At 59.8% G+C, this 115,343-nt stretch carries 93 protein-coding genes and 8 pseudogenes (2 of these 101 running past the window's edge); 62 read left to right on the forward strand and 39 right to left on the reverse strand.

Annotation, left to right across the window (positions count from 1 at the left end; genetic code table 11):
- Positions 1 to 4,182 carry the 5' portion of a hypothetical protein gene (locus tag JFU04_RS14235; protein ID WP_242485902.1) on the reverse strand. Its footprint begins 2,325 nt before the window's first position, so the window shows 4,182 of its 6,507 coding nt (coding positions 1-4,182); the start codon lies at positions 4,180 to 4,182; its stop codon lies beyond the left edge, outside the window.
- 342 nt (positions 4,183 to 4,524) lie between these two features.
- Between JFU04_RS14235 and JFU04_RS14240 the strand changes: the two are divergent.
- Positions 4,525 to 4,785, forward strand: a pseudogene (locus JFU04_RS14240) (hypothetical protein); the annotation flags it as partial.
- Positions 4,786 to 4,968: 183 nt separating this feature from the next.
- Here the strand turns inward: JFU04_RS14240 and JFU04_RS14245 are convergent.
- Complete coding sequence (locus JFU04_RS14245; protein ID WP_242485904.1) at positions 4,969 to 5,631, reverse strand: hypothetical protein; 663 nt, start codon at positions 5,629 to 5,631, stop codon at positions 4,969 to 4,971.
- A 210-nt stretch (positions 5,632 to 5,841) separates the two neighbouring features.
- Complete coding sequence (locus JFU04_RS14250; RefSeq protein ID WP_065905292.1) at positions 5,842 to 6,591, reverse strand: SDR family NAD(P)-dependent oxidoreductase; 750 nt, start codon at positions 6,589 to 6,591, stop codon at positions 5,842 to 5,844.
- Between the two features lie 100 nt (positions 6,592 to 6,691).
- Between JFU04_RS14250 and JFU04_RS14255 the strand changes: the two genes are divergently transcribed.
- The 3 genes from JFU04_RS14255 (at position 6,692) to JFU04_RS14265 (ending at position 10,022) form a co-directional block, all read left to right on the forward strand.
- Positions 6,692 to 7,051 (forward strand): winged helix-turn-helix transcriptional regulator, encoded by a 360-nt coding sequence (locus tag JFU04_RS14255; RefSeq protein WP_065905294.1) that lies wholly within the window; start codon positions 6,692 to 6,694, stop codon positions 7,049 to 7,051.
- Positions 7,052 to 7,321: 270 nt separating this feature from the next.
- Positions 7,322 to 8,806 (forward strand): APC family permease, encoded by a 1,485-nt coding sequence (locus tag JFU04_RS14260; protein WP_446739685.1) that lies wholly within the window; start codon positions 7,322 to 7,324, stop codon positions 8,804 to 8,806.
- A 19-nt stretch (positions 8,807 to 8,825) separates the two neighbouring features.
- Positions 8,826 to 10,022 (forward strand): iron-containing alcohol dehydrogenase, encoded by a 1,197-nt coding sequence (locus tag JFU04_RS14265; RefSeq protein WP_201144488.1) that lies wholly within the window; start codon positions 8,826 to 8,828, stop codon positions 10,020 to 10,022.
- Here the strand turns inward: JFU04_RS14265 and JFU04_RS14270 are convergent.
- On the reverse strand, positions 9,999 to 10,895 hold the full coding sequence (locus tag JFU04_RS14270; protein WP_201144490.1) for a LysR substrate-binding domain-containing protein: 897 nt from the start codon (positions 10,893 to 10,895) through the stop codon (positions 9,999 to 10,001). The two genes, JFU04_RS14265 and JFU04_RS14270, sit on opposite strands and share 24 nt — an antisense overlap.
- Positions 10,896 to 11,028: 133 nt before the next feature.
- Between JFU04_RS14270 and JFU04_RS14275 the strand changes: the two genes are divergently transcribed.
- Complete coding sequence (locus JFU04_RS14275) at positions 11,029 to 12,243, forward strand: multidrug effflux MFS transporter (RefSeq protein WP_201144492.1); 1,215 nt, start codon at positions 11,029 to 11,031, stop codon at positions 12,241 to 12,243.
- A gap of 30 nt (positions 12,244 to 12,273) precedes the next feature.
- Here JFU04_RS14275 and JFU04_RS14280 read toward each other — a convergent pair whose 3' ends face one another.
- Positions 12,274 to 12,888 (reverse strand): LysE family translocator, encoded by a 615-nt coding sequence (locus tag JFU04_RS14280; protein ID WP_201144494.1) that lies wholly within the window; start codon positions 12,886 to 12,888, stop codon positions 12,274 to 12,276.
- Positions 12,889 to 13,002: 114 nt separating this feature from the next.
- Here JFU04_RS14280 and JFU04_RS14285 point away from each other — a divergent pair, with 114 nt between their 5' ends.
- Positions 13,003 to 13,905 carry a LysR family transcriptional regulator gene (locus JFU04_RS14285; RefSeq protein WP_201144496.1) on the forward strand — a complete coding sequence of 301 codons (903 nt, stop codon included), beginning with the start codon at positions 13,003 to 13,005 and terminating at the stop codon, positions 13,903 to 13,905.
- A 95-nt stretch (positions 13,906 to 14,000) separates the two neighbouring features.
- The gene (locus JFU04_RS14290; protein ID WP_065905536.1) at positions 14,001 to 14,858 is read left to right on the forward strand and encodes an SDR family oxidoreductase; all 858 of its coding nucleotides are present in this window, start codon (positions 14,001 to 14,003) and stop codon (positions 14,856 to 14,858) included.
- Between the two features lie 92 nt (positions 14,859 to 14,950).
- Here the strand turns inward: JFU04_RS14290 and JFU04_RS14295 are convergent, their stop codons facing one another.
- Both JFU04_RS14295 and JFU04_RS14300 read right to left on the reverse strand, forming a co-directional pair.
- Positions 14,951 to 15,865, reverse strand: a complete 915-nt coding sequence (locus JFU04_RS14295; protein WP_065905329.1) for a site-specific integrase — start codon at positions 15,863 to 15,865, stop codon at positions 14,951 to 14,953.
- 108 nt (positions 15,866 to 15,973) lie between these two features.
- Positions 15,974 to 16,786 carry a M949_RS01915 family surface polysaccharide biosynthesis protein gene (locus JFU04_RS14300; RefSeq protein ID WP_201144498.1) on the reverse strand — a complete coding sequence of 271 codons (813 nt, stop codon included), beginning with the start codon at positions 16,784 to 16,786 and terminating at the stop codon, positions 15,974 to 15,976.
- A 412-nt stretch (positions 16,787 to 17,198) separates the two neighbouring features.
- Here JFU04_RS14300 and arnC point away from each other — a divergent pair, with 412 nt between their 5' ends.
- From arnC to JFU04_RS14360, 12 genes are all read left to right on the forward strand, one after another.
- A complete protein-coding gene (arnC, locus tag JFU04_RS14305; protein ID WP_201144500.1) occupies positions 17,199 to 18,236 on the forward strand; it encodes an undecaprenyl-phosphate 4-deoxy-4-formamido-L-arabinose transferase in 1,038 nt (345 codons plus the stop codon).
- Positions 18,233 to 20,224 (forward strand): bifunctional UDP-4-amino-4-deoxy-L-arabinose formyltransferase/UDP-glucuronic acid oxidase ArnA, encoded by a 1,992-nt coding sequence (arnA, locus tag JFU04_RS14310; protein WP_065905336.1) that lies wholly within the window; start codon positions 18,233 to 18,235, stop codon positions 20,222 to 20,224. Before arnC ends, arnA begins: the two co-directional genes overlap by 4 nt.
- Positions 20,224 to 21,108 (forward strand): 4-deoxy-4-formamido-L-arabinose-phosphoundecaprenol deformylase, encoded by an 885-nt coding sequence (arnD, locus tag JFU04_RS14315; protein WP_065905338.1) that lies wholly within the window; start codon positions 20,224 to 20,226, stop codon positions 21,106 to 21,108. Before arnA ends, arnD begins: the two co-directional genes overlap by 1 nt.
- Positions 21,105 to 22,760 (forward strand): lipid IV(A) 4-amino-4-deoxy-L-arabinosyltransferase, encoded by a 1,656-nt coding sequence (arnT, locus tag JFU04_RS14320; protein WP_201144502.1) that lies wholly within the window; start codon positions 21,105 to 21,107, stop codon positions 22,758 to 22,760. Before arnD ends, arnT begins: the two co-directional genes overlap by 4 nt.
- Positions 22,757 to 23,104 (forward strand): 4-amino-4-deoxy-L-arabinose-phosphoundecaprenol flippase subunit ArnE, encoded by a 348-nt coding sequence (arnE, locus tag JFU04_RS14325; protein WP_065905342.1) that lies wholly within the window; start codon positions 22,757 to 22,759, stop codon positions 23,102 to 23,104. The genes arnT and arnE overlap by 4 nt, the downstream gene beginning before the upstream one ends.
- On the forward strand, positions 23,101 to 23,502 hold the full coding sequence (gene arnF, locus JFU04_RS14330; RefSeq protein WP_106803828.1) for a 4-amino-4-deoxy-L-arabinose-phosphoundecaprenol flippase subunit ArnF: 402 nt from the start codon (positions 23,101 to 23,103) through the stop codon (positions 23,500 to 23,502). Before arnE ends, arnF begins: the two co-directional genes overlap by 4 nt.
- Complete coding sequence (locus JFU04_RS14335) at positions 23,499 to 24,878, forward strand: UDP-glucose dehydrogenase family protein (RefSeq protein ID WP_065905348.1); 1,380 nt, start codon at positions 23,499 to 23,501, stop codon at positions 24,876 to 24,878. The genes arnF and JFU04_RS14335 overlap by 4 nt, the downstream gene beginning before the upstream one ends.
- A gap of 3 nt (positions 24,879 to 24,881) precedes the next feature.
- The gene (locus JFU04_RS14340) at positions 24,882 to 26,504 is read left to right on the forward strand and encodes a glycosyltransferase family 39 protein (RefSeq protein ID WP_201144504.1); all 1,623 of its coding nucleotides are present in this window, start codon (positions 24,882 to 24,884) and stop codon (positions 26,502 to 26,504) included.
- 208 nt (positions 26,505 to 26,712) lie between these two features.
- Positions 26,713 to 26,952 (forward strand): type VI secretion system contractile sheath small subunit, encoded by a 240-nt coding sequence (locus tag JFU04_RS14345; RefSeq protein WP_348775363.1) that lies wholly within the window; start codon positions 26,713 to 26,715, stop codon positions 26,950 to 26,952.
- A 183-nt stretch (positions 26,953 to 27,135) separates the two neighbouring features.
- Entirely contained in the window at positions 27,136 to 27,846 is a 711-nt protein-coding gene (locus JFU04_RS14350) for an HPP family protein (RefSeq protein WP_201144506.1), read from the forward strand.
- A 142-nt stretch (positions 27,847 to 27,988) separates the two neighbouring features.
- Positions 27,989 to 29,092 carry an enoyl-CoA hydratase/isomerase family protein gene (locus JFU04_RS14355; RefSeq protein ID WP_201144508.1) on the forward strand — a complete coding sequence of 368 codons (1,104 nt, stop codon included), beginning with the start codon at positions 27,989 to 27,991 and terminating at the stop codon, positions 29,090 to 29,092.
- A 3-nt stretch (positions 29,093 to 29,095) separates the two neighbouring features.
- On the forward strand, positions 29,096 to 30,247 hold the full coding sequence (locus tag JFU04_RS14360; protein ID WP_106803822.1) for an acyl-CoA dehydrogenase family protein: 1,152 nt from the start codon (positions 29,096 to 29,098) through the stop codon (positions 30,245 to 30,247).
- Between the two features lie 138 nt (positions 30,248 to 30,385).
- On the opposite strand, the gene JFU04_RS14365 is transcribed toward JFU04_RS14360, so the two are convergent.
- The 4 genes from JFU04_RS14365 to JFU04_RS14380 are packed head-to-tail and all read right to left on the reverse strand — an operon-like array spanning position 30,386 to position 34,271.
- Positions 30,386 to 31,159: an enoyl-CoA hydratase gene (locus tag JFU04_RS14365; protein WP_065905355.1), complete on the reverse strand. Its 774-nt coding sequence runs from the start codon at positions 31,157 to 31,159 to the stop codon at positions 30,386 to 30,388.
- An 11-nt stretch (positions 31,160 to 31,170) separates the two neighbouring features.
- Positions 31,171 to 32,298 (reverse strand): acyl-CoA dehydrogenase, encoded by a 1,128-nt coding sequence (locus tag JFU04_RS14370; RefSeq protein ID WP_201144510.1) that lies wholly within the window; start codon positions 32,296 to 32,298, stop codon positions 31,171 to 31,173.
- Between the two features lie 9 nt (positions 32,299 to 32,307).
- A complete protein-coding gene (locus JFU04_RS14375; protein ID WP_065905357.1) occupies positions 32,308 to 33,492 on the reverse strand; it encodes an acetyl-CoA C-acyltransferase in 1,185 nt (394 codons plus the stop codon).
- A gap of 11 nt (positions 33,493 to 33,503) precedes the next feature.
- On the reverse strand, positions 33,504 to 34,271 hold the full coding sequence (locus JFU04_RS14380; RefSeq protein ID WP_201144512.1) for an SDR family NAD(P)-dependent oxidoreductase: 768 nt from the start codon (positions 34,269 to 34,271) through the stop codon (positions 33,504 to 33,506).
- 221 nt (positions 34,272 to 34,492) lie between these two features.
- Between JFU04_RS14380 and JFU04_RS14385 the strand changes: the two genes are divergently transcribed.
- The 7 genes from JFU04_RS14385 to JFU04_RS14415 all read left to right on the forward strand — a co-directional run bounded on the left by JFU04_RS14385 (position 34,493) and on the right by JFU04_RS14415 (position 54,520).
- The gene (locus tag JFU04_RS14385) at positions 34,493 to 35,386 is read left to right on the forward strand and encodes a bestrophin family protein (RefSeq protein WP_065905359.1); all 894 of its coding nucleotides are present in this window, start codon (positions 34,493 to 34,495) and stop codon (positions 35,384 to 35,386) included.
- A gap of 76 nt (positions 35,387 to 35,462) precedes the next feature.
- Entirely contained in the window at positions 35,463 to 36,521 is a 1,059-nt protein-coding gene (locus JFU04_RS14390; RefSeq protein WP_065905361.1) for a tetratricopeptide repeat protein, read from the forward strand.
- A 120-nt stretch (positions 36,522 to 36,641) separates the two neighbouring features.
- A complete protein-coding gene (locus tag JFU04_RS14395) occupies positions 36,642 to 38,144 on the forward strand; it encodes an ATPase domain-containing protein (RefSeq protein ID WP_120448636.1) in 1,503 nt (500 codons plus the stop codon).
- Positions 38,141 to 39,823 carry an ATP-binding protein gene (locus tag JFU04_RS14400; protein WP_201144514.1) on the forward strand — a complete coding sequence of 561 codons (1,683 nt, stop codon included), beginning with the start codon at positions 38,141 to 38,143 and terminating at the stop codon, positions 39,821 to 39,823. Before JFU04_RS14395 ends, JFU04_RS14400 begins: the two co-directional genes overlap by 4 nt.
- A 245-nt stretch (positions 39,824 to 40,068) precedes the next feature.
- The gene (locus tag JFU04_RS14405) at positions 40,069 to 44,280 is read left to right on the forward strand and encodes a YopT-type cysteine protease domain-containing protein (RefSeq protein ID WP_201144516.1); all 4,212 of its coding nucleotides are present in this window, start codon (positions 40,069 to 40,071) and stop codon (positions 44,278 to 44,280) included.
- A gap of 514 nt (positions 44,281 to 44,794) precedes the next feature.
- The gene (locus JFU04_RS30470) at positions 44,795 to 50,221 is read left to right on the forward strand and encodes a YopT-type cysteine protease domain-containing protein (protein ID WP_201144518.1); all 5,427 of its coding nucleotides are present in this window, start codon (positions 44,795 to 44,797) and stop codon (positions 50,219 to 50,221) included.
- A gap of 405 nt (positions 50,222 to 50,626) precedes the next feature.
- Positions 50,627 to 54,520 (forward strand): hypothetical protein, encoded by a 3,894-nt coding sequence (locus tag JFU04_RS14415; protein ID WP_201144520.1) that lies wholly within the window; start codon positions 50,627 to 50,629, stop codon positions 54,518 to 54,520.
- 99 nt (positions 54,521 to 54,619) lie between these two features.
- Here the strand turns inward: JFU04_RS14415 and JFU04_RS14420 are convergent, their stop codons facing one another.
- The 5 genes from JFU04_RS14420 to JFU04_RS14440 form a co-directional block, all read right to left on the reverse strand.
- Positions 54,620 to 54,997, reverse strand: coding sequence for a response regulator (locus tag JFU04_RS14420; RefSeq protein WP_065905380.1), 378 nt, complete (start codon positions 54,995 to 54,997; stop codon positions 54,620 to 54,622).
- Between the two features lie 78 nt (positions 54,998 to 55,075).
- The gene (locus JFU04_RS14425) at positions 55,076 to 56,269 is read right to left on the reverse strand and encodes a hybrid sensor histidine kinase/response regulator (protein WP_065905381.1); all 1,194 of its coding nucleotides are present in this window, start codon (positions 56,267 to 56,269) and stop codon (positions 55,076 to 55,078) included.
- Positions 56,263 to 56,868: a chemotaxis protein CheB gene (locus JFU04_RS14430; RefSeq protein WP_106803813.1), complete on the reverse strand. Its 606-nt coding sequence runs from the start codon at positions 56,866 to 56,868 to the stop codon at positions 56,263 to 56,265. Before JFU04_RS14430 ends, JFU04_RS14425 begins: the two co-directional genes overlap by 7 nt.
- The gene (locus tag JFU04_RS14435) at positions 56,865 to 57,695 is read right to left on the reverse strand and encodes a CheR family methyltransferase (RefSeq protein WP_342389443.1); all 831 of its coding nucleotides are present in this window, start codon (positions 57,693 to 57,695) and stop codon (positions 56,865 to 56,867) included. The genes JFU04_RS14430 and JFU04_RS14435 overlap by 4 nt, the downstream gene beginning before the upstream one ends.
- Positions 57,696 to 61,193, reverse strand: coding sequence for a response regulator (locus JFU04_RS14440; protein WP_201144522.1), 3,498 nt, complete (start codon positions 61,191 to 61,193; stop codon positions 57,696 to 57,698).
- 528 nt (positions 61,194 to 61,721) lie between these two features.
- Here JFU04_RS14440 and JFU04_RS14445 point away from each other — a divergent pair.
- The 11 genes and pseudogenes from JFU04_RS14445 (at position 61,722) to JFU04_RS14495 (ending at position 71,503) form a co-directional block, all read left to right on the forward strand.
- Entirely contained in the window at positions 61,722 to 63,587 is a 1,866-nt protein-coding gene (locus JFU04_RS14445; protein WP_201144524.1) for a hypothetical protein, read from the forward strand.
- A complete protein-coding gene (locus JFU04_RS14450; protein WP_201144525.1) occupies positions 63,584 to 64,813 on the forward strand; it encodes a hypothetical protein in 1,230 nt (409 codons plus the stop codon). Before JFU04_RS14445 ends, JFU04_RS14450 begins: the two co-directional genes overlap by 4 nt.
- A complete protein-coding gene (locus JFU04_RS14455) occupies positions 64,780 to 65,007 on the forward strand; it encodes a hypothetical protein (protein ID WP_201144527.1) in 228 nt (75 codons plus the stop codon). The genes JFU04_RS14450 and JFU04_RS14455 overlap by 34 nt, the downstream gene beginning before the upstream one ends.
- Before the next feature lie 193 nt (positions 65,008 to 65,200).
- The gene (locus JFU04_RS14460) at positions 65,201 to 65,563 is read left to right on the forward strand and encodes a response regulator (protein WP_201144529.1); all 363 of its coding nucleotides are present in this window, start codon (positions 65,201 to 65,203) and stop codon (positions 65,561 to 65,563) included.
- Positions 65,564 to 65,765: 202 nt separating this feature from the next.
- Positions 65,766 to 66,113 (forward strand): annotated as a pseudogene (locus JFU04_RS14465) (hypothetical protein); the annotation flags it as partial.
- A pseudogene (locus JFU04_RS14470) lies at positions 66,110 to 66,625 on the forward strand (DUF1214 domain-containing protein); the annotation flags it as partial. The pseudogenes JFU04_RS14465 and JFU04_RS14470, both read left to right, overlap by 4 nt.
- Before the next feature lie 13 nt (positions 66,626 to 66,638).
- Positions 66,639 to 68,039 carry a DUF1254 domain-containing protein gene (locus tag JFU04_RS14475; RefSeq protein WP_201144531.1) on the forward strand — a complete coding sequence of 467 codons (1,401 nt, stop codon included), beginning with the start codon at positions 66,639 to 66,641 and terminating at the stop codon, positions 68,037 to 68,039.
- Between the two features lie 74 nt (positions 68,040 to 68,113).
- Positions 68,114 to 68,452: pseudogene (locus tag JFU04_RS14480) on the forward strand (transporter); the annotation flags it as partial.
- Positions 68,448 to 68,941, forward strand: a pseudogene (locus tag JFU04_RS14485) (hypothetical protein); the annotation flags it as partial. The pseudogenes JFU04_RS14480 and JFU04_RS14485, both read left to right, overlap by 5 nt.
- A gap of 43 nt (positions 68,942 to 68,984) precedes the next feature.
- Positions 68,985 to 70,532 carry a J domain-containing protein gene (locus JFU04_RS14490; protein WP_201144533.1) on the forward strand — a complete coding sequence of 516 codons (1,548 nt, stop codon included), beginning with the start codon at positions 68,985 to 68,987 and terminating at the stop codon, positions 70,530 to 70,532.
- A complete protein-coding gene (locus JFU04_RS14495; RefSeq protein ID WP_201144535.1) occupies positions 70,529 to 71,503 on the forward strand; it encodes a DUF3829 domain-containing protein in 975 nt (324 codons plus the stop codon). The genes JFU04_RS14490 and JFU04_RS14495 overlap by 4 nt, the downstream gene beginning before the upstream one ends.
- A gap of 3 nt (positions 71,504 to 71,506) precedes the next feature.
- Here JFU04_RS14495 and JFU04_RS14500 read toward each other — a convergent pair.
- A pseudogene (locus JFU04_RS14500) lies at positions 71,507 to 72,178 on the reverse strand (DUF3313 domain-containing protein).
- A gap of 172 nt (positions 72,179 to 72,350) precedes the next feature.
- Here JFU04_RS14500 and JFU04_RS14505 point away from each other — a divergent pair.
- Together JFU04_RS14505 and JFU04_RS30645 are read left to right on the forward strand one after the other, a co-directional pair.
- Positions 72,351 to 73,181: pseudogene (locus tag JFU04_RS14505) on the forward strand (multiheme c-type cytochrome); the annotation flags it as partial.
- 11 nt (positions 73,182 to 73,192) lie between these two features.
- The gene (locus tag JFU04_RS30645; RefSeq protein WP_446739698.1) at positions 73,193 to 73,288 is read left to right on the forward strand and encodes a hypothetical protein; all 96 of its coding nucleotides are present in this window, start codon (positions 73,193 to 73,195) and stop codon (positions 73,286 to 73,288) included.
- Positions 73,289 to 73,333: 45 nt separating this feature from the next.
- On the opposite strand, the gene JFU04_RS14510 is transcribed toward JFU04_RS30645, so the two are convergent.
- The 5 genes from JFU04_RS14510 to JFU04_RS14530 form a co-directional block, all read right to left on the reverse strand.
- Positions 73,334 to 73,828 carry a hypothetical protein gene (locus JFU04_RS14510; RefSeq protein ID WP_065905406.1) on the reverse strand — a complete coding sequence of 165 codons (495 nt, stop codon included), beginning with the start codon at positions 73,826 to 73,828 and terminating at the stop codon, positions 73,334 to 73,336.
- Between the two features lie 172 nt (positions 73,829 to 74,000).
- Positions 74,001 to 74,342 (reverse strand): hypothetical protein, encoded by a 342-nt coding sequence (locus JFU04_RS14515; protein ID WP_201144537.1) that lies wholly within the window; start codon positions 74,340 to 74,342, stop codon positions 74,001 to 74,003.
- Positions 74,343 to 74,558: 216 nt separating this feature from the next.
- On the reverse strand, positions 74,559 to 75,101 hold the full coding sequence (gene idi / locus JFU04_RS14520) for an isopentenyl-diphosphate Delta-isomerase (protein ID WP_106803804.1): 543 nt from the start codon (positions 75,099 to 75,101) through the stop codon (positions 74,559 to 74,561).
- A gap of 64 nt (positions 75,102 to 75,165) precedes the next feature.
- The gene (locus JFU04_RS14525; protein WP_201144539.1) at positions 75,166 to 75,972 is read right to left on the reverse strand and encodes a class I SAM-dependent methyltransferase; all 807 of its coding nucleotides are present in this window, start codon (positions 75,970 to 75,972) and stop codon (positions 75,166 to 75,168) included.
- On the reverse strand, positions 75,969 to 78,194 hold the full coding sequence (locus JFU04_RS14530; RefSeq protein ID WP_201144541.1) for a cytochrome P450: 2,226 nt from the start codon (positions 78,192 to 78,194) through the stop codon (positions 75,969 to 75,971). The genes JFU04_RS14525 and JFU04_RS14530 overlap by 4 nt, the downstream gene beginning before the upstream one ends.
- A 437-nt stretch (positions 78,195 to 78,631) precedes the next feature.
- Between JFU04_RS14530 and JFU04_RS14535 the strand changes: the two genes are divergently transcribed.
- Positions 78,632 to 79,324, forward strand: a complete 693-nt coding sequence (locus tag JFU04_RS14535; RefSeq protein WP_120448653.1) for an aspartate/glutamate racemase family protein — start codon at positions 78,632 to 78,634, stop codon at positions 79,322 to 79,324.
- Here the strand turns inward: JFU04_RS14535 and JFU04_RS14540 are convergent.
- From JFU04_RS14540 to JFU04_RS14555, 4 genes are all read right to left on the reverse strand, one after another.
- Positions 79,321 to 79,833 (reverse strand): GNAT family N-acetyltransferase, encoded by a 513-nt coding sequence (locus JFU04_RS14540; RefSeq protein ID WP_065905411.1) that lies wholly within the window; start codon positions 79,831 to 79,833, stop codon positions 79,321 to 79,323. The two genes, JFU04_RS14535 and JFU04_RS14540, sit on opposite strands and share 4 nt — an antisense overlap.
- Before the next feature lie 61 nt (positions 79,834 to 79,894).
- On the reverse strand, positions 79,895 to 80,965 hold the full coding sequence (locus JFU04_RS14545) for a DUF1176 domain-containing protein (RefSeq protein WP_201144543.1): 1,071 nt from the start codon (positions 80,963 to 80,965) through the stop codon (positions 79,895 to 79,897).
- A gap of 53 nt (positions 80,966 to 81,018) precedes the next feature.
- The gene (locus JFU04_RS14550) at positions 81,019 to 82,158 is read right to left on the reverse strand and encodes a glycerate kinase (protein ID WP_201144545.1); all 1,140 of its coding nucleotides are present in this window, start codon (positions 82,156 to 82,158) and stop codon (positions 81,019 to 81,021) included.
- A gap of 91 nt (positions 82,159 to 82,249) precedes the next feature.
- Positions 82,250 to 83,356: a sugar diacid recognition domain-containing protein gene (locus tag JFU04_RS14555; protein ID WP_120448657.1), complete on the reverse strand. Its 1,107-nt coding sequence runs from the start codon at positions 83,354 to 83,356 to the stop codon at positions 82,250 to 82,252.
- A gap of 174 nt (positions 83,357 to 83,530) precedes the next feature.
- On the opposite strand from JFU04_RS14555, the gene JFU04_RS14560 reads away from it, so the two are divergent.
- Positions 83,531 to 84,841, forward strand: a complete 1,311-nt coding sequence (locus tag JFU04_RS14560) for an MFS transporter (RefSeq protein WP_106803796.1) — start codon at positions 83,531 to 83,533, stop codon at positions 84,839 to 84,841.
- A gap of 99 nt (positions 84,842 to 84,940) precedes the next feature.
- On the opposite strand, the gene JFU04_RS14565 is transcribed toward JFU04_RS14560, so the two are convergent.
- Entirely contained in the window at positions 84,941 to 85,645 is a 705-nt protein-coding gene (locus tag JFU04_RS14565; protein ID WP_201144547.1) for an SDR family oxidoreductase, read from the reverse strand.
- Positions 85,646 to 85,746: 101 nt separating this feature from the next.
- Here JFU04_RS14565 and JFU04_RS14570 point away from each other — a divergent pair, with 101 nt between their 5' ends.
- From JFU04_RS14570 to rarD, 4 genes are all read left to right on the forward strand, one after another.
- A complete protein-coding gene (locus tag JFU04_RS14570; RefSeq protein ID WP_201144549.1) occupies positions 85,747 to 86,658 on the forward strand; it encodes a LysR family transcriptional regulator in 912 nt (303 codons plus the stop codon).
- Positions 86,659 to 86,778: 120 nt separating this feature from the next.
- The gene (locus tag JFU04_RS14575) at positions 86,779 to 87,642 is read left to right on the forward strand and encodes a hypothetical protein (protein ID WP_120448660.1); all 864 of its coding nucleotides are present in this window, start codon (positions 86,779 to 86,781) and stop codon (positions 87,640 to 87,642) included.
- Between the two features lie 186 nt (positions 87,643 to 87,828).
- On the forward strand, positions 87,829 to 88,839 hold the full coding sequence (locus JFU04_RS14580; RefSeq protein ID WP_065905427.1) for an aldo/keto reductase: 1,011 nt from the start codon (positions 87,829 to 87,831) through the stop codon (positions 88,837 to 88,839).
- A gap of 1,245 nt (positions 88,840 to 90,084) precedes the next feature.
- Positions 90,085 to 90,966: an EamA family transporter RarD gene (gene rarD / locus JFU04_RS14585; RefSeq protein ID WP_120448662.1), complete on the forward strand. Its 882-nt coding sequence runs from the start codon at positions 90,085 to 90,087 to the stop codon at positions 90,964 to 90,966.
- Positions 90,967 to 91,021: 55 nt separating this feature from the next.
- Here rarD and hppD read toward each other — a convergent pair whose 3' ends face one another.
- Positions 91,022 to 92,098 (reverse strand): 4-hydroxyphenylpyruvate dioxygenase, encoded by a 1,077-nt coding sequence (gene hppD, locus JFU04_RS14590; protein ID WP_201144551.1) that lies wholly within the window; start codon positions 92,096 to 92,098, stop codon positions 91,022 to 91,024.
- A gap of 307 nt (positions 92,099 to 92,405) precedes the next feature.
- Between hppD and JFU04_RS30260 the strand changes: the two are divergent.
- From JFU04_RS30260 to JFU04_RS14600, 3 genes and pseudogenes are all read left to right on the forward strand, one after another.
- A pseudogene (locus tag JFU04_RS30260) lies at positions 92,406 to 92,596 on the forward strand (LysR family transcriptional regulator); the annotation flags it as partial.
- Between the two features lie 44 nt (positions 92,597 to 92,640).
- A complete protein-coding gene (locus tag JFU04_RS14595; protein ID WP_201144553.1) occupies positions 92,641 to 94,182 on the forward strand; it encodes an EAL domain-containing protein in 1,542 nt (513 codons plus the stop codon).
- A gap of 198 nt (positions 94,183 to 94,380) precedes the next feature.
- Positions 94,381 to 94,746, forward strand: coding sequence for a histone-like nucleoid-structuring protein, MvaT/MvaU family (locus JFU04_RS14600; RefSeq protein ID WP_106803789.1), 366 nt, complete (start codon positions 94,381 to 94,383; stop codon positions 94,744 to 94,746).
- Positions 94,747 to 94,857: 111 nt separating this feature from the next.
- On the opposite strand, the gene JFU04_RS14605 is transcribed toward JFU04_RS14600, so the two are convergent.
- Positions 94,858 to 95,394 (reverse strand): DUF4946 domain-containing protein, encoded by a 537-nt coding sequence (locus JFU04_RS14605; protein WP_120448664.1) that lies wholly within the window; start codon positions 95,392 to 95,394, stop codon positions 94,858 to 94,860.
- Between the two features lie 202 nt (positions 95,395 to 95,596).
- Between JFU04_RS14605 and gloA the strand changes: the two genes are divergently transcribed.
- On the forward strand, positions 95,597 to 96,118 hold the full coding sequence (gloA, locus tag JFU04_RS14610; protein ID WP_201144555.1) for a lactoylglutathione lyase: 522 nt from the start codon (positions 95,597 to 95,599) through the stop codon (positions 96,116 to 96,118).
- A 62-nt stretch (positions 96,119 to 96,180) separates the two neighbouring features.
- On the opposite strand, the gene ahpF is transcribed toward gloA, so the two are convergent.
- The 3 genes from ahpF to JFU04_RS14625 all read right to left on the reverse strand — a co-directional run bounded on the left by ahpF (position 96,181) and on the right by JFU04_RS14625 (position 99,503).
- Positions 96,181 to 97,746 (reverse strand): alkyl hydroperoxide reductase subunit F, encoded by a 1,566-nt coding sequence (ahpF, locus tag JFU04_RS14615; protein ID WP_065905443.1) that lies wholly within the window; start codon positions 97,744 to 97,746, stop codon positions 96,181 to 96,183.
- 127 nt (positions 97,747 to 97,873) lie between these two features.
- On the reverse strand, positions 97,874 to 98,437 hold the full coding sequence (gene ahpC, locus JFU04_RS14620) for an alkyl hydroperoxide reductase subunit C (protein WP_201144557.1): 564 nt from the start codon (positions 98,435 to 98,437) through the stop codon (positions 97,874 to 97,876).
- Positions 98,438 to 98,570: 133 nt separating this feature from the next.
- Positions 98,571 to 99,503 (reverse strand): site-specific integrase, encoded by a 933-nt coding sequence (locus JFU04_RS14625; RefSeq protein WP_201144559.1) that lies wholly within the window; start codon positions 99,501 to 99,503, stop codon positions 98,571 to 98,573.
- A 170-nt stretch (positions 99,504 to 99,673) separates the two neighbouring features.
- On the opposite strand from JFU04_RS14625, the gene JFU04_RS14630 reads away from it, so the two are divergent.
- Complete coding sequence (locus JFU04_RS14630) at positions 99,674 to 100,681, forward strand: DNA-binding protein (protein ID WP_120448666.1); 1,008 nt, start codon at positions 99,674 to 99,676, stop codon at positions 100,679 to 100,681.
- Here the strand turns inward: JFU04_RS14630 and gorA are convergent, their stop codons facing one another.
- Both gorA and galU read right to left on the reverse strand, forming a co-directional pair.
- Positions 100,682 to 102,040, reverse strand: a complete 1,359-nt coding sequence (gorA, locus tag JFU04_RS14635; protein WP_106803785.1) for a glutathione-disulfide reductase — start codon at positions 102,038 to 102,040, stop codon at positions 100,682 to 100,684. It lies immediately after the preceding gene.
- A 105-nt stretch (positions 102,041 to 102,145) separates the two neighbouring features.
- Positions 102,146 to 102,985, reverse strand: coding sequence for a UTP--glucose-1-phosphate uridylyltransferase GalU (gene galU, locus JFU04_RS14640; RefSeq protein ID WP_003173830.1), 840 nt, complete (start codon positions 102,983 to 102,985; stop codon positions 102,146 to 102,148).
- Positions 102,986 to 103,294: 309 nt separating this feature from the next.
- On the opposite strand from galU, the gene JFU04_RS14645 reads away from it, so the two are divergent.
- Together JFU04_RS14645 and JFU04_RS14650 are read left to right on the forward strand one after the other, a co-directional pair.
- Positions 103,295 to 103,480 carry a hypothetical protein gene (locus tag JFU04_RS14645; protein WP_016969599.1) on the forward strand — a complete coding sequence of 62 codons (186 nt, stop codon included), beginning with the start codon at positions 103,295 to 103,297 and terminating at the stop codon, positions 103,478 to 103,480.
- 144 nt (positions 103,481 to 103,624) lie between these two features.
- The gene (locus JFU04_RS14650) at positions 103,625 to 103,906 is read left to right on the forward strand and encodes a hypothetical protein (RefSeq protein WP_065905447.1); all 282 of its coding nucleotides are present in this window, start codon (positions 103,625 to 103,627) and stop codon (positions 103,904 to 103,906) included.
- Positions 103,907 to 103,917: 11 nt separating this feature from the next.
- Here JFU04_RS14650 and JFU04_RS14655 read toward each other — a convergent pair whose 3' ends face one another.
- The 4 genes from JFU04_RS14655 to JFU04_RS14670 all read right to left on the reverse strand — a co-directional run bounded on the left by JFU04_RS14655 (position 103,918) and on the right by JFU04_RS14670 (position 106,298).
- Positions 103,918 to 104,148, reverse strand: a complete 231-nt coding sequence (locus JFU04_RS14655; RefSeq protein ID WP_065905448.1) for a hypothetical protein — start codon at positions 104,146 to 104,148, stop codon at positions 103,918 to 103,920.
- 78 nt (positions 104,149 to 104,226) lie between these two features.
- Positions 104,227 to 105,141, reverse strand: a complete 915-nt coding sequence (locus JFU04_RS14660; RefSeq protein WP_106803784.1) for a c-type cytochrome — start codon at positions 105,139 to 105,141, stop codon at positions 104,227 to 104,229.
- Positions 105,138 to 105,785 carry a c-type cytochrome gene (locus JFU04_RS14665; RefSeq protein WP_201144561.1) on the reverse strand — a complete coding sequence of 216 codons (648 nt, stop codon included), beginning with the start codon at positions 105,783 to 105,785 and terminating at the stop codon, positions 105,138 to 105,140. Before JFU04_RS14665 ends, JFU04_RS14660 begins: the two co-directional genes overlap by 4 nt.
- A 162-nt stretch (positions 105,786 to 105,947) precedes the next feature.
- On the reverse strand, positions 105,948 to 106,298 hold the full coding sequence (locus JFU04_RS14670; RefSeq protein ID WP_065905451.1) for a hypothetical protein: 351 nt from the start codon (positions 106,296 to 106,298) through the stop codon (positions 105,948 to 105,950).
- Positions 106,299 to 106,510: 212 nt separating this feature from the next.
- Here JFU04_RS14670 and JFU04_RS14675 point away from each other — a divergent pair, with 212 nt between their 5' ends.
- From JFU04_RS14675 to ada, 4 genes are all read left to right on the forward strand, one after another.
- Positions 106,511 to 106,813: a DUF1883 domain-containing protein gene (locus JFU04_RS14675; protein ID WP_065905452.1), complete on the forward strand. Its 303-nt coding sequence runs from the start codon at positions 106,511 to 106,513 to the stop codon at positions 106,811 to 106,813.
- A 25-nt stretch (positions 106,814 to 106,838) separates the two neighbouring features.
- Entirely contained in the window at positions 106,839 to 107,006 is a 168-nt protein-coding gene (locus JFU04_RS14680) for a hypothetical protein (protein ID WP_098467678.1), read from the forward strand.
- 3 nt (positions 107,007 to 107,009) lie between these two features.
- Entirely contained in the window at positions 107,010 to 107,675 is a 666-nt protein-coding gene (gene alkB / locus JFU04_RS14685; RefSeq protein WP_201144563.1) for a DNA oxidative demethylase AlkB, read from the forward strand.
- 75 nt (positions 107,676 to 107,750) lie between these two features.
- Positions 107,751 to 108,797: a bifunctional DNA-binding transcriptional regulator/O6-methylguanine-DNA methyltransferase Ada gene (ada, locus tag JFU04_RS14690; protein ID WP_201144565.1), complete on the forward strand. Its 1,047-nt coding sequence runs from the start codon at positions 107,751 to 107,753 to the stop codon at positions 108,795 to 108,797.
- Here the strand turns inward: ada and JFU04_RS14695 are convergent.
- Positions 108,794 to 109,342: a CGNR zinc finger domain-containing protein gene (locus JFU04_RS14695; protein ID WP_342389444.1), complete on the reverse strand. Its 549-nt coding sequence runs from the start codon at positions 109,340 to 109,342 to the stop codon at positions 108,794 to 108,796. The genes ada and JFU04_RS14695 overlap by 4 nt on opposite strands.
- A 215-nt stretch (positions 109,343 to 109,557) precedes the next feature.
- Here JFU04_RS14695 and JFU04_RS14700 point away from each other — a divergent pair, with 215 nt between their 5' ends.
- The 6 genes from JFU04_RS14700 to JFU04_RS14725 all read left to right on the forward strand — a co-directional run.
- A complete protein-coding gene (locus JFU04_RS14700) occupies positions 109,558 to 110,436 on the forward strand; it encodes an alpha/beta fold hydrolase (RefSeq protein ID WP_201144567.1) in 879 nt (292 codons plus the stop codon).
- Positions 110,437 to 110,545: 109 nt separating this feature from the next.
- The gene (locus JFU04_RS14705) at positions 110,546 to 111,604 is read left to right on the forward strand and encodes an NAD(P)H-dependent flavin oxidoreductase (RefSeq protein ID WP_201144569.1); all 1,059 of its coding nucleotides are present in this window, start codon (positions 110,546 to 110,548) and stop codon (positions 111,602 to 111,604) included.
- A gap of 119 nt (positions 111,605 to 111,723) precedes the next feature.
- Complete coding sequence (gene modA, locus JFU04_RS14710) at positions 111,724 to 112,482, forward strand: molybdate ABC transporter substrate-binding protein (RefSeq protein ID WP_201144571.1); 759 nt, start codon at positions 111,724 to 111,726, stop codon at positions 112,480 to 112,482.
- The gene (gene modB / locus JFU04_RS14715; protein ID WP_065905459.1) at positions 112,483 to 113,163 is read left to right on the forward strand and encodes a molybdate ABC transporter permease subunit; all 681 of its coding nucleotides are present in this window, start codon (positions 112,483 to 112,485) and stop codon (positions 113,161 to 113,163) included.
- A gap of 5 nt (positions 113,164 to 113,168) precedes the next feature.
- On the forward strand, positions 113,169 to 114,248 hold the full coding sequence (gene modC / locus JFU04_RS14720; RefSeq protein WP_201144573.1) for a molybdenum ABC transporter ATP-binding protein: 1,080 nt from the start codon (positions 113,169 to 113,171) through the stop codon (positions 114,246 to 114,248).
- A gap of 78 nt (positions 114,249 to 114,326) precedes the next feature.
- Positions 114,327 to 115,343, forward strand: partial view of a DNA topoisomerase IB gene (locus JFU04_RS14725; protein WP_065905461.1) — the 5' portion only. Its footprint extends 33 nt past the window's final position; 1,017 of the gene's 1,050 nt are visible here — the first part of the coding sequence; its start codon is at positions 114,327 to 114,329; its stop codon lies off the right edge, out of view.

The following is a 115,343-nucleotide window of genomic DNA, read 5'->3' on the forward strand; positions in this document are numbered from 1 at the left end:
GACGGGATCGACATGGAGTAGCGCATGCTTCTGCTGTTTTGAAAACTTGGCCAACTCATTGCGCTCATCGTTCGAAAGCTCTTTTGCCGATATCAACACCGTGCGTTCGTGCAGGAACTGGGTCTGCTCGGTCAGCAGTGTGCGAAGCTCTGTGAGCGTCCACTCGCCGTTGGCAATCAATACGTTGATGGCCTGCTCTTCAGATTTTTGGTTGAAGAACACAATCCCACGCCCCGTATCATGCCGTTTCACGTTCAGGGTGAGGTGGGCAATGTGGCTTCGCGAGGAGAAGGCGGTACGCTGCGAGGTCGCATTGCTGAAGGAGGGCGTTACGGCCTCAAGACCTAAGGCATATAGAATACGTACCAGCTCTTCGTAGGTTGCTTTGTCCAATGACTTGACTCGGCGGCGCAGGCTGATCAGATCCTCGATGGCCAGTTTGTAATAGGCGGGCAAGGTGTCCAAAGACAAACCTTTCAAGCTTGCGCTAGAAACATGGCGGATCACTTCACGAGGATTGCGATTCTGACTCAGCATTGAATGGAGCTGTGGTTCAAGCAGGAGAAAACGCTTGAGCAGCTCAGTTCCAGATTCGGTATCGCTTTGCAGCGCCTCGCCTTTGTCTAACGAGTGCTTGAGATGTTCAAGCATCTCCTCTGCGACGGTCGTGTCATGTGTATTGAGCGCCGAGCGGATCTGTTCCTGCCACACTGCGGGTATCCAATCCACCCCGCGATCAACCAAAGCTTGGTTAACCAGTGAATCCAGGGATGCCTCAAGCTCCTGTTTCTTGGTCGTAAACTTGGTTGCGATGCTTGACTCAAGGGTGTCTAAGCTGTGGTGAATCTCGCCAATGTCATCCAGCGCCTTGAGACTTTTGAGTTGATCCTGAAGGTGCTCAAGCTCGCCACGCAGTTGGTAGTGCCGTTCATCGTCGATCAGCGAGGCGATGTTCGCGTTATCCAGCAACCCCCTTATCTGATCGCTTCGCAGGTTGCATTGGCGAACATCTTCCGAGAACGAGCGCTTGATCGCTTCGATGTTCTCCGCCATTGAGCCCTTGTGGACATCTTCATGGTTGAGCGTCAGAAGCAGTGCATGACGGAAGTTCTTACGTTCCAGCGCTTGATCGGCAAGTTCCAGATCGCTGACGCCCTTTTCAAGCAGGCTCGTTAAAAGGGCCAATTGATGATGAGGATTGTCGTCTGGCGAGGTGGCCAGCCATTCCGAAGGCCACTGAAGCCATCCATTGATTCGGGAGATCTCCCAAATCGTTTCTTCATGTCGCTCTGCCACTTTGTTGATACGTTGGAGCACATTGATGGCGAGTAGTAAGCCGGCTTGCTGTTCTGGATCTTCGGTGTTCTGGAGGCGCTGCTCCAGGTGGGCGGAAGCCGCCGTAAGCATCGTGAGGAAGCGTGGGGCGAACTTACTGACTTCGCTGGTTCGTCGACCTAGCAGGCTATGGCCTTCGACCCACCGATCGGCGACGTCAACGATCTCGTCGATTGACCTTAGGAACCAATTTTTAGCGTTGCCTTCGATCTGCGGAGCGGAGGTGCTTTCGTTCATCATCTTGTGAATTTCAGCCGTCATCAGCCGAGACTGCTCATCCTTGTCTCGATACAGATCGGCAAACGCACGAACCTCGTCTATCCGTGAAGCATCATCTTTGGTGATGCTCTCGTAAGTGAGATCAAAGTCTTCACGTGCCAAGCATTCCTTCATGGCTTTGCGAGCCGGAGCCCATCCGGTCTGCTTGTTCAAAATGCGGTCTTGCCACTCAACAAGACGGGCGGCGAGTTTGTCACGCGCCTCTTTGTCGTTGCTTGTGGGTTGCTCACGTAGGGTATCTACATCCAGACGAGTATTGTGGCTGGAGAAATTGACCACCTCTTCGATCAATCGGGAGACAGGGCCATCAAAGTTGCCAAGGACAGAGGCGAGCAAGCGGGGAGCGTTGGTCATCATTCCGAAGAACAACGTGGGCTGAAGTGTGGCGGCTAACACCAGGTAGGGAACAACACGGCCTCCTGGGCGTCGATAAATCCAGCTCTCGATGACCTCCGAAGAAAGCTGATGCAGGTTCTGCTGAACTCGGGTTACGGTCGCAGAGTCACCTCGCCAAACGTGCATTCCATGGTAAGCCGCCTGAACCAGTGGCAACGACAGCAGATCACCCGCTAGGCCCATTCGACCTGCAATTTCCAGCGTCTTGCTGGCCATTGGAAGCTGCCCGCGCTTCATCCAAAGCAATGCGATGTTTTCTACGGCAATCGCGGGAACGACATTCATCGTCTGCTGACAATGCTCCAACCGCTCTAGGGCTTCCTTTGGCTGACTGAAGAATCGAGAGACTTTGACTTCATCTTCCGTCGCTTGCTGTGTAGCTGACTCATCAGCTACATCGTTCTCGATACTGATGAAGGTCGGATCTGAGGCTACCTCTTGCTCCTCAACCTGATAAACAGGATTGACGGCTGGGTCAAACGCTACGTTGATTTCAGACTCGGTAAGAGGCTTCGGCTCTGGGGCTGGCTCGGAAACAGCCATTTGTTGCGGCTCGTCAGGGGCCACAGGCTCTTCATCGCCTGCATCAATTCCATCCGCGTCCAAATCCACCGCAGTGATCGCAGATACATCGCCAGCAAGGATTTTACTTTGTGTATCTGGCTGGTCGGGAAGCGCGAACGTGGCCAGATCATCAAAAGATGGTCTTGACCAAGCGGTAATGGCAGCCTTGGTTGAAGGGTGGAAAGCCTCCGGTGTCAGATCGACATCTTGGCCATCTGCTGAGAGTGTATCGAGCTGATAGCCAGGTGGCAGCAGCAGGTCACAACCTTGCTGTTCTACCTCTTGATGCAGCCTAATACTTCTGACGCGAGACTCTTCTGCCTCGGTGATGCTGCTGCGCAGTTCGCCTTTCTCACGAAAATTGGCAACCTTGAGCCTCTCGTTGAAATCAGCCAGATCGCTCTCGATTTGGACGCAACGCGCTTGTTCTTCATCAAGGCGAGTTTTGATTGTGACTGACCCTACCTCTCGCTCTTCGGTCAAATCAGCCAAGAAGGTTTCCGGTACCTCATCCTGCAACCGCTCGTTGAAAAACTCCAGCCAGGCCGCTCTAAAGGCTATGAGGAACTCTTCGTCATCGAAATCTTGTAGTGACAGCTCACGACCAATCTTGATCAGGACGTCGATGCACTCGCCAAGTATCTTGCGAACCGCGTCATCGCTGAGTGAGTATTCCTCCTTCAGACGAGGAAGATTTGAGGTGATCAGCGCCTCGATTTGCTCGGCATAGTGGAGGTTGCCTAAATCGGATTTTGCGCGCTCAGCTAGCTGGAACAACTCGGTATAAAGGTCATACAGGCTCAAGGGAGCGGCAGAGGCATCTACTGCCGGTGGCTCGACGGCTGTTTCTGCCTGATCTACCTCGTCTAACGAGGCGATCTCGCCCACCTGTCTAGCCTTCCTCACATCCTCCAGCATCGTGGAATAGTATCCCATCAGCTCCGGTTGGCACGTCAAGAAAACACCCAGGAGCTCATTGCCGAAAGGCGTGGCCAAAGCGTAGACACCATCCGCCAACGCACGCCGCTCGTCATTGCTGAGTCTGTCCCATTTCGCCAGTTGATCGAGCAGGATGCCCACCATTCCGCCCAGCTGATTTACGTACGTGCGCCCCTTAATGAAGTCCTTTAATCCGGCTTCCCAGTTTTTTCCGTTATCAACCCAACCAAGCCGTTTTTCGAGCATGGTGCTCAAAGTGTCCTGGTCTTCCTGGGTGAGCTCACCGAAACGTTCCGCAACTGCGCCTTTGAGTTCATGCCAAGTCGGGTCTATGTCGTTCAAAACGACTCTTTCCCAGCTGCGGTAGCCGTCAATTCTTTTCGACTTTTTGAGCAGGCGCTGCTGGATGTTGAACAAGTCTCTGAGTAGGAGCTTTAGGCGACCTATAGAGGTCTTTTGAAAGTCCATAACCCTAGAACCGGGTTTCACTTTCGCCTGCTCGATTCGGCGAAGAGCCCTGGACATGCCGATCATCCTTTCAAGTACGGAGGCGTCGAGCTCACCGGTTTCAGGATTTAACATGGCGTGGTCTGGGAAACCGACCCCATCAACAGAAAATTGCTCAATGAGGGATTGGTCGACTGAATCGGTGCAAATCAGATTTGGCATTTGATATCCATATCAGACTAAGGGGGGGAGCTCGCCGGAGTTATGCCTCTCTCCAAATCGCTAACACATCTCATCGGGAATAGGCATTCCACGCTGCCTGCGCGGCAGTTTGGGTGGCGAGGTGTAGTAGCTCAAAGCTACTATACTAGGAATTTTACGGCTAGCCAGGCAGTCGGTCATTCGTCTGTGAAATTCAGAGAACCGGGAATTGCCACTGAACTTTTAGGTTGTAGATCACCGTTTTCGGGCGACTTCAGTCTTCGTAAGCCACAGAAGCCGGGGAGGGCGCACGGCCTAAAGTGCTAAGTTGACTAATCAACGACAACTCCAATAGTGGAGCCCCTCTTCATGGACAAAAAGAGAGAGTCAGGAGAAAGGTACCTTGCAGAGGTGAATGAAAAAATCGAGAAGGGCCGCAGGAAATTGGTAGGACTCGCCAGGGCTCCGGAAGAGGTGCAGCAAGAACATCAGGCCGGATTAAAGGCGCTGGAAAAGCGCGCCATTGAGCTCACCCAAGAGCTCCAGTTCATCGAGCGCTGCGTAGTGAGCGTTGCTGACCGCGAGCGAGCCAGGGATCTGCCAGCTGAGTTGCCGCCTACCTAGCCGTGTTGCAAGCCACCGTCTGGATGGTTGTTCGAATGATCAGTTGGGTATCGACATATCGTGGTTGGTCATTAGTACGAGTTCGAATCGCAACGTAAGCGGGGCCCCTGAACACGTAAGCTGGCAAAGAGGAGGGTGGTGACGCGCATTCTTGATCGGCTGATTTGTTCACGGCGAATCTCTTTAAGTGTCAAGTCGGCTCCAGGCTGCCGAGGTGCGCTGGGCGTTGTGTCGGTTGGCCGACTCAGCGAGGTAACGACTCGCATAACGGCTAACGGCGTGGCATCGCCGATTAATCGATTTACCGTCACGCCAAGGGCGCCGCTCGCTCTGGATATAGTGCTCGTAGACCTCATAGGTGTAGAGCTTCAGAAGCTCTCCGCGACGGATACCGGTCTCCAAGAGCAATTCAATCATTAGCCAATTACGCAGTTGCAAACGCTCCGGGAATGGATTCTCCGCAGCGCCAGGGCGAATCAGTGTCCGAACGATCTGTAGTTGCGTATCTGTCAGGCTGCGGTAACGAGTGCGGTCGGGACGAGCATTGATGATATGGCTCTCAAATCGCCGCTCAATGACGTCGGCGGCATCGGCAAATACCACGTCGATGTCAGCGTGTGTGGCTGAGTTCTGACGGGCGCGCGGGAGGTAACGGGTCACGCACCAAGACAGGTATTTCTTCAGCAAGCGCAGGTACTGGTCACGTGTTCGTGAACCGATCTGCTGAAAAAATACAGTGTCAGCTTTGCCAATTCGGGCCACCAGGTTGTCGGCTTGGCGGCGACTTTGGAGCCAGATGGCGTAACCGTCCAGTAACGCAAGAATCGCCTCGAAGTGGCAGGCCAAAATGGCCTCATCAATATTTAGGTCACGGCTTTTGGCATAGGTGTAAAAAGCCTGGATAGCGCGCAGGTGCGCTGAATCAGTGGCTTAGGCAGCTCATGAACGTTTATGACATGGCTTATCGTTTAACATAATATACATTATGCGCAATACGACGTTACGCAATCAGGGGCAGTGCCCATCAGATTTCAACGGGCAAAACCCCTCTCTGGATCAAACCTGCGCAAAGCCTCCATCCACGAACATTTCGCTGCCTGTCATGAAGCTGCTTTCATCCGACGCCAGGAACAACGCCGCTGCTGCGACTTCTTCAGGTTTGCCGATGCGGTCCAGTGGGATCTGCGCAACCATCGCGTCGATGATCGCATCTTTCTGTCCTGTACCAGAAAGCGCCAGGTCCAGGCCCGGTGTCGAGATTGGCCCGGGTGAAAGTACGTTGACGCGGATGCCGGTGCCTTTGAGGTCCAGTGCCCAGCTCCTGGCGAAATTACGCAGTGCGGCTTTGGTGGCGCTGTACACGCTGAACGCCGGCGTGCCCATGGTGGCTGTGGTTGAACCGGTCAGGATCACCGAGCCGCCTGCGCTCATTAGTGGCAAGGCCTTTTGCACGGTGAACAACGTGCCTTTGACGTTGATGCCAAACGTGCGATCAAACGACGCTTCAGTGATGGCGCCGATGGGCTGGAAATCGCCGAGCCCTGCGTTGGCGAACACGATATCAATCCGGCCCTTGGTCGCTTTGACCTGGGCGTATATGCGATCAAGGTCCGCCAGGTTGGAAATATCGCCCTGGATCGCGATGGCTCCAGGGCCGATCAGCTGTAACGCCTTGTCCAGTTCCTCTTGGCGACGCCCCACGATAACGACCTGGGCGCCTTCTTCTGCAAAGCGTATGGCGCTGGCCAGGCCGATGCCGCTGTTGCCGCCGGTAACCACTGCGATTTTGCCGTTGAGCCTGCTCATGATGAACTCCGGGGAATGTTGAAGCCCAACTGTAGATCTGCGCTATTATTTTGAATAGTATGCACCTTTAAGTAAGTACCCATTGGGAGCAACCACCCTCATGGCAAACAATTCGTTCAACTGCGGGCTTGAAGCTGCGCTGGCGGTGATTGGCGGCAAATGGAAGCCCTTGGTCCTGTTCAACCTGGCGCAAAATGTTCACCGCTATGGCGAGCTCAAACGTGCGATTGGAGGCGTGACCGATAAGGTCTTGATTCAGCAACTCAAGGAGTTGGAGCGTGATGAAATCATTGCGCGCGTCGACTTCCAGGAGATCCCGCCCAAGGTCGAATACTCCCTCACACCGTTCGGCCGTTCCCTGGCCACGGCGCTGGGTGGGCTGTGTGCCTGGGGTACCGAGCATATGCAGACGGTCGAACGCATCAGCGAACGGCGTACCGCCGCCCTCTCCCAGGCCTGAGCCCTGCCCCGATAGCCAACTCAACTAAATGACTATTTAGTTGAGTTAAATCATATAGTTACGAAATAATCACAAGCTTGGCTGCAATCCCCCGCACCGCGTAAACATCAAAAAATCCAGATGCCAGCCTACAAACATATGGATTTTCCCAAATGTTTGCCTCTCTTAAGCTCTCCTCACTCCTCCCCGTGATGGAGGATGCGTCGTCGGTACGCCCTGAACACAAGGGCGATCCTAAAAATAATGTGTCTGCCGACCCAAGGAATACCTATGTCCTCTCATTTGTCTGACCGGCAAAACGCCGATGAGCGCCTGCTGCACAGCCAGGGTTATGACCAGCAACTGCATCGCGGCCTGTCGCTGTGGTCGTCGTTTTCGGTCGGTTTCGCCACGGTCTCCCCCGTGGTGGGTATCTATTCGGTGATGTCGCTGGGCGCCATGAATGCCGGCCCTTCCTGGGTATGGATCGTGCCGTTGTGTCTCGCCCTGCAGTTGTTGGTGGCGTTGGTTTACGCCGAGCTTGCCTCGCAGTACCCGTTGGCCGGTGGCTGCTATCAGTGGGTCAAGCGCCTGGCTGGCGAACGCCTGGCCTGGTTTACCGGGTTCATGTACCTCGCCTCCGCCCTGGCTTCCTTGACCACCGTGGCGTATCTGGGCGGGTTTTGGCTGTGGCTGTTCGTCACCGGTGAACCGCCGGCGGCGAATGCCCAGGTGTTCAGCGGCGCAGTGCTGTTACTGCTGGGGCTGGGGGTGAACCTGTTCGGGATCAACCCGCTGAAGTATTTCGTCAACGCAGGAATCGTTGCGGAAGCCATCGCCTCGATTGGTATTGGTGTGCTGTTGCTGCTGTTTTTCCGTAACCATTCGTTTTCGATATTGCTGGAAGGCCTGAGCGCGACGTCGACCAGTGACGGGACCTACTTCTCGGGTTTCCTCACCGCCATGGCGGTCGGCGGCTGGGCGTTTCTGGGCTTTGATGCGTGCTCGCAAGTCTCTGAAGAAACCGCCGACGCCCGCACCTCGACGCCCCGCGCGATCCTGCGCTCGATGATTTTGGTGGGCCTGACCGTGATGCTTACCGCATTCGCCGTGACGCTGTCCTATACCGACACTGCCGCCATGGTCTCCGGCCAGGTGATCGATCCGGTCACGCCCGCCGTGGTCGATGCGTTCGGCGCCTGGGCCGAGCGTCCCTTCGTGGCGATCGTATTGGTGGCGTTCATTGCCTGCGTCGTCTCGGTCCAGACCTATATCGGTCGCGCCGTGTTTGGCATGGCCCGCGACGAAATCCTGCCGGCGTCTGCGCTGCTGCGGCGGGTGGATAAACGCAAGGTTCCGTTCGCCGCGATGGTCTTCAGCACGCTGTTCGCCAGCTTCGGCCTGGCCCTGGGATTGAACGCAACCGCCGTGGGCACCTTGATCGCGTTCGGCAGTGGCGGGTTCTTCTTTGTCTTCCTGATCGTGGTGACCTGCGCCCTGCTCGCTCGCCTCAGCGGCCGCTGGAAACCCGAGCCCGGCACCTTCAGCCTTGGGCGCTGGGGCCTGCCGGTCAACGTCGCGGCCTTTGCCTGGCTGATATTCGAAAGCATCAACGTGGCCTGGCCGCGGGTGGCGTTGGCACCGCCAGACGCGCCGTGGTTCCAGGTATGGGCGGTGGTCCTGGTGTTCTCGGTACTGGCCGTGCTCGGCTTGATCTACCTGTTCTGGGCCAAGCCGTATCAACGCGGCGTCACCGTGCAATTGCGCGCTCAATAAACTGGACACGGAGTTTCAGATGTCAGCCCTTCACTATTGGAATTACCCCACCGAAATCTTCTGCGGGCCCGACGCGCTGGCGGTCCTCGCGCAACGCTGCAATTTGCTCGAAATGCGCAAACCTATGCTGGTGACCGACCCGGGCATGCTCGCCCTGGAACCCCTGGCCTTACTCAAGGCGCACCTGATCGAGGCGGATATTTCCTTCGCCGTGTTCAGTGACATTCACAGCAACCCCACGCTGGAGGACGTCGCACGCGGCGTCAGCGCCTTCCAGGCCGGCGGCCATGATTCGTTGATTGCCCTCGGCGGCGGCAGTGCCATGGACGCGGCCAAAGGCATCAGCCTCGCGGCTGTCGATCGGCATGGTCTCGAACGCTTCGAGTGGTCCCAGGTGATCGAGCGCTACCCAAGCCTGGCGGACTTTCCGCGCCTGGAGTTGCCGAAGCTGATTGCCTTGCCAACCACCGCCGGCACCGGTTCGGAACTGGGCCGGGAAGCGGTGCTGACCCTCAGCGAACACAACATCAAACAGGTGATCAGCCACCCGGAGCTATTGCCTGCCACGGTGATTCTCGACCCGATCCTCACCCGTGGACTGCCACCGGCGCTCACTGCCGCGACAGGCATGGACGCCCTCACCCACCACATTGAAGCGTTCTGCTCACCGCTGTATCACCCGATGTCGGCCGGGGTCGCCGTCGAGGGCGTGCGCCTGATTCAGCAGCACCTGGCCGCCGCCTGCGCGGATGGCCAGGACATGGTGGCGCGCGAAGGCATGCTGGTCGCGTCCGCCATGGCCGCAGTGGCATTCCAGAAAGGCCTCGGCGGTGTGCACGCCCTCGCCCATCCGCTGGGTGCGCGGTACCACCGCCACCATGGCTTGTTGAATGCGATCCTGCTGCCTTATGTAATGGTGGCCAATCGGGCGGTGATCAGTGATGACATCGCCCGCCTGGCGCGCTACCTGGAACTGCCCCAAGCGGACTTCGATGGCTTCCTGCGCTGGATACTGCAGCTACGCAGGCAACTGGGCATTCCCCATTCACTCGGCGAGATCGGCCTGGAGGCAGACGCCGCGCCGTGGGTCGGTGAGCAGGCGGTGGCCGATATTTCGTCCTCCGACACCAATGCCCGTCCCTTGAGCGCCGATGAATACAGCCAGATCTTCCGCAACGCGGTGCATGGCGAATTAGCGCTCGTGCTCGACGCGTAAATCCTCGATAAACGCGCGCACCGCCTCACTGCGTGGGTGGCCGATATGCGTGATCATGCTGTGTTGCACCGCGTAATGCAGGGTGTCGGGGTGCAGCGCCCGCATGTGGCCGCTGGCGATCCAGGCCGCCGCGTAATGCGCCGGTAGATACCCCAAGTGTGTCCCGGCGAGGACACCGTGGGCCACCGCTTCCATGTGGTATGCAGTGGCCGACGCGCGCGTGGGCACGACCGGTAGGACTTGGTCGGCGGGTAGAAAGCCATGCTTGATCCAGTCACAGGCTTGCAGTTGGTCCACGCTCGGCGAATCGACGCCGAACAGCGGGTGCGTGCGGCCACAGAAAATGCCGATCGCCTCACTGTAGAGCGGCTGGTAGTCCAGGGTCGGCAATGGCCGGCTGAAATATGAGATGGCCATGTCCAGTTGCCCATCGATCACCGCCAATTCCAGCTCCGTCGGCGAGTTCACGAAGATGTGCAGGTGCATGTCGTGCTCGCGCGCATAGAACCGCGCAATCGCCGCGTCGATACGGGCCGTGGGCAAGGTCGCAATATTGTCCGCCAGGCCCAGGTATAAGTCGCCGACCAGGCGCCCGGCCAAATCCTGGGCTTCATCACGAAACGCATCCACCGCCCCAAACAGCGCCGAGGACGCCTTGAGAATGCGCTGGCCTTTTTCGGTCAGGCGAAAGCCCCCTTTGCCACGCTCGCAAATGCGATAACCGAGGCGTTTTTCCAGGCCGGAGATATGCGTGCTGATGTTCGATTGGCTCATGTTCAGCTCGGCCTGGGCCGCTGTGAACCCGCCGCACCTGACCACTACGGCAAAAATGCGCAGCAGGCGCAAATCCATGTCCGTGACATTTCTGAGCACAGCAATTCCCTGAGTGCAGGCTTATGAAGGGGCTCATTCAACGCGAGCGCTTCGCCAGCGTCAATCTTGCTTGTGTGCCAGCGGTACGAAACTTAAGCTGACGCTCTTTTGCACGCCCTAGCCCGGATATTCCATGTCTCGAAGTATTGCCCACCTCGCCCTCCTGCTCGGGTTGATCACCGCCGTCGGACCTTTCGCCATTGACATCTACCTGCCGGCCCTGCCGACCCTCGGCGCCAGCCTGCAGGCGTCGCCGGCGGCGGTGCAGATGAGCCTGACGGTGTTCTTCATCATCGTCGGCGTGTGCCAACTGTTCTATGGCCCGATCAGCGATGTGTTCGGGCGCAAGCTGCCGATCTATGCCGGCCTGGTGATCTTTGCCGTGGGCAGCATCGGTTGCGCGCTGGCCCCGAGCATTGAAGTGCTGATTGGCTTTCGCGCGGTGCAGGCGTTCGGGGCGTGCGCCGGAATGGTGATCCCGCGGGCCATCGTGCGCGACTTGTACACCGGCCACGAAGCCGCGCGCCTGATGGCCTTGCTGATGCTGGTAATGAGCGTCTCGCCGATCCTTGCGCCGCTGGCCGGCAGCCTGGTGATTTCGTTGTGGAGCTGGCGTGAAGTGTTTGTCGTGCTCGCTGTGGTGGCTGTGCTCTGCCTGGTGATGACCGTCGTACAACTGCCGGAAACCCACCCCGCCGAGCGGCGTCTGGGCAAGACCCTGGGCAGCGCGTTCGGCAGTTACGGCGCCCTCCTCCACGACCCGGTCTTCACCGGTTTGTCGGTGGTCTGCGGGTTTGGCCTGGCGACATTCTTTGTGTTTATCGGCAGCGCGCCGTTCGTGTACATCGAGTATTTCGGCCTGACTCCGACCCAGTTCAGCCTGTGCTTTGCTCTCAACGCCGCGTCGTTTTTTGCCATGAGCCAGCTCACCGCACGCCTCAGTGCGCGCTTCGGCCTGGCACCATTGATTCGCTGGTCCGTGGTCAGCGTCGCGGCGGTGATGATCCTGCTCGCTGTGACTACCCTGTGGAGCGACAACCTCGCCCTGATGATGACGCTGCTGTTTATCGGCTTCGGCTTTCTCGGCCTGTTGTTGCCAGCGGCCGGCGTGTTGTCCCTGGAAGACCATGGCGCGGTGGCGGGCTCGGCGTCGGCACTGCTGGGCGCCATCCAGATGGTAACCGCCGCCGTGTCGATGACCCTGGTCGGCGTGTTCGCCGACCACACGCCGGCGCCGATGTTGATCGGCATCGCACTGTGCGCGGTCGCGGCGCTGCTCACGACACTGTGGACCTTGCAGCGCCTGCCCCCGCATCTGGCGTCCAGCGTGCCGCACACGCCTCAGTGAAGACCCGACTTTGCGGGCATGGCACCTGGGCTAGGCAATACTGGCCATGCCTGCAACCGAATGCACGATGCCGACCAGCGCCACCGCAAGCAACACCAGGCTGGCCACCCGGTTGATGCCGTCGCGGTACTTCAGCGCAAACGGCCTGCGGGCAATGGCGATGTAGAACGCCAGCACCAGGAAGTCGATGACCACCCACGCCAGGGTCAACAGCGTCACGCTGCGGCTGAACGAATCGGCTACCTGGATGAACTGCGGGAAAAACGCCACGAAGAAAATGATGTCCTTGGGGTTGGAGATACCCACCAGGAAGCCGGTGCCGACAGTGCCACCGCGACGGCCGGCCGCAGGCGCTTGACTTGCAGGGCTACGCAGGCCCTGGATGCCCAGGTAGAGGATAAACAGGCAGCCGATAACACTGATGCCGTTCAACAGTGCCGGGCTGACCGACAGGCTGCCCGCCAGAATCAGCACTGCCAGTACTGCCAGGGTCAGCGACGCGAGGTTGGTCCCCACGGCCGTCCACAACGCATGTCGGGTGCCGGCCTGTTGGCTGGTCGTGATGATCAGCGCCACCACCGGGCCCGGGGTGGCGATCAGCATGAAGACGCTGAGCAGGTAGACCAGCAGTAATGAAGTGTCCATGGTGCGCACAGCCTAGTGGGGTTCAGGGGCTGGCAGCGTGAGGCATCAGGCAGGCGTTGAAAAACGCAAAAGCCTGTGACCTACTATGAGTATTTATCACAATGAATAATCGCCATGGCCGAACGCATCCCGCCACTGTATGCCCTGCGCGCCTTTGAAATCGCGGCACGCTCCTCTTCGTTTACCCGCGCGGCGCAAGAGCTGTCGTTGACTCAAAGTGCGATCAGTCGCCATATCAAGACCCTCGAAGGCATCCTTGACTGCCGGCTGTTCGAGCGGCACGGGCCCAGGCTGCAACTGACCGCGGCCGGTGAGCGGCTGGCGCAGGAACTCAAGGTTGGCTTTCGCATCATCGAACAAGCCTGTGCACCGTTCCGTGCCGGCACCGGCAACTTGCGCCTGAAGGCGCCCTCCACGCTGACCATGCGCTGGCTGCTGCACACGCTGGACCTTCTCAAGGCCGAGCTGACCGTGCAACTGGCCAGTGTCTGGATGGATTTCGACAGCGTGGACTTCTACGCCGAGCCCTACGACTGCGCGATTTTGCTTGGCAACGGCCATTTCGGTGCCGATGTGCAGGCGTACAAGCTGTTTGATGAGTGGCTGATCCCCATCTGCGCACCGGGCAAGATCGACGTCGAACTGCCGCACTCCGAACTGATCCATCCCACTCCCGACCGTCGCGACTGGCGCCGCTGGCTGGCGGCCCTGCCGCTGGAAGCCCGGATCAACCTGGATCGCGGCAAGGTCTTCGACACGCTCGACCAGGCCATTTCGGCGGCCATGCGCGGCCACGGTGTGTCCATCGGCGACCTGCACCTGGTGGCCGACGATGTCCGCGACGGGTTGATCGGCTTGCCGTACGGCAAGGCCGTCGCCTCCGGTGATGGCTACTACCTGGTGTGGCCGAAAGAGACTCGGCACACCCAGCAAGTGCAGGCGCTGCGCGATGCGCTCAGCGGACATATCCCGGCCATCGACCTGCCGGGCCTGGTGTTTTTACCCGCCACGGGTTGAGACCATTCGTCGGGCCCGCCAGGCATCCATTACAACTATCGCTGCCGCCAAAACTACTAACCCCATAGCACCCTTGATGCGCTATGGAGATTGAAATGACTGACTATCCACGCCCACCCTTCGCCCCTCAAGCCCAAGCCGTGCCCGGCACCCAGAAGAAAATGGAGCCTTATCCCGATTGTGGCGAGAAGAGCTACAAGGGCTCCGGCCGACTGGCGAACAAGATCGCCCTGATCACCGGTGCCGACAGCGGCATCGGCCGCGCGGTGGCCATCGCGTTTGCCCGCGAAGGTGCCGATGTTGCCATTGCCTATCTGGACGAACACGAGGACGCGAAGGAAACCGCACGCTGGGTTGAAGAAGCGGGCCGCCAGTGCCTGCTGCTGCCCGGTGATATCGCGCAGAAAGCCAACTGCCAGGCACTTGTCGACAAGACGGTCGAACAGTTCGGCCGCATTGACGTGCTGGTGAATAACGCGGCGTTCCAGATGACCCATGAAACCCTCGAAGAGATCGAGGATGAGGAATGGGTGAAGACCTTCGATATCAACATCACCGCGATGTTTCGTATCTGCAAGGCGGCACTGCCGCATATGCAGGCCGGCAGCTCGATCATCAACACCAGCTCGGTCAATTCCGACATGCCCAAGCCGACCCTGCTGGCCTATGCCGCGACCAAGGGCGCGATTGCCAACTTCACCGGCGGCCTGGCGCAATTGCTCGGCAGCAAGGGCATTCGGGTAAACAGCGTGGCACCTGGGCCGATCTGGACGCCGCTGATCGTGGCAACCATGCCCGACGAAGACGTCCAGAGCTTCGGCAGCGAAACCCCGCTGGGCCGCCCTGGCCAGCCGGTGGAAGTGGCACCGATCTATGTGCTGCTGGCCTCGGATGAAGCCAGCTACATCTCCGGTTCCCGCTATGCCGTCACCGGCGGCAAACCCATCCTGTAGCAACTGGCTTGCCGGCGGTGTCGGCCTCTCGGCTTCCCAGGAAGACCGGGGCGCCTGCATCGCGGGCAAGCCCGGCTCCCACAAAAAACGCTCTACAGATCAAACCGATCCACCGCCCGCCGCCGCTCATTGTCGTCACGCACGTCATAGCTGGCGGTGGTCTGGATATTGGTGTGGTGTGCGAGCTTCTGTGCGATCGACAGATCATGTTCCTCGATCACCCGCGTGATGAACGAGCGCCGGAAGTCGTGGGGCATGATCTTCACGCCCACCTGCTCGCCGCGCTGGCGGGCAATGTAGTAAATCGCGTGTTTTGTGATGCGTTCGCGGGTGATATGGCTGCCGCGACGGATGCGATTGAACAGGAAACTGTCGTCCTGCTCACCTTCCTTGAGCTGCTCGCGCCGAAACGCCAGCCAGGCCTGCAACTTGGCGAAGGCCCAGTCCGGCGCATACTTGACCAGCTCCTTGTTGCCCTTGCCGATCACCCGCAGGCTGCGCTCTGCAAAATTGATCTGCGCCAGGTCAAGGTTGACCGACTCCGATTTGCGCATGCCCGAGCCGTACAGGATGCCGATCACCGCCGCGTCCCGCAGGCCCTGTGGCCGTGGGTCGGCGGCGCAGACTTCCATCATTTCGCGGATCAGCGTGCGTCGCAGGTTGCGCCCCTGGCCCAGGCGGGTACCGGGCGCGGCCTTGACGGTGCGCATGCGCAGCAGGTGTTCCTGGCTGATCAGGCTCAGGCGCCAGGCCTCGTTCATCACCCCACGCACGGCGTTCACATACAACGATGAGGTGTTGGGCGCGTAGCCGTCCTCGCGCAAGGCGGCGACCAGGGCGATCACGTGTTCAGGCTGCAGCAGGTGCCAGTCGATGTCTTCGAGGTTGATGTCCTCGAAGCCCAGGCGGTCGGCGGCGTCCTGCAGCACGTAGCGCATGGTCAGTTGGCTGGAGGGCGCCAGGCGGGTGAGGTAAAGGGTCAGCGGGTTGCGGATAGACTCAGTCAAGGTAAATCAGCCTTTGGATTAAATACCTCGAACAAGCCATTGTTTAATCGAGGTATTTAGTGAATTGGCGAGGCCTGAGTCTACCCCAGCAAGAGCCCTCGCACCACATCACGGGGCGCTGTCGTCATCCTCGGTGGGGTCTTGCGGTTGAGTCTGGGCCTGGCTCCAATCCGTGTCCTGCTTCTGCATCAGCGCGAACCAGTGCTGGCGCATGAAAGTCAGATACGCCTCGGGGGCCTTGGCAAAATCCTTCTCATCGCCATAGCAACCCGGCAAGGGCAACTCGGTGCCCTGCTCCTTGTATTGGCTGACCAATGCCTGCTGCCCGGCCACGCTGCAATCCTTGGGCAACGGCATGCCGCGCAGGGCGCCCGCTTCTTCGTCCCACCAACTGGCGCCGACCCGGTCGACACCGCGCAGGCGGTACTTCTGCGACTTGCCCACGTGCATGATCAACTTGAATTCATTGGGGCTGACGTCGCTGGTGCAGGTGCGCGAGTAACCCACGGTCGCCTGGGTGATGCCATCGCCGGCAAGGTCGGTGACCTTGGTCGCCTCCCGGTCGAAGCGCAGGGCGGCGTCGAATTCGCAGTGCTGCACGTCGTCGTAAAGCATCCACACGCGTTTGGGGCGATTGCCATCGATCAGGTACTGAGCCGCGTAGACGAAGGCCGACTGGGTCCCGTCATCGTCGCGCTCGCTGACTTGCTCGGCGAGCACCAGCAGGTTCTTGCCCAGGCGATCGTCCCAGGTATACGCGGCGATCTGCTTGCCGCGCACTTCCACCCCGTCCGGCACTTGGTCGATGCTGGTCAGCGCCACGCCGTCGTCGGCGCGCACCGTGGTGACGCACGCCACGGTCATCAACAATCCCATCAACACTGGCCGCAACTGGCCGCGTAAAAGCTGCACGCTATTCATCCGATCACCCTGGCAAGAGACGGCTTACTTTACCGGCACTTGGGGCGCATTGCAGAGAAGATTCTTGAATAAAGTGCCAACGCACAGGACGCACGTTTGCGTTGAACCAAACACCTGCGCGGCCGTTCCTATTTCGCCAGCCAATTCAACGGACAACGCCGTGGATGTTTAGCTGAACCCTAGCTGTCTACCTGTCAAATAAACGAGTTTTTCATCTGCCTTTCATATCTGTTCAACATTTTTGCGCTTAATCTTGAACGTGAAACTTAATAGCAAATTGCGCAACACCGTCTAACCTGTTGATTACGCTTCACCTTTAGCACCGCCCCTGCTTCTACGGTCTAGACGTTTGCCCACTGTTTATTGATGTTTCCACGCTCCAAGTTGCGCTAACCCCCGAGGTCATGAATCTTTGAAACCCTACCCTATTCATTGCGTGTCGATCGTCATCCCGGTCTACAACGAACAAGAAAGCCTGCCTGAACTGCTGCGTCGCACCACCGCAGCGTGCCAGCAACTGGCCTACGAATACGAAATCATCCTGGTGGATGACGGTAGCCGCGACAATTCGGCCCAACTGCTGGAAGACGCTGCCGCCGTAGACGGCAGCAAGGTGGTCGCGGTGATCCTCAACCGCAACTACGGCCAGCATGCCGCGATCATGGCCGGTTTCGAGCAGTGCCGGGGCGAGGTGGTGATTACCCTCGACGCCGACCTGCAGAACCCTCCCGAAGAAATCCCGCGCCTGGTCGAACAAGCCGCGCTGGGCTACGACGTGGTCGCCACCGTGCGCAACAATCGCCAGGACTCGGCCTTTCGCCGCTGGCCGTCGCGCCTGATCAACCTGGCGGTGCAACGTTCCACCGGCGTGGCCATGACCGACTACGGCTGCATGCTGCGCGCTTACCGGCGCACCATCGTCGACGCCATGCTTGCCTGCCGCGAGCGCAGCACCTTCATTCCGATCCTGGCCAACGGCTTTGCCCGCCACACCACCGAGATCCTGGTGCACCACGCCGAGCGCGAGCACGGCGAATCCAAATACAGCGCCATGCGCCTGATCAGCCTGATGTTCGACCTGCTGACCTGCATGACCACCACCCCGCTGCGGCTGCTGTCCATCGTCGGCTTCAGCCTGGCGGCGCTGGGCGTTTTTTTCGCCTTCGCGTTGATCGTCATGCGCCTGGCATTCGGTGCCGACTGGGCCGGTGATGGCCTGTTCGTGCTGTTCGCCGTGCTGTTCGTGTTCACCGGTGGCCAGTTCATCGGCATGGGCCTGCTGGGTGAATACCTGGGCCGCATGTACAGCGACGTGCGTGCCCGCCCCCGGTTCTTCATTGAAAAAGTGCTGCGCAACCAACCGGCAGCACCGGCACCCTTGGTCGTCGTCGACGGCCTGGTGTCTTCCCATACCACTTCTACTTCTCCTTCCGATCAGGTTTCGTCATGAATTCAAACGCCGTTGTCTTCGCTTACCACGATATTGGCTGTGCAGGCATTGAAGCCCTGCTGGCTGCCGGCTACGACATTGCTGCCGTGTTTACCCATGCCGACGACCCCAAGGAAAACAACTTCTACGGTTCCGTCGCGCAGTTGTGCGCCCGTAACGGCATTCCAGTGCACGCGCCGGAAGACGCCAACCACCCGCTGTGGATCGAGCGTATTGCCAAGCTCAAACCGGACTTCATCTTCTCCTTCTACTACCGCAACCTGCTGAGCGAAGCCCTGTTGGCCACCGCCAGCAAAGGCGCGTTCAACCTGCACGGTTCGCTGTTGCCCAAATACCGTGGCCGCGCACCGGCCAACTGGGTGCTGGTGAAAGGCGAAACCGAAACCGGCGTGACCCTGCACCGCATGGTCAAGCGTGCCGATGCCGGCGCGATCCTGGCCCAGCAGAAGGTCGCCATCGAGCGCACCGACACCGGCCTGACCCTGCACGCCAAACTGCGCGACGCCGCCAGCAACCTGCTGCGTGACGCCCTGCCGCAACTGGCCGCCGGCAAGCTGACTGAAACCGCCCAGGACGAAAGCCAGGCCACCTACTTCGGTCGTCGCACCGCTGCCGACGGCAAGTTGGAGTGGAAAAAGCCGGCTGAAGAACTGTTCAACCTGGTTCGCGCCGTGACTCAACCGTACCCGGGCGCCTTCTGCGCCGTGGGCGAGCACAAGCTGATCGTCTGGCAGGCCGAGGTGGTGAAGGGCAATGAAGGCCTGGCGCCGGGCCGCGTGATCAGCGTCAACCCGCTGCGCATCGCCTGTGGTGAAGACTCGCTGGTGGTCAAGTTCGGCCAGCGCAATGACAACGGCCTGTACCTGGCCGGCCCATCCCTGGCCAATGAACTCGGCCTGGTCGACGGCTCCGTGCTGCGTGGCGCCGAGTCCGGCCGCAAGCCGCGCCGTACCCGCGTGCTGATCCTCGGTGTGAACGGCTTTATCGGTAACCACCTGTCCGAGCGCCTGCTGCGTGACGACCGCTACGAAGTCTACGGCCTGGACATCGGCTCCGACGCCATCGAGCGCCTGCGCAGCCACCCGAATTTCCACTACGTGGAAGGCGACATCAGCATCCACACCGAGTGGATCGAGTACCACATCAAGAAGTGCGACGTGGTCCTGCCGTTGGTGGCCATCGCCACGCCAATCGAATACACGCGTAACCCGCTGCGCGTGTTCGAGCTGGACTTCGAGGAAAACCTCAAGCTGGTGCGCTACTGCGTCAAGTACAACAAGCGCGTGATCTTCCCGTCGACCTCCGAAGTCTATGGCATGTGCCAGGACCAGTACTTCGACGAAGACACCTCCAACCTGGTGGTCGGCCCGGTCAACAAGCAGCGCTGGATCTACTCGGTCTCCAAGCAACTGCTCGACCGCGTGATCTGGGCCTACGGCGCCAAGGGCCTGAACTTCACCCTGTTCCGTCCCTTCAACTGGATGGGCCCGCGCCTGGACCGCCTGGATTCGGCGCGTATCGGCAGCTCCCGCGCGATCACCCAGTTGATCCTCAACCTGGTGGAAGGCACGCCGATCCGCCTGTTCGACGGCGGCGAGCAAAAGCGTTGCTTCACTGACATCGCCGACGGCATCGAAGCCCTGGCGCGCATCATTGATAACGACAACGATGTCTGCAACGGCCAGATCATCAACATCGGCAACCCGGAAAACGAAGCCAGCATCCGCCAGTTGGGCGAAGAGCTGCTGCGTCAGTTCGAAGCGCATCCGCTGCGTGGCAACTTCCCCCCGTTCGCCGGTTTCCGCGACGTCGAGAGCAAGGCGTTCTACGGCACCGGTTACCAGGACGTGGCACACCGCAAGCCAAGCATCGAAAACGCCAAGCGCCTGCTGAACTGGGAGCCGACCGTGGAGATGAGCGAGACCATCGGCAACACCCTGGACTTCTTCCTGCGTGAAGCCATGCTCGAAATCGCGGACAAGAAGTAATGAAGGCAGGCTTGCGCATTGACGTCGACACCTACCGTGGCACCCGTGAAGGGGTGCCGCGACTGCTCGAATCCCTGGATGAAGCCGGGGTCAAGGCGACGTTCTTCTTCAGTGTCGGGCCGGACAACATGGGGCGCCACTTGTGGCGCCTGATCCGCCCGCAGTTCCTGTGGAAGATGCTGCGTTCCAACGCTGCCGGCCTGTATGGCTGGGATATTTTGCTCGCCGGCACTGCCTGGCCGGGCAAGCCGATCGGCCGTGACCTGGGGCATTTGATGCGCCAGGCCAAGGCCGCCGGCCATGAAGTCGGCCTGCATGCCTGGGATCACCATGGCTGGCAGGCCAACACCGGGCGCTGGAGCGACGCACAGCTGGTCGAGCAGATTCGGCGCGGCGTCGACACCCTGAGCGATATCCTGGGTGAACGCATCGACTGTTCCGCGGCCGCCGGTTGGCGCGCCGATGAACGCGTGGTGCAGGCCAAGCAAGGCTTCAACTTCCGCTACAACAGTGATTGTCGGGGCACCAGCCTGTTCAGGCCGACCTTGGCCGATGGCAGCGCGGGCACCCCACAGATTCCGGTCGACCTGCCGACCTTCGACGAAGTCGTCGGGCCGGTGGTGGCTGCCAAGGATTTCAATAGCTACATCCTCGAGCGCTTCGCGGAGTCGAAGCTCAACGTCTACACCATCCACGCAGAAGTAGAAGGGATTCTGATGGCCAATGATTTTCGCCAGTTGCTGGCCCAGGCAGGGCAGCGCGGCATCGATTTCCAACCGCTGGGCGAGTTGCTGCCTGCCGATGTCACCACCCTGCCCCAGCAACAGCTGGTGCGCGGCGCCCTGAGCGGCCGTGAGGGTTGGCTCGGAGTGCAACAGGCATGATCCGCCGTTGGGCCCTGCCCCTGCTCCTGTTGGCGTTCGGCGTGTTCTATCTGCTGCCGCTGGCCACCCACGGCCTGTGGATTCCGGATGAAACCCGCTATGCGCAGATCAGCCAGGAAATGCTGCTGACCGGCAAATGGGCGTCGCCGCACTTCATGGGTATTCGCTATTTCGAAAAGCCTGCGGCCGGCTACTGGATGATCGCGCTGGGCCAGGCGATCTTCGGGCAGAACCTGTTCGGCGTGCGCTTTGCGTCGGCATTGAGCACCGGCCTGAGCATCCTGCTGGTGTACCTGGTGTCACGCCGGTTGTGGAATGACCCGCAAAAAAGCCTGATCAGCACCGTGCTGTACATGAGCTTTGTCAGCGTCGCGGCCCTGGGCGGCTATGCCAACCTGGATCCGCAGTTCACCTTCTGGGTCAACCTCACCGGTGTGGCCCTGTGGTTTTGCTTCGACAGCACCACGCGCAGCGGCCGGTTGTGGTCCTGGGCAGTCCTGGGCCTGGCATGCGGCATGGGCTTCATGACCAAGGGGTTCCTGGCCTGGCTGTTGCCGGTGTTGATCGCCCTGCCCTACGCAATCTGGCAGAAGCGTTTTCGCGAACTGCTGGGTTATGGCCTGGTGGCCGTAGCGGTGGCGATTGTGGTCAGCGTGCCGTGGGCATTGGCCGTGCACCTGCAGGAACCGGACTACTGGAATTTCTTCTTCTGGCACGAGCATATCCAGCGCTTTGCCGGCGACGACGCCCAGCATGCCGAGCCGTTCTGGTATTACTTGCCGCTGCTGGTGGCGTTCTCGCTGCCGTGGGTCGCCCTGCTGCCGTCCACCCTCAAGCAGGCGTGGCAAGACAAGCGCACGGCGAAGGTCGGCTTTGTGTTGCTGTGGCTGCTGATGCCCCTGGCCTTCTTCAGCCTGGCCAAAGGCAAGCTGCCCTCCTACATCATGCCGTGCCTGCTGCCGCTGGCCTTGCTGATGGGCAACACCCTGGCGGATAAACTGGCCCAGGGCCGCGGTCGCGCGTTGCGCCTCAACGGCTGGCTGAACCTGGTTCTCGGCGTGGTGGTACTGCTCGCCCTGAGCTGGTTCCAACTGAAAAAGCCGCTGTACGAACATGGCCAGGAAACCTTCAGCCTGGTGCTGGTGTTTGTCTTCCTGTTCGGCTGGATCCTGGTCAACCTGCTGCAGGCTGCACGGCCCTTGCACCTGTGGGCCGCGCCGGTGATCGGCAGTTGGCTGATGGTCGCCCTGCTGCCGGCCGCACTGCCGCATTCGGTGGTCTACAACAAGACCCCGGATCAATTCATCATCGACCACCTGCAGGCACTGCGCCCGACCACAGCCTTGCTCAGCAACGACCTCGGCGCGGCGTCGGCCCTGGCGTGGCGCCTGCAGCGCCCGGATGTGACGCTGTACAACACGGTCGGCGAAGTGAAATACGGCCTGGCCTACCCGGATGCCGGGCATCACAAGGTCGACACCCGCCAGGTCCAGCAATGGATGAGCGAGGCGCGCAAACAAGGGCCGGTGGGTGTGGTGATGCGCGTCAAAGGCGACGATGAAATCGCCGAAGTGGCGCTGCTGCCCACCGACGGCGAGCGTTATGAGCAAGGCAATATCGTGATTCTGATCTTCCCGCAGGTGCAGCCGTGATCACCCTCCTCCTGCTATTGGCCGCCTGCCTGCTGACCTGCATGGGCCAGGTCTCGCAAAAGTTCGCCGTGGAAAGCTGGCGTGACCTGCCGGACGGCTGGGCGCTGAAACTGCGCTCGCCGTGGCTGTGGGCGGCGCTGGTGTGCCTGGGCCTGGGCCTGCTGGTGTGGCTGCTGGTACTGCAGCGCCTGGAGGTCGGCATCGCCTACCCGATGCTCAGCCTGAATTTTGTCTTGGTCACGCTGATGGCGCGTTTTGTGTTCCATGAACACATCGATGGCCGTCACTGGCTGGGTGTGGCGCTGGTGATCGGCGGCGTCGTGCTGCTGGGGCGTCACGTATGAGCCGGGTCCAGGGGTTTGCCCTGGCCCTGGGCAGCGTCGCACTGGTCAGCGCGGCCCAACTGGGCATGCGCTGGAGCATGACGCGCCTGCCGCTGCCCAACGAATGGCTGACGGCCCAGATCGACCTCGGCGCCCTGGCTGTGGTGCTGCTGGCGATCCTCGCCTATGCGCTGTCGATGCTCTGCTGGCTCGGCGCGCTCAAACATCTGCCGTTGGGCCGGGCCTATTCGCTGCTGAGCATCAGCTACGCGCTGGTGTACCTGCTGGCGGCCAGCCTGCCGGTCTTCAACGAACACTTTTCGGTTTCAAAAACCCTGGGGGTGGCCTTGGTCATCCTCGGTGTGCTGGTTATCAACTCTCGCCGTGCTAGCGCTACAAGTCCCAGGAATGCCCCATGAAAATCAGTGTATTTGGTAGTGGTTACGTCGGTCTGGTGCAGGCCACCGTATTGGCCGAAGTCGGTCACGATGTCATCTGCATGGACGTCGATCAAAACAAGGTCAAGCTGCTGCAGCAAGGCCATGTGAGCATCTTCGAGCCGGGGCTGGCCGCGATGGTCAAGGAGAACCTGGAGAGCGGGCGACTGCACTTCACCTTTGATGAAAAGCTGGCCGTCGAACACGGCGAAGTGCTGTTCATTGCCGTGGGCACACCGTCGGATGAAGACGGCTCGGCCGACCTGAAATACGTGCTGTCGGTAGGTGATGCCGTGGCCCGCCACCGTATCGAGCCGGTGATCCTGGTGGAAAAATCCACCGTGCCGGTGGGCACCGGCGACACCCTGCGCGCGCACATCGAGAAGGCCCTGCACCTGGCGGGCCGGCACCTGGAGTTCGATATCGTCTCCAACCCGGAATTCCTCAAGGAAGGCTCGGCCGTGGCCGACTGCCGCCGCCCGGATCGCATCATCATCGGCTGCGAGCGCGAAGAAGTGCGCGACGTGATGCGCGACCTGTACGCGCCGTTCAACCGCAACCATGACCGCATCATCTTCATGGACCTGCGCAGCGCCGAGCTGACCAAGTACGCCGCCAACTGCATGCTCGCGACCAAGATCAGCTTTATCAACCAGATCGCCGAGCTGGCCGAACACCTGGGCGCGGATATCGAAGCCGTACGCCTGGGCATCGGTGCCGACTCGCGCATTGGCTACCACTTCATCTACCCTGGCTGCGGCTACGGTGGTTCGTGCTTCCCCAAGGACATGCGCGCGCTGATCCACAGTGCCAAGCAGGCCAACTGCTCCAGTGACCTGTTGGAAGCCGTGGAAGCGATCAACCAGCGCCAGAAGAGCAAGCTGTTCGAGCGCATCAATGCGTTCTTCAAGGGCAACCTGCGCGGCAAGACCTTTGCCCTTTGGGGCCTGGCGTTCAAACCGAACACCGACGACATGCGCGATGCCCCCAGCCGCGTATTGATGGAAGCCCTGTGGGCCGCCGGCGCCAACGTACGCGCGTTCGACCCGGAAGCCATGCAGGAAACCCAGCGCATCTACGGCGATGACCCGCGCCTGATGCTGATGGGCACCCCGGAGTCGACCTTGAGCGGCGCCGATGCGCTGATAGTCTGCACCGAATGGCAGCAGTTCAAGGCACCGGACTTCGACCTGATTCACCAGCGCCTGAAAACCCCGGTGATCTTCGACGGCCGCAACCTGTATGACGGCGAGCGCCTGGCGCGCAAAGGCTTCCAGTACTTCCCGATGGGCCGTGGCGACTCGTGCCAGTTGCCGATTCCGCAGCAACAGTGGGTGCCACAGGTCGTGGAAGCCTGATACGTGAACAAAGCTCAACCGTCCCTGCTGAGCCCGACGATTCGCCGCCAATCCCTACTGCTGGGGTTGCTGGCGCTGGCGTTATTCATCGCTGGCAGCTGGCACCAGGCGATTATCGGCTTCGACTCCCGCTTCGTGGTGTTTGCCCAGGAGATGCTGCGCCACGGGCCGGGCTTTTTCCCGACCACCTACGGGCAGCCGTATGCGGATTACCTGGCCACCTCGACACTGCTGACCTGGTTGCTGTCGTTGCCCCTGGGCCAGGTCACCAGCCTCACGGCCTGGTTGCCCACGGCGCTGGCCTCGGCAGCGATCGTGGTGCTGGTGTATCGCCTCACGGCGCCCTACTCCCGGCACTGGGGCCTGCTGAGCATCGCGGTATTGCTGCTCAGCAGTACCTTCATCAGTGAAACCCGCTCGGTATCCCTCGACCAGATGCTCGCCGCGATTGCCCTGGCGGTGTTCTACCTGGGTTACGCGCATGACCACTTCGGTGCTGGCAAGCGCCTGCACTGGCTGTACCTGCTGCTGATCCTCGGCTTTGCGATTCGCGGTCCGATTGGCCTGGTGATACCCACCGGCGTGCTGTGCAGCTACTACCTGATCAATCGGCAATGGCGGCAGCTGTTCAGTTTTGGCTTGCTGGCGCTGGCGCTGTTGGTGGCGTGTGTCGGCCTGCTGTTGCTGATGGCCAAGCTCAGCGGCGGTGAGAGCTTCATGCAGGACGTGATCCGCATGCAGTTCCTGGGGCGCATGGATGGCAGCGAAGGCTCCAGCGGCGTGCTGTATTACTTCACCAGTTCGCTGGGCAATTACGCCATGGCCTATCCCGTGGCGCTGCTGGTACTGCTGGCAATCGCCCTCGGCGGCCGGCGTACGCCGGGGCCGGCCTTGCAGTTGGTGCTGTACTGCGCGGCCGCCGGCCTGCTGGTGATGCTTGGCCTGTCGATCCCACAGGCGAAAAAGGCGCGCTATGTGCTGCCGATGTTGCCCATGGCGGCAATCATTGCGGCCTATCCGTTCCAGGTTGCCGAGGGTCGGCTGTTTGCCGGGTTGCGCAGGCTGATGCTGGGCATTTGGACGTTGCTTCCGACGCTGCTGATCGCCGGGTTGTTGTTCGCACGCACACGTTATCCGCAGCAGCTGGAGCATCTGGGGCCAATGTTTGGCCTGCTGGGCGCGCTGCAGGTCGTGGCTGTGCTGGCGTTGTTCAAGGCGCAACTGCGCCCGCTGGGCCCGGCGTTGGCCGGTGTACTGGCGGTGTGGGCCAGCTATATCGGCGTGGTCGAGCCGCTGGAGCGCAGCCTCTACGACACCCGCACGTTTACCTTGCAGGTGCACGAGCAGGTCATGCAGCAGCGCGCGCCCGTGGTATTGCACGGCCTGGGTAAAGACGCCAAGGCCATCAAATACATGGTCAACCTTGATTGCGACCAGGTACCGTTGTTCACCCAGAACCCTGCTGACCTGAACCCGATACAGGGGCCGGCCTGGCTGGTGATGAGCGAGGCGGATTTCGAAGGGTTGAAAGACCCGCGCTTTCGCGCCCTCACGCCGACCCTGAGCGGTGAGTTCGACCGCAACCCCTACGTGCTGCTGCACCTGGCCCAGGCCCCACACCCTTGAGTGCTCTGCGTCGGGGCTCCCGACGCAGAAAACTCCTACGCAGCTATGCGTAATTGCTGCGACCATTGCCCTTCCCCGCGCCCGAAACCCAACGGTAAACTCGAATGCCATGTGTGGTAATCATTTACCGCCACGGGTCATGCATAACAACAAGGAAGCTGTAGGCCCGCGGTGTACGCCGCAGCCTATCCAATAAGAGGACAATGCCGTGTCAGATGATGTTTCGCCGGGCGTCTACGCGACCCCGGAGCCCGATCTCGTTCACGTTGGCTATTTGCCAGTCCCGCCCCTGGAGCGGCTGATGGAATTACGCGACGCGCTGGTGGCGCTCAAGGGCCCGCTTGCCAGTGATACCGGGCTGCAGGCGGATCTGCGAAAACGCTTGTTCAACGACGAGACCGATGATCGCGTCCTGGGCAAGCTCAGTGTGCAGGTCCCGCTTTTGTAAGTGTGGCAGTCTCACTTAACTGCATTATTTCTGGATTTAACCTGCATTAATATGCATTGGCGCGGTGTCGACAGGCACGGCACACTGCACAGGTTCCTTCCCCCAATGTTGGAACTTTCAAAGGGCTTTTCCGGGCAACCAGACAAGCCTTTTTTTTGCCTGTCGTTTATGGAATGCCTGTCAATGCTCGCTCGCTGGTTCCCTGCTGCTATCAATACCCGTCCCACTGAATGGAGTCGTGCCGCCATCGGCATGGCGCTCGGCACGCTGTTCAGCGTGTGGTTATGTGCCCAAGTGTTTGGCATGGACGTGGCCCTGCACCTGCTGGGGCCACTCGGGGCCTCGGCGGTGTTGTTGTTTGCGGTCTCATCCGGCGCGCTCGCGCAACCCTGGTCGATCATCGGCAGCTACCTGTGTGCCGGCGTGGTGGCCTTGCTGGTGGCCCGCGTCCTTGGGCGCACCCTGGGCGGTGCGTGCCTGGCGGCAGGCATGACGGTGGTGCTGATGTGCTGGCTGCGCTGCCTGCATCCACCTGCCGGTGGCCTGGCCATGACTCTGGTACTGGCCGACCCGGCCTCGGCCGCCCTCGGCTGGCATGAGATGGGCGCGGTGTTGCTGGGTGCCGGCGCCCTGCTCGCCTGTGCACTGGCTTACAACAATGCCACGCGCACCCGCTACCCCAAGGGCGCCGTCGAGGCTCCCGTGGTGGTCCTGCCAGACACCCGGGCCGCTCAAGACCCGGCCATTACCGCTGCCGACCTGAAGCTCGCGCTGGCCGACATGGAGCAGTTCTACGATGTCGCCCCCAGCGAGTTGGAACAGTTGATCCACGCCGCCGAAACCCACGCGCGGCGCCGCAGTATTGGTGAAGTCCTGGCCAGCCGCATCCCCTGACGCAGACACGCGGCCTGCTGCATAAATGCAAAAACGACCTGCATGATTGAAGGTTGTACTGGGCAAATTTGCACTGGTACGATCGCGAGATGGTTCTTCGCTGAACCTCTTGATAAAGAACAATAAAAGCAGGGAGTTACAGATGACTGCTCAGGTTTCAAACCAAGCAAGCAGCGCCGATATCCTTCAAGACGACGTCCTGGCCGAAGTGCGCAACCACATCGGCCACCTTACCCTCAACCGCCCTGCCGGCCTCAACGCCATCACCCTGGACATGGTCCGCAGCCTCGCCCGCCAGCTGCAGGCGTGGGCCGACGATCCGCAGGTGCATGCCGTGGTGCTGCGCGGCGCCGGCGAAAAGGCCTTTTGCGCCGGCGGTGATATTCGCTCCCTCTACGACAGCTTCAAAAACGGCGACACCCTGCACGAAGATTTCTTCGTCGAGGAATACGCGCTGGACCTGGCCATCCACCATTACCGCAAACCTGTCCTCGCGTTGATGGACGGGTTTGTCCTCGGCGGCGGCATGGGCCTGGTGCAGGGCGCGGATCTGCGCGTGGTCACCGAGCGCAGCCGCCTGGCCATGCCGGAAGTGGCAATCGGTTACTTCCCGGACGTTGGCGGCAGCTACTTCTTGCCGCGCATTCCCGGCGAGCTGGGGATTTACCTCGGCGTCACCGGCGTGCAGATTCGCGCCGCCGACGCCCTCTACTGCGGCCTCGCCGACTGGTACCTGGACAGCGCAAAGCTGGCCGACCTCGACCACAAGCTCGACCGCCTGCAATGGCACGAGTCGCCACTCAAGGACCTGCAGGGCGTACTGGCCAAACTCGCCGTGCAACAGTTGCCCGACGCGCCGCTGGCCGCCTTGCGCCCGGCCATCGACCATTTCTTCGGCCTGCCGGATATACCGAGTATCGTCGAGCAATTGCAGCAGGTGACGGTCGCCGACAGCCATGAATGGGCGCTCACTACCGCCCAACTGATGCACACCCGCTCGCCGCTGGCCATGGCCGTGACCCTGGAAATGCTGCGTCGCGGCCGGCGCCTGCCGCTGGAACGCTGCTTTGCCCTGGAACTGCACCTTGACCGCCAGTGGTTTGAACGCGGCGACCTCATCGAAGGCGTTCGTGCGCTGATCATCGACAAGGACAAGGCCCCGCGTTGGAATCCACCCACGCTGCACGGCCTGGACAACACCCATGTCGAGAGCTTCTTCCATCACTTCGAGAAGGTTGCGAACTAAGCCATGCAAGACATTGAATACACTGAAGAACAAGTGATGATTCGCGACATGGCGCGTGACTTTGCCCGTGGCGAAATCGCCCCCCATGCCCAAGCCTGGGAGAAAGCCGGCTGGATCGACGATGCCCTGGTCGCGAAGATGGGCGAACTCGGGCTGCTGGGCATGGTGGTCCCCGAAGAATGGGGTGGCACCTATGTCGACTACGTCGCATATGCTTTGGCCGTCGAGGAAATTTCCGCCGGCGATGGCGCCACCGGCGCGCTGATGAGTATCCACAATTCAGTTGGTTGCGGGCCCATTCTCAACTACGGCACACAGGAACAGAAACAGACCTGGCTGGCCGACCTCGCCAGTGGCCAGGCAATCGGTTGCTTCTGCCTCACCGAACCCCAGGCCGGTTCTGAAGCGCACAACCTGCGCACCCGCGCCGAGTTGCGCGATGGCCAATGGGTGATCAATGGTGCCAAGCAATTTGTCAGCAACGGCAAGCGCGCCAAGCTCGCTATTGTGTTCGCCGTGACCGACCCGCAATTGGGCAAGAAAGGTATCTCCGCATTCCTGGTGCCCACTGACACCCCAGGCTTTGTCGTCGACCGTACCGAACACAAGATGGGCATTCGCGCCTCGGACACTTGTGCCGTCACCCTCAACCAATGCAGCGTGCCCGAGGCCAACCTGCTGGGTGAGCGCGGCAAAGGCCTGGCGATTGCGCTGTCGAACCTGGAAGGCGGCCGCATCGGCATTGCCGCCCAGGCCCTGGGCATCGCCCGCGCGGCGTTTGAAGCTGCGCTGGTCTACGCCCGCGACCGCGTGCAGTTCGACAAGGCAATCATCGAGCACCAGAGCGTGGCGAACCTGCTGGCCGACATGCAAACCCGCCTGAATGCCGCGCGCTTGTTGATCCTGCACGCCGCGCGCCTGCGCTCGGCCGGCAAACCGTGCCTGTCGGAAGCCTCCCAGGCCAAGCTGTTCGCCTCGGAAATGGCCGAAAAGGTCTGCTCCTCGGCGATGCAGATTCACGGTGGGTATGGGTATCTGGAAGATTATCCCGTGGAACGCTACTACCGCGATGCGCGGATCACGCAGATTTACGAAGGGACCAGCGAGATACAGCGGATGGTGATTGCCAGGGAACTGAAGAACTATCCCCTCTAACTGAAAGACTACAACCCCCATGTGGGAGCGGGCTTGCTCGCGAATGCGCCAGGTCAGTCAAAGCTGCAGTGACTGATTAGCCGTATTCGCGGGCAAGCCCGCTCCCACATTTGGATCATCGGTGTAAGTGATGGGGGCTTACTTATCCTTGAACGCCGGCGCACGCTTGGCCACGAACGCCGCCATGCCTTCCTTCTGATCCAGGGTCGCGAACGCGGCATGGAACACCCGGCGCTCAAAGCGCACGCCTTCGGACAGGCTCACTTCAAACGCGCGGTTCACGCTTTCCTTGACCATCATGCTGATCGGAACCGATTTGCCGGCGATCAATGTGGCAACCTTCAAGGCCTCTTCCAACAATTCATCCGCCGGCACAATGCGCGCGACAATCCCGCAGCGCTCGGCTTCCACTGCATCGATAAAGCGCCCGGTCAGGCACATTTCCATGGCCTTGGCCTTGCCCACGGCGCGGGTCAGGCGCTGAGTGCCGCCCATGCCCGGCAACACGCCGAGGTTGATTTCCGGCTGGCCGAACTTGGCGCCGTCACCGGCGAGGATAAAGTCGCACATCAACGCCAATTCACAGCCCCCGCCGAGGGCGAAGCCGTTGACCGCGGCAATGATCGGCTTGCGGCGGTTGGCCACGCGGTCGCTGTCGCTGAACAGGTCGTCCAGGTAGATCTGCGGGTAGGTCAGCTCGGCCATTTCCTTGATGTCGGCGCCGGCGGCAAAGGCTTTCTTCGAGCCGGTCAGCACGATGCAGCCGATCTGTGGATCGGCTTCCAGGCCGTCCAGCGCCTGGTTCAGCTCGCTGACCAACTGGGCATTCAAGGCGTTCAGGGCTTGCGGGCGATTGAGGGTAATCAGCCCGACGCGGCCCTGGACTTCGAGCAAAATGGTTTCGTAACTCATGTATCGGCTCCTTAGAGATTGCGTGAGATGACCATGCGTTGAATATCGCTGGTGCCTTCGTAGATCTGGCAGACCCGCACATCGCGGTAGATCCGCTCGAGGGGGAAGTCGCTCAGGTAACCGTAACCGCCCAGGGTTTGCAAGGCGGCCGAACAGACTTTTTCAGCCATTTCCGAGGCGAACAGCTTGGCCATGGACGCTTCCACCAGCGCCGGCTTGCCGCTGTCACGCAGTGCCGCCGCGTACTGCACCATCTGCCGGGCGACGGCGATTTGCGTGGCCATGTCGGCCAGGCGAAACGCCACGGCCTGGTGCTCGATGAGTGGCTTGCCGAAGCTTTCGCGTTCCCTGGCATAGTCGCGGGCGGCTTCAAAGGCAGCGCGCGCCATGCCCACCGACTGCGAGGCGATACCCACGCGACCGCCTTCGAGGTTGGCCAGGGCGATTCGATAGCCTTCGCCCTCCGCGCCCAGGCGATTGGCCACCGGCACTTTCACGTCCTCGAACAGGATCTGGCAGGTGTCCGAGGCGTGCTGGCCGAGCTTGTCTTCGACCCGCGCCACACTGTAGCCCGGGGAGTCGGTGGGCACGATGAACGCGCTGATGCCGCGCTTGCCGGCGGCCGGGTCGGTCACCGCAAACACAATCACCACCCCGGCATTTTGCCCGGAGGTGATGAACTGCTTGCAGCCATTGAGCACGTAGTGATCACCGTCCAGGCGCGCCCGGGTCTTCAGGCTGCTGGCATCCGAACCGGCCTGGGGCTCGGTCAAGGCAAACGCGCCGAGCATGGCGCCACTGGCGAGCGGCTTGAGGAATTGCTCTTTCTGCTGATCGTTGCCGAACGTGAGGATGGGCACGCAGCCCACCGAGTTGTGCACGCTCATGATGGTCGAGCAGGCCCCGTCGCCGGCGGCGATTTCTTCCAGGGCCATGGCGTAGGCCAGGTAGCCGGTGTCGCAGCCGCCCCACTGTTCCGGCACGAGCATGCCGAAAACGCCCAGTTCGGCCATTTCGCCGATCGCTTCCTTGGGAAAACGGTGCTCGCGGTCCCAGTCGGCTGCGAACGGTTTCAGCCGCTCCTGGGCAAATTGCCGGGCCGCGTCGCTGATCTGCAGTTGTTCGTCATTGGGCAGCATAGGGTTTCCTTAATACAGGCATTCAACGGCCATGGCCGTGGCTTCACCGCCGCCGATACAGATCGCGGCCACGCCACGCTTGAGGCCTTTCTGGCGCAGGGCCGCGAGCAGGGTCACCAGGATTCGCGCGCCGGAAGCACCGATCGGGTGGCCCAGGGCACAGGCGCCGCCGTGAACGTTGACCTTGGCGTGCGGGATTTCCAGCTTGCTCATCGTCACCAGGGTGACCACCGCGAAGGCCTCGTTGATCTCGAACAGGTCAACTTCGTCGATGCTCCAGCCGGTCTTGCTCATCAGCTTGCGGATTGCGCCCACCGGCGCCACCGGGAACAACCCGGGCTCATCGGCAAAGGCCGCGTGACCATGGATCACCGCCAGCGGCTTGAGCCCGCGCTTGAGCGCCTCGGACTGGCGCATCAGCAACAAGGCCGCCGCACCGTCGGAAATCGAGCTGGAGTTGGCCGCCGTCACGGTCCCGCCTTCGCGGAACGCCGGTTTCAGGCTGGCGATCTTGTCCAGCTTGGCCTTGGGCGGTTGTTCGTCGTGCTGGACGGTCTTCTGTTCCTTGCCGACCGTGACCTGCACCGGGACGATCTCGGCGGCGAAGCTGCCATGGGTGATCGCTTCTTGCGCACGGGTCAACGAGGCGATGGCGAAGGCGTCCTGGGCTTCACGGGTAAAGCCGTTGTGCGCGGCGCAGTCTTCGGCAAAGGTGCCCATCAGGCGGCCCTTGTCGTAGGCGTCTTCGAGGCCGTCGAGGAACATATGGTCGAGCACGCGGCCGTGGCCCATGCGGTAGCCGCTGCGGGCGCGGTCGAGCAAATAAGGCGCGTTGGACATGCTTTCCATGCCGCCGGCAATCACCACGTCGACGCTGCCGGCCAGCAGCGAATCATGTGCCAGGATCGCCGCCTCCATGCCCGAACCGCACATCTTGTTGAGGGTGGTGCAGCGCGTCGACTTGTCCAGCCCGGCGCCGAGGGCCGCCTGGCGCGCCGGGGCCTGGCCGAGGCCGGCGGGCAGCACACAGCCGAACAGCACTTCATCGACAGCATCGGTGGCGATGCCGGCACGCTCGACCGCTGCACGGATCGCGGCAGAGCCCAGCTGCGGCGCGGTCAGACCCTTGAGGTCGCCCTGGAAGCCGCCCATGGGGGTGCGCACGGCGCTGACAATTACGATGGGATCAGTCATGGAAGTTCTCCTTACTTGGCGGCCATGCGCAAGGCGCCGTCGAGACGGATCACCTCGCCATTGAGCATGCTGTTTTCGATGATGTGGCGGACCAGCATCGCGTATTCCGCAGGTTTGCCCAGGCGCGGCGGGAATGGCACGCCTGCGGCCAGCGAGTCGCGCACTTCGGCGGTCATGCCGGCCATCATCGGCGTCTCGAAAATACCCGGGGCGATGGTCATCACGCGGATACCAAAGCGCGCCAGCTCGCGAGCGGCCGGCAACGTGAGGCTGGCGATCGCGCCTTTGGAGGCGGAATAGGCAGCCTGGCCGATCTGCCCATCAAACGCTGCAACCGAGGCGGTGTTGATGATCACGCCGCGCTCGCCATCGGCATTCGCTTCGCTTTCAGCAATGGCCGCTGCCGCCAGGCGCAGCAGGTTGAAGCTGCCGATCAGGTTGACGTTGATCACCTGGGCAAAGCTGGCTAGCCCGTGGGGGCCGTTCTTGCCGAGAATTTTCTCGCCACGCACCACACCGGCGCAGTTGACCAACCCATGCAGGCCGCCAAAGGCGGCAACGGTCGCTTGCACGGCGGCTTCGGCCGCCGCTTCCTGGCTGATATCGGCCACGGCGCTGCGTGCGTTCTCGCCCAACTGCTTGGCCTTGGCGGTCACCGCGTCGGCGTTCAAATCCACCAGCATCACCTTGGCACCGGCGGCAATCAGCATTTCTGCGGTGGCCGCGCCCAGGCCTGACGCGCCGCCGCTGACCAGGAAGATCTTGTTTTCAATCTGCATTATTGTTTCCTTGAACCAGAAGGACCGAATCGTGGAAATAGTCGCTCCCGCACGCTGGCGCAGCAATGGTCAAAGCTTTCAACCTGCTTGACTGGTTTGGCCAGTCATCAATCCTGCTTATCGGCCAGTCAGTCCAAGCGATTGGACGCCTGTCGCGCTTGCTTCTAATCTGAGGGGCTACACTCCTGAAGCCGCGTCTCCGAAGAAGCCCTGTCCCGCCGATGATTGTGCGTCCCAAACCCAACCTCCTGGGTATCCTGTTCTCCCTCAAAGGCTCGATAGCCAAGCGCATTGCCCTGCGCAGCCTGCTGGTCACGTTGCTGGCCTCGGTGATCGTGCTGGTGGAAACCCTGCACCCGGCGTATTTCTCCAAGGTCAACGCCACGCCATTCACGCTGCTGGGGCTGTCGCTGTCGATCTTCATGAGCTTTCGCAATAACGCCTGCTATGACCGCTGGTGGGAAGGCCGCAAGCAACTGGGGCAGATGATCATCGATGTACGCTCGCTGATCCGCGAGACCCAGGTGCTCAGTGACCCGGCCGAGCGCGCCGGCCTGCTGCGCGCGCTGGGTGGTTTTGCGCACGGCCTGGTCGCCCGCCTGCGGCATGAAGATGAAGCGCTGGCAATCAAGCCGTGGAGCGACGTCGACACCCGCCACCCCAACCTCCCCGACAAGCTGCTGCAGCAGGTCGGCGCGCGGTTTTCCGTGTTGACCGAACAGGGCGTGCTCAGCGAATGGCGCTACACCCAACTGGAGACCCGGCTGGTCAGCCTCAGCCAGGTGCAGGCCTCGTGCGAGCGGATCAAGGCCACGCCGCTGCCCTTCCCCTACACCTTGCTGCTGCACCGCACCATCTACCTGTTCTGCATTCTGTTGCCGTTCGCCATGGCCGAGCCCCTGGGCTGGCTCACGCCGGTGTTCACCGCCATTGTCAGCTACACCTTCTTTGGCCTGGACGAGATCGGCGATGATCTCGAAGACCCTTTCGGCTTCGACGAAAACGACCTGCCCTGCAACGCAATCCTGCGCACCCTGGAGCGCGAGATTCTCGCGGCCCTCGGCGAAACCGACTTGCCGCCGCCGCTCGAGCCGGTGGAATACGTGCTGACCTGACGCGGGTTTGACACCTGCCCTGGTCTGGCCGAAGCTGATGGCTTTGCTCTAGCTGCCCAAGCTTTCGGACGCCTGCATGTCAAAGTCACGCCGTTACTCCATCGTCGGCCTGTGCGCCCTGTTGTTGATTGTACTGATCACCTGGTATTTCTCCCGTTCCACACCGGTGGCCGTGCCACCCGCCATTGCCCATGGTTACGCGAAAGCGCTGAAACAGGCGCATAACGGCGAGCCGGGCGCGGCGCGCGTGCTCTATCAGCAATTGGGCCGGCCGGACCTGTCGCCCGAGCGCCGCGCCGCATTGCATGCCGAACTGCCCAACTACCCCAGCCCCCAGGCCTTGAAGCTGGCGGATAAAGACCTCGCCAGCGACTCGCCGCTGGTACGCGAAGCCGCTATCCATAGCATTGTCGGCCTGGTGCCCACGGGCCAGCGCACGCTGTTGCTCGGCCCTGCCCTGGATGACCCCGAACAAGGCGTGCGCTTTGCCGCCGCCAATGCCTTGCTCGGTCTCTCGCCCGACACCTTGGGATTGTATTTCGGGCCCTTGCAGCAGGTGCTGGATGAGTTCGTGAAGAAGCTCAAGGCCCAGCCGGAAACGGCTGAGGGCTGGATTCAACTGGCGCGCCTGTACATCCACAGCGCCCTGCTGCCCGATGCACAAAATGCGCTGGAACAGGCCATGCGCCTGCAGCCGGACAACTTGCAGGCGGTGGTCGCGCAGATCGAGCTGCTGGATAAGCAAGGCAAGACCGACGAGTCCCGTCAACTGCTCGCGCGGCAACTGGCGGCGCACCCTGAATCGGCTTACCTGCAACATGCGCTGGGCATGTGGCTGCTGCACCACGGCGAGCGCCCCTATGCGCTGCTGGGCCTGTCCAAGGCCGTGGAGCTGGAGCCGGACAATCAGGATTACCGCTACGACCTGGCCACCACCCTGCACGCCCAGCAGGAACAGGAAGCGGCCCAGCGCCAGTTGGAAGAAATCATCCAGCGCCACCCGGCCAATCGCAAGGCGCGGGTGCTGCTCGTCACATACTGGAAAGAAAGCGGCCAATTGCAGAACGTGCAGGTGCTGCTGGCCCAGCTCGAACAGCAAAACCCCGACGATCCGGCCCTGCAACAGGGTCTGTAGACATCACCGGCCGTATTTTCCTGGAACAGGTTGAACCGCCGCAAAGCGCTACGGTCAAGAGAACATGGCGCGTCCACCAGGGCGCGCATCCTCTACTCGTATGTGACCTGAGGGCACTTCTTGTCTACATCCAAAGCGTTGTTATCCGAAAAAGCAGCCACCGGCATCGAAGGTCTTGATGACATTCTTTCCGGCGGGCTATCGCGCAGCCATCTGTTTCTCCTGGAAGGCGAACCTGGCACCGGTAAAACCACGGTCGCCCTGCACTTTCTGCAGGCCGGCGCGAAAGAAGGTGAGCGAACGCTGTACATCACGCTGTCCGAAACCGAGCGCGAATTGCGCCAAGGCGCCAAGTCCCACGGGTGGGACCTGGACGAGAATATCCATATCTTCGAACTGACCCCGCCGGAGAGCCTGCTGGATGCCGAGCACCAGCAGAGCCTGTTGTACTCCTCCGATCTCGAACTGGGCGAAGCCACCCGGCAGATCTTCGAAGTGGTGGAACGGGTCAAGCCGACCCGCGTGGTGGTCGACAGCCTTTCGGAAATCCGCCTGCTCGCACAAAGCTCGCTGCGCTATCGCCGCCAGATCCTGGCGATCAAACACTACTTCGTGCGCTATGACGCCACCGTACTGCTGCTGGATGACCTGACCACCGAATCCCTCGACAAAACCGTGCACAGCGTGGCGCACGGCGTCATCCGCCTGGAAGAACTGACACCCAATTACGGCGCCGAACGCCGTCGCGTGCGCATAGTGAAGTACCGCGGCCAGAAATACCGTGGCGGCTTTCACGACTTCACCATCATGCAGGATGGCATTCACGTGTTCCCCCGCCTGGTGGCCGCCGAGCATCGCGGCGGCTACGTGCGCCAGACTTTGAGCAGCGGCATCCAAGAACTGGACGCCTTGATGGGCGGCGGCGTGGAGACCGGCTCCAGCAGCCTGATCCTCGGCCCGGCCGGTACCGGCAAATCGCTGATCTCGATGATCTTTGCCGCCTCTGCCGTGGCCCGTGGCGAAAAAGCCGCGCTGTTCATTTTCGATGAAGAACTGGGCCTGCTGTTCGAGCGCATGAAAAACATGGGCATCGACCTCGACGCCCTGCAAGCCACCGGCAACCTGCTGATCGAACAAGTGGACGCCGCCGAGCTGTCCCCCGGCGAGTTCTCGCACCGGGTACGCCGCTGTGTCGACGAGCGCGGGATCAAGACCGTGGTCATCGACAGCATCAACGGTTACCAGGCGGCCATGCCGGAAGAGAACGCGCTGATCCTGCATATGCACGAGTTGCTGCTGTACCTCAACCGCCGGGGCGCGGCCACCTTCATGACCGTCGCGCAGCACGGGCTGGTCGGCGACATGCAGGCACCGGTCGACATCACTTACCTGGCAGACACCGTGATTCTGCTGCGTTACTTCGAGGCGCTGGGCAAGGTGCGCCGTGCCATCTCGATCATCAAGAAACGCACCGGCTCCCACGAGTCGACCATCCGCGAATACCGTATCAGCAGCCGCGGCATGACCGTCGGCGAACCGCTGGATAATTTCCAGGGCGTGTTGCGTGGCATTCCAACCTACATGGGCGCAGGCTCGCCTCTGCTCAAGGATGAGGGCGTGTGACGGCTATTTCACCCGTATCCGAGCGCGCCATCGTCCTGGCGCCTATGGGCCGCGACGGTACTTTGGCGCTGATGATGCTCAACGAGGCTGGCTACAGCGGCATCGTTGCCAGCAGCCTGCCGATGCTGTGCGAGGCCCTGGAGCAAGGTGCCGGCCTGCTGATCATTGCGGCCGAAGCGCTGCGGGGCGCGGACCTGGAGCCGTTGCTGGAGCATTTGCATCAGCAGCCAGCCTGGTCGGACCTGCCCATCGTGCTGATGACCCACCACGGCGGCAGCGAACAGAATGGTTCTTCGCACCTGAGTGGCCTGCTCGGCAATGTCACGTTCCTTGAGCGGCCGTTCCACCCCATCACCCTGATCAGCCTGGTGAGCGCGGCCCTGCGCGGTCGCCGCCGGCAATACGACGCGCGTGACCGCTTGATTGACCTCAGCGAGAGCGAACTGCGCCTGCAGCGCACCCTGGAAACCCTCGAACAACAAGTCGAGGAGCGCACGGCGCAGTTGCGCAGCAACGAAGAAGCGTTGCGCCAATCGCAGAAAATGGAAGCGGTCGGGCAGTTGACGGGCGGTATCGCCCACGACTTCAACAATATGCTCACCGGCATTATCGGCAGCCTGGAGCTGTTGCGGCGGCGTGTGTCGCGCGGCAAGTTGGACGACCTCGACAGCCTGATTGACCTGGGCGTGACTTCGGCCAACCGCGCTGCCGGCCTGACTCACCGCCTGCTGGCGTTTTCACGGCGCCAGTCGCTGGATTCCAAGCCAGTGCAGATCAACGAGCTGGTCACTTCGATGGGCGAACTGCTGCAACGCAGCATCAACGAGAGCATTGCCCTGGACATGCGCCTGGAGGACCGGCTGTGGACCGCCGAAGCCGACCCCAATCAGCTGGAGAGCGCCCTGCTCAACCTGGTCTTGAATGCCCGCGACGCCATGCCCGACGGCGGCCGGCTGATCGTCGAAACCAGCAACCGCCACCTCGACAGCGTGTTCACCGCCGCGTATGGCACCTTGAACCCCGGCGACTACGTGGAACTGAGCGTCAGCGACACCGGCTGCGGGATTCCGGAAAGCCTCATAGGGCGGGTATTCGACCCGTTCTTCACGACCAAACCCATCGGCCAGGGCACCGGCCTGGGCTTGTCGATGATCTACGGTTTTGCACGCCAATCTCATGGCCATGTGACCATCCACAGTGAGGTGGGCAAAGGCACCACCGTGAGCCTGTTTCTCCCGCGTTTTGTCGGTGAATTGACGGCTGATACGCCGTTGGACTCCGCTCTATTGCCTTTCGCGAATGCCGGCGAGTGCGTGCTGATCGTCGAGGACGACCCCGCCGTGCGCGTGCTGGTGAGCCAGGTGCTGAGCGAGTTGGGCTACGCCTTCGTCGAAGCCGGCGATGCCGACAATGCGCTGCCGATCATCGAGTCCAGCCAGCGCATCGACCTGATGATCAGCGATGTGGGGCTGCCAGGCATGAATGGCCGCCAGCTGGCCGAAATCGGCCGGCAAATTCGCCCGGACTTGAAGGTTTTGTTTATTACCGGCTATGCCGAGCATGCGGCGGTACGGGGCGGTTTCCTGGACCCGGGCATGCAGTTGATCACCAAGCCGTTTACCTTTGATTTGTTGACGGCGAAGGTGCGGGAGATGATTCACCTGCAGATAAGGGAATGAGGCGCAGGTTAAACAAAACACTGGGCACCGACCGGGTCCGCTGACGAGCTATTTACGTTGATGGCGATGAATTAGGCACTAATACGCAGTGGCGCCGTTTGTATCGGCGTCGACAGCGCACATAGAAACTTCCGGCAAAGGGTAGAGTTGGAACGCTAGAGGCTGATGCCAATACCAAGTGTTATACCGCGGGCGCAGTTACAACACCCGGGGTATGTTCATTTGCCTCTCAGAGAATGCCACCCATGATTTCACCTGATAGCGTTACTCTTCCCCGCCCGCATCTTCAGAACGCCCCGCAAACACCCACTTCCCCTTCGCCCCAAGTGCCTCTTGCTGAATCTTCTTCCGAGCGGGGCATCGATCCCGTACCTAATCAACGATCTATTCGGAGCATCGGGCAAGGATCGCTGCTCGCCCAACACAGTGTCCAGAACCAGCTGCCACCACCGCCGCAAAAACATTCGATGACGGCGGCTGATGCCATGGGTCAACAAGCACTTATCGACGGTCTGACTAAAACAGGTGAATTGCAGAAACATCAATACTATGGCACTGAACGGCGGCTTAGATCGCTGCAGATAACCCTGCCACCAGACTCTTACATTGCGCGCAAGAACAACCTTGTCGAAGGGCAAAGCATAAGCGCTGAACGGTTCATCCAGGCGCTGGGCTTGCCGTTACCCACCAGTTGGCAAGAGACCTTGCGATTGACCCAGAAAATTGCCATGCCATTGCCCGCACCGCCTGCGCTGGGTGGTTTCGGGGGGCTGCTGGGTCGGACCATACCCTTGGCTCAATCCCAGCAAGACCGCGTGCGCGCTATCGTCAACGAATCAGCCAATACCAGCATTCAGTCCTTGATCACACACGCTGTCACCAACACGGATTCACCCGTAACCCCTCGCAAGGTACTTGATCAGTTGATCGCAAACCCCCAGGCGCAGGCACTGGGTCAGAAACTGGAAGCCGAACTGCAGGGTATTTCAACCCCAACCAGTGTCAATGAATGGTTGATGACAGCGCTGGCACTGGAACTGGGCATCACGCCCGAAACACAACGCAACCGTATCGCAGGCTATGACCTGAACCAGCCCGACAATTGGGGCAAACCCGCTTCGGCGATCATCGCAGCGGTCAATGACCATCTGGAACGTCAAAACGCCGATGTCCCTGACCTAAGGGGGTACATCCTGCTCTCGCGGGTAGCGCCGCAGTTTCTGGTCAAACAGTTGCCTGAGAACCTGGTGTACGGTTCCAACGAGTGGGCGGTGTTCAGTGCTGCCGTCTCGCGCATTGAGCAACAGGCGCCCGGTACTGCGGCGACCATGACATTTGACCAAGTGATCGAGTTCGGCAACACCTCTCCGGTTAGCGAGCGCCAAGCGGTGCAAGCCGCCCTTGCGCGACGCAACGCCATGGTTGACTGGGGTATCGTCAATGGTTTTCTGATCAAGAATGACGATGACAACTACGACCCGGCAGCGATTGAACACACGCAGGGCAAATTCAACGAGCAGATAACAGAGCTCAGTACACGCCTCGCGGTGTTCTCCTCACCGCTGCCGACCCGAAAAGCCTTGGCAGAAGCCGAACTCAAAAAAGTACTGGGCGATGACGTCCCTCTGGAGAAAGAATTCATCAAGCTGGGCCGCCAAAACAGAGGTGGCATAGCGTACTCGATTATTGATCTATATATGTCGGGTCGGCTCAAGACCGATTCGCTCAGGTCTGACTCTGACAAAGAGCTTCTAAAAAAAGTCGAGCCTAAATTCGATGAGCTTCCTGATATCAAAGAAGTATTTAAGGAAACGTTCACGCCTTATTTCGACGGGGTAAAAAAAGCCTTTACCTCACGCATAAAGAGTCAAATTTCACGACTCCCTTTAGAAGACCGAAAAAACTTTGAATTCGGCGGCGTAACGGCTTACTCCGTCCGCCTCCCCCTGCGTGAGGATAGCGACGATGACATCAGTCAAAAACAATACAAAAATATTGGGCGCAGTTGCCTATTGTTTAAAACGGTGCGTGGCGAGGAAACCACCTACTATGAGTTTTCTATAAGCGATCAGACCATTCGCAAAAAAACCGACCTGCCTGAAGAACTGCCAATCGGTGCAACCCATATCGCCCGTGGGGTAGACGGCGATAAATATATCGAAGGGTTTACACGGCTGCCGTTCGATCTGGATAAGTATGGGATCGGGCACGGAGGGCTGCCACCGCCAAAAGTCCCCGTCATCATTGATCGGGTCAAGATCCAGCCCGCATCAGGTACCCCCGGCGCCGACGAACCGAACTCGACAACGGCCCCCCTCAAGACATTTTTCACCACTAAGACCGATGCGATTGCCACGACCGTCAGCGAGCATTTTTTCAGCGACAAGGACAGTTTCGAGACAGATGCTTCAGGTGAAACAAACTTTGAGAAGCGATACCGGGAAAACCATCAACTCAACAACGGCATTCTGAATGTCATTATTCCGTTCAAGTCCGCTATCGAAAACGCGATTGAGGGTAAATGGGACGAAGCCATCGGCGATGCCATGCTGGATCTGATATCGCTTTATAATCCTGGCGCCAAAGGCGGTGGCATTGTTAACAGAACCAGTAAAAAAACCGCCTTAGGGCTGCTGACAGGCGTTAAAAAATTCGGCGGCGCCGTGCTGAAAGACGCCAATCTTTTCGCTGACGTAGCGGACCTGACGCGCTTGTTGACCAAAGGTGCGAAATCCGCAGCATCGTCACTCTATGACGGTGTTCATTCTCTGCAGTTGTCTGGCCGCGGTTTGCTCACGGCGCCTAACGGCCTGGACAGCGTGTCGATGGGTACCTTCAAGCATCAAGGCGAAATTGTGCAGGGCGCGGCAGCGTTCAAAGATAACAAGTGGTACGCACTTGATCCTTTGTCACTGAAACCTTATGGCGCACCGCTGGAGGATTTCTTGCCGTCGCTGCAGGCCCAAATGGCAGAATTGGGGAAATGGGCGACTGCGGACAGCCCCCGAAAGACACTCGATGAGGCCGTTGTCAAAAGCTGGAAAAAGACCGTTAACGACCATCGCACTGGACCGCAAAAAGCTCAGTTTGAAAGCGGATACCAATCAGGAAACCCGCAAACTATCGCGGGGTTTTCCAATTCCATGAAGCCCGCAGATATCATCACCCTGGCTGGCAATAAAAACCTTACTGCCAAGGAGGTCGGGATGCTGCTCAAGCGCTTCGACGATCTCTCTTACCAACTCGGTCGAGGTGGCTCAGCTCGTTTTATCGACGCCATAGAACCCGGGCTCGGCAGCGTAATACCTATGCCTCAAGTCATCTACCTTTCCAAGACCGGGCAATTGTCCGATGGCCAATGTGCCGCGCTGTCACGCGTCATGGCGGACGCCATGGCAGAAGGCAAAGAACGGTTATTGATCAAAAACATGCTCAGTGCAGCGGCCTACCCGGCCGATCCGGCCTCCAGGGAATTTACTGCCAAACTGAGCAAGATCCAAACCCAAGTCGGCGCACGAAGTGCTTTCCATGCTCAGCAGACAGTGCGTCAGGACACGATTCAAGGCATCGTGAATGAGCTGGCCGACGCCAGCGTATCCAAGTCAATAATGATCGACTCTCCTGGTCACGCCATGGCCGCCGGGGTAAGGGTTGATGACACAGGAAAGAGTTTCTACTTCTATGACCCTAATCATGGGCTTGCGAAATTTTCCAATGCGCAGGACATGGAAAAGGCCCTGGAGAAACTGACTCGCGACACGAAACTGAAGCCAGGCTACGTGACTCATAGCACTGACCCCGCGAAGTTGGAGTTCAAGGTCTTCGACCATACTGACGCGTGGCAGCGAACAAACAGTGTGCTGAGTACGGATGTTAAAAAGCTCTATGACGCACGACTGGCCATCCGACCAGACAGCGAAAGAAGTGCTGAAAAGTTCATGGTTCGTTTACTCAGTGAACATCTTGCCACGCCCGGGGCCAAGGCAAGTGTCCGAACCCTTGAGGAACTGAAGCAATTTGACTTCGCCGTCCCAACCCAAATATTCCGGGGGCATACAGCTACCGGGGATACTCTCGCGACCGGTCTCAGGCGTGCAGCGGGAACGGACTCGTCCGGCGACGACTATCTGGCTGCGATTATCCAACATACGGCGAGAACATCAGGCAGTGGCGGTGAAGTCATGTCATTCAGCGCGAGCAAGGCCAAAGCCAATAGTTTTGCCACCCAATACTCAACCCCCACGAAGAAGGTGCCCGTCTTTACGGTCGACACCACCCAAGACCCGGACGCATTTCGGACGGTGGTCGATATCGTTCTCAAAGACGGTGAAAGACTGGTCAGGGATAAAAAAATCACTAAGGCAACCCTTCTGCAAGCCGTTGAAAAATTGAACGGGCAGGAGTTAGAGGTGTTTTATGTCAAAGGCGACATACCGCCGGCATTTATGGTGAGCTAAGGCACCTCTCATCTTGAGCCTATGAAATCAGCGGCGTCGGGCTTTCGACGCCGCTGCGGCAACTATAACGCCGCACAGGATTTATCTGCAGATGTAAAAGAAAAAGACGGCTGCCAACTTGCTATATACCTGTCTGCCTACCTGACAATAGCGCACTCAGCCCGAATACCTGGCGACTTAAACTTCGGGCTCATCAATTCTCTTTAAAAACCGCCCGCCCCAAGGGGTATATCCGCCTATCAGTAAACATATAAGTCTTTCTATGTCTGCTGTGGAACCCGCCGCCCAAGCTGAACAACTTATAGGGCCATACCATGACATATGACACGGCCATATTTTTAGTACGCGAAGCGAGGCGAGCATGTTATCAACCAGCAATTCCCTGAGACCCCTTCCAGTCAATGCAGTGTCAGGGGGAATTCAGGCGAACAGCTCGACACCCGAGCGCAGGAGTAGGCCGTTAGAGACAACGCCTGAAAGTTCGAATCTTAGCGGATACGTTGAAGCAGATAGTGTGCTCGCCGGACTCTATGCCACTGCCCTGCGCGATGGCATTAAAAACGGGATCCTGCAGGAGTCGTTAGATAATATTCCTAAAGATTCGTCGTTCGGCAAATGGTGGTCGCATCTTCATGACGCGATCAAGAGCCCACAGTTTACCGAGTGGGCCAAAAGCAAACATATCGATCTATCGAAACCCATCGAGATTTATCCGGGTTTCGACCAGATCTCCTGCTACATTCATGGCGAACGCAAATCCTTATGGGGCCCCGAGCAGGATAAGTTGTGGCCTGTTTTCATGGCGCCTGTCATGAAAGCTGCGGGCGTATTGGGGCTTGGAAAGACAGCGATTACAGCGCCCACCTCCGGTTCATCCGCCCCCTTGGAGACAATCGGCAAGTTCTATGGCGAGCCCAGGCGGCCTTGGTCGATGGGTACCTTGGCAGAGCGCGCCACGAAACTGGAGCGCACAAAAATATTTGAGCCGATACCGCCGGCTGATCTGGCCAAGCGGGCTCATGAGCGCTCTGATGAAGCCTTGGCGCATGAGCAGACAGCGCTGGGAGATGCCCAGGATAAACACGTCCTGGGGGCCAAGCTGCGTGCCCTCCCCAACGATGACCCAGCGCAAATCGCCAGGTATTTGAAAGACACATTGCTGCAGGTTCATCCCCTGTCCAGCTACAGCCTTAACCAAGAGGAGCAAGTCAGCGACACTGTCAGCCTTGAAGCCTTTATCTCGGGTAATGGATGGCAGCTACCCAAAAGCCGCGTTGAACTGAACAATCTGATTGAAGTACTGGATATACCGCCAATGCAAGAGCCTCCCCATGGAGACTTCGGCGGCGGATTATCCTGGTCCCCACCGCTGGATCTGGAGTCGCAGACACACGTTTACAGCCATGTCCTCTATAACTTGAAGCTTCCTGGTCTGGACGGGGGAAACTCCACTGTCAGAAAGAAGGGCGCACTGGATTACCTCATGAAGAGGATGCCGCTTGAGACTTACGACCTGCGTAACCCCCGCAGAGTCATTGAGGATGTTCTCGGCTCTCCCAAGGCGCTTGAGTTGGGCAAGGCGCTTCAAGAAAAAATGGGCGCCGCAGTAACGGAGGAGACCTTCCAGGATTGGGCCTTGACCGCGATCATGACCACCCTGGACAACGAATCTGTATTTGCGCCTAAACAGCATCATACGGCGGGGTTCGATCTATCGGCCGACCGCCTCTACGGTCAACCCTTGGCGGGCGTAAAGCAGGCACTGTCGGACCACTTGGTCGCCACCGGCAAAACGTCGGCACGGCTAGCCCCCATTGGAACGCATCTGCTGCTATCCCGTGCCGCCCCGGAGCTATTGGTCAAGGACATCCCCAGTAGCGTTACCTATGGCTCCAATTCGTGGATGCACTTGAGGGCTGCGGTCAAGTTCATTGAGGCACAGGCGCCTGGGGCCAGTGCTCAAATGAACTTCACTCAGATTATGGAGCGCGCCAACCTGACACCGCTCAGCAGTGATGAGCAAGCGCTCAGGAACGTGTTTACCAATGAATCGCTGATGCTCTGGGGGAAGCTCAATAGCGTCATCGGCAATCAAGCGGGCGATACTCCCTCACTGGAGGATTTAAAGCTGTGCCAGACACATTTTAATCAGCAAGTTGAAGAGTTGTCGAAAGTCTCCCAGCACCTCATGACGCCCATGCCGACTCGCCGTGACATAGCGCTGGAAAAGTTAAAGGATGTGTTTGGCGAGACGCTACCGCTAGAAAGGAACTACCTGCAATCGGCCAACGAGCAATACGGCGACAATCGTTATTTCTCGCCGGTCGATGTTTATATGTCAAACGAGTTGCGTCCTGGGCGCTGGAGGTCTATCGATTCAAGCCTGTCGGCTAATGACCTTACCAGCAAAGGCATGACGGACCCGAACTTCACTTTCAAAACGAGATTCGATGCCTACCACCATGATTTGAAAGTCAGCCATAAAAACCTGCTGAAGAATATGTTTTCGAAGTTACCCGAGGAGGACCGTAAGCATCTTGAGTTTGGTAAGCAGGAATTATATTACTTACGCCCGGCCATCACCGGCTATGCTTCACATCTCATCCCCTCGGCGGATGAAATCGTTGCGAAAGGATTAGGTGGATTGTTAATTCGCTCTGAGCACGAGGGCAATGTCTGCCATTACGAAGTTTTCCCCAATAGCATGCTGATTCGTAAACGCACGGATCTTCCCCGTCAATTGGAACTCGGCGGTGTGAAACCGCTGGTGAATACCGAAATAAATAAAACTCACCGCCTTGATTGGAATGCCTACAAAACCGGTAAACCGCCTCGGGCCGAGTCGACCACCTCGCAAATACAGCTGCATCGCATAACGCCAGAGAAAGAATGGGTGCCGCCCCCTCAGGACAGTTCGGTCAACGCCATGCCGATGTCTTATTTCGGTGGGAAGTCCGAATACCTTGCGGAACTGGCGGCCAGCCAACATTTCACACCTGACTATGAAACATTCAAGAATGCTGCCCACGGGGAAAGCGCCTTGGAGGAAACCACCCGACAACACATCGCCGGACGAGAGTTCCTGCTGGGCTTGATTCCGTTCAAGAACGCCATCGAAGCAGCTATTGACGGGGACGCTGCACAGGCCGCCATGCTGTTTGTCATGGATGGCTTGAGTTTCGTGGTCCCTGCGGGGAAGGTCGCCAGCAATATCGGCAAAATAGGTACCAGCGGGGCGCTCAAATCCTTGAGCATTGCCAAAATGGCCGGCGCAGGCATTCTTGCCGCAGCAAACCCGGTAGGTGGCCTGGATGACTTGGTTCGCCTGGTGGGAAAAGGCGGACAAAAGCTCACTGTCATAGGGGCTCAGCGTTTCGGTAAGGTGATGAGCATTACGGATAACGTCGATTTGGTGAAATTGTCTAACCGACACGATATTGCAATGGGAACTTACAAGGTAGCGGGCAGTACCGAGCCTGTCAGCGTCGCGGCCAAATACAATGACGCTGCGGGCAAATGGTTGCCTTACGATGTTATCAAGAACAGGGTCTACGGTAAGCCCCTTGATAACTTTACACCTGAAACGGCGAGGTATTCCAACAGTGCTGCGCGAAGAGTTAATGAAAACCATCTGGAAAGGAGTTTGGCCAAAGACAACAGTATAAATTTTGGGCGAAACATTAAGGATTTTAATTCGCCGGGGACGGGTATTTTTACTTATGTAGATGAATACAAAGGCGTTGAGCGACTTAACGTTTGCGCGCATGGCATTGACCCAAATGCCGCAGACCTGTTGCTCGATGAGCCGATGAAAATATATTACAACGGGAAGAACAATACACCCGCTGAACTGTTGGCGACGCTCAAGGCTTCCAATATAAATCCAGAAAGTTTTAATAACGTGCGGCTGTTAATGTGCGACCCTGCCAGTGGCAGCGTCGATTCTTTCAGGCAGCAATTCGGGGGATTGATCAAGCGTGAAGTCAAGGCCTTCCAAGGACCTCTGCAAGCGAATCTGTCGCCGGACGCTATCAACGAAATTTCAAGAAGTGTCCCTACCAACACCGCACATTTAACCGGTGAGCAAATCAAAGATGAAATCACCCGACGACTGCTTCCCTCTTTAGCCAACCACCCTAAAAGAGCTGCTCTGCCTGGGGATTTGTTGTCGGGGAGTCAATCCTCGAACGTGATCAGTTTCAACGCGGTGTCTCACCGTTTGAACACCCTGACGAACTCCGCTGGGAGTTATGACTTGTTACTCGCCGCCAAACGCTTTGATGCATCGTCTCTGGGCACCTTCAAAGTGAACGCTGAGTTAGTGGAAGGTCCCGTTGTCCTGCAAAATGGCAAATGGCATCGCTACAACACGGTAACCGGCCAAGCCTACGGCCCTGCGGTGAGGGACTTCCTGCCCTCTGCTCGACTCAATACGGAAGACTTGGGGAAATGGACGACGGCCGATGGCACCGTCAAGAAAGTCGATGAGGCCGTTGTCAATAACTGGAAAAGAACGGTCAGGACACATCGCGAAGGGCCGGAAAAAGAGGCGTTTGAGAGCGGGTATTATTCTGGAAACCCAGAAACGATCAAGGGCTTCTCAAATAATATGAAAGCCCCCGATATCATGAAATTGGCGGGTAACAGAGACCTCACAGCAAGGCAGGTTGGGATGCTGGTCAAAAAGTACGACGACGTCGCCTACGAACTGGGGCGCAATGGTTCAGCGAAGTTTATCGACGTCATCGAACCACGTTTTGGCAACGTGCACCCGATGCCGCAGGTCGTTTACTTTTCCAAGACCGCGCAACTGTCTGATGGGCAATGCGCTGCGCTTTCACGCGTGATGGCCACCGCAATGGAGCAAGGAAAGGAAGGGCAACTGATTAAAAACATGTTTAGCGCAGCGGCCTTTCCAACGGATCCAGCCTCACGAGAATTCATTGGCAAACTGAGCAAGATGCAAAATCAAGTGGGTGCCCGCAGTGCTTTTCACGCAGGACAGCCTGTACGGGAGCTCTCAGTCAATGACATGGTCAAGGAATTGGCAGACGCTACTGTTTCAAAGTCAGTGATGATCGACTCGCCGGGGCACGCCATGGCGGCAGGAGTAAAAATCCAGGATGGCAGCAGATCCTATTACTTCTACGATCCTAATTTTGGTCTCGCCGACTTCAGCAGTGCAGAGGCCATGCAAAAGGGGCTTGAAAAACTGACCCGCGATAAAAAGCTGAAACCGCAATATAAAACCCACGACACCGACCCCAACAAGCTGACCTTCAAGGTTTTTGACCATGACGATGCCTGGCAGCAAAAAAACAGTGTGTTCAGCGCAGATGTCAAAAAACTGTATGAAAACCCCCTAGCGCTTTCTGGCACTACGCCCCTCTCTAACGCAGAATTGCGGAAGAATTGGGAAATTCTCTATCAGGCGCCGGACAATCAACAGCGAATCTGTTACGAGTCTTCCGTGCTCATCGGTCAATCTGAAAAAACCCTTTCGCCCGAAGTATTTACCGCGGTCATAGCAAGTACAAATGGTGAGGGCACTAATTACTCACGACGCTATCTGGACTTGATGGGCATCAAACAAGACAGTCTGAAGGCGACCTTCAATGCCGAAGACATCACAGAGTCTGGGCTGATTAATTTCAAGCATACCAACCAAGGCGGAGAATTCGGGCATACCGTCTACATTCAAAAAACAAAAAACGATGAGTTGTTTCTTTTCAATATCAATAGCCCGGACCTGGACGTGGCGATGATCAGAAATGGCAATCCGCCGGAATATAGTGGCGGGATGTCAGTGTTCCCCCTTAGCAATGGCAAAAGCAAAGGCCTGCAGGACTTCCTCGATGGGCTCGGGGGCAAACCGGGTTGGCAATTTGCCTACACACCCGCCAGCACGCTTAATGCCAATGTGAAAAAATTGGCACCTTGAACCTGTGAAATCAGCGGCGTCGAGCTTTCGACGCCGCCCCTCCATCAAGCCAACAATGCAGGACTGCATTCACGTGTTCCCGCGCCTTTGGCCGGCGGGGCTGAGACTGGCTCCAGCAGCCTGATCCTCAGCCCCGCCGGTAGGTACCGAGCCTACTGAGCCAACGATTGCCAGGCAACCGTGCCGGAAAAACGCGCTGATGCTGCCTATACATCCGTAAGGTGAGGGAGATGATTCGGGCCTGATTGCGTTCGCAGGGTCACCGCCCATCACGAACATAGCCTGCAATCATTGGCCAGGCGAAGCGTGGAATTACTCATCACAGTTTGGGTACGAAGGTTTGTACCTGAGGGTATGAAATGTACCCCTGGTACCCTCTGAATAGGACCTGGATGAACCACACCGATGATGATGCCAAACTCCGCAGCCCAGACACCTCGCACACCTACCCAGAATTCCACCTTCCCCCAGGTTCCCGTTGATCAGCCGACTACGGGCATTGGCATCGGCCCCGAAAGCGATACCCCGACACCCTCCACGTTTTCGAGTACCTCTCGCGCCACTGGCGACACTCAACTGGCGGCGCTTTATGCCAGCACACTGCCACAAATCACCGGTATCGCCAGCCGGGACAGCGAGCTTATGCTGGAAAACATTCCGCCACATTCCACCTTTGGCCAGTGGTGGGCACAACTGGGGCGCGCCATGCAGTCCCCGGATGTAGGCGACTGGATGAGATCTGTGGGGATCGATACGCGCACGGTTCAGATATCTCCTGAAACAGGCCAAATTTCCTACAAGGTTCAGCATCACATTACCTCCAATCCTGTACTGCAGAGCCGTGGGCAAGACGACAAGCGCTGGGCAGAGGTGAGCGGTCCGGTCATGCAGGCCGGCAAAGTCATTGCCGCGAATTATGGGTTTTCGAAATTCAAGCCGCCCTTGTCGGAAAATAGCAACAGCGCGCCATTATGGCTCGTGGGGCGTTTCTATCGGGAGCGTGCAACGCTGCCCGGTGAAGTGCCACAGCGGGTCGCAGAGCTGGAGCGGGACAAGGCCTTCCACGAACTGCCCCTGGAGCAATTTTCCAGTCTTCATGAAACCCGCAGCGAAGAAAGCCTCGACAGGCAGAGGACGGTACTGGCTAACCACAATACGCAGCGACACGCAGCCCAGGGTTTCATGCAGATGGTTACCTTTCTGGAAACCGGAGACCTGCCACCGTCGTTGATCGGTGAGCATCTGGAGAAGAATACAATCCCGGTCGATCCCGACAGCACCTATGCGAAAACGCTTGCTGGCACATCAGGTGAGATCAGCCTTAAGCAGTACCTGCAAACCAATGGCTGGGATATCCCAACCACTGGACTGCAGGTGGAAAACCTTGTGAGTGCCCTGCTCGCTCCAGAACCCAAAAGCTCACCTTATGGAAACTATGGGGGCGCACTCACTTGGTCGGTTCCGCTTGATCGCAACGGCAAGCAGCAACTGCTGACGTACCTCAGGACAGACCCAGATGTGAGCCGTTTCAATAACGTGCTGGAATATTTGATGCAGGGCATGAACTTTGAGCCCGCCGAGTTGCAGGACCCGCAACGGGTGATCGACCGGGCGATCCAGTCTCCGAAAGGCCAGGCATTGGGCGAAGCGATCATGGCCGAGTTCGAAACGATGGCGATCAAAGGCAGTGCCGAAGATTGGTTGCTGGCAGCCTTGAGCATTGATGAGAGCTTTCGCAGAAGCCCACCGGGCGTGTCACCAAAAGCCAACCTTGGCGGGTGCATGCTGGCAACCTCGTACAATTACGGTAAGAACGCCGCAGAAATAATCAAGGAAATTGTCACAACCTTGGGCAGAGCCTCGTCGCCCGAGAAGGCGAAGATTCAAGTACACCTGCTGCTATCGACCCGGGCGCCTGAGTTTCTGGTCAAGGACATCCCTGACAAGCTGATCTATGGCACTCACAGTTGGGTCAGCTTTGTCACGGCCGTAGATCGGCTTGAAGCCAGCGCACCCGGTTCGACTGCAACCATGAACTATGCGCAGGTCATGCTCCACGCATCCATTGCACCGGTCTCTGCCGAGGAGCGTCAGATTGAATATGTTGCCCAGGAAAATGCCCTCAAGGATTGGGCGCTGGCCAATGGCCTGGGATACCCCCAGAACGACACACAGATGCAGACCGTGCGTAACGCTTTCAATCGCCAGATTCAAGAACTGAGCGCTGCTTCCCAGGCGCAACGTACTCCGATGCCGATCGCAAGGGACATCGCATTGGCAGCGTTGAAGAACGCGTTGCCTGACATGGATCCGGCGCTGTTTGATAAAAAATGCATGAGCTTCGAACCTGACGTGCCCGATTTCCCAGGGCCTTACTCGATCATGGACCTGTATCTCGACGGCAGAAGTGTGCAGGATGCACCGATTGTACGAAACAACGTCAGCGATAACATTCGTCATAATACCGGTGACGTCGTCGCTGCATTAGTTTCTTCATCCGCTGATATTGATACCCGCAGCGTGCTGGCCGTCTTAAAAGAACTGCCTGATGTGTCGGGTAGTTTCAAAGCAACGTTTCGAGACTACAGTACGGCAATCAAGAAAAGCCTCGGCGTCCAATTCAAAAGCTTGATAGCTAAACAGCCGTTGGCCATTCGGAAAGATTTTGAGGAAGGCAAAATCACTATTGTCCGAGAGGACAGCATAACCTACACACCCTACTCAATGGGGCCGATACCAAAGAGAAATACCGATAATAACTTGCTGTTCAAAATTGAACGAACCGGGAAGGCGCCTCGCACCTATGAGGTGGACCTAAAGAATGATCGAATCCTCGAACGTGCTGACCTTGGAGATTTCCAGCCTGGCAAGTTTCCACTCGATCACACCCACCCAGGCACAAATTTCGTAGAAGTAAAACCCGTTTCGTCACGTCCGTACCCCCCAGGCTTAACCGATGAAAAACACGACGCTCCCGTGGTTCCCAACAGCTACAGCAGTGAGCGGACGTCCTACATAGCGGATGCATTTATAACCAACTCGGATATCGAAACTTTTGAAAAAGAAGCGCAGGGACTGACGACCTTTGATACCGAAGTGCCCTTCTACAAGAAGTTTCGAGAGTTCATGCTCAACCTGATTCCGCTGCGATCGGCAATTATCAACTTTCAGGAAGGGAAAATTGGCGAGGGTATTCTTGATCTGTCGCTGGACATATTTGGATTTATGGCGGGGATAGGTGCTGCGGCAAAGAGCGCCAAAGCCCTGCAAGTCGGCGCCTCATTGCTGGGCAAAACGCTTCATGTGGGCAAAATAGTCGGCCGAGGGGCCATTGGCGCCCTTAACCCCCTCGACGGGCTGGGTGACTTGGCGATTGGAGGTGCCAAGCTGGCTGGCAAGGGCGCAAAATCCTTGAGTGGTGCCATTCGCAACTCGGACTTGCTGCATTTGGCGACGAGAGCGGATGTCGCCGAACTGACGGTGAAGGGGGCCAATGGGGTGAGCCAGTACAAGACACTCGCCAAAGTGGATACCCGTACCGGAAAAGTTTACCGCTACTCGGCCAAGGCGGATAAGGTTTATGGGCGACCGCTCGAGGGCTTCAGCATGAACCCCGGCGGCGCGAATGACCGCTATTCTTTACTCGGAAGGCAACTGGCAGTTGACAACGTCGTGGATATGGGCGGCACGATGAGGGACATAAAAGCGATTGACAAAGAAATATTCACTTTTGTAAACGACGTTCAAGGCACGTCCCGATTGACGATAGTTGCGCATGGTTGGGAAAGAAACCCGCTAAAAAAATTATTCAATCTTGGCTCGACTGTATCAGACTTCGCCGAGCACTCTTACACGCCAGCACAATTTCTCAAACTACTTGGGAAACACGGTATCGACCCGAAGAAATACGACAGCGTACGATTTGTTACCTGTTTTTCTGGCGAGGCCGGTACCCATTCTTTTGCGGCCAAGTTTGGTGAGCTGACCGGCAAGCCTGTGGCAGCCTTCGAAGGCACCGTCACGGTCAACATCAATGATTTCGAGATACCATTTAAAACTAATCTGCACATCGCTAAAATCAAAAATCCAAAGCTCGATGAGAACGCTCTTTTAACCATCGCGGAAGAGAAACTCAAAAGAGACTTCGAAGGAAAAGTCGACAGAATCCTAAAAGTCGATAATGAACACAAGCGAGTCGACATCGTCAGCGACGGACTATCTGGCAACAAACAGGTAAAACAAGTGATCAACTATCGCCCCGCGTTCTACGGCAAAAAACCATGGAATACTGCCGGCTAGCGCGTTAGATCGGTGTGTACGAAAACAGCTCCGCGTCGTCCGTGGTGCGCGGACGACGCGTAACTGGGATTCAAAAACATGTAAAAACAGCGAATAGAGTCAAGCCAACAAGCGCTGGATATGCTCCTGCAACGTATCCAGATCGAACGGCTTGGCCAGGATCGGTGCATTGCGCGTGATCGGGCTGTTGCAGTCGAGGATTTCCTGCGGGTAGCCGCTGATAAAGATGACTTTCAGTTCCGGGCGCAGCTTGACCGCCGGTTCAGCGATCTGCACGCCGGAAATCCCGCCCGGCAGGCGGTAGTCGGTGACCATCAGGTCCAGGTGCGGCTTGGTCGCCAGGATCTGGAACGCCTGCTCCCCGTCAATTGCCTTCAACACCCGATAGCCCAGGCCTGCCAGGTACTCACCCAGCACAAACATAATGGATTCGTCGTCCTCGACGATCAGTACGACATCTTGTGCATCTTCACTCATGGGAAGCCTTTGTCCGGTCAATTGCTGCAATTACGACCATGGGGTCACGCAGAGGTTGCGTCGGGGTGACGATTGATTTCATACCGACGGCTCAAGGGGCAGGCACACCCGAAACAAGGCGCCCTCGCCTATCTGGCTCTCGACCTCGATGGTGCCGCCATGGGCTGCAACGATCTGCTCTGAAATAAACAACCCGAGGCCCAGGCCCGCCGCCACCTGGCTGGCGGAAACCCGCTCGAACTGCTGGAAAATACGCTTCTGGTTCTCTTGGCTGATACCGATGCCACGGTCGCGCACCTCTACCCGCGCTTCGCCATGCTCGCGGTATACGCGCACATCCACCGGGCTCTTGGCCCCGTAGCGCAAGGCGTTGGTCAGCAGGTTGGTGACCACCTGCTCGATACGGAACTCGTCCCAGTTGCCTTCCACCGGTTCTTCAGCCACCAGGTGCATGGACGAGTCCGCCGCCGCCACTTGCGGCGCGAAGTTCTCGACCAGGTTGCGCACCAGTTGCGCGAGGTCAAAACGCCCCGGGCGAATCGACAATTTACCGGTGCGGATGCGCGACACGTCGAGCATGTCTTCAATCAGGCGGATCAGGCTCTGGATCTGCCGTTCATCGCGGTCAACCATGGCGTGCATCTTGTCCAGGGTAAACGCGGCCGCATTGTCCCGCGCCAGGTGCATCTTGCGCAGCTGGGTTTCAAGGATCAGGCCGTTGAGCGGCGTACGCACTTCATGGGCGACGATCGACATGAAATCATCGCGCATGCGCACCGCCTGCTCCAGTTCGGCCTGGGTGGCCTGCAGGCGCGTGAGCAACAGTTCCTGCTCACGACGCGCGCGCTCCAGGGCTTCGAGTTGCTGCTTGACTGCCTTGGTCTGGCGATACAGGTCGACGAACACATTGACCTTGCTCTTCACCGCATGGATATCCAGCGGCTTGTGCAGGAAGTCCACGGCGCCGCTTTCGTAGCCTTTGAAGGCGTAATTGAGTTCGCGGCCGGCGGCACTGACGAACACAATCGGGATGTTCTTGGTTTTTTCGGTACCGCGCATCAGCTCGGCCAGCTCGAAACCATTCATGCCGGGCATCTGCACGTCGAGAATCGCCATGGCGAATTCGTGCTCCAGCAACAGGGACAAGGCTTCATCGGCGCTCAATGCCTTGAAGACCTGGCGATCCTCGCGCTTGATCAGCGCTTCGAGGGCCAGCAGGTTCTCCGGCAGATCGTCAACGATCAGCAGTTTGGCCTGGACAGTACTTAACATGGGGAATATTCCAGGGAAGCCAACAGTGAACCAATGTGGCTCAGCGTAAGAATGTGGTCAGGTGTATGCAGCGCCAGGGCTGCACGGGGCATGATGGCAACACGTGCTTCAGTGGGTTCTTGCACCACGGTAGTTCCACACTGTTGCTTGACGTGGGCCAGGCCACGCGCGCCGTCCTGGTTGGCGCCGGTCAACAGTATGGCGAGCAGGCCCGGGCCGTAGGTATCGGCGGCGGACTCGAACAGGAAATCGATCGCGGGCCGCGAATGGTGTACGCGCTCTTCCTGGCTCAACGACAGGCTGCGATCGTGCTCCACCGACAGGTGATAGCCGGGGCCGGCAAAATACAGAGTGCCAGGCTGGATCACTTCCTTGTCGCGCGCTTCCACCACCGGCATGGCCAGGCGGCGGGCAAACACTTCGGCCAACTGGCTGCGGCGCTCATCGGGCAGGTGCAACACCGTGATGATCGGCAACCCGAACCCTCTGGGCAGTTCGGCAAAAACCTTCAGCAACGCCTCGACACCACCGGCGGATGCACCGATGACGATAGCCTCTATACCCGCGACCAATGGCGGGTTGGCAGTCGCTTGAGTCATAGTTTTCGGTAGATCCGTTCCTGTTTGACCAAGGGTTCGAATTGTTTGCCGAAGGCGGAGAAATCCAGGGTCTCCTTGCTGCCCAGCACCAGGAAGCCGCGATGGCACAGCGACTCATGAAACAATCCGAATGCTCGATCCTGCAATTTTTTATTGAAGTAAATCAATACGTTACGACATGAAATTAATTGTGTTTCTGAGAACACGCTGTCGGTCGCCAGACTGTGATCGGCGAATGTCACGTTCTCACGCAGCGACTTATCGAAGATCGCGTAATCGTAAGCTGCGGTGTAGTAGTCGGCAAATGAACGTTGGCCACCGGCCTGCTGATAGTTGGCGGTGTAGGCCCGCACATTCTCCAGGGAAAAGATGCCCTGTTTGGCCTTGTCCAGGGACGCCGGGTTGATGTCCGTCGCGTAGATGATCGTGCGCTCCAGCAAGCCCTCTTCGCGCATCAGGATGGCCATGGAGTACACCTCCTCCCCCGTGCTGCAGCCGGCGATCCAGATCTTGATCGACGGGTAGGTCTTCAGCAGCGGTACCACTTCCTGACGGATTGCCAGGAAGTGCGACGGATCGCGAAACATCTCGCTTACCGGAATCGTCAGGAACTGTAACAGTTGCATGAACGCTGCCGGATCGTGCAGCACCCGCTCCTGCAGCGCCGAAATGGTCGCACAATCAAACTGGCGCAAGGCGTGCGCCACGCGGCGTTTGACTGACGCACCGGAGTAGTCGCGAAAGTCGTAGCTGTACTTGAGGTAAATCGCCTCGATCAACAGGCGCAGCTCAATATCGCTGCTCTTCTCCAAAAAACTTCGCTCCACTTAAATGCGTTCCATCTTCGGTAGCCATACGCGAATCAGCGAGAACAGGCGGTCCAGATCAATCGGCTTGGCCAGGTAATCGTTGGAACCCGCCGCCAGGCAGCGTTCCTGATCGTCCTTCATGGCCTTGGCCGTCACGGCGATGATCGGCAGCTTCTTCCAGCGCGGGTCCTGGCGGATCAGGGCAGTGGCCTCGTAACCGTCCATTTCCGGCATCATCACGTCCATCAGCACCAGATCGATGTCCTCGACTTCGTTGAGTTTGTCGATGGCCTCGCGGCCGTTACGCCCGATCACCACCACGGCGCCTTTGTGCTCCAGGGCGCTGGTCAGGGCGAAGATGTTGCGCACATCGTCGTCCACCAGCAGGATCTTGCGCCCCTCGAAGACTTTGTCGCGGCTGCGGGCGGTCTTGAGCATCTTCTGGCGATCATGGGACAGCTGGGATTCGACTTTGTGCAGAAAGAGTGTGACTTCATCCAGCAGGCGCTCTGGGGAGCGCGCGCCCTTGATGATGATCGAGCGCGAATACTTGCGCAGTTCGGTTTCTTCATCGCGGGTCAGGTTGCGCCCGGTGTAGACAATCACCGGCGGGAACGAGCAGATATCCTCGGTGGCCATGCGCTTGAGCAATTCGTTGCCGAGCATGTCCGGCAACTTCAGGTCGATGATCATGCAGTCATAGATATTGGTGCGCAGCAGGTCGAGGGCGGCCTGGGCATAGCCAACATCGGTGATTTCAATGTCATCGTCGCCGATCAAGCGGGCAATGCTGTCGCGCTGCAGGTCATCATCTTCCACCAGCAGTACGCGCTTGACCTTCTGGGTCAGCTTGGCCTCCAGGCGCGCGAACACGTCCTTGAGCTCCTCACGGGTGGTGGGCTTCACCGCATAACCGATCGCGCCCATGTGCATGGCGGCTTCGACGCGGTCTTCCACGGAAATCACATGCACCGGGATGTGGCGGGTATTGGCGTGCTCCTTGAGGCGTTGCAACACGGTCAGCCCGGAGTGATCCGGCAGGCGCATGTCCAACAGGATCGCGTCCGGAGTGTATTCCTCGGCCAGGCTGTAGCCCTCGTCCGCGCCGTGGGCCACCAGGCAGTGGTAACCCAGTTCATGGGCCAGGTCGAAGAGAATACGGGCGAAATTCGGCTCGTCCTCCACCACCAGGATGCAGCGCGTGGTGAACGGTGCCTTGTCGCGGTCATCGGCAAACCGCGGGATCTGTTGCGCATCGGCCACCGGCAGCGGCGACACCGCGATGGGCTTGGGCGCAGGGGCGGCCACCACCTGGCGCGGCTGCTCGATAGGCGGGGAGTCTTCCTGGCGTTCGACGTACTGCTCAGGCAAGACCAGGGTAAACACGCTGCCTTTGCCAGGCTCGCTGGTCACGCTGATATAGCCGCCGAGCAAGCTGGCCAGGTCGCGCGAGATCGACAGGCCCAGGCCGGTGCCGCCATAACGGCGGTTGGTGGTGCCGTCGGCCTGGCGGAAGGCCTCAAAGATGCTTTCCTGCTGGTCCGGGGCAATGCCGATGCCGGAGTCGCGCACGCTGAACGCAATGCCTTCGCCTGCGGCACGGTACACCGACAGGCTCACTTGGCCCTGTTCGGTAAACTTGACCGCGTTGGACAGCAGGTTCTTGAGGATCTGCTCCAGCCGCTGGCGGTCGGTGAACAGCATCGCTGGTGTGCCTTCCTGGACCTCCACCTGGAAACCCAGCTTGCGGTCGGCAGCCAGCGGTTCGAACATGCCGCGCAGGCCGTCGACCAGGCGCGCCACGCTGGAATTTTCCGGGCGCATTTCGAGCTTGCCGGCTTCGACCTTGGAAATATCGAGGATGTCGTTGATCAGGTTGAGCAGGTCATTGCCGGCCGAATAGATCGACTCGGCGAACTTGACCTGTTCGGCGCTGAGGTTTTCCTGCGGGTTCTCCGCCAGCAACTTGGCCAGGATCAGCGAGCTGTTCAGCGGTGTGCGCAGCTCGTGGGACATATTGGCGAGGAATTCGGACTTGTACTTGCTCGAGCGCTGCAGTTCTTCGGCGCGGTCTTCCAGCTCGAGCTGGGCCTGGTTGAGCTCGACGTTCTTGCGGTCCATGGCGTCGCGCTGCTCGGCCAGGGTCTGGGTCTGTTCGGCCAACTGCTCGTTGGTCTGCTCCAGCTCCGCCTGCTGGGTTTCCAGGTGGGCCTGGGACTCCTTGAGGATGCGCGACTGTTCTTCCAGTTCCTCGTTGGCGGTCTTGAGCTCTTCCTGCTGCACCTGCAGTTCTTCGTTGAGCTGCTGGGTTTCGGCGAGGACTTCCTGCAGACGCTGGCGATAACGCGCGGCCTCGATGGATGTGCCGATGTTCCCGGCAATCAGCTCCAGCAGCTCTACATCACGCTCTTCCAACGGGCGCAGGAACCCCAGCTCGATCACCCCATTGACGCGGTCGTCGTCGCTGGTCGGCACCACCAGCACACTGCGGGTCGGGCCATCGCCAAGGCCGGAGCTGACCTTGAAGTAATCCACCGGCACGTCGTCGAGGCGAATCAGGCGGTCCATCTGGGCAGCCTGGCCGACGATGCCCTCGTCGCTGTAGATCGACTGTTCCAACTGTTCCTGCTCGCGGGAGAAGCCATAAGTGGCCACGCGCTTGAGGCCGCCGTGTTCCTCACGCACATACAACGCGGCGACGGCCGAGCCCATGTACTGGGCGAAGAATTGCAGGATGTTGCGCCCGAGCATGTTCAGGGTCAGTTGGCCCAGCACCTGTTCGGCCAGTTCGGTCTGGCCGTTACGCAGCCAGGCTTGTTGTTCGAGGCGTCGCGCGATCTTCTGTTGTGACGCAAGGTTTGCGCTGTAACTATCTGAAAGTGCAAGTAAATTCTTACGACCGATATAGGCGAGAAAACCACTCAGGCCCAGCACGAAAGCCAGGTATGCGGTCACGCTGATCACGGTGGTGCGGGTGACATCTTGATTGCGCGTGACACGGAACTGCTGCTCCATCTCCACGGCGTCTGCATATTCCTGGCGAATCGCGTCGGTCAGGCTCTTGCCGCGACCGGACTTCACCGCCCCCCGGTAATCGCCGCTCTGGCGCTGCAGGTCAATCATCGATTGGGCGTACTTGTTCCACTCGGCCTGCATCGCCTCCAGGCGCTTGAGCCGATCCACTTGCTGAGGGTTATCCGCCACCAGCTCCTGCAAATTGTGTAAATCACCAATGATGCGCGGCTTGGCCACTTCATACGGGTCGAGGAAATGCTCGTCACCGGTGATCAGGAAGCCGCGCAAGCCGGTTTCCAGGTCCACCGTCAGCTTGGACGACTCGTTGAGGTTGTTGATGACCCGGTCGGTGTGCTCCACCCACTGGATAACCGAGAGCAAATAGGTGATCAGACAGACGAAAAACACCGCACTGAGCACGCCCACACCCAGGGGCAAAGCCACGTTTCGGCTGAGCAGTGTACGAAAGCTCTTTTCATCGACGGACGACGCAGGAGTCATGGGCATGCCTTGGCCAAGTATGGAAAAACCGGGAGTTTGCCCCAAAGTGGCGGTACAGGGCTACGTTTCTAATGTGTATTGAGGATTAAGCGTACAGATTCCTGCGCCACGACCTGTGCCGCCCGCCAAGTCTGTTACATCCGTCCAACCAAAACATTTATGACATTTTTGCAGGCGGTCCCACCGGAACTGCTCAGTTCGGCTTGTCACTCATTTGCAGTAGGCCTCACGCGCAGTGAGGCTTTTTTGTAGGCGATTATCCTAATCTGCAAAGGTGATAACGATGATGTCTTCGTCCGTTTCGCAACTACAGCCCCGAGTCACAGAGCACGCCCATCCTGCAACGTCAGCGCAATCCACCCACACGGCTGCCGACGTAAACGACACCCCCCGGCGAACACGCCAAGTACGCCCCCATCGGATTCATCCCAGGCGCGTGCGCAAGCAAATGCACACAATTGGAAGAACCTGGCACTACAACTGACCCGCGCGGCTAAAAGCCTGGCCGAGGACGCGGCGCCCTCTGCCGTGCTGGCCCATTTGAAAAACACTCAGGTCGCGATTGATGCGCGCTCCGACGATCATCGGTTCAACGCCTTGGGCGGCGCGCCCTCTGTCAGCCTCGAAATGTTTATCAAGCATCATGATTTGCCCATCCCTCAGACCCGATCCGACCTGGCTCACCTGGCCGAAGCCGCTCACGCTCACGCCCTGCAACAGCCAGAGGGCAATCTCGGCGGAGCGCTGTCCTGGCCCCATCCCCTGACGCAGGAGGAGCAACGCAAGGTCCGGGTCATTGTCGATTCCAGCATCCTGCGCAGTGATAACCAGACCCCCTCCTCCGACACCCAGACGCAATTGGCCCGAGGCGCATTGGGTGCGCTGATAAAAGCCGCCTCGTTGTCGGAGGCCCAATTGCAGGAACCGGGTCAGGCCCTGCAAACCCTGCTCAAGTCACCCAAGGCCCAGGCGATAGGCCAAGCCGTGCAGGACGGCCTGAATGGCATTGCCACGCCCACCAGCCTCGGCGATTACGTGATGGCCGCCATTAACATTGGCCTGGATCGTGAGTCCGTCGAGCAACCCCGCCGGCAGTCGGTCGCCGGCTTTGATCTGGGTCAGGAAGCGTATTGGGGCATGCCCGCGGCCACTGTCGTCGATGGGCTGATTCGCCATCTGGTGACTGCCGGCCGGGTCACGCAGGCCGAAGCCAAACTCGCCACCCACGTGTTGCTGGCACGCGTGGCGCCGCAGTTGCTGGTCCAGGATATTCCCGGCAGCGTGGTCAATGGCAGCCAGGCCTGGGTCAATTTCTGTCGGGCAGTGGCCAAGATCGAGGCGATTGCGCCGGGAACGGCGTCACAGATGAGCTACGGCCATGTGATGAGCGCGGCACAAGCGCTGAATGATCCCCCGGACCACATCACCCAGGCCTTGCTGCTGGATTGGGGCGTGATCAATGGCCTTGTCGCCAGGAAAGAGGACGCGCTCTACACCCCGCAGGAGGTGGAAACCGTCAGGACCGCGTTCAATCAGCAAATCAACGAAAGAACCACGGCCTCTGAATTACTCGGGGCCAGCATTCCAAGTCGCAAAGCGATTGCCCTGGAGAAGCTCAAGCAACAGTTTGGCGAAGGCCTACCGTTCGAGGAGAAATGTCTCACGACGGTTTCGGATGACAAATCCAAGCAGTTGGATGGCAAGCATTCGATGCTCGACATGGCGATGATGGGGATCAATGTCCGCTGGAAAACCGACGATAGCCGAATCCCCATCGACGCGATCAACGAGCGGCCCAGGCTTAACGTCAACGGCGAGTTTCTCGGCCAGTACGAAACCGCTGTCGACTCCCTGGAAAAAGGCGTCAAGACCCAAATAAGGCACTTGATCTCTGAACTGCCCCTGGAAGATCGAAAAAACCTCGAACTGGGTAAAATTGATCTTTACCAAAAAAACCAATATGTCATTGATACAGGGTTTATAAACCCGCCCGTCTTTCGCTCCAGACGCAATGAGTTGCTGATAAAAACGCAGCGAATGGTGGATGGAAAACCGCAGGTGTGCGTGTATGAAGTGGACATTTTAAACAGCCGCATCATCAAGCGCTCGGAGGCGGCCATTACCCGGGGCGATCAACGCAACAGCAATATCCAGACCCGCATAGAAAAATTCATACCGGATGACCATGACCGCCAAGCGCCTGAAAAAACACCGCTGGATTCGGCGCCAGTCCCTTTGAGCTTTACTTCCGCGCGCACACACTACCTCGCCGACGCTTTTTTAAACACCTGGATATCGGTGGCCATGATCAACGCACGCAAGCCTTTGGAACCACGACACTGGATCAGCAGAAAGCCGGGGGTGAGCGCGTCAAGGAGTTTTTCCTCAATTTGATTCCCTTGAGGTCGGCCATTGTCAATTTTCGCCAGGGTGACTACGAGGCGGGCCTTATCGACCTTGGCCTGGATGCGTTCGGTCTCTTGACCGCGGGCTACGGAGCCGGCGCAAAAGTCGCCAAGGTAGCCTCGACGGGTGCCTCCGCTGCGGTGAAGGCTGCGCACGCGGGACGCATCATCGGCGGCGCCCTGATCAGCGCACTCAACCCTTTGAGCGGCGCCAAGGGCCTGGCCATCGGTACAGCCGCATTGGCGACCCAGGGCGCCAGAATGTTCAGCCATTCAGGCCAATGGCTGATCAACAAGGTTCGGGGCGCATCGGGGAGCTATGACCTGTTGAAGGCGGCCAACAAGGAATATGGGGCGGCAGCCCTGGGGTCGTATAAAGTCGCCGAGGGTTCAGTCGACGGGGTCGCTGTCCATCGCAATGGCAACTGGTACGCCTACAATCCGCTCAAGCAGGAGGCATTTGGCGCGCCCTTGCAGCACTTCACCCCTCTGAATGGCAGGCCAGGCCCTATCGACGCTGGAGCACCGATCGGGCCTCATCACGAAGGTTTCAAGAACAACCTCGAGCGTGCGCAGTGGCCGCATAATCGCGCCGATTTCAATCGCGGCTTTGAAAGTGGCGATGTGACCCGTCTTCGCGATTATTACCCAGATATCAGCGCGCAAGGGCTCATCGAACTGATTTCCAAGCCCGGCCGGACTGCGGAAGAAATTGGCATGCTTGCCAAGGAAATCAAGTCGAAGGCAATTGAGAATGCACAACACGCCTCACATCTTCTGAACTGTGACGTCGATGCACCGGGTGTGCGGTTATTCCCGGCGTCACAGACCCACTACCACGCGCATGTCGACCCCGCCTCCCGCGGCGAGTGCGCGGCAATGGCAAATACGATGGCGCTGGCGATCGAGCATGGCAAAGAAGACGTGTTCCTCACCAACCTGTACCGCGCCGCCGACGCGCCCTTGACCCCCGAATCGCAAACCTTCATCAAGACCCTGAGAACTTTTCAAGATGTGGTCGGCGACAAAAAAAGCTTTCACCTGGACCAAACCGTCACAAAATGCACGGCCGCGCAAATCATCGAAGACCTGACCAACTCCCCCACCTCGAAAACCCTGAGGATCGGTGAGAAAGATCATGGGCTGTTAGCCGGCATCAAGGTCAAGAACGGAGAAACAGAATGGTTTTTTATGACCCGGACGCAGGGCTGGTGAAATTCCAAACATTGCAATCGATGCAGGAAGGCCTGGATAAAGCGTTAAGCAGCGGGCTGACTGCGGTGACGCGCAGGCCCTATGGGAAAAAACACGGCACGCTGACCTACAACGTCAGCGAATTCCAAGCGCGCGATTTGGCTGCCGACAAGGTTGACGGTGCGGCCGTAGCGCAGTTGATGACGCCGCTATAATGCCTGGCACGTGAATAGCCCTCGCCTCACTCGACCGCGTGAGGCGCAGGGTCCTCTCCCGAGCGGGACATTCTTGTCCATTGCCTTCACAATGAAGACCTGCTGCGGGAACTTGCCAGGATCGAAGCCACTCATTAGAAGATGGTCTTTGCACTGAGCACGACCTGCACCTCACTTTTCGGGAACCCTCATTATGTCCGCCACCGCCCCCACCATCCTTGTCGTCGAAGACGATGCCATCGTGCGCATGTTGATCGTCGATGTGCTTGAAGAGTTGGAGTTCCAGGTGCTTGAGGCCGCCGACGCCGAAGAGGCCCTGAAAGTGGTGAAAGACTCCAACAATGTCATCAACCTGATGATGACCGATGTCGGCCTGCCGGACATGGATGGCAAGCAACTGGCGACCAAAGTGCGTGAACTGCGTCCTGACCTCCCGATCCTGTTTGCCAGCGGCTATGCCGACAGCATCGATGTGCCCGCGGGCATGCACGTGATTGGCAAGCCGTTTTCCATCGATCAACTGCGCGACAAAGTCAAAGCCATACTGGCAGCCTGACATTTCCCCGTTGCCGCCTATCACTCCTTGGAGCGGTAGGCCACTGCTCTTCCCCTTTCTAAACAACTAATTCATTCGGGTTGCTAGCGCGTCTGGATATAGCTGCTAATTTCAATCGACAGGTCCTACAGCGTTTATGACGCAGGGCAGCCCGAGCACGTAGATGTAGTCGGGCAAGTCGCCATGGAATTGGGGAATTGTCATGTCCAGATCACCGTTTGTTCCGGCATTGATGCTGGCAGCGTTCACCATGCCGACGTTTTCTGCACACGCCGATACCGCCGATACCGCCAACAAGAGTAACAACCCGCTCAATCTGGCACCGGGCGCCAACTTGCAGGACTACTACACGCCCAGGTTGTATGACAGTAACGCGCACACCAATGACCTGTTGCTGCGCGATACATTGCCGATTGCACCGTCGGACTTCATCGGCGTGCCGCAGTTGTTGCGTGCCACGCTGCCGATCAGCACCCGCCCGGATCCGCACAGTGGCTACAGCACCGGCATCGGCGACCTCAACCTGTTCGATATTTTCCTGCTCAAGACCGGCAGTGGGACACAGTGCTGAACATCGTCGAACCCTCCCAGCATCTTGGCTACTACGACCAGCTATGGGAACGCAGCGCCTGGTTCTACGAGGCGGTCACCAACACCAAGGGCATGGTGTCCAAGACCCCGGGCCTGGGCCAGACCTACCTCGGCGCCTACACCGATAAAGACGGCCAATGGCTAGACGGCGGCAAACACTACACGCTGCATGTAGGCGCCAATCCACCCGCCAGGCAATTCTGGTCACTGACCGTCTACGACATCGACAGCCGCTGCCTGATCGACAACCCACAACGCAAAGCCGACCTGTCTTCACGCCAGGATTTACAGAAAAACCCCGATGGATCGATCGATCTTTACTTCGGACCGCACGCGCCAAAAGACTTCGAGAGCAACTGGGTGCAAACTCTCCCCGGCAAACATTGGTTCAGCTATTTCCGACTGTACGCGCCGACCGAGGCCTACTTCGATAAAAGCTGGAAACTCGACGACATCACCCCAGTTCCCTAAGAGACGCAACAACATGATCAGAAAACCGACGCGCCTGCTGTTGGCGAGCCTCTCGATACTCATGAGTACCGGCGCCTGGGCCGATTTCACCGCGACGCCCAGCGAAGCCCGGGCCATTGCCAAGGAAGCCTACTTGTATGGCTACCCGGTGGTGGAAATGTACAAGACGCTCTACACCCAAGCCGTCGACAAGGGCGGTGCCAACTTCAAGGCACCGTTCAACCACATCGGCAACACCGCCCAGGTCTTCACGCCCAAGGACAGCGCTTTCGTCACCCCGAACTCGGACACGCCCTACTCCTTTGTCTGGCTGGACCTGCGCAGCGAGCCACAAGTGCTGACCCTGCCCAAGATCGAAGACAACCGTTACTACTCGGTGCAGCTGATCGACCTCTACACGCAGAACTTCGCTTACCTGGGCACGCGCAGCACCGGCAATAACGGCGGCCACTACATGATCGCCGGCCCGGACTGGAAAGGTCAGCAGCCGGTCGACATCGACCGCGTGGTCTACAGCGAAAGCAACATCGCCTACGCCCTGTACCGCACGCAATTGTTTGACGAGAAGGACCTGAACAAGGTCAAGCAGATCCAGAATGGCTACAAGGTGCAGCCGCTGAGCAGCTACGTGAAGCAAGCGGCGCCGGCCAAGGCACCGAAGATCGAATGGCCCAAGCCCATGGCGACCATGACCGAAGGCCCGCAGCTGTTTCGCTACCTGAACTTCATGCTGGCCTTCGCCGCCCCCCAGGACAGTGAAAAAGACCTGCTGGCGCGCTTTGCCAAGATCGGTATCGCCCCCGGCGCGCCGTTCAAGGTCAAGGACCTGACGGCTGAACAGCGCAAGTCCCTGGAAGAAGGGATTGCCGACGCCCGCGCCGAATTCGCCGCCTTCAAGAAAGACAAGGTCGACACCCACCAGGTCAGCAGCGGTGACCTGTTCGGCAGCCGCGATCACCTGCAGAACAACTACCTGTACCGCTACGCCGGTGCGGACATGGGGATTTTCGGCAATTCCACCGATGAGGCCGCCTACCTGGGTTACTTCGTCGACAGCGAAGGCAAGCCGGCCAACGGCGCACGCCACAGCTACACCGTGCATTTCGCCAAGGACCAGCTGCCACCGGCCGACGCGTTCTGGTCGCTGACCATGTACGACGGCAAGACCAAGCTGCTGGTGCCCAACCACAAGAAACGCTACCTGATCAATTCGCGCATGCTGCCCAACCTCAAGCTGGACACCGATGGCGGCCTGACCCTGGCGTTGCAGCATCACGAACCACCGAAGGCCGAGCAGAGCAACTGGCTGCCGGCCCCACCCGGTCCGTTTTACGCGGTACTGCGGATTTACCTGCCCAAGCCTGAGGTAGGTAATGGTCAATGGAAACTGCCGCCCTTGACCCCGTTGAAGTAGCACTGCCTGCCCGGTCGCAACAGGGGTAGACCGGGCATGTAGCCCCAGATATCAGGCCGACAAGGAGTAGCGCCATGATTTCACGTGGCCGACTGAGTGCGTTTTGTGCATCGACATTGGCCCTGATGCCAGGCATGGGATTTGCCGACAACGCCAGGGACTGGCAGAACACGCCCACCGACTTGAACATGGTGTTCGGCTATTACAACCGGGTCGACACCAACACCCCCATCGACACCACGCTGCCGATCACCGGCCTGTCGTTGAATGCCGACCTCTACCTGTTCCGCTACGCGCGCTCATTCGGCATTGACGGGCGCAACAGCGCCATTCAGTTCATCCAGCCGTACGCGGATGTCTCGGCGTCGTTCGACAATGCGCGCTTCTTCGACGGCATCAAGCACAACGGCGGGTGACCCGGGCGTGGAGGTACGCCTGCGCGACGGTCGCCAGGAACTGCTGCGCAACCCGCAAACCTATGACCTGATCACCCTGGAACCGCCGCTGCCCTCCGCCGCTGGCATGGTCAACCTGTATTCCCAAGACTTCTACCAACTGGCGGCCACGCGCCTGGGCAAACAGGGCCTGCTGGCGCAATGGCTGCCGATGCATTGCCGGTCACCGACGACCAGCCGCGCATCGAATACGCGCCATGGGTGCGCAGCCAGGAGATCACGCGGGTGCTGCCGGCGTTGCTCGACCTGCGGGTGCCGGCGCCGCTGGTCAACGCCGATGCAGCCTTCACCCGCACCGTGGCCGCCGAGCAGCAACGCCTGCTGCAGTTCTACCGCGCGAGCCTGCATGCCTACGACGGCGACCGCGATGCCTGGGGCCGGGATATTCGCGATGTTTTGCCGCAAGACAGCGCCACCCCCTACTACCGCTGGTTTATCACCCCGTAAAACAGGTAATGTGCGCGCGATTGTTTAGGGAGTTGCACCGCACATGACTTGCTGGAATGTCCTTGGCCTGCCGCCGGATGCCGATAGCCGCACGATCAAGCGCACTTACGCGGCGCTGCTGAAGAAGACCCGGCCGGATGACGACCCCGAGGGTTTCCAGCGCCTGCGCGAAGCCTATGAGGCCGCGCTGACGTGGAGCGAGGACCCGCAAGAAGCCGACGAAGTCATCATCGAGACCCGTGGCGAGACCCTGGCCGAGCGTTACCAGGCGGCGCTCGGTAGTGGCGGCGCCCTGCACTTCGAAATCCACCTGCTGCTGCGCGACATCGAAGGCGACCTCAACCCCGAAGACACGCGCTGGGCCTTTGAAACGTTCAACTGGCTGACCGCCTGGCAGCGCCTGGAGTTGCCCGCCGAGCTGGTCGAGAAGCTCGAGCGCAAACACCGCGCGGCCTTGCAGCAACCGCTGCGCGAGGCTCTGGAGCACAAGGATGAGGCGGCGTTCCTGGCCGCTTATGCAGCGCGCGACGAGCACCCTTGGGTGAACAATCACCCACATGCCGAGTGGTTCAACCAGTGGCTGGCGCGGCTGCTGGCGCAGAGTCACTACTGGTCGAGCGCCGTATTCGAGGCAGTCTGCGCCGGCCAGCACTGGCACGGCGGCGCGGGTCATGAGTGCCCGGCAGACGAGTGGACGCTGCTGTTGCGGCGCCAGCAAGCGCCTATCTTCATGGCGCGCCAGCGTGCCCTGGCGGCCGAAGCCCCCAACACCCCGCAACAACGGGCCGCGCGGTTGCTGCTGGCACCGCTGAGCCTGGGCCAGCGGCGTGCCTTCGCCCAGCGCTTCAACGAGCACGACTGGAAAGCCTGCCAGGCGCTCAGCGCCGACATCTACGCCGACCACGTGGCCGAAGCCGAGGCGATGCCCGGCGGCACTGTGTATTTCTGGCAAGGCTGGGACACGGCGATGGACACCTGGCCGTGGATCGTCGCGCTGGTGCTGAGTTGCCTGGTCGGCGCGCTGGCAAAGACCGAAACCCTGGCCGGCAACGTGGTACCGACGCTGGGCTACGGCGTGTTGTGGGCATTCGCCGCAGTGATCGGCGCCGGCGTGGCCTGGCAGGCCTGGCGCCCGCTGGCCCATCAGTACCGCGTGCTGGATGAGCAGCTCAGTCAACGCCTGCCCCGCTGGCTCAGCCCTACACACTTGCCATTGTTGCCGATACGGGACCTGGTGCCTGGACTGATCCTCGCCGCCACGCTGGGGTATGTCTTCAGCCCGTTTGCCAGCCTGACACTGGTGGCGGTGCTGGCGCTTATCGGCGTGATCAAGCGACCCTTGATGAACAGCCACACCCCGTGGACCGCGCACAATCCGCGCTGGGCCGCACTGGGCATGGCACTCTTGGTGATCCTGGGGATTGTGCTGTACGCGGGCCTGGCCCTGCTCGACAGCCAGCACCGCGTCACCCGCAACCAGGGCCTGCAACCCTGGACCGAACGCCTGTGCAGTCGCATGCCGCGCACCGACACCGCGTGCCAGGCCCCCGCCACCGAGGCGCAGTGGTATGGACAGGAGGCTACGCAATGAATCCGAAATGGCTGGTGCCTATCGGCCTGGTGCTCGGCCTGGGCTTGCTCGGCGTAGCCGGCGCCACCAAACCGCTGCAATACGCCCAGTTGTGGCTCGACCAGCGCGACAGCCCCTACACCGCGGCGGCCAGCGCAATTGCGCCGATCATTGATTGCGTAAACCGCGTCGATCGCGAAACACGCCTGGCCTACTACTTCATGAGTACCGGGCAGGAGGAAGTGCGCAGCTACGATAAATTCGGCGACCGCAACGAGCCCGATGCCCGCTACATCCGCGCGTCGGTCTGCTCTGAGCTGTACACCCTGAAACTGCGGCGCCAGCAACCCGACAGCCCCCTGCTCGGGCCCGCCGCGACCTACGCGGCCAGCCTGAACAGCTTCACCTCGCTGGCTGATCGAGTCACGCTGCCGGAGTGGACGTCTGCCGCGCAGCAAATCCTCGTCGAAGCCGTGCGAAAACAGTATGCGTTGCAACTGGCCGAGAAAGGCCAGGACTACCTGGCGGCCTCGACCGCGCTGCGCACGCCGCTGGAGCAGGCCGACATGGCGGTGCGCCCGGCGCAGCTGGCGTTGATCGAGGCACGCTTCGGCCGGGACATGCACTGGCAGGTGCTCAATTACATGATCGCCGCGCGCCAGGCCGTGAACCAGATCGAGCAAGGCATGCGCAACGCCAGCCTGACGCCGCCTGCCGTGGCAGCCTTGGCCGACACCGTGCAACAGGCGGCAGACAGCGCCCGCGCCTATGTGCGTACCCATCCGGGCGACAAGCTCGACGAAGAAGCCCATTTTCTCTGGTACACCCTGAACGAGCCGGCCGACGCGTACCTCTCAGCCTTGCGCACGCTCACCCAACACTGGCACGAACACGCCCCACCGCAGCAACTGAGTGACGACTATTACCTCGTCACCCGCCGCTACGATGCCCTGCTCAGCTACTACAACAAACCGGCCAGGAATGCGTTTTAAGCGTCAGTGCTTTTTCAGCTTCAGGTAAGACTGATGCAGGTCCGATGCCCAGCCATCAATGACGCTTTTGACATCGTCGGCCTTCATCACCTGCGAGTCGTTCGCCAGTGGCTTGCCGGTGCCTTTGCGCACGACTTGGGCGAGCACCTTGCCACTGGCGCCGTCGAGGAACTGCGCCTCGGTGCCGAGGGTGGTTTCCTGGTCGCGGATGCCGGTGCCGGTACTCACCGCGGCCGCCACCAGGGCAACCGGAATGTACTCATACGGCTTGAGGGACTGGGTCTTGCTGCTTACCGCTGTGATCGCCGCACGCACCACTATCACGCCAGGGCCGGGGGCATTGGCCAGCGGCAAAGACTTCGCCAGCTCACGCTTGAGCGCCTGGTTGTAGTAGGTGTTGATGCCATTGAGGGTGTTGTCCGGGATTTTCGCGGTGGCCTGGGGCTTGGGGTAGAACTGGGTCGGTTCGATGTACACCGCGTTGTAGCGACTCAGGTCCAGCTTGGGATCGACCCAGCGCATCACTTCGGCCCCCGAAGGCGACTGGGCCTCCTTGAGCTGGCTGTAGTCGGAGAGAAAGCCCGAGTACTCATCCGGTTATGTGACCTTGCTGGCGCAACCGCTCATGGCGAGGGTTGCGACGCACACAGCGCTGATCATTAGCCCTAGTTTCATCATTGAACTCCCTGGCGGTCTTCGTCAAAACACTGAGCTGTAGGTATAGCCAATCCTGGCGAAATAGTGCTTTTTTCACCTGCCCGTTTGACAGGACTGTGGCCAGCGTCAAAGCTGCACGGAGCTTAAGCACGCCGTAGAGCTTCCATGCATCAAGACAGCGGAAGTCGGAATGCCCAAGCCCAAACAAGCACCTGTCGTACCCCACCGTGATTCGCCCCGTCGTTACCTGTACCCCGTGCTGATTGTGCTGCTGTTGGCGGCCATGGCCGGGATCTGGTTTTTCCTGCAGGCCAGCGCGCCTCGGTTACCGGCTCCGGCGCCCGTGGCGGCGACCAAACCGGTGGTCATCGCGCCCCCTGCGCAGATGGTCGACGAGCAGCAGTGCCAGGGCTGCCACCAGGCCCAGGCCAAGGACTGGCAAGGTTCGCACCACCAGCTGGCGATGCAGCCCGCCACGCCGCAGACGGTCCCGGCGGATTTCAACAACGCCTCGTTCAGTGCCGAAGGTGAAACCACGCGGTTCTATCAACGCGGCGATGAGTTCTGGGTCAACACGCCGGGCAGCGATGGCAAGGCGGCCGACTTCAAGGTGGCCTACACCTTTGGCATCGCGCCGTTGCAGCAATATCTGCTCGAAGTCGGCGACGGGCGCTTGCAGGCCCTGGGCGTGGCCTGGGATACACAGAAAGGCCGCTGGTTTCATCTCTATCCAGGCCAGGGCGTCACCTTCAAGAACCCGTTGCACTGGAGCAAACCCAAACAGAACGCCAACTTCATGTGCGTGGAATGCCACACCACCGGCTACAAACGCAACTTCGATGCGTTCAACAACCGCTTTAACAGTCAATGGAACAGCCTCGGCGTGGGCTGCCTGGCCTGTCATGGCCCGGCCTCCAACCACCTGCAGTGGACCGCCAAAAACACTGATGCGGTGCACGCCGGGTTTACCGTGGATTTGAGGAAGACCTGCTCAAGCGTCAGCCCTATCACCGCACTGCGCGGCTGTCGCTGATCCAGTACTACCTGGAAAATGGCCAGGAACCCAAGGCGCAGGCCGTACTGCAAAGCTGGAAGGCGCTCAACCCCGGCGACCCGGCGCTGAAATAGATACGTCCTCAGTCGGCACCGACGTGCCGGCGAGGGCCGTGTGCCTCAGCCGCGTTCGCGCGGAATCAGGCTCTGCAATTGCGAGGCGAGGAAGTTGGCGTCGAAGGCAAAAGTGTCCGGGTCTTTCAGGCCGTTGGTTTTCTTCCAGATCCAGTCATTTTTATCCGCCGCCAGCACCAGCGACACACTGCCGTGGCGCGCAGCGGTCAGGCCCATCACGGCCACGGAAATCAAGCCGCCCACGCCCATCACGTCCGGCACGAACTCCACCGGTTTGCCGGTGATCTGCACGGTCAGCTTCTCGGTCTTGAAGGTCGAGGCCTCGACCGGCACGCTCGGCCCGCTGGCCACATAGGGCTCACGGTGGACTTCGAGCAACCCCACCTGCTTGACCGGTTCGAGCCACTGCTCGATCTGCCCGAACAACTCGCTGAGCTTGTGCGTCCAGCGCGCCGACTGCAGGTCAAATTGTTGTTTTTTGTGCGCTTCGCTATCAGCGTAATGACGAAGCATCTCGCCCAGTTGCTGTACATCGTCCATTGCGGATTTCCTTGGGTGAGCCAGATTGCGAAGCCCGATCATGGCAGATGCGGCCACTCAGCGTATGACTAAACACCAGCGTGAGGCGCGGCTCGTCGCTGACCGTTGGATCAACTCCAACCCGGGCGCCCCGGCCTCAACGTGGAATGCAATGGAAGGTGCGGTTGACGTGTCAGCCCTGGGCTGGCGTTTCAGCGGCGGGATATTGCGCCACGGCTGATCGATGAACGGCGCGCCTGTTAACGTAAGCGCCGTAGTCGATATGCAATTCCTTCGTCTTGGGAAGCTGGCTCTTATCAAGCTCAATCACCATTGGCCGCTTCAAGTTGTCTGGTTGCAAGGTCAGGTAGATCGCAATTCCATGACCCGTCGGCTTACGCAGGAAGAACACCACTTCCTGTTTCTCATCAAGGCCAGGAATCGCCGGCGCGGTGATCGTGAGTTTATCGTCTGTCTCGGTAACCGTGACCGCAGGCAGGGCGTCGAAGCTGAGAAACTCGTAGGTATTTGGCATCTGGCAATCCTCCTCGTATCAATGGATCAAGCCTGCATGGAATAGGCCTGACCTCCATTAACAGCGCCAAAACGCTTACCGTCTACTGTTAGAATTAACAGGTTTATACCTGTCATGACGGTGGTGCGTGCTACAGGTACACCCTGCAGCACGCGCAAGATTCTCGCCTGGGATTGAGGATTTCAGGGGATTCGCATGACGCCCATTGCGGCTTGATCAGGCCTGCAATACAGGTGTATCGAAAGAGGGATGCTCCGATAAAAGCTGACGCCACTCCATTCGAAACCAGGGAGTGAACTGCCCTTGCGATTCTGAAAGGCGCGCCGATATTTCGGCTCGTGTCCACCACTTGATCTCGCTGACTTCTTCAAGTGCCGGGCTGACCAAAGCGTCAGATTGCGCAACCAATACATGACAAAATTCGTGTTCCGCGCCGATTGAACCAAAGCGCGCATGGTACTCAAAACTGTATAAAAAACGGCACGAGGCCGTGACGCCTAATTCCTCACGCAGACGACGAGCTGCGGCATCCAGGATAGTCTCTCCCGGAGCCGGATGACTGCAGCACGCATTCGACCAGAACCCTGGCCAGAGCATTTTTCCGGCGGCACGACGCTGAAGTAGATGACGCCCATCGCTGTCGATCAGGTGCACTGAAAATGCGCGATGAAGCTTTCCCGCTCCCAGGTGTGCTGTGCGTTTGTCACACACTCCAATCTGTACATCCTGGGCGTCAACTAACACTACATCATTGTTCATTGTGCATTCCCTTCCGTGCAATTACGCATGCCCTCCCCCGCACACTGCTTTCAGTGCGCGAGGTTTACTCAGGTAAGGGGACTTGCCCCCAGGCGCTGACGAACGTCAGCGCTGCCTCGTCGAACCCTGGATCGGCACGCAGGCGGGCCATGGCGTCAAGGTCGTCTTGAGTGAGTAACGCCAGTTTCAGCAGCGCCGGTCCAGCCTGGGCGGTGGTTGCAGCCCAAAAGGCATCGGCGAGGCTGTTGTCACCGATTCGACCTTCGAGGGTACGCTGCCCGACGCTGGAGAGTCCCCGAGCACGTAATCCAGCGGCAAGCGTATCAGCCCAGCGCATGTTGGAGCCGATGGTCTGCTCCAGGAGGGTGACTCCGGCCTCGGCGACTTTTCGAAACAGCGGGTTCGCAGTGCTCAAGCTCGGTTGCAGACTCACGTCTTCGATCACCAACCAACCGCCAGGGCGGACCCAGGTTGCGGCTCGCGTCAAGATTTCTTCGCGTTCGCTGAGGTGACACAGCAGCGCCCGAGCATGCACCACGTCAAAGGAGGCAGCAGGAAAACCATCAGTCGCCGCATTGTGGGTCAGCACCCGAATGCCGGGAATATCGGCCAGGAATCGGGTATCGATGTCAGTGGCGGTGACCGTCGCGTCGAGATATCGCTTGCTCAGCCATCTCGCGAAGGATCCGGCACCGGCGCCGAGATCGAGGATGGCAGGCGTGTGCGCAAGATCCAACTGATTAAAAACCTCCTGGCTCAAGGGGTCAAAGGCACGCTCAAGGGTACGTAAACGTGCCAATTGGCCTGCGTGCTGATCGGCAAGATAACTGCTGGTGTAGCCGGGTTCCTCAGTGAAGTCAGTAGTACTCATAGTGTGACCTCCAGTTGCCCAGGGCATCGATTGAGGAATCCGCGCTCGGTAGGCTTGAACCCAGGAGCCCAGTGCAGGTTTGGAAAGGCCTGTAGCAGCATGCGAGCGCTGATCGTGATCTCCATCCGTGCCAGCATTGAGCCCAGACAGAAGTGGCGCCCCGCGCCAAAGGCGAAATGGCTGGCTGCGTGTTCGGTGCGCGACATGTTGAAAGTGTCCGGATCGGTGAATTGGTCTGGATCACGGTTGGCCGAGCCGATCAGACAGGCCAGGGTCGCTCCGGCAGGAATCGTTCCCGACGGCAGCTCCAGCGATTCACGGGCCTCCCGCAGTACAAGTTGCAAAGGCGGGTTGCGTCGCAGGGTTTCGGCGAGCGCATTATCCATCAGCTCTGGATTGGCCATCACCGCATCTTTGACACCCGGCTCGTTCAGCAGGTTGACAATCAGATTCGCCAGCGCACCGTGACTGGTCTCGCTACCCGCCGTCATCAGGATCGCACAGTAGGATCGGACGAACGTCTCCGACAACGGCTTGCCGTCGATCTGAGCCGCCAGGAGCTGCGAAATCAAATCATCTGAGGGTTCAGAACGGCGGGCGTCGATGTGTGGCTGGATGAAGTCGTAGAAACTGTCTCGGTTGGATAACCCACCGGTCAACAGTGCCGGGTCCTGTCGATAGTTGCCCATATAAGCAAAGCCCACGGCACACCAACGCTTTAGCCGCTCCACTTCCTCGCGGGTTTCAGCCGGGAGACCCAGTGCACGAGCCATCACCCGCACGGGCAGTGCCGCGGTGAAATCGGCAATGAGGTCCACCTGAGGTCGACCCTGCATTTGCGCCAGAAGGTCTGTGGTTACCGCGATGATGGAGGTCTCAAGCGCCGCGAGGGCATTGCTGCGAAACGATGGACTCAGCAACGCTCGGTGCTGAGCGTGCTCGCATCCGTCCATAGTGACAATTGTGTGTCCCAGCAACGGTCCAATCTGCCACCTGTAGTTGTTGTTGCTCGCCCCAGGATGGGTCAGCGCCGCCTTCACATCCACATACCGACTGACCAGCCACACATCAGTGGGCTCGTCGTAAACGATCGGTAACGAGGTACGCAAACGCTCATACAGTGGGTACGGGTCGACTTCGAATTGACGGGATTTAAGGGTCGGCGGGGTCAGTTTCAGATCCACTTGCCGGTTATCCTGTGCCGAAGCGTCGGCAGCTTGCAGGTGATAGCGAGAAACGCTCCGGTGCCAGTCGCCCGCCGCCCGGACAACCTGCCGCAGCCGATCGGGGTCAGTCGCGGCGGACCGCCGATGATTCGCAGGCTGGGCGGCGACCGCGGTGAACTGCGTAACCGCCGTGTTCACCATCTGATGGGCCGATTCAATCGCGGCAGGCCAGTCCAGGCTTCTGGTATCGGCAAGGATCGACACCAGGTTGAAGCGCTCACCACACACCACATCTTTGGCAATCGAATGGATGTCGTTCGTCCAGGCAATTATATCGGCAGCGTGCTCACGCAGCGTGTTCCACCATTCGGTGTCCGCTGCATCCGCGTACGGATCGAGCGTTTCAGCCGCATCGATGAGATCAAAGAAGAACAGTGCGCCGAAAGAGTTACGGCGCAAAGGCAGGTACTCGGCCAACGTGAGCGCCGTGTCGGTTTCCCGCACGCGGACCAGCGTCGACTGCGCTCGCAGATGTTGGATCAAATGCCGCACGAGCCTATTTCGCCAATGGTCGTCCCCCAAGCGCTGGGTCTGAGGCCACAGGTCATCGACCAGAACACTGAGCATCGGGTCATCAAAACGGCTGGTTTCAGCTGCAGGATCAGCCTCGCAACCGTCGGTCAAAGCCTGTACTGCGGTGATGAAACGATCCAGTGCACCTTTTTCCGCCCAAGGGCCATCATCGATTCGGTCATCGAGGATCAGCGCCCACAGGTACCAGCAGACCAGAATCTCGGCTTGTGGCGTGGGCGCCCTTCCGCACAGCGCAATGCCCAGCTCGAGCAGCGCAGTGGTACTCAACCGATGCGCACCGCGGCGTCCGATCAAGCCATACCGCTGCGCCCAGGCGAGAGCATGTGCACGCAACGGCTCACGGTCGGAACGCGGTGGCGGACCAGCGAAAGGCAGATGGATTTCGGGAATAATGAGCGGTGTCGGTGATAAGTGATCGCGTTGGCCGGTGCCGGGATCGCCTTCGCAGGGTTGCGATGCCATGAGGGATTCCTCCTGAATCAACTTTTTATAAGATTGGGCTCCGGCTGCAACGCCTGCCGTCACGACGAAGCAGAATAGATCGTAGTTTCTTCAACCGGCCTGATCTTACTTGAAGATAATCTCTTGAAATGTGGGCATTGCCTTAAGTCGACCCGGACAATGCCTCTCAGAGTGTGGGGGGGTGAACCGCCATCCCTACCCCTCCCGTCCCAGCGGTCTGGCAGGTGTATTGATTGCTCGCCACTGCTGATTAGATACGCGCATTGATTCGAAATATACTGTCATTTCTTACAGGTATGGACGAGTCCCCCAGCACGCTGGCTGCGATCGGCAAACGCCGTTGTTTGAACTGCTATGGTGAATGAGTTGACAACTGCGTATGACTAATCGGCAGCCGCTGGGTAAGGTGAAGCGACTTTCCTTGTCAGGAGCATCGCATGCGCACTATCGGCCTTATCGGCGGCATGAGCTGGGAGTCCAGCGCCGAGTACTACCGCATCATCAACCAGCGCGTGCGCGACCAGCTCGGCCCGCTGCGCTCGGCGCAACTGTTGATGTACAGCGTAGATTTCGGCCCGATGGAACAAGCCCAGCATGCCGGACGCTGGGATGATGCCGCGCTGATCCTCGAAGATGCCGCGCTTCGCCTGCAGGCCGGTGGCGCCGAGTGTGTGGTGTTGTGCACCAACACCATGCATTTGGTCGCGCCGCGCATCGAGGCGGCGGTGTCGATTCCCTTCCTGCATATCGCCGATGCGGCCGGCGCCGCTGCCGTGGCCGCCGGCACGCTGACCGTCGGCTTGCTCGGCACGGCGTTCACCATGGAGCGGGACTTTCTCAAGACGCGCCTCGCCGCCCAGGGCCTGACCGTGCTGGTGCCGGACGCCGACGAGCGCCAGGCCGTGCACCGGATCATCTATGACGAATTGTGTGTCGGCGTGATCAGCGATGCGTCACGCGCGGTCTACCTGCGGGTGATCGAAGGCCTGGCCGCACGGGGCGCCCAGGCGATCATCCTCGGTTGCACGGAAATCAGCCTGCTGGTCAAGCCCGAGCACAGCACGCTGCCGCTGTTGGACACCACCGAGCTGCATGCGCAGGCTGCGGTGGCGTTTGCACTGCAGGATTAAGCTGATTGGCGCAGGCGCGCCATGCTCAAGGTGTCGACAAAAACACCGTCACGCAGGGCGTAGTCGCGCATGCGCCCTTCGACTTCGAAGCCGAACTTGCGATACAGGTGATGCGCGGCTTCGTTGTCGGCGTACACCGTCAGTTCCACGCGGCGCAGGTTCATCCAGTTGTCTGCCACGTCCAGCGCGGCGGCCAACAAGCGCGAACCGACGCCCTTGCCCTGCCAGGCCGGCGCCACGCCCATGCCAAACGAGCCGACATGCGCACGGCGCACGCGCGGGTACTGTTCCAGGCCCAGCTGGCCAATGACCTCGCCGCCGTGCACGGCGACCAGTTGTAGCCGGCGCTCATTGTCGGTGACTAGCTTGTTGCGCCAGGCCTCTACCGACTGAAACGGCATCTGCAGCACCTGTCGGCACACGGCCGGATCGTTATAGAGCGCAGCCACGCCTTCGAGGTGGGTTTCGCCAAAGCGCTGGATCACGATATGCGGTTCAGGGGCGTGCATGGTGTTTCATCCTTTGAAAGACACGTGGCCGACCAGTGTAGAGGCCATGCGCGCTGCCTGGCTAGGGCGCCGGCAGGGTTGTCCACAACGCCGGCCAATCCCCGTAGGGGCTCCCGGTGCAGCGCGGCATCATCTTAAACTCACGCAACTGGAACGCCTTGCCGTCAAAGACCCAAACCCCGCCCGCACCGCAATCACCGATCCCGCGCAGCTTGTAGAAATAACTCAAGGTGCCGGTGGTTTCGTCATACCCCACGGAGCCTTCGAACGCGGTGCCGTCCAACGGCAAAGGCTGAATGCTCAGCAACGTTTCGGTGTAAGGCGGCTTGCGCTCACGGCTGCTGATTTCGTACTCGCAGTTGTAGGCCGCGCAGTCAGTGCGCACCACCATCATGGCCTGGTCGGCACTCAAGGCCCCGGCCTCGGCGTCGGGTTTCATTTCGGTGTCGGTGTTGGTCAGCGCCTTGATCGCCGCCGCAGCCAGGCCGGCCTGTTCTTGCGCGGTCAGCGCGGGTGCGGTCGGGAACTTGCGCAGCACCGGGGTCGGCTGGCGAGCCGGCACCTCACTGGCAGCGGCCTTGCCCGGCCGGGCCAGCGCGGTGACGTTGTCTACCCGCCCCTGCACCGCGTCCATCAACAACAGCGAAGCACTCAGCCCGCTCAGCGACACCTTGGCGTTTTCATCGCCAGGCAACTGCAGGCGCTGGCCATTGCGCAACCGCTGCAACCAGCGCCGCGCCGGCGCGTCCTCGATGACGCTGTAGAAGTGCATCTCGGGGTCGCCGCCTTCATCGTCCAGCTCCACATGCAAGTCGCGCGTCAATGCCTGCCCCAAGGGTTGGCCATCCAGCAGCAAGGTGGAAAGGTCGAGGTCTTCGCCGCGGTGATCAAAGCGCAGGCGCAAGTACCCTTCGGGACCTGCCTGGTGAAAGATATGCAAGGTCAGCGAACTGTAGTCTTCTTCATCGACGCCGCTGGGTGAACTGAGCACGTGGCAATTGCGCAAGTTGTCGCAACCGGTGACCCAGTTTTTGATTTCCCGCAGCAGCGGTACGGTTTCAGTCGCGGGTTGGGCGAGGACGTGAGGGCTGATACCAGCCAGCAGCATGGCCAGGAATGCGGGGCGCAGCATGGGGACTCTCCGTGTCAAAAAGGCGCGGATTGTCCCATGTTCAAGGGTTCAAGTCAGCGCCCGGCAGCCGTGCGCCATACCCGCGCAATATCCGCCGCGCGCTCGGCCAACAATCGCGGGGCTTCACTGCAGGCCTGCTCCAGGCTCATCGGGCCCGATGGCAAGGCAAACGCGGCATTCACACCGTGGGCGTACATCTGTTCGTAGCCATCGCCCAGGGTGCCAGCGATGACAATCACCGGCACCCCATGTTGGCGGGCAATACGCGCGACCCCGAACGGGGTTTTGCCGCGCAGGGTCTGGGCGTCGAAGCGGCCTTCACCAGTGATCACCAGGTCGGCGCCCCGTACGGCGTCGTCCAGGCCGACCAGCTCGGCGACCACGTCCACACCGGCCCGGAACTGCGCACCGAGAAACGCCTTGGCGGCAAAACCCAGGCCGCCGGCGGCGCCGCTGCCGGGCTCATCGCGCACATCCTTGGGCAACACCTGGGCACACTGGTCGGCGAAGTGCCCGAGGGCGGCGTCCAGCTGTTGCACCTGCTCGGGATTGGCACCTTTTTGCGGACCGAATATCGCCGACGCGCCGTGGGGGCCGCACAGTGGATTATTCACATCGGCGGCGATTTCAAAGCGTACCTGCGCCAGCCGTGGATCGAAGTTCTCCAGGCTGATCCGCGCGAGCCCGGCCAAGGCCAGGCCACCGGGGGCCAGGGCCTGGTGATCGGCGTCGAACAATTGCACGCCGAGCGCCTGCATCGCGCCGGCCCCGCCATCGTTGGTGGCGCTGCCGCCAATCGCCAGGATGATGCGCTGGGCACCCAGGTCGAGGGCGGCGCGGATCAGCTCACCGGTGCCGAACGTACTGCTGCTGCAGGCGTCCCGCTGGCCCGGCGGCACCAGTTGCAGGCCGCTGGCTTCGGCCATTTCGATAATCGCGGTGTGGCTGTCAGCCAACCACCCCCAACGCGCTTGCACCGTGGCCCCCAACGGACCCCGCACCGCCTGGCGCCGCAACTCGCCGTTGCAGGCCGCGAGCACCGCGTCCACCGTCCCTTCACCACCGTCCGCCATGGGGCACAAGACGCTCTGCGCATCCGGCCAGACCTGCGCCAGCCCGGCGGCAATGGCCTGGGCGACGCCCTCGGCACTCAGGCTGTCCTTGAACGAGTCGGGGGCGATGATGATTTTCATGGGCTTTCTCCGGTTTTTATGACGCCCATGCTGCCAGTTGGCTTCGGGAATGACGCCGGTCCGATGCACAAGTCTGGCTCAGGTTTGTTGTTCATTCCGACAAAGCCTGGGGCAGCAGCTGTACGCCTAGGTAAAGAGCCAGCATGCCGTCCAGGGTCAGCGGATCAACGCCGCTCAGCTCAGCGATGCGCTCCATGCGATAACGCAGGCTATTGCGATGAATGCCGAGGGCGTCGGCGCACGCCTGGCTTTGCCCGTCGTGGTCGCACCAACTGCGCAAGGTCGCGAGCAACTGGCCGTTGGTGTCTTTGGCCAGCACCTTGTGCAGCGGCTTGAGCAATTCGTCCAGGGCATCATCATTGCGATGGCGCCAGAGCATGACGGGCAGGCGATAACGGTTGAGGGTCAGCAGCCGCGATTGCGGCAGGATATCGCGCCCATACGCGAGCAGATCACCGACACGTCGGTAACAGCGGCGCAGCCCCGCCAAGCCATCGGCTTGCCCACCCACGGCCACGCGCAGAATGTGCCAACCCAGGCCTTCGAGCTTTTCCAACAAGCGCGGATTGTCGACCTGCAGCGCGGCAGGCCGACACCACAGCAGCGAAAACTGCGCCGAGCTGACACACCAGCTGTCCGGATAGCGCGAGGTCAGCCAGGCACTCAACGCCTCCGCCGATTGCCCCACACCCAGCTCGAACAGGTACGGGGTGCGCGGCAGCTGCGGCTTGAGGCCCAGTTGTTGCGCCTCGTCCACCAGGCGCGGCGAGTCGCCAGTGTCGGCGAGCAGCAAGGCCAGCAAGTCATCGCAGCGCTGGCGCCGCCATTGTTGTTCGACCTGCTGGTGCCGATGGCTGACGAGCATCTCGGCGGTCATGCGCACCAGCTCGGCGTAAGTGCGCAGGCCTTCCGGCTCACCGGTGATGCCCAGCACGCCGATCAGACGCTGGTCGTGCATCAGCGGCAGGTTGATGCCCGGCTGCACGCCCTTGAGGTGCTTGGCGGTCTGCCCGTCGATCTCGACCACGCGCCCATTGGCCAGGACCAGTTGGGCTCCCTCGTGGCGGGTATTGATGCGCTCCGGTTCACCGCTGCCAAGGATCAGGCCCTGGCTGTCCATGACATTGACGTTGTGCGGCAGGATCGCCATGGTGCGATCGACGATATCCTGAGCCAGGTCATGATCCAGCTCGAACATGGGGCCATCTCCTTGAAAGAAGTGCTTGAAAACGCAGGTTGTTCATCAGCACAGCGCAATTGATGCTTCACTGTGCGCAAGCACAAAGACAGCACCCTGCCACGTGGCTGAGACTCTTTGGGCGATCAACGTTACCTGCGCATCGCGAAAAATCATAATAAAGAGAGACTCCCCATGTCACAGAGCGCCGCTGCCACACTGGCCACCGATGACGATAAAAACGCCATCTACAAGCGCATTACCCTGCGCCTGATCCCCTTCATTTTCATCTGCTATCTGTTCAACTACCTCGACCGGGTAAACGTTGGCTTCGCCAAGTTGCAGATGCTCGATGCATTGAAATTCAGCGAAACCGTGTACGGCCTGGGTGCCGGGATCTTCTTTATCGGCTACGTGCTGTGCGGCGTGCCGAGCAACCTGGCGCTGACCAAATTCGGTCCGAGGCGCTGGATTGCGTTGATGATGATCGTCTGGGGCACCTTGTCCACCTGCCTGCTGTTCGTCACCACGCCGACGCATTTCTACACCCTGCGCCTGTTTACCGGTGCCGCCGAAGCCGGCTTCTTCCCGGGTGTGGTGCTGTACCTCTCGCAGTGGTTCCCGACCTTCCGTCGTGGGCGGATCATGGCGTTGTTCATGTCGGCGATCCCGGTGTCCGGCTTGCTCGGCAGCCCGTTTTCCGGCTGGATCCTCAACCACTTCGCCGCCGGCCAAGGCGGCCTGGCGGGCTGGCAGTGGATGTTCCTGCTGCAGGGCATCCCGACCGTGATCCTCGGCGCCCTCGCCTACTTCCTGCTCAGCGACAGCTTCGCCAACGCCAAGTGGCTCACGCCGCACGAACGCGCGGTGCTGGAAGCCGATCAGGCGACGGACCTGGCGAACAAGCCGAAAACCACCACCGACTCGTTGGCGGAAGTGTTCAAGAATCCGGCGATCTGGGCGTTCGGCCTGATTTACTTCTGCATCCAGAGCGGCGTGTACGCGATCAACTTCTGGCTGCCGTCGATCATCAAGAACCTGGGGTTCAGCGATAACCTGGTGATTGGCTGGCTCAGCGCGATCCCCTACCTGCTGGCCGCAGTCTTCATGCTGCTGGTCGGTCGTTCGGCGGACTTGCGCAAAGAGCGCCGCTGGCACTTGGTGGTGCCGATGTTGATGGGCGCGATCGGCCTGGTGATCGCGGTGAATTTCGCCACCACCCCGGCCATTGCCATCCTCGGCCTGACCATCGCGACGATGGGCGCCCTCACCGGCCTGCCGATGTTCTGGCCAGTGCCGACCGCCATGCTCAGTGCCGGCGCAGCGGCCGGGGGCCTGGCGTTGATCAACTCCATGGGCCAGATGGCCGGCTTCCTCAGCCCGTATATCGTCGGCTTCGTGAAAGATGCCACCGGCTCCACGGATGTGGCGCTGTACCTGCTGGCGGCGGTGATCGTGGCGGGCAGCGTGCTGGCGTTGCGGATGACGCGAACCCTGAAGGCGTAACTTTCATCCTGCAGGAGTCGGCTTGCCGGCGATAAGGCCCAAAGCCTTGCTACGCGCCAGAGGGCGCGATCGCTGGCAAGCCGGCTCCTGCCGGTTCAGTCAGAGCAAGCCGCCGCCGTCGATGTCGATCACGGCGCCGGTCATGAAGCCATTCTCCATGGCCAGCACATACCCCGCCGCCACTTCCCCAGCCTGCCCGACACGCCCTACCGGCAAGGCGCCGCCGGCCTTGGCGAACATCGCCAGGCGCTGCTCCTCGGTCAACCCCGCATAGGCCGGTGTATCAATGACCCCGGGGCTGATCACATTGACGCGCCGTGGCGCGAGCTCTTTAGCCAACTGCTTGCCCAATGCCTCGGTCGCGGCGTTGATGCCGGTCTTGATGAATTGGCCAGCCGCCGCTTTACGCCCCAACTGTCCGGAGGTCAGGCTGATGCTGCCATGCTCGTCGAGAAACGGCAGCGCCAGTTGAATGGCCCGCAGTGAACCCCAGAGTTTCACATTGAAGTTTGCCTGGGCCTCATCCAGGTCGGTCTCGGCCAGCGTCTTGGCGCGCACGGATGGCCCGGATGTATAGACCAGATGATGAAACCGCCCCACGCTTTCGAACAGTCGCTGCAGCGAAGCGGCATCGGTAACGTCTACCGGTTCGCTGCGCAGGCCGTTTTCGTTGCCCGCAGACAAACGACGCCCGGCCAGTACCACTTGGGCGCCCCGTGCTGCAGCGGCCTTGGCCACGGCGGCGCCAATACCGCTGCTGCCGCCGATGACGATCACCGTTTTGCCGTTGAGGGAAGAAGTCATGGAGAAGTGTCCTGGGTCAGAAAGTGAGCGTTCATCTTCCCAGCTTGGCAATCGGCGAAAAATCCCGGTAAAACGACAAGATCTTTAAAGGATTTTTACAAATGAGCTCGATCCTCGATCTGGACGTGTTTGTACGCACCGCCGACACCGGCAGCCTCTCGGCCGCCGCACGCAGCCTTAACCTGACGCCGGCCGCGGCGAGCATCGCGCTCAAACGCCTGGAAACCCGCCTGGGTATTCGCCTGCTCGCACGTTCCACCCGCAGCATGCGCCTCACCGAAGAAGGCCGGCGCTATCTGGACAGCGTGCGCGTGGCGCTGGAAGCACTGTCCGAGGGCGAGCAAGCGATCAAACAGCAAGGCCAGAGCCTCAGCGGCCTGTTGCAATTAGCGGCGCCTTCGGACTTCGGGCGCAATGTATTGCTGGGCTGGCTGGATGAATTCAAGGTCGAACACCCGGCTATCCGCCTGCAACTGCTGCTCAATGACAGCAACGCCGACCTGTTTCGCGACACCGTTGACATTGCCCTGCGCTTTGGCGTGCCCCAGGACTCCAGCCTGGTGGCGCTGCCGGTGGTGCCCGGCCACCACCGCATCGCGTGCGCCAGCCCCGACTACCTCGCACGCCACGGCACACCCCGCACACCGGCGGACCTCGCGCAGCACAGCACGCTGCGCTATATGCGTCGCGGCCGCGCCAACAGCACCTGGTATTTCCGCCAGGGCGCACAGCTGCGGGAGGTCGAGGTCAGCGGTGACTACCTCAGCGATGACGGTGAGATCGTGCGGCGCTGGGCCCTGGCCGGTCACGGTATCGCCTATAAGGCCAACCTGGATGTTGCCCGCGACATCAAAGCAGGCCGGCTGGTGCCTCTCTTAACTGACTGGCAAGGTGAGCCCGCGCCGTTCAACTTGATGTGTCCTCATCGCCTGCAGGTCTCGGAGCGCGTGAAAGTACTGCATGATTTTCTGCAGAGGCGCTGCCAGTCGTTGCTTAACACGACGCACCAGTGACAATTTGGCGATAAAAACGCGGCCGTTTAAACCTGTCATTTATGACAGTATCTGAGTTCATTGACCCCGATTAGCATAGTCATCCCGAAGTACCCTTCACGTTACGCAAGGAACATCGAGATGAAAGCTGAGACAGAGGCACTCACCAGTACAGGCACGCTGACCGCAAAGTTCAGCGGCAGCCATAATCACTCATTCGTATCGGATCCTGACAGGCAACACATTTTCAAAGCGGGCGGCCAATGGCGTTTCAGCGGAGTACAACTGCAAAGCAGCGATCCGCACCAGAACTACTACGGACTCAGTGTGGTATTGCCAGCCAGCCTTGAGGAAAATGGCAAGGACCACACCTACAGCTTCCCCGGCGAGGCCACTGGTTTCGTCTTTACGCCCCATCGCGCAGGGATTTCGGTCTACACGATTGTCAGCGGCAAGATTACCGTTTCCGTACAAAATGACGAGATGAAAGCAGCCTTTCACTTCTCCTCAGCATTGAACAATGACCATGTGGATGTGACTGCCGGCGTGCTCCATTTAAAGGGAGTTTCCTATCCAAGGCTCAATACGGGAACCTTCGAGGGAGAATTCACCAACAGCCCTTTTTTACATAAGCAGTTTGTCGCCGAGAGTGCAGGCATCATCAGTCACGAATCGCCCGTCTTTCCGCACGTGTGGGAAGTTTTTGGCTCGCAGCGCATTGCCCTACCCCTGCCCTCAAATCTTATTGTCAGTATTCAAATAGATAAGAACCTGACCGAGCATGACTATGTCATCGGCCCAGAAGCCAAAGGGGTGTACGTTAATTGCAGCGCCCTGCCTGGGTGGACGTTTTATGTCCACCGCAAGGGAACACTGCATTTCGATTCATTACCCGGCACCGGTCACGCAAAAGGCAAGCTGAATTGCAGTTTCGTTAATCCCCAAGGCGGGGAATTCCAGTTCGACGGTAAGTTTGACGTCCGCGCGCCCTTCTATACCGCCTGACCTGCTGGATACTCAGCGATTGCCTTGAATCATCACCCGCTGATTTCGCTTGCTCCTCAAGCAAGTGTTATCGGCGGTAGGGCCGTGTACGCACATACGAGCAGCAAAACGCGACATCAGGCTTGTTCTAGAGCCTCCCTCTCTGGTATTGCATAGGTCACGTTTCCCTGCCTTGAGGAGCTTTGCATGATTTACCGCACATTAGGCCAGTCCGGACTGAAGGTCAGCGCCCTGACCCTGGGCACCATGATGTTTGGCGAACAGACCAACACCGAGGACTCGCTGCGCATCATCGACAAGGCCTGGGACCAGGGCATCAATTTTATCGACACGGCGGACGTCTACACCGGCGGACGCTCCGAGGAAATCGTCGGCGAGGCCATTGCGCGCCATCGTGAGGATTGGGTGCTGGCCTCCAAAGTTGCCATCGGCCCCACCGACGGCCTGCCCAATCGCAGTGGCTTGAGCCGCAAGCGCATCTTCAATGCGCTGGAAGCCAGCCTGACCCGCCTGGATACCGACTACCTCGACATCTACTACCTGCACCGTGAAGACCACGACACGCCGCTGGACGTCACGGTGTCGGCGATAGGTGATCTTATCCGCCAGGGCAAGATCCGCTATTGGGGCTTGTCCAACTATCGCGGCTGGCGCATCGCCGAAGTGATTCGCGTCGCCGAGCGCCTGGGTGTGGACAAGCCGGTGATCAGCCAGCCGCTGTACAACATCGTCAATCGCCAGGCCGAGGTCGAGCAGATCACTGCGGCCGCCGCCTATGGCTTGGGCGTGGTGCCTTACAGCCCATTGGCGCGTGGCGTACTCAGCGGCAAGTACGCGCCGGATGTAACCCCCGAGGCCGGCAGCCGCGCAGCGCGCCAGGACAAACGCATCCTGGAAACCGAATGGCGCGTGGAGTCGTTGCGCATCGCCCAGCAGATCCAGCAGTACACCCAAGGCCGTGGCGTGGGGACTGTCGAGTTTGCGATTGCCTGGGTGCTCAACAATGCCGCGGTGAGCTCGGCGATTGTCGGGCCGCGCACGGAAGCACAGTGGGATGCCTACATCGGCGCGCTCGACGTGAAGATCTCGGCGGAGGATGAAGCCTTCATCGACTCGCTGGTGACGCCCGGGCACTCGTCCACGCCGGGGTTCAATGATGTGGGGCACTTTGTGTCTGGGCGGATAGCTCGTTTGTAAGCGGGGAAGAGGGCCTTGTAGCAAGCGGGGCTTTTTGTGCTGAGCTGTTTTCTGTGGCAAGCAGGCTTGTTGTGGCAAGCGGGCTTTCTGTGGTGAGCGGGCTTGTGGCTGCAAACAGCTTCATGTGGCAAACAGGCTTCCTGTGGTGGGCGGGCTTTCTGTGGTGAGCGGGCTTCATGTGGTGAGCGGGCTTGCCCCGCGTTGGGTGGCGAAGCCGCCCCAAAACCAGTCGGCGAGGAGTACCTGATCCACCGCGTGCTCGCTGACTGGGGCTGCTTCGCAGCCCAACGCGGGGCAAGCCCGCTCACCACATGAAGCCCGCTCACCACAACAAGCCCGCTCGCCACAACAAACTGGCCCGCCATGGGAAGTGGGTTCATCAAAGGAGGTTTGTCTCTATCACCCGATCCAAACCTTGGCCCATGAAAATTTCCGCGCAACACGGTGAACAGGCTCGGGGCGGTAAACAGGCTTAGTGTGGTGACTAGGCTTTTAGCGGCAGACAGGCTTTATGGGGTGACCAGGCTTCCTGTGGTGAGCGGGCTTGCCCCGCGTTGGGTGGCGAAGACGCCCCAAAACCAGTCGGCGAGGAGTACCTGATCCACCGCGTGCTCGCTGACTGGGGCTGCTTCGCAGCCCAACGCGGGGCAAGCCGCTCACCACAATAACCCCGCTCGCCACAACAAACTGGCCCGCCATGGGAAGTGGGTTCATCAAAGGAGGTTTGTCTCTATCACCCGATCCAAACCTTGGCCCATGAAAATTTCCGCGCAACACGGTGAACAGGCTCGTGGCGGCAAACAGGCTTGGTGTGGTGACTAGGCTTTTAGCGGCAGACAGGCTTTATGTGGTGACCAGGCTTCATGTGGTGAGCGGGCTTGCCCCGCGTTGGGTGGCGAAGCCGCCCCAACACCAGTCGGCGAGGAGTACCTGATCCACCGCGTGCTCGCTGACTGGGGCTGCTTCGCAGCCCAACGCGGGGCAAGCCCGCTCGCCACAACAAGCATGCTCGCCAGGACAGGCCCGGCTGCCACAGGAAGCCTGCTCGCCACAACAAACTGGCCCGCCACGGGAAGTGGGTTCACCCAAGAAGGTTTGCTCCCTTCACCCTCCTCCAAACCTCACCCCATGAAAATTTTCGCGCAAAACGCCCCAAAACAGCGCAACCGTCTCCCGTCAAAAGCTCCATAATCCCCTCCTGATTTTCTCTCTTCTTTTGTAGCAACCGGTTTTGGCGAGGACAGTGTGTCTAAAGGTGTTGTTTTATCCGTGGCGGCGTCGGTGTTGTTTGCCGTGATGTATTACTTCACGTCGCTGCTCACGCCGTTGAGCGGCCTGGAGATTTTCGGCTGGCGCATGTTGCTGACCGTGCCGTGCATGACGGTGTTCATGATCGTCAGCGGCGAATGGCGCCGTGTGTGGGAATTGCTGCGCAGGCTGGCGGCCAAGCCGCGGTTGATCGGCGGCGTGGTGCTGTCTTCGGCATTGCTCGGCGTGCAGTTGTGGCTCTTCATGTGGGCGCCACTGAACGGGCGCAGCCTGGATGTGTCGGTGGGTTACTTCCTGTTGCCGCTGACCATGGTATTGACGGGACGCCTGGTCTACGGCGAGCGGTTGTCGCGCCTGCAGCAGATCGCCGTCGTGTTTGCCGCGCTCGGCGTGCTCAATGAGCTGTATCAAGCCGGCGGTTTCTCCTGGGCCACGCTGGTCGTGATCATCGGCTATCCGGTCTACTTCGTGGTGCGTAAATACTTGTCCACCGATCACCTGGGCGGTCTATGGCTGGACATGGCACTGATGCTGCCAGTGGCCTGGTGGTTCGTGCAGAGCGGCGAACAGGGGGTTGCCGTGCTCGACGCCTATCCGAAGCTGTATGCCTTGATTCCAACGCTAGGCCTGATCAGCGCATCGGCGCTGGTGAGCTACATCATCGCCAGCCGGTTGCTGGCATTCAGCCTGTTCGGGCTGCTCAGCTATGTCGAACCGGTGCTGTTGCTGGCAGTGGCGTTACTGCTGGGTGAAGGGATCAAGGGTGGTCAATGGCTGACCTATATCCCGATCTGGCTGGCGGTGATGGTGCTGGTGTATGAAGGCTTCAAGCATCTGGTGCGTCAGCGCAAAGCCTGATCCGCAGGCAATAAAAAGCCCGGCCAGGAGCAATCCCGGCCGGGCTTTTTTAACCTCAGTCGGCGGTCAGTACACCACGACGCACCTGGTCACGCTCGATGGATTCGAACAGCGCCTTGAAGTTGCCTTCGCCAAAGCCATCATCACCCTTGCGCTGGATGAACTCGAAGAACACCGGGCCCATCAGGGTCTCCGAGAAGATTTGCAGCAACAGGCGCTTGTCGCCTTCAATCGACGAGCCGTCCAGCAGGATGCCGCGCGATTGCAGTTGATCGACCGGCTCACCGTGGCCCGGCAGGCGGCCTTCGAGCATTTCGTAGTAGGTGTCTGGCGGTGCGGTCATGAAGCGCATGCCGATGCCCTTCAGCGCGTCCCAGGTCTTGACCAGGTCGTCGGTGAGGAACGCCACGTGCTGGATGCCCTCGCCGTTGAACTGCATGAGGAACTCTTCGATCTGCCCGGCACCCTTGGACGACTCTTCGTTCAGCGGGATGCGGATCATGCCGTCCGGTGCACTCATGGCCTTGGACGTCAGACCGGTGTATTCACCCTTGATGTCGAAGTAGCGCGCCTCACGGAAGTTGAACAGTTTCTCGTAGAAGTTGGCCCAGTAGACCATGCGGCCGCGATACACGTTGTGGGTCAGGTGGTCGATGACCTTGAGGCCGGCACCGACCGGGTTGCGGTCTACGCCGTCGAGGTAGACAAAGTCGATGTCATAGATCGAGCTGCCTTCACCGAAGCGGTCGATCAGGTACAGCGGCGCGCCGCCGATGCCTTTGATCGCCGGCAGGTTCAGTTCCATCGGGCCGGTTTCGATATGGATCGGCTGCGCACCCAGCTCCAGCGCGCGGTTGTAGGCTTGCTGCGAATCCTTGACGCGAAACGCCATGCCGCACACCGACGGGCCATGCTCCGCCGCGAAGTAGGAGGCAATGCTGTTGGGCTCGTTGTTGAGGATCAGGTTGATCTCGCCCTGGCGGTACAGGTGCACATTCTTGGAGCGGTGGGTCGCGACCTTGGTGAAGCCCATGATCTCGAAGATCGGCTCCAGGGTGCCCGGGGTCGGCGATGCGAATTCGATGAATTCAAAGCCCATCAGGCCCATTGGGTTGTCTAAATGGTCGGTCATGTTCGGTGCCTCATCATTCTTGTTGGGTAGCAATTGATTAGTTGCGAGCAAGGATGAGGTCGAAGGGAGGCGCGCAGGAAAGGCCTCGCACACTGCGGGCGAGGAAATCACCAAAGATGAGGGGGGAGCCGAGTAGCTTCATGGTGTCATCAGTCTCTGACGGCCGAGGCTTGCGTGAGCGCAAGTCCATATTCTTGTATGCGTAAATCGATTCTACACAGCGTAACCGTGTTTGTCCGCAGTCTTCATCAAATCCCTATTGCCTTGGCCTGCGCAAGCGGTTTGTTGCATAGGTAACTGCGCTGCAGCGTTGCCGCGCGGTCTTGACCCGCGCTACGTATACCGGCGCCTGTCGCCCGGGTGTTGCGCCGTATCGGCTTGGCGGTGCTGGACCGCCGGCAGTCCTCGCCTGCCGCCCTGGCCTTTATCGAGATCGCAGAATCGCTGGGGCTGACGAGCATATTTGAACCGGGCCGTCTATCATCCGGGCATCCCTGACTGCCCTACCGTCACCGCCCTCTCGCGCAACAGGCCCGGAATTCATGCCCCTGACTGTCACAGGCCCTCGAAAGTCCTTCACTCGCCATTCGATCAGTGTGCTGTGCGGGCTGCTGCCCATCCTGCTCGGTGTGCTCATCCTGCACTGGCAAGCCGAACGCACCCTTGAGAAAAGCACCGCGCAGACCGCGCAGGAAGCTGTGCGCCAATTCGACCTGATGCTCGACAACACCGCCCTCGCCGCCCAGGAATTGCTGCCACTCGCCGGGCAGCCGTGCGACAGCAGTGCGCAACTGGCATTGCGCGAGCAGGTCACACGCCGGCCGTTTGTGCGCGCAACCACATTGTCCTGGCAGAAAAATATCTATTGCAGTTCGCTGTTCGGCAGCCAGTACGAGTCGCGGGTGAACCCGGATGACTACGTGGATGGGAGGCTGTGGTTGATGAACGGCAACCCGGTGACGCCGGATACGGCCTTGCTGGTGTACCGCCTGGTGGAGGGCGACAAGGCCGCGTTTGCCTCGATCGACGGCTACCACCTGACCAACGCGCTGCGCCTGATCAGCCGTTATGCGAATCTGATCCTGCAGGTCGGGCCCAACTGGCTCGGTGGCGACGGCAAAGTGCGCAACACGCAGGTACCGGTGTTTGCCGTGGCCCATCATCACCTGGCGTCCGAGCGCTATCGCTACAGTGTCGACGCCGGTATGCCGGCCGGTGAGGTGTGGCGCTATATGCAGGACCGATACCCTGCGATGTTCAGCCTGGTGGTGTTTTTTGGCCTGTTGGCCGGCGTCCTCGCGCACGCCCTGCAAAAGCGCGTGACCGCGCCAACCCATGAATTACAACGGGCGCTGGGGGCGAATGAATTCATCCCGTACTTCCAGCCCGTGGTACGCGGCGACACGCGGGAGTGGGCGGGCTGTGAAGTGCTGATGCGCTGGAAACACCCGAAGGAAGGCCTGGTACGGCCGGATCTGTTTATTCCACTCGCCGAGGAGTGCGGGCTGATTGTGCCGATGACGCGCGCCCTGCTCCGCCAGACCGCCGCGCAACTGGCACCCCACGCGGCGCGCTTCAGCCCGGGTTTTCATATTGGCGTGAATATTACCGCCCGCCACTGCCAGGACCTGGCGCTGGTGGACGATTGCCGAGAGTTTCTGGCAGCCTTTCCTGTTGGCCAGGTTACCCTGGTACTGGAGTTGACCGAGCGCGAGCTGATCGAACCCACGGATATTACCCGCCGCCTGTTCGATGCGTTGCATGAACTGGGGGTGATGATCGCCATTGACGACTTCGGTACGGGCCATTCCAGCCTGGGCTACTTGCGCAACTTCAATGTGGACTATTTGAAGATTGATCAGAGTTTTGTCGCCATGATCGGCGCCGATGCACTCTCCCGGCATATTCTCGACAGCATCATAGAACTGTCCGGCAAGCTCGATCTGGGCATCGTTGCCGAAGGCGTGGAAACAGTCGAGCAATGCGAATACCTGGCGGCGCGTGGCGTGGATTTCCTGCAGGGTTACCTGTTCGGAAAGCCTGTGCCCAGCGATGAATTGATTAAATCCCTGGGCCACCAATGAATAGCCCGGTACTAGACAGGTTGAAATAATGTAAGTAATACAAAAGACGTGATTTACTCGTAGCGCATTAACTACTACAATTTTTCCTGCCTGTGCAGAACTCGCAGGAAGGCGTCTTTCCTGAGTTGCCTTAAAGCGCTTGGCTTATAGCTTTGTCTGTAATTGATATCAGCCAACAACACTATTGGAGTACCTATTTTGTCCAGACTCGCCGAATTTCGCGCAGCAGAAAAAGCCCTTCAAGAGCAGCTCGCCCAGCTGGAATCCCTGAAGAACGACGCCGGCCTGAAAAAAGAAATCGAATTCGAAGAAAAGCTCCAGGGCCTGATGAAGACTTACGGCAAGAGCCTGCGTGACATCATCGCCATCCTTGACCCTAACCTGGGCAAGACCAGCGCTGCAGCCACCGCCGCACCAAAACAGCGCCGCGCACGCGTCGTCAAGGTCTACCAGAACCCGCACACCGGCGAGCTGATCGAGACCAAAGGCGGCAACCACCGCGGCCTCAAGGCCTGGAAAGAAGAGCACGGTGCAGCCACTGTAGAGTCATGGCTGCGCAAGTGATCAGGCACTACCCATAAAGAGCCCCGCCGATGCGGGGCTTTTTTATTGGAGGATTCGAACGCAAACTTAAATAACATTTCACCGTATTCAAGATCGATCGACATAACCGATTTAAAGTTTCAGGCTGTCGCGCACCGAACTGACTTCATCCTTGCTCGCTTCGTAGGTTTGCGCCTGCCCCGCATATGAAAAAACATAGGCCTTATCGGTATCAACAGCGCCCACCAATGTTTGTGACAGCACGTGTCGTCCGTTCTCGGTAATCACACAAGTAGTTTCCAGCGCGTCAAGTCGGCTCAATGTTGTTGGGTGCATCTTGGTGCAGACGCTTTGATAGCCACCTTGGGCAAAGTCCTTCTGGATGGATTTGCGCATTTCCAGCAATACGCCCTGAAGATTAACTTTATGCCCGGCCTCGATGGGGGTGCCGGTCAGTTCCATGACCATCAAGGTCGTACCGTTTTCATCGTTCTTGATCGCCCGTTGGCGCGACACCGTAGCGGGCGCTGCCGGGGCCTGGTCGTCAGGCACGACTTCTTCCACTTGCCAGCCGCTGGGCCAATGGATTTCCGGATCGGCCGCCATGACCACGGGGCTGGCCAACAGCACGCATACGGCACTCAACAGCGGTTTACGAAATTCGATCATTGCGACAAATACCCAAGGTTCAAGCGACAAAGTGTGAGCCCGCCACCCGCAGCTCGCAAGGCTTGCAGCGGCTTTTTCATTTGGCGCCGTCGCCGAGCCTTGCGTATCATGGCTCGGCTGCACGGATGCCTGCCGCAAGCCAAGGGATCGCTCCTCGCTTTTCACTGGAGCCGCGTTTGCCCCATTTTTTTCTGGAGGGCCCATGAGCCTGCACGAATTGAACACCTTCCCGGGCGTCACCGCCCAACCTGACACCGCCACTGCAAACTTTGTGTTCAACCACACCATGTTGCGGGTCAAGGACATCACCAAGTCGCTGGATTTCTACACCCGCGTCCTGGGTTTTTCCCTGGTTGAGAAACGCGACTTCCCGGAAGCCGAATTCAGCCTGTACTTCCTGGCCCTGGTCGACAAATCCCAGATCCCGGCCGATGCCGCACAACGGACCGAATGGATGAAGTCGATCCCGGGCATCCTCGAACTGACCCACAACCACGGCACCGAAAACGACGCCGACTTCGCCTACCACAATGGCAACACCGACCCGCGTGGTTTTGGCCATATCTGCATCTCGGTGCCGGATATCGTGGCCGCGTGCGAACGCTTCGAAGCCTTGGGCTGCGACTTCCAGAAACGCCTGAGCGATGGCCGCATGAAGAGCCTGGCGTTCATCAAGGACCCGGACGCGTACTGGGTCGAGATCATTCAGCCAGCGCCGCTGTAAAAGCCCCACGCAATAAAAAACCCCATGATCGCTCATGGGGTTTTTCATTTGCGGCGCCGGATTTACGCCGGGGCGGAGGTGCGGATCAGGTGATCGAAAGCGCTCAGGGAAGCCTTCGCGCCCTCGCCTACGGCAATCACGATCTGCTTGTACGGCACGGTCGTGACGTCGCCGGCGGCGAATACGCCTGGCAGTGAAGTCTCGCCACGGGCGTCGACAATGATCTCGCCACGGGGCGACAGCTCGACAGTGCCTTTGAGCCAGTCGGTGTTAGGCAGCAAGCCGATCTGGACAAAGATCCCTTCCAGGTCGATGGTCTTGAACTCGCCGCTGTCACGGTCCTTGTAGGCCAGGCCGGTCACTTTCTGGCCGTCACCTTTGACTTCACTGGTCAGCGCGCTGGTGATCACATCAACGTTGGGCAGGCTGTACAGCTTGCGCTGCAGAACCGCATCGGCGCGCAGCTTGCTGTCGAACTCGAGCAAGGTCACGTGGCTGACAATACCGGCCAGGTCGATGGCCGCTTCAACGCCGGAGTTACCGCCGCCGATCACCGCCACGCGCTTGCCCTTGAACAGCGGGCCATCGCAGTGCGGGCAGAAGCATACGCCCTTGGCTTTGTATTCCTGCTCGCCTGGCACACCCATCTCGCGCCAGCGCGCGCCGGTCGCCAGGATGACGGTCTTGGACTTCAGGGTCGCACCGCTTTCGAAGCGGATTTCGTGCAGGTCGCCGGCATTTTTAGCTGGCACCAGGCTGCTGGCGCGCTGCAGGTTCATGATGTCCACGTCGTACTGACGCACGTGGGCCTCGAGGGCGCTGGCGAGTTTCGGGCCTTCGGTTTCCTGCACCGAGATGAAGTTCTCGATGGACATGGTGTCCAGCACCTGGCCGCCGAAACGCTCCGCCGCTACACCGGTGCGGATACCTTTACGTGCGGCGTAGATAGCCGCCGCAGAACCGGCTGGGCCACCGCCGACCACCAGCACATCAAAGGCGTCTTTGGCGCTGATTTTTTCGGCAGCCTTTTCGATGCCACTCGTGTCGAGCTTGGCGAGGATTTCTTCCAGGCCCATACGGCCCTGGCCAAAGTTCACACCGTTGAGGTAGACACTTGGCACCGCCATGATCTGGCGCTCGTCGACTTCAGCCTGGAACAGCGCGCCGTCGATGGCGACGTGGCGGATGTTCGGGTTGAGTACGGCCATCAGGTTCAGCGCCTGGACCACGTCCGGGCAGTTCTGGCACGACAGCGAGAAGTACGTCTCGAAACTGAACTCGCCCTTGAGCGCACGGATCTGTTCAATCACTTCGACACTGGCCTTCGACGGGTGGCCACCGACTTGCAGCAGGGCCAGCACCAACGAAGTGAATTCATGGCCCATGGGGATGCCGGCGAAACGCAGGCTGATATCGGCACCCGGGCGGTTGATGGAGAACGAAGGCTTGCGCGCATCGTTGCCATCGGTGATCAGGGTAATCAGCGTGGAGAGGCTGGTTACATCTTGCAAAAGGGCCAGCATTTCCTGGGATTTCGCACCGTCGTCGAGGGAGGCGACGATCTCGATCGGCTGGGTGACCCGTTCCAGGTATGACTTCAACTGAGCTTTAAGATTGGCGTCCAACATACGGGCGATTTCCTATTAATTCGGTTTATTGCAGACAAAAAAACGCCCGAGCGAATCTCGCCCGGGCGTTTTGAGGGCGGATGCAGCTTACTTAAGTGCGGTAACCCGCCCTTGATACTTCACAGACTTAGATCTTGCCGACCAGGTCCAGGGACGGAGCCAGGGTGGCTTCGCCTTCTGTCCACTTGGCTGGGCACACTTCGCCTGGGTGGGCAGCAACGTACTGGGCAGCCTTGATTTTGCGCAGCAGCTCGGAAGCGTCACGGCCAACACCACCGTCGTTCAGCTCAACGATCTTGATCTGACCTTCTGGGTTGATCACGAAGGTGCCACGGTCTGCCAGGCCAGCTTCTTCGATCAGCACGTCGAAGTTGCGCGAGATGGTCAGGGTTGGGTCGCCGATCATGGTGTACTGGATTTTGCCGATGGCTGGCGAGGTGTTGTGCCAGGCAGCGTGGGCAAAGTGGGTGTCGGTGGAAACGCTGTAGATTTCGACGCCCAGTTTCTGGAATTCGGCGTAGTTGTCAGCCAGGTCTTCCAGTTCGGTTGGGCAAACGAAGGTGAAGTCGGCTGGGTAGAAGAAGACTACCGACCATTTGCCTTTCAGGTCAGCGTCCGACACGTCTACGAAGTTGCCGTTTTTGTATGCGGTAGCTTTGAACGGTTTTACTTGGCTGTTGATGATAGGCATCGTTGACTCTCCGTCAGGGGTTAAGAAGTTGATGAGGTGAATCCTACCCACCTTCTCGGCGGTTGGCTCATTGGCAAACCTGATGCTGACGATTGGTTTTCCCTATCAGGTAACTGTATTAATAGAAGAAATCTCAAAGCAGCGGTTGCGTCGCCAAGGTCATGCCGAGAAAGGGCGTCGCTTCAACATAGCGCATGGCAGATTTCATGTCGCTCCAACCGACGTAACTCATCAATGACTTCAAGTCCCAGCCGCTGCGATGCGCCCACGTGGCAAAGCCGCGCCGCAGCGAGTGGCTGGTGTACTGCTCGGCAGGCAGGCCGGCGCGCTCCAGCGCCTGGCGCAATAGTGGAATCACACTGTTGGGGTGCAAGCCCTCCTCGCCCAGGTTGCCCCAGCGATCAATCCCGCGAAACACCGGACCACGCACCAGGGCCGAGGCGCTGAGCCATTCGCTGTAGGCCTGCACCGGGCACAGGCGTAGCAGCGCCGGGGTCTGGTAGGTTTTGCCGAGGTTGTCGCGGTCGCTTTTACTGCGTGGCAGATACAGGCTGATCCCCGCACCGGGGGTGGCGCGTACGTGTTCGATCTGCAGGCGGCACAGCTCATCGCTGCGAAAGCCGCGCCAGAAGCCCAGCAGGATCAACGCGGTGTCGCGCTTGGCGCGCAGCAGGCGCGGCTGATCCTGATCGGCGCTGGCGCGGGCAGCCTCGGCGTCGAGAGACGCCACCACCTGCTCCAGCTGCTGGAGCTGCAGCGGCTCAGCCTGCTTTTCCTGCGCAGGGTGCACGGCGCGGATACCCTTGAGCACCTTGCGCACCACCGGCGCCTTGGTCGGGTCGGGAAACCCCTGGCTGGTGTGCCATTGCGCTAACGCCGAGAGCCGCAGCTTCAAGGTGTTGACTGCCAGCACCCCGGCATGCGCCACCAGATACCGCGCGACGCTGTCACTGGTGGCCGGCAGGAACCCACCCCAACTCACCTCGAAATGCTTGATCGCCGCGCGATAGCTGCGGCGCGTGTTATCGCGGGTTGCCGCGTTGAGGTAACGATCCAGATCGCTCATGCAGGGCCTATTCGTACGGCTATGGGGTGTGTCGGCAACCAAAACGGCTATGGCACGGGATAATACGCCAATATCCCATCTGTTAAATCATGAATTTAAAGGTGATTTCATTCATGTTATAGTACGTATATACATACTACATACCACAGTACTAAATCGACGGAGACCCCATGGCTCGCGGCGGGATCAACAAAGCAGTAGTTCAAACGGCACGCCTGGCAATCCTCGCCCGTGGCGAAAACCCCAGCATCGATGCAGTACGCATCGAAATGGGCAATACCGGCTCGAAAACCACGATTCATCGCTATTTGAAGGAGCTGGACGACAGTGAAAGCCGCCTCACCATTACCGAGGCGCCGATTGATGATGAGCTTGGCGAGCTGGTTGCGCGCCTGGCCCAGCGCCTGAAAGACAAGGCCCAGGAGCCCATCGACCTGGCCCTGGCGCAGTTCGAGCAGCAGAAAACCGCCCTGCTCGCCCAGGTAGAGGCACTTGAAGAAGCCCAAGGCCAGCTCCAGCAGCAATTTGATATCCAGGCCGCCGCCCTGGCGGAAGAAAGCGCAGCCCTGCAAACCGCCAGCACCAGCCTGCAGACCGAGCAAACCCGCAACGCCGGGCTCAGCCAGGCCTGCAGCGATTACGAGCTACGCATCAATGACAAGGACGAACAGATTCGTTCACTGGAAGAAAAGCACCTGCACGCCCGCGATGCGCTGGAGCACTACCGCAACGCCATCAAGGAGCAGCGCGAACAGGAACAGCGCCGCCACGAGGGCCAGCTGCAACAACTGCAAGCCGAATTGCGCCAGGCCCAGCAAAGCGCCATGGTGCGTCAGGATGAAATCACCCAGTTGCACCGTGACAATGAGCGGCTATTGATCGAGCACCGGGTCACGGCGAAGGAACTGAGCGCCTTGCAGGAGCAAAGCCGCAAGGATCAGGCTCGACAGCTCGCGCTGAGCGAACAGGTCAGCCTGATTGACAGCGAACGCACGCTGCTGCAAGAGCGTTTGCGCGTAGCCGTGCTGGAAAGCCAGTCACGCCAGGACGCGCTGACCGAACAGCAACACAGCCATAAAACCCTGGAACTGGACCTGATCAAGGCCCAGGCGACGATAGAGGCGTTGCGCCTGGCCGCCGTCGTTGCAACGACGCCAGAGGCAACACCCAACGCCTGATCAGTTGGCCACAGGCGTGCGCATGGTGACGAATTCTTCCGCCGCCGTAGGATGCACGCCGATGGTCTCGTCGAAATGCTGCTTGGTCGCGCCCGCCTTGAGCGCGATCGCCAGGCCCTGCACGATTTCCCCGGCATCCGGGCCGACCATGTGGCAGCCCAGCACCTTGTCGGTGTCGGCATCGACCACCAACTTCATCAGGGTTTTCTCCTGGCAATCGGTCAAGGTCAACTTCATCGGACGGAAGCGGCTTTCAAAGATCTGGACCTTATGCCCCTTGTCCCTGGCCTCCTCTTCGGTCAGGCCAACGGTGCCGATGTTGGGCAGGCTGAACACCGCCGTCGGGATCATCGCGTAATCCACCGGGCGATACTGCTCAGGCTTGAACAAGCGCCGCGCCACGGCCATGCCTTCGGCCAGGGCCACCGGCGTCAGTTGTACGCGACCGATCACATCGCCGATTGCCAGGATCGATGATTCAGCGGTCTGGTACAGGTCGTCGACTTCGACAAAGCCCCGCTTGTCGAGCTTCACCGCGGTGTTCTCCAACCCGAGGTTGTCCAGCATCGGGCGGCGGCCGGTGGCGTAGAACACGCAATCAGCTTCCAGTACACGGCCGTCTTTCAGCGTCGCCTTGAGGCTGCCATCAGGCTGTTTGTCGATGCGTTCGATGTCGGCATTGAATTGCAGATCCAGGCCGCGCTTGGTCAATTCTTCTTTCAGGTGCGTGCGCACCGAACCGTCGAAGCCGCGCAGGAACAGGTCACCGCGGTACAGCAGCGTGGTCTGCGCACCCAAACCATGGAAAATCCCGGCGAACTCGACGGCAATGTAGCCACCGCCCACCACCAGCACGCGCTTGGGCAGCTCTTTGAGGAAGAACGCTTCATTCGAACCGATTGCGTGCTCACGGCCCGCAATCTCCGGAATCTGCGGCCAGCCACCGGTGGCGATCAGGATGTGCTTGGCGGTGAAGCGCTCGCCATTGATTTCCACCTGGTGCGGATCCACCAGGCGCGCATGCCCTTCATGCAGCGTCACGCCACTGTTGACCAGCAGATTACGGTAGATGCCGTTGAGGCGATTGATCTCGCGGTCCTTGTTGGCTATCAGCGTCGCCCAATCAAAGTTCGCCTCACCCAGCGACCAGCCGAAACCGCTGGCTTGCTCGAAATCCTCGGCAAAGTGCGCGCCGTAGACCAGCAGTTTTTTCGGCACGCAGCCGACGTTAACGCAGGTACCGCCCAGGTAGCGGCTTTCCGCCACGGCCACCTTGGCGCCAAAGCCCGCAGCAAAGCGCGCCGCGCGAACACCGCCGGAACCGGCGCCAATTACATACAGGTCAAAATCGTAGGCCATTTCACTCTCCTCGGCAGGACATCAGCATACCGACTTACATGGGGCTGAAAAACGAAAAAGCCACCCGAAGGTGGCTTTTTTAGAGCAGGCGACGCTTAACGTGAATCAGTAAGCCTTGCCAGTCTTGTAGAAGTGCTCGTAGCAGAAGTTGGTCGCCTCGATGTAGCCTTCAGCGCCACCGCAGTCGAAACGCTGGCCTTTGAATTTGTAGGCAATCACGCAACCGTCTTTGGCTTGCTTGAGCAGGGCGTCGGTGATCTGGATCTCGCCGCCTTTGCCTGGCTCGGTTTCTTCGATCAACTTGAAGATGTCCGGGGTCAGGATGTAACGACCGATGATCGCCAGGTTCGATGGCGCATCTTCCGGTGCTGGCTTCTCAACCATGTCGCGAACGCGGATCAGGCCATCACCAATGTCGTCGCCGGCGATAACGCCGTACTTGTTGGTTTCGGTCGGGTTCACTTCCATGACTGCAACGATGGTGCAGCGGTACTTCTGGTAGAGCTTGACCATCTGGGTCAGCACACCGTCGCCTTCCAGGTTGACACACAGGTCATCCGCCAGGACCACGGCGAACGGTTCGTCACCGATCAGCGGGCGGCCAGTCAGGATGGCGTGGCCGAGGCCTTTCATCTGGGTCTGACGGGTGTAGGAGAACGAGCACTCGTCGAGCAGTTTACGGATACCGACCAGGTATTTTTCCTTGTCGGTGCCCTTGATCTGGTTTTCCAGCTCGTAGCTGATGTCGAAGTGGTCTTCCAGCGCGCGCTTACCACGGCCAGTCACGATGGAGATTTCGTTCAGACCGGCATCCAGTGCCTCTTCGACGCCGTACTGAATCAGTGGCTTGTTCACCACCGGCAGCATCTCTTTGGGCATGGCCTTGGTCGCTGGCAAGAAGCGAGTGCCGTAACCGGCTGCTGGGAACAAGCATTTCTTGATCATATGGGTCCTTACAAAGGGCTGTGCGTACGAATTCGGCGCAGTCTAATCAGGCCGCAGTCACCTTACAATGGGTCCTGCTGGCGTTGCGATGTCAACATAGAGAAAAAATGTCAGCGTAAGTTCCGCTTATCTTACGAAGAGCGTTATCACCAACACGGCAAAAACTGCCTGCACCTTGTCGTCACCAAGGCCTGCAACCTTTTTAGCACGCTTTTCAACCCGTAACACTGACCTAGAATAACTTGCGCTGACCCGCGACATTTGGCGCTATCATTAGGCCCTTGAACCAGACCACGAGATTCTTAATAGATGTCAGAACCAAAAGGCGTGAACGGCTACTTGATCACTCAGCGAGCAGATGGCTGGCACTTGATCAACTTCCACGGAGACAGCGTCGCAGGGACGTTCGCGACCGAGCGTGAAGCGATTGCGGTAGCCGAAGTGTTTGTGGACGAAGCTGGCCACGCGTCGAGCAAGCGCCCCAAAGGCAAGTAAGGCTCGCGACACGACCAGAAGCCCCGTTGAACGGGGCTTTTTTGCGATTGTCTGTACCTAGGTGGCAGATCGCTATAATCTGCCGAAAACGCCCAACGACACTGTCAGCGCGCCCCTCCCAACACCCTTTGACGACGAACCCACATGAACAAGATCCTGGCACTGATTGCGGTACTGGCGCTGGCCGGCTGCACCACCACCTCTGACGTTTACCTGAAGAACGGTGAACAAGGCCTGACAATCGACTGCTCCGGCGAGGCCAACTCCTGGGCCAGTTGCTACGAAAAGGCTGATGCGTCCTGCGCCGGCACCGGCTACCGCATCGTCGGTACCGAAGGCACCCCTGCGCTGAGCGAGGACGACAAGACCCTGGGCAAGGATGTCGGCAACTTCAAGAGCCGCAGCGTCGTGGTGGTGTGCAAGTAGGCACGCGCGCCCTACATGTGGATTTCGGCGAACTTGATGCCCAGGCCGCGAATGGTCTCGATGAGGTCATCCAGGCGCTCGAATGACTCGACTTCATCCTGATCATCGACCAGGAAGAAACTGCGCCCGCCGCTTTTCTTGAAGAATACAATCCACTCACCCAGGTCGGCAGGATTCTGGATGACATGGGTGGCCGAGATCTGACCCTCGGCGTGGTGAGCCCTGACGTGTTCGCGCTTCATGAGATTATTTCCAGGAAAAGACCAATGCCGCGCAAACCCAGGGGTTGCGCGGCATTTTTGCAGTGAATGGCCGACAGTTTAACGGATGCCCTGCCCGATCAGCACGCCATCTACGGTTTGCCCGTAGAGATTGACCCCATCATTGGCATGAAACTTCACCCGGGTTTTCTCCACCGAACCCTCGATCAGGCGCGGGTCCTGCGGCCGTTCATGGCTGTTGACGTAGGCCGCCACATCCCACGCCTGCTGATCGCTCAGGCTGCCGCCCTTGCCCAATGGCATGTTGTGCTTGATGAAGGACGCCGCCGTGTTGATTCGGTGCATGCCCGCACCCCAATTGTAGGAATCCTTACCCCAGAGCGGCGGCATCACGTAGCTGTCACCGACTTTTTGCCCTTGCCCTTCGGCGCCATGACACACCGCACACTGCCCTTTGTACACCTGGGCGCCCTGCGCCAGGTCGTAACCTTTGGCCGGTTGCGCCACGTCGGGATAGCCGCGCCCCGGCAACTCGACGCCCAAGGGCGCCTTGCTGGCCAACCAATAGGCGTACACCGACAGCGCAGTGATCTCGGGGCTGTCCGCTGCGGGCGGCGTACCGCCATTCATGCTGAACTGAAAGCAGCCCTGCAAGCGCTCGGCAAAGGTGTTGACCTTGTCGTTCTTCTTTCGATAGGCCGGGTACATCGGGTAAGCGCCCCACAACGGCGCCGAATTGGCCAGGCGTCCCTGGTCGAGGTGGCAATTGCTGCAATTGAGGCCGTTGCCGACAAACTGTGGCGCGAGCCGCTGGGTATCGACGAACAACGCGTAGCCTTGCCGGACCAGCTTGCCGTAGGCGTTGTCAGGCAGTTCGTTTTCCTGGGGTGGCTGGAAAGGCGCGGCTGGCGGCTGGGCGGTCGCCGGTTGAAGTTGCGACTGGTCTTCCATGGCGATGGTCGCGGCATGCGCGGGCAACACGACCAGCATTCCGAGCAACATAAAGGCTTTCATGGCTTCACCTCCGGGCTGAGCGCCGCGAAATACTCGGCCACGCTCTGTACCTCGTCTGCCGTCAGCGATTTGGCGATGTGCCCCATCAGATCATTCGGATCGTTGTGTCGGCTGCCGCCCTGCCAAGCCAACAATTGCGCCTTCAGGTAGGCCGCAGGCTGGCCGGCCAACGGCGGAAAGGCATCGCCGACGCCGCTGCCGGCCGGTCCATGACAACTGACACAGGCCGGAATCTGCCGCTCCCATGCGCCCTGCAGGGCGAGTTTCTGCGCGGGGTTGCTCGGCATGTCACTGCGATGCGCCACGGTCGGCGCAGGCGCGGGCATCGCGGCCAAGGCCTGGCTCACCGCATCGGTTTCCGCGTCAGTCAGGGCTTTCGCCACCGGCTGCATCACCGGATGACTGCGACTGGCGCGCTTGAAGTCTTCCAGCTGTTTACGCAGGTACGCTGCCGGCAAACCGGCCAAGCGGGGAAAGCCCGCAGCCGCCATGCCCAGCCCGTCAGCGCCATGGCAGGCGACACAGGGCATGGCGCCCGGCTGCGATCCTCCCTCGGTAAAAATCTTGTTCCCCTCCAGCGCGTGGGCATTGCCCAACATCAACAGCAGCGCGCTGCCCATCAGCATGCGTTCCAATGACATCATCACGACTCCATTTTTATAGTTATATGCTTAGGCATTTATGGCATAAGCCTACAAATGGTAGGGGAATGAACGCGTAGGAACAACACCCAAAAAAAGCCTGACGCTGCCAGGGGCAGGGTCAGGCTTTTATCGAATTCGAACTTGCGGGGTAAAGGGCCGGTTTCAGCCGGAAATGCACTCTTCGCCAGCCTTCTTCACGTCACCCGGACGAATAGGCACATTGGACATGCTCTCGTAGAGCTTGATGCTGCTGCCACTGGAGCGCTCTTCGATCTCGAAAATGGCCGACGGATCCGCCGAGAACTTCTGCGGCACGATGACCTGGACACCGTCCTTATGCGGCTCGATCTGTGGCGGACGGCGCGTGGTGGACAATTTGCGCACGACACAAGCGGCATATTCCTGCGGTTTTTTCCCTGAGATGACAGCCAATGTCGGCGGCGTCTGCTTGATATCTGCAACCGAAGCACACCCACCTATCGCCAAGGCCAGAACCAACACACTCCACTTCATATAAAACCTCCGATAAAGACCCTACGACAGCGGGGATGGTAAATTTCTCCCGCCCAAGTAGGATTTATCCCTGATAACTCGGTAAATAACTGTTTTAAATTGTCGACGCGGTCGAACACGGGCCGATAATAAACGCGCTGGGGCTGATAAACTCTATCTTAACCTACGTATCGTTCTGATTTTTCAGAAAAAGCCCTTCTGGAGACACCCGCATGAAATTCATCCACCAGCGCGAGCACCTCAACGAGGGAGACATTGTCGTCATCGAATGCTCGCAGACTTGTAATATTCGTCTGATGAGTGATGCGAACTTTCGCAGCTTCAAGAATGGCGGCCGCCATACCTACCACGGTGGCGCCTTCGACAAATTCCCTGCCAAGATCACCGCACCGAGCACAGGGTTCTGGAACATTACCCTCGACGTTGTCACGCGCCGCGCGATCAGCGTCACCAAGAAGCCCGCGCTGTCGCACAAGATTCGCATCGTGCGCCGTACCAGCTCGAAACTGAGCTGACCCGTACCCTTTCCAGGAAATGATCGTGACTGCCACTACCAAATACGTCATCAAGTACAAACTCAACGGCGAACGCCGCTTCGAATTCGCGCAACTGCACACCAATAGCGTGGAGGAAGCCAAACAAGCCCTGGCCAAAATCCACGATGCCAGTGATGAAATCACCGACATCAATGTGAGCAAGGCGCTGTAAGCCATGCCCGGCCCCACCGCCGACCTGTTCGCCGAGGACGCCCTGCAGCAACCGGCTGGGCGCGAGCAGATCGGCGAAGAGTCCTATGTACTTAGGGGCTACGCCCTGCCCTGGATTGAGCGACTGCTGCCAGAGCTGCGCCGCGTGCTGGCCCAATCGCCGTTTCGGCAGATGGTCACGCCCGGCGGCTTCACCATGTCGGCGGCCTTGAGCAGTTGCGGCGACCTGGGCTGGACCACCGACGCGACCGGCTACCGCTACACCCCCCTCGATCCGCGTAGCCAGCAGCCCTGGCCGTCCATGCCGGAGACCTTGCGCCAATTGGCCATGGAAGCCGCGGCAGACGCCGGCTTCGTCGACTTCAGCCCGGATGCCTGCCTGATCAATCGCTATGTGCCCGGCGCGAAGATGTCCCTGCACCAGGACAAAAACGAACGCCGCTACAGTGAACCGGTGGTGTCGGTCTCCCTGGGGCTGCCAGCGATTTTCCTGTTTGGTGGCCATGAACGCAGCGGCAAGACCCAGAAGATTTCGCTGTTCCATGGCGACGTGGTGGTCTGGGGCGGCGTCGATCGCCTGCGCTTTCATGGGGTGCTGCCGATCAAGGAAGGCGTACATCCGGTCATGGGCCCGCAGCGCATCAACCTGACCTTTCGCGCCGCCGGCTGATTTGACCGCAAGCTTCGGAGTGCCAGGCCCTCGCGGCGGGGCTAATCTGGCCAGAACCCGTCAAGAGTGCCGAGCATGACTACCGAACAAGACCCGCGCTGGGCTGCCATTCTCGCCCGCGACCCGAAGGCCGATGGGCTGTTCGTCTACGGCGTGAAGACCACCGGCGTGTATTGCCGCCCCAGCAGCGCCTCGCGGTTGCCGCGTCCGGAAAATATCGAGTTCTTCGACACTGCTGCGCACGCCGAGGCGGCCGGTTATCGCCCGAGCAAACGCGCGGCCGGCGACCAGACACAATTGGCTGCGCACCACGCGCAAGTGGTAGCCGATGCGTGCCGGCACATCGAGTCGGCCGACACCGCGCCCAGCCTCAACACGCTGGCGGCGCAGGCCGGCCTCAGCGCTTTTCATTTCCACCGCGTGTTCAAAAGCGTGACCGGCCTGACCCCCAAGGGCTACGCCAGCGCCCACCGCTCACGCAAAGTGCGCGATGGGCTCAAGGGCCAGCATTCGGTGACGGACGCGCTGTACGACGCAGGCTTCAATTCCAACAGCCGCTTTTACGAGTCGGCCAACCGGTTGCTCGGTATGAAGCCCAGCGACTACAAGGCCGGCGGCACCAACAGCGAGATCCTGTTCGCCGTCGGCCAATGCTCGCTGGGCGCCATCCTAGTGGCGCAAAGCACGCGCGGCGTGTGCGCCATTCTGCTCGGGGATGATCCGGACGCACTGGTGCGTGACCTGCAGGATCAATTCCCCAAGGCCAACCTGGTCGGCGCCGACCGCCGTTTCGAGCAACTGATCGCCCGGGTGGTCGGGTTTATCGAGGCACCCGCGCTGGGCCTGGACTTACCGCTGGACCTGCGCGGCACGGCGTTTCAGGAACGGGTCTGGCAAGCCCTGCGCGAGATTCCGGTGGGCAGCACGGCCAGCTATGCGCAGATCGCCGAGCGTATCGGCGCGCCCAAGTCGTTTCGTGCCGTGGCCCAGGCCTGCGGGGCCAACAGCCTGGCGGTGGCGATCCCCTGTCATCGCGTGGTGCGCAGCAATGGCGATGTGTCGGGCTACCGCTGGGGCGTCGAGCGTAAACGCCAGTTGCTTGCGCGCGAAAGCGAAGCCTAGAGCGACTGGCGCTTGCGAAACTGCGCAACCTTATGCCGATTGCCACACAACGCCATGCTGCACCAGCGGCGCTTGTGGGCTTTGGTGCGATCGTAAAACCACAGCACGCATTCAGGGTGTTCGCAGGTACGGATCAGGTTGAAATCCCCACTCACCAGCAAACCCGCAGCCGCCTCGGCAATCGGTGCGAGAAATTGTTCAGCGGTTTGCAGTTTGCGCTGACGCTCCAGCCGCAGTTCACCGGGCGCCGGCCACGCCAATTGCGGATGGCTCACGGCCTTGCGCAGGAAACCGTTGAGGGGCTCGGGGTCGCCTTGCGAACCGGCCTTGCGCTGTTCGAGTAACAGCCGAATCACTTCACGCAACTTCAAGGCCGCCGCGAGCAAATCCCCGTGCTCAAACGTCGGCACGCGCCCCTCCTCGGCCCATCCCAGACGCACCAGCCAACGCTCGACATCCGCATCGTGTTGCCAGAACTCGAAAGGCTGGCCTTCGACATTGGCGCGCGTATTGAGCATGTCCAGCACCGGGTCATCGGCGAGCACGTAGGGTTCCAGCGGGACGGCAGGGGTGGGGAAATGGCCATGATCGATCCTCTTGAGAGCGCTGGAATGGTAACCGCTATTGGCTCGCCTGGATAGTTACTCACGACAAAACACTAACCTGATAAAACTATTTGACAGGTTACATTTTTAAGCGCAGCTTTTTAAGAAGGTAACCCGTATATCAATTTTATCAAGTTACAAGAGGCGTACTCACCATGACCACGCATGCCCCCGTTGTTCACTACCATCACGTCGACGTCGATGGCGTACGCATGTTCTACCGCGAAGCCGGCGACCCTGGCGCCCCGGTGATCCTGCTGTTGCACGGTTTTCCCAGCTCGTCGCATATGTACCGCAACCTGATCCCGCTGCTCGCAAGCCGTTATCGGGTGATCGCGCCGGACCTGCCCGGCTTCGGCTTCACCGAGGTGCCGGATGAACGCGAGTACGTCTACAGCTTCGACAACCTGGCGACTACCGTGGGGCATTTTGTCGATGCGTTGGCGTTGAGCCGCTACGCGCTGTATGTCTTCGATTACGGCGCACCGGTCGGCCTGCGCCTGGCAGTCGCGCACCCAGGGCGGGTCAGCGCGCTGGTCTCGCAAAACGGCAACGCGTACCTACAAGGCCTGGGTGATGCCTGGGCACCGATCCAGGCTTACTGGGCCGAGCCGAGCCAGGCTAATCGCGAGGTGATTCGCAATGCGGTAATCAGCCTGGAAGGCACGCGCTACCAATACCTGCACGGTGTAGACCACCCGGAATGGGTTGCGCCTGAGTCCTACATGCTCGACGTGTTGCTGATGCAGCGTCCCGGCAATGACGAAATCCAGCTGGACCTGTTCCTCGACTACCGCAACAACCTCACGCTGTACCCGGCCTTCCAGGCGTTTTTCAGGGCCACTCAAGTCCCGACGCTGGTGATCTGGGGCCAGAACGATCCGTTCTTCATCCCGCCTGGCGCCCACGCGTACAAAACCGACAACCCGAACGCGGTGGTCGAACTGCTGGATACCGGCCACTTTGCCCTGGAAACCCATGCCAGCCATATCGCCGAGCGTATCCATGCCGTGCTGGGGGATGCCATCAACTGATGGCGCACCACGAAACGCCCGCTTCGTCCAGTGAATAAAACAGACTGGCCGGGTGCCAAGGGCCCTGCTAAAACAGCGCAAAGCCTCACTATCGCTGGAGACGCACCCCATGAGCACCTGGCCAGACACGCGCATTCTCGACCTGCTGGGCATCGACGTACCCATCATCCAGGCCCCGATGGCGGGAGCTACCACCACCGCCATGGTGATTGCCGCCAGCAACGCCGGCGCACTGGGCTCGATGCCTGCTGCGGCGCTGAGCATCGAGCAACTGCGCGAGGCTCTGAGCACTATCCGCCAAGCCAGCACGCGCGCCCTCAACGTGAATTTCTTCTGCCACCAGCCGCCCCCGGCCGACGCCGCCAGTGACAAACGCTGGAAAGCGCTGCTGGAACCCTACTACCGCGAACTGGGCGCCGATTTCGATGCGCCGACACCGGTGTCCAACCGTGAGCCGTTCAACGAAGCCGCGTGCCAGGTGGTCGAAGCCTTTCGCCCCGAGGTGGTGAGTTTTCACTTTGGCTTGCCGGAAAAATCTCTGCTGGACCGGGTAAAAGCCACCGGCGCGAAAGTGCTGTCGTCTGCCACCACGGTTGAAGAAGCGATCTGGCTGGAACAGCACGGCTGCGACGCCATCATCGCCATGGGCATCGAGGCCGGCGGCCATCGTGGGTTGTTTCTCAGCGACGACCTCAATACCCAGATCGGGCTGTTCGCCCTGCTGCCGCAAATCGTCGACGCCGTCAGCGTGCCGGTGATTGCCGCCGGAGGGATTGGGGATGCGCGCGGGATTGTCGCGGCATTTGCCCTCGGCGCTTCGGCCGTCCAGATTGGCACTGCCTACCTGTTCACCCCTGAAGCCAACGTCAGCGCCTCCCACCACCAGGCATTACGCACTGCCCAGGCCAGCGAAACCGCATTGACCAACCTCTTCACCGGCCGCCCGGCGCGGGGCATCGTCAACCGCGTGATGCGTGAATTGGGGGCGATCAACCCGGCAGCGCCGGCATTTCCCACGTCCGGCGGCGCGTTGATCCCGCTCAAGGCCAAGGACGAAGCCGGCTTCAGTAACCTGTGGGCGGGCCAGGCGTTGCGCCTGGGCAAGGAAACCCCCACATACGAACTGACCCGCGAACTGGCCGAACAGGCCCTGGCCAAGCTCAACTAGCTGCAGCAGCTGAAGCAACTTTGCACTGTACCGGCAATGGCCAACCGCTATATATTCCCATACATAGCGGTTAAGCCTTCTCCCTATAACAAGCCGTACAATCCTCAAGGAGCTGCTTCATGAAGATTCACGCCTCACGCCTGGCCATGCTGGTCGCCGCCCTCGCCTTCGGTTCGGCCCACGCCGATGAAGTCCAGGTGGCCGTTGCCGCCAACTTCACCGCACCGATCCAGGCGATTGCCGCCGATTTCGAAAAAGACACCGGCCACAGGCTGGTCGCAGCCTACGGCGCCACCGGGCAGTTCTACACCCAGATCAAGAACGGCGCGCCGTTCGAAGTGTTCCTGAGTGCCGACGACACTACCCCGCAAAAACTTGAAACCGAAGGCGACACCGTCAAAGGCTCGCGCTTTACCTACGCCGTGGGCACCCTGGCATTGTGGTCGGCCAAGGAAGGTTACGTCGACGCCAAGGGCGAAGTGCTGAAGAAAAACCAATTCAAGCACCTGTCCATCGCCAACCCGAAAGCCGCACCTTACGGCCTTGCCGCGACCCAAGTGCTGGCCAAAGAAGGCCTGACCGACAAGGTCAAGGACAAGATCGTCGAAGGCCAGAACATTACCCAGGCGTATCAGTTTGTCTCCACCGGCAATGCCGAGCTGGGTTTCGTCGCGCTGTCGCAGATCTACAAGGACGGCAAAGTCACCAGCGGTTCGGCCTGGATCGTGCCGGCGTCCCTGCATGACCCGATCAAGCAAGACGCAGTGATCCTCAACAAAGGCAAGGACAGCGCCGCTGCCAAAGCCCTGGTCGAGTACCTCAAGGGCCCGAAAGCCGCTGCGGTGATCAAGTCCTACGGCTACGAGCTGGCCCAGTAAATGCCACTGTCGAGTGCCGATTTTTCCGCTATCTGGCTGACCATCAAACTGGCGTCACTGACCACCGTGATCCTGCTGGTCATCGGCACTCCGATTGCCCTGTGGTTGTCGCGCACCCGCTCCTGGTGGCGCGGCCCCATTGGTGCAGTCGTGGCCTTGCCGTTGGTGCTGCCACCGACGGTGATTGGTTTCTACCTGCTGTTGACGATGGGCCCTCATGGCTACTTCGGCCAGTTCACCCAATGGCTGGGCCTGGGTACCCTGACCTTCAGTTTCGCCGGGCTGGTGATTGGCTCGGTGATCTATTCCATGCCGTTTGTGGTGCAGCCGTTGCAAAACGCCTTCTCCGCCATCGGCACACGCCCGCTGGAAGTGGCCGCGACCTTGCGCGCCAACCCGTGGGATACCTTCTTTACCGTGATCCTGCCCCTGGCACGCCCGGGGTTTATCACCGCGTCCATCCTCGGCTTCGCGCATACCGTCGGCGAATTCGGCGTGGTGCTGATGATTGGCGGCAATATCCCCGACAAGACCCGCGTGGTCTCGGTGCAGATCTACGACCATGTCGAAGCCATGGAATATGCCCAGGCCCACTGGCTGGCCGGCTCCATGGTGGTGTTCGCGTTCCTCGTGTTGCTGGCGCTCTACTCCAGCCGTAAATCCAAGATGGGCTGGAGCTGATACCGATGATTGATGTGCGCCTCAATGTGAAATACGCAGGCTTTGCGCTGGACGTGGACCTGCATTTGCCCGGACGCGGCGTGACCGCGTTGTACGGGCATTCCGGCTCCGGCAAGACCACCTGCCTGCGCTGTATCGCCGGGCTGGAGCGTGCCGAAGAGGGCTTTGTGCAGATCAACGATGAAGTCTGGCAGGACAGCCGCACCGGACTGTTCGTGCCGCCGCACAAACGGGCCCTGGGCTACGTGTTCCAGGAGGCGAGCCTGTTCGCGCATTTGTCGGTCCGGGCGAACCTGGAGTTTGGCCTCAAGCGCATCCCGCGCGCGCAGCGGCGGGTCGATATGGCCCAGGCCAGCGAATTGCTCGGGATCAGCCATCTACTGGATCGCCATCCCCAGCACTTGTCCGGCGGTGAACGCCAGCGCATCGGCATCGCCCGTGCATTGCTGACCAGCCCAAGCCTGCTGTTGATGGACGAACCGCTGGCCGCGCTCGACAGCAAGCGCAAAGGCGAGATCCTGCCGTACCTGGAACGCCTGCACGATGAACTGGACATCCCGGTGCTGTACGTCAGCCATGCCCAGGATGAAGTCGCGCGCCTGGCCGATCACATCGTGCTGCTCAGCGACGGCAAGGCCCTGGCGAGCGGCCCGATTGGCGAAACCCTGGCGCGTCTCGACCTGCCGATGGCGTTGGGCGACGACGCCGGCGTGGTCATCAACGGCAGCGTCAGCGCCTACGACGATCATTACCAATTGCTCACGCTGCAACTGCCGGGCAGTGCCCAGCACCTGCGCGTGGCGCATGCGCCGCTGGCACTGGGCAAGGCGTTGCGGGTCAAGGTACAGGCGCGGGACGTGAGCCTCAGCCTGCAAGCCGAGGAAGCCAGCAGCATCCTCAATCGCCTGCCGGTGACGGTCACCCAGGAAATCCCGGCAGACAACAGTGCCCATGTGCTGGTGCGCCTGGAAGCCGATGGCACGCCGCTGCTCGCGCGGATCACGCGGTTCTCCCGCGATCAGCTGCAACTGCACCCGGGCCAGCGGCTATGGGCACAGATCAAGGCGGTGGCGGTGCTCGCGTAAAAAACCTTTTGGCACGACCGCAAACGGCTGCGGTCAATCAGGAATACCGGCCTGATCTGTTGCCAAGGAACCTGCACCATGCCCGACTCCGCGCTGCCCGCCGACCTGCCCCGCGACCTGCATTACGTTGATGACACCCAACCCGGCATCCGCCGCAAGCGCCTGCGCGGCAAGTTCCAGTATTTCGATGCCAAGGGCGAACGCATCCAGGATGCCGACGAGATCAAGCGCCTGAATGCCCTGGCGGTGCCTCCGGCCTACACCGACGTGTGGATCTGCGCCGACCCGCGCGGCCATCTGCAGGCCACCGGGCGCGACGCGCGGGGACGCAAGCAATACCGCTACCACACGCGCTGGCGCGAAGTGCGTGACACCGACAAATATTCACGCCTGCAGGAATTCGGCAACGCCCTGCCCAAACTGCGCAAGCAACTCGAGGCGCAATTGGCCGAGCCCGGTTTCACCCGCGAGAAGGTCCTGGCTACCGTGGTGATGCTGCTGGATGCGACCTTGATCCGCGTCGGCAATACCCAGTACGCGCGGGACAACAAATCCTACGGCCTGACCACCCTGCGCAACCGCCATGTCGACATCAAGGGCAGTGAGATCCAGTTCCAGTTTCGCGGCAAGAGCGGCGTGGAGCACCAGGTCAGCGTCAAGGACCGGCGCCTGGCCACAGTGGTCAAGCGCTGCCTGGAGTTGCCGGGGCAGAACCTGTTCCAGTACCTGGACGAGGACGGCGAGCGCCACACGGTCAGCTCGCATGACGTCAACGCGTACCTGCACAGCCTCACCGGCGCCGATTTCACCGCCAAGGATTACCGCACCTGGGCCGGTACCGCGATGGCGCTGGCAGTGCTGCGCGAGTTGGAATGGCAGCCGGAATCCGACGCCAAACGGCATGTGGTGGCGATGGTCAAGGATGTCGCCAAGCAACTCGGCAACACCCCGGCCGTGTGCCGCAAGTGCTATATCCACCCGGCCGTGCTGGAGCATTTCAGCCTGGGTGAACTGTCCCGCCTGCCCAAGCCGCGCCTGCGCAAAGGTTTGAAAGCCGAGGAAGTTGCGCTGGCCATGTTCCTGGAGAAACTGAGC

The sequence above is a fragment of the Pseudomonas sp. TH21 genome (genome assembly GCF_016651025.1).
In the GTDB taxonomy this organism is placed as follows: domain Bacteria; phylum Pseudomonadota; class Gammaproteobacteria; order Pseudomonadales; family Pseudomonadaceae; genus Aquipseudomonas; species Aquipseudomonas aylmerensis.

Bases quoted from the DNA above. Each gene is read 5' to 3' on its own strand.
- JFU04_RS14250 (WP_065905292.1), bottom strand. From the start codon at position 6,591: ATGAGCAGGCTCAACGGCAAAATCGCAGTGGTTACCGGCGGCAACAGC.
- JFU04_RS14255 (WP_065905294.1), top strand. From the start codon at position 6,692: ATGGCAAACAATTCGTTCAACTGCGGGCTTGAAGCTGCGCTGGCGGTG.
- JFU04_RS14260 (WP_446739685.1), top strand. From the start codon at position 7,322: ATGTCCTCTCATTTGTCTGACCGGCAAAACGCCGATGAGCGCCTGCTG.
- JFU04_RS14265 (WP_201144488.1), top strand. From the start codon at position 8,826: ATGTCAGCCCTTCACTATTGGAATTACCCCACCGAAATCTTCTGCGGG.
- JFU04_RS14275 (WP_201144492.1), top strand. From the start codon at position 11,029: ATGTCTCGAAGTATTGCCCACCTCGCCCTCCTGCTCGGGTTGATCACC.
- JFU04_RS14280 (WP_201144494.1), bottom strand. From the start codon at position 12,888: ATGGACACTTCATTACTGCTGGTCTACCTGCTCAGCGTCTTCATGCTG.
- JFU04_RS14285 (WP_201144496.1), top strand. From the start codon at position 13,003: ATGGCCGAACGCATCCCGCCACTGTATGCCCTGCGCGCCTTTGAAATC.
- JFU04_RS14290 (WP_065905536.1), top strand. From the start codon at position 14,001: ATGACTGACTATCCACGCCCACCCTTCGCCCCTCAAGCCCAAGCCGTG.
- JFU04_RS14300 (WP_201144498.1), bottom strand. From the start codon at position 16,786: ATGAATAGCGTGCAGCTTTTACGCGGCCAGTTGCGGCCAGTGTTGATG.
- arnA (WP_065905336.1), top strand. From the start codon at position 18,233: ATGAATTCAAACGCCGTTGTCTTCGCTTACCACGATATTGGCTGTGCA.
- arnD (WP_065905338.1), top strand. From the start codon at position 20,224: ATGAAGGCAGGCTTGCGCATTGACGTCGACACCTACCGTGGCACCCGT.
- arnT (WP_201144502.1), top strand. From the start codon at position 21,105: ATGATCCGCCGTTGGGCCCTGCCCCTGCTCCTGTTGGCGTTCGGCGTG.
- arnF (WP_106803828.1), top strand. From the start codon at position 23,101: ATGAGCCGGGTCCAGGGGTTTGCCCTGGCCCTGGGCAGCGTCGCACTG.
- JFU04_RS14335 (WP_065905348.1), top strand. From the start codon at position 23,499: ATGAAAATCAGTGTATTTGGTAGTGGTTACGTCGGTCTGGTGCAGGCC.
- JFU04_RS14350 (WP_201144506.1), top strand. From the start codon at position 27,136: ATGCTCGCTCGCTGGTTCCCTGCTGCTATCAATACCCGTCCCACTGAA.
- JFU04_RS14355 (WP_201144508.1), top strand. From the start codon at position 27,989: ATGACTGCTCAGGTTTCAAACCAAGCAAGCAGCGCCGATATCCTTCAA.
- JFU04_RS14360 (WP_106803822.1), top strand. From the start codon at position 29,096: ATGCAAGACATTGAATACACTGAAGAACAAGTGATGATTCGCGACATG.
- JFU04_RS14365 (WP_065905355.1), bottom strand. From the start codon at position 31,159: ATGAGTTACGAAACCATTTTGCTCGAAGTCCAGGGCCGCGTCGGGCTG.
- JFU04_RS14370 (WP_201144510.1), bottom strand. From the start codon at position 32,298: ATGCTGCCCAATGACGAACAACTGCAGATCAGCGACGCGGCCCGGCAA.
- JFU04_RS14375 (WP_065905357.1), bottom strand. From the start codon at position 33,492: ATGACTGATCCCATCGTAATTGTCAGCGCCGTGCGCACCCCCATGGGC.
- JFU04_RS14380 (WP_201144512.1), bottom strand. From the start codon at position 34,271: ATGCAGATTGAAAACAAGATCTTCCTGGTCAGCGGCGGCGCGTCAGGC.
- JFU04_RS14385 (WP_065905359.1), top strand. From the start codon at position 34,493: ATGATTGTGCGTCCCAAACCCAACCTCCTGGGTATCCTGTTCTCCCTC.
- JFU04_RS14390 (WP_065905361.1), top strand. From the start codon at position 35,463: ATGTCAAAGTCACGCCGTTACTCCATCGTCGGCCTGTGCGCCCTGTTG.
- JFU04_RS14405 (WP_201144516.1), top strand. From the start codon at position 40,069: ATGATTTCACCTGATAGCGTTACTCTTCCCCGCCCGCATCTTCAGAAC.
- JFU04_RS14415 (WP_201144520.1), top strand. From the start codon at position 50,627: ATGATGATGCCAAACTCCGCAGCCCAGACACCTCGCACACCTACCCAG.
- JFU04_RS14420 (WP_065905380.1), bottom strand. From the start codon at position 54,997: ATGAGTGAAGATGCACAAGATGTCGTACTGATCGTCGAGGACGACGAA.
- JFU04_RS14425 (WP_065905381.1), bottom strand. From the start codon at position 56,269: ATGTTAAGTACTGTCCAGGCCAAACTGCTGATCGTTGACGATCTGCCG.
- JFU04_RS14430 (WP_106803813.1), bottom strand. From the start codon at position 56,868: ATGACTCAAGCGACTGCCAACCCGCCATTGGTCGCGGGTATAGAGGCT.
- JFU04_RS14440 (WP_201144522.1), bottom strand. From the start codon at position 61,193: ATGACTCCTGCGTCGTCCGTCGATGAAAAGAGCTTTCGTACACTGCTC.
- JFU04_RS14455 (WP_201144527.1), top strand. From the start codon at position 64,780: ATGGTTTTTTATGACCCGGACGCAGGGCTGGTGAAATTCCAAACATTG.
- JFU04_RS14460 (WP_201144529.1), top strand. From the start codon at position 65,201: ATGTCCGCCACCGCCCCCACCATCCTTGTCGTCGAAGACGATGCCATC.
- JFU04_RS14475 (WP_201144531.1), top strand. From the start codon at position 66,639: ATGATCAGAAAACCGACGCGCCTGCTGTTGGCGAGCCTCTCGATACTC.
- JFU04_RS14490 (WP_201144533.1), top strand. From the start codon at position 68,985: ATGACTTGCTGGAATGTCCTTGGCCTGCCGCCGGATGCCGATAGCCGC.
- JFU04_RS14495 (WP_201144535.1), top strand. From the start codon at position 70,529: ATGAATCCGAAATGGCTGGTGCCTATCGGCCTGGTGCTCGGCCTGGGC.
- JFU04_RS14510 (WP_065905406.1), bottom strand. From the start codon at position 73,828: ATGGACGATGTACAGCAACTGGGCGAGATGCTTCGTCATTACGCTGAT.
- JFU04_RS14515 (WP_201144537.1), bottom strand. From the start codon at position 74,342: ATGCCAAATACCTACGAGTTTCTCAGCTTCGACGCCCTGCCTGCGGTC.
- idi (WP_106803804.1), bottom strand. From the start codon at position 75,101: ATGAACAATGATGTAGTGTTAGTTGACGCCCAGGATGTACAGATTGGA.
- JFU04_RS14525 (WP_201144539.1), bottom strand. From the start codon at position 75,972: ATGAGTACTACTGACTTCACTGAGGAACCCGGCTACACCAGCAGTTAT.
- JFU04_RS14530 (WP_201144541.1), bottom strand. From the start codon at position 78,194: ATGGCATCGCAACCCTGCGAAGGCGATCCCGGCACCGGCCAACGCGAT.
- JFU04_RS14535 (WP_120448653.1), top strand. From the start codon at position 78,632: ATGCGCACTATCGGCCTTATCGGCGGCATGAGCTGGGAGTCCAGCGCC.
- JFU04_RS14540 (WP_065905411.1), bottom strand. From the start codon at position 79,833: ATGCACGCCCCTGAACCGCATATCGTGATCCAGCGCTTTGGCGAAACC.
- JFU04_RS14545 (WP_201144543.1), bottom strand. From the start codon at position 80,965: ATGCTGCGCCCCGCATTCCTGGCCATGCTGCTGGCTGGTATCAGCCCT.
- JFU04_RS14550 (WP_201144545.1), bottom strand. From the start codon at position 82,158: ATGAAAATCATCATCGCCCCCGACTCGTTCAAGGACAGCCTGAGTGCC.
- JFU04_RS14555 (WP_120448657.1), bottom strand. From the start codon at position 83,356: ATGTTCGAGCTGGATCATGACCTGGCTCAGGATATCGTCGATCGCACC.
- JFU04_RS14560 (WP_106803796.1), top strand. From the start codon at position 83,531: ATGTCACAGAGCGCCGCTGCCACACTGGCCACCGATGACGATAAAAAC.
- JFU04_RS14565 (WP_201144547.1), bottom strand. From the start codon at position 85,645: ATGACTTCTTCCCTCAACGGCAAAACGGTGATCGTCATCGGCGGCAGC.
- JFU04_RS14570 (WP_201144549.1), top strand. From the start codon at position 85,747: ATGAGCTCGATCCTCGATCTGGACGTGTTTGTACGCACCGCCGACACC.
- JFU04_RS14575 (WP_120448660.1), top strand. From the start codon at position 86,779: ATGAAAGCTGAGACAGAGGCACTCACCAGTACAGGCACGCTGACCGCA.
- JFU04_RS14580 (WP_065905427.1), top strand. From the start codon at position 87,829: ATGATTTACCGCACATTAGGCCAGTCCGGACTGAAGGTCAGCGCCCTG.
- hppD (WP_201144551.1), bottom strand. From the start codon at position 92,098: ATGACCGACCATTTAGACAACCCAATGGGCCTGATGGGCTTTGAATTC.
- JFU04_RS14595 (WP_201144553.1), top strand. From the start codon at position 92,641: ATGCCCCTGACTGTCACAGGCCCTCGAAAGTCCTTCACTCGCCATTCG.
- JFU04_RS14605 (WP_120448664.1), bottom strand. From the start codon at position 95,394: ATGATCGAATTTCGTAAACCGCTGTTGAGTGCCGTATGCGTGCTGTTG.
- gloA (WP_201144555.1), top strand. From the start codon at position 95,597: ATGAGCCTGCACGAATTGAACACCTTCCCGGGCGTCACCGCCCAACCT.
- ahpF (WP_065905443.1), bottom strand. From the start codon at position 97,746: ATGTTGGACGCCAATCTTAAAGCTCAGTTGAAGTCATACCTGGAACGG.
- ahpC (WP_201144557.1), bottom strand. From the start codon at position 98,437: ATGCCTATCATCAACAGCCAAGTAAAACCGTTCAAAGCTACCGCATAC.
- JFU04_RS14625 (WP_201144559.1), bottom strand. From the start codon at position 99,503: ATGAGCGATCTGGATCGTTACCTCAACGCGGCAACCCGCGATAACACG.
- JFU04_RS14630 (WP_120448666.1), top strand. From the start codon at position 99,674: ATGGCTCGCGGCGGGATCAACAAAGCAGTAGTTCAAACGGCACGCCTG.
- gorA (WP_106803785.1), bottom strand. From the start codon at position 102,040: ATGGCCTACGATTTTGACCTGTATGTAATTGGCGCCGGTTCCGGCGGT.
- galU (WP_003173830.1), bottom strand. From the start codon at position 102,985: ATGATCAAGAAATGCTTGTTCCCAGCAGCCGGTTACGGCACTCGCTTC.
- JFU04_RS14645 (WP_016969599.1), top strand. From the start codon at position 103,295: ATGTCAGAACCAAAAGGCGTGAACGGCTACTTGATCACTCAGCGAGCA.
- JFU04_RS14650 (WP_065905447.1), top strand. From the start codon at position 103,625: ATGAACAAGATCCTGGCACTGATTGCGGTACTGGCGCTGGCCGGCTGC.
- JFU04_RS14655 (WP_065905448.1), bottom strand. From the start codon at position 104,148: ATGAAGCGCGAACACGTCAGGGCTCACCACGCCGAGGGTCAGATCTCG.
- JFU04_RS14660 (WP_106803784.1), bottom strand. From the start codon at position 105,141: ATGAAAGCCTTTATGTTGCTCGGAATGCTGGTCGTGTTGCCCGCGCAT.
- JFU04_RS14665 (WP_201144561.1), bottom strand. From the start codon at position 105,785: ATGATGTCATTGGAACGCATGCTGATGGGCAGCGCGCTGCTGTTGATG.
- JFU04_RS14670 (WP_065905451.1), bottom strand. From the start codon at position 106,298: ATGAAGTGGAGTGTGTTGGTTCTGGCCTTGGCGATAGGTGGGTGTGCT.
- JFU04_RS14675 (WP_065905452.1), top strand. From the start codon at position 106,511: ATGAAATTCATCCACCAGCGCGAGCACCTCAACGAGGGAGACATTGTC.
- alkB (WP_201144563.1), top strand. From the start codon at position 107,010: ATGCCCGGCCCCACCGCCGACCTGTTCGCCGAGGACGCCCTGCAGCAA.
- ada (WP_201144565.1), top strand. From the start codon at position 107,751: ATGACTACCGAACAAGACCCGCGCTGGGCTGCCATTCTCGCCCGCGAC.
- JFU04_RS14700 (WP_201144567.1), top strand. From the start codon at position 109,558: ATGACCACGCATGCCCCCGTTGTTCACTACCATCACGTCGACGTCGAT.
- JFU04_RS14705 (WP_201144569.1), top strand. From the start codon at position 110,546: ATGAGCACCTGGCCAGACACGCGCATTCTCGACCTGCTGGGCATCGAC.
- modA (WP_201144571.1), top strand. From the start codon at position 111,724: ATGAAGATTCACGCCTCACGCCTGGCCATGCTGGTCGCCGCCCTCGCC.
- modB (WP_065905459.1), top strand. From the start codon at position 112,483: ATGCCACTGTCGAGTGCCGATTTTTCCGCTATCTGGCTGACCATCAAA.
- modC (WP_201144573.1), top strand. From the start codon at position 113,169: ATGATTGATGTGCGCCTCAATGTGAAATACGCAGGCTTTGCGCTGGAC.